The organism is Cupriavidus sp. 05T41 (assembly GCF_056396525.1).
This window is the reverse complement of record NZ_JBFTLQ010000009.1, coordinates 1-115343: the sequence shown is the minus strand read 5'-3', so window position 1 is coordinate 115343 and position 115343 is coordinate 1. Positions and strand designations below refer to the sequence as shown.

Below are 115343 nucleotides of genomic sequence, written 5' to 3'. Positions count from 1 at the left end.
GTTGCAGGTGCCGGTGGAGGACCGCATCGGCGAGGAAGGGCGCGGCTTCGAGTACATCCTGCACGGGCTCAACCCGGAGCGCATCCTGATCGCCGCGGAAGCCGTGGGCCTGGGCCGCGCGGCGCTGGAGGCGGCCACCCGCTACGCCCGCGAGCGCACCGTGTTCGGCCGGCCGATCGGCCAGAACCAGGGCATCCAGCACCCGCTGGCGCAGGCCTGGATGGCGCTGGAGGCGGCAGACATGATGGTGTGGAAGGCCGCGTGGCTGTACGACCAGGGCAAGCCCTGCGGGGCCGAGGCCAACACCGCCAAGTACCTCGCCGCCGAGGCCGCGCATCAGGCCTGCCAGACCGCGGTGCTGACGCTGGGCGGCATGGGCTATGCGCGCGAGTACCAGGTGGAGCGCTACCTGCGGGAGTCGTACATCCCCCGCATCGCGCCKGTCAGCGCCCAGCTGATCATGTGCCATATCGCCGAGCGGGTACTGGGTTTGCCGAAGTCGTACTGAAACCGAAGGCACGGAGCGAAGGCATCCGCGTGCCGGGGCGGGACGTGCGGGCCGCGATTCTTTAGCGTTTATCCTGGCAATCCCGCTCCTGGGCGTCTCATTCTTTCAGCGATGAAAATAATAAAAAACGCGCCGCTGGCGACAGCGGCGCGTTGTGCTTTTCCCTGCAAGCTGTTTCTTMCATCCCTCGTCCTACAATCGGCCCATCACTAGCAGAACCACCACGACCAGTACGACGAGGCCAAGGCCGCCGCTGGGGTAATAGCCMCAGCCTGTGCTGTACGGCCAGGCCGGCAGCGCGCCGAGGAGCAGAATGATCAGAAGGATAAGCAGGATMGTGCCGATGGCCATGATGGGCTCCTTTTCGGTTGGATTTCCGTTGTTGGATTTCCGTTGTTTCCAGCGGTAGTGCCTCGCTTGCATGCCCGGGCTTACTTGCCCAGCTCGTGGCCGATCACACCGCCGGCGACGGCGCCGCCGACCGTGGCGGCAGTGTTGCCGTGCGAGAGTTCATGCCCCGCCACGCCGCCAGCCACGGCGCCGGTGGCGGTGCAGCCATTCAGGCCCATCAGAAGTGCGGCACCCGCGATGAGCGCGCTGGCAAGTCTCAACATGGCGGTCTCCTGCATGCATGATTTGCGATGGCGGTGCAGGCGCGCGGTACGCGTCTGCCATGCATCCAAGATAGCTGGGCGCGACGGCGCGCCCAGCAGGTCATGCGCTGATATGGATGTAGGAATTGGACGACGCCGCGTGTGCGGCGCCGCTAGCCTGGAAGCGGCGGGAGGGGAAATCGAGCTGCGCGAACCAGCCCCGGCGGGGCGGCCGGCAAGCGATCAGCGCAGGCGCTTGATGAGCGAGGAGGTATCGGCGCGGCCGCAGCCGTCCTGCTGCAGGTCGGCATAGAACTGGTCGACCACGGCGGTCACCRGCAGGCTGGCGCCGTTGCGGCGTGCTTCGTCCAGGCACAGGCCCAGGTCCTTGCGCATCCAGTCCACCGCKAAGCCGAAATCGAACTTGTTCTCGACCATGGTCGGGCCGCGGTTCTCCAGTTGCCACGAGCCCGCGGCGCCCTTGCTGATGACGTCCAGCACCACCGGCATGTCCAGCCCCGCGCGCTCGCCGAAGGCGATGGCTTCGKACAAGCCTTGCAGCAGCCCGGCAATGCAGATCTGGTTGACCATCTTGGCCAGCTGGCCCGCGCCGGCGCCGCCGATGCGGGTGACGGCGCGCGCGTAGGCGCCCAGCACGGGCGCGACGCGGTCGTACGCGGGCTGGTCGGCGCCGCACATGATGGTGAGGATGCCCTTCTGCGCGCCCACCTCGCCGCCCGAGACGGGCGCGTCGACGAAGTGCAGGCCGCGCTCGGCGGCGGCGGCATACAGCTCGCGCGCCACATTGGCGCTGGCGGTGGTGTGGTCAACGAAGACACAGCCGGCCGGTGCCTKGGTGAAGGCGCCGTCGGCGCCGGTCATCACCGCACGCAGGTCGTCGTCATTGCCCACGCAGGAGCAGACTGCTTCGGCATCCTGCGCGGCGAGCGCCGGGGTGGCCGCGGATTTGCCGCCGAACTCGGCCACCCACTGCGTGGCCTTGMTTGCCGTGCGGTTGTAGACCGTGACCTGGTGGCCCTTGGCGGCGAGATGGCCCGCCATGTGATAGCCCATGACGCCGAGGCCGATAAATGCAACACGCATGACTGGAAAGCTCCCTGACCGGCAGGCCAACGTCGTGCGTTGCCTGCCCTTGGCGCGGGGCAGCCGTTGCGGGGCGCCCGCAGAATGAGAAAACCGGGCGGTAAGCCCGACGAAGCAGCGAATGCTGCCATTCTTGCACTGCAACGTCAACCGCGCCTGCGGCGCATTCCTGGCCCGGGCGCGCGGCTATTCGAACGACACCTGGCCGGAGCCGGTGCGGCTGACATGGCGCTGCATCGGCCGGCCGCGGACGACGATCTGACCGGAACCGGCGAGCGCGATGCTGGCCTCGTCCGAGGCAATGCCGAGAATGCGGCCCGAGCCGCTGAGCCAGGCGTCCAGCCGGCTTGCCCGCAGCGCGCCGGCGTCCACGTTGCCCGAGCCCGAGAGGGCGGCCCGCACTTCGCCGGCCTGGCCTTCGGCCACGATGGAGCCGGACCCGGAGAGCTCGAGGTCGATGGTGGCMTCGCGCAAGCCGCTTGCCCGCAGGGAGGCGGCCCCGGGAATGCTGACCGCCTGCAGCGACGGCGCGCCGATGGCGACCTTCAGCGGCGCCGCCAGCACGACCGGCGCCTTCAGGTCGATCGACAGGCGGCCGTCGGCAACGGTGGTCAGCACCAGCGGCAGCACGTCGGCCGGGCCGGTGATGGCCACCGAGAAGCCGGGATTGGCCGCAGGGCTGACCGAGAAGACCGCGGTGACCGGCGCGTTGAGCTGCACCCCCGAGAATGCGCCCGGATGGCGCAGCTCGGTCTTCTCCGGGCCGCTTGGGCGGAGCGCCTCTTGCGAAGAAACCACCTGGCCGTTGACGATGACCACGCTGCTGCTGCTGCTGCCCGAGCCGGGCGTGGACACCGTCGTGCTCTGGTTGACGATCACCGTGCCCTGTTGCGCCGTCGCGCTGCCGCAAAGGCAGCAGGTGGCCAGCGCGCAGACGCGTAGCAGAGTAGTGCAGGCCATGGCTATCCTCGGTTGGGGAAGCAGGACAAGGGCGGGCTAGCCTGCCGTTTGCCGGCTGTCCGCCGGTTCGGTCGCCGGGCCTGTGGTGGCCGGGCGCGCGTCAGCGTCCCGGTGGAAGGTGTACTTGTCCTTGCCGGTCCTCTTGGAATCATAGAGGGCTTCGTCGGCTTTGATCAGGGCGTTGGCCAGCAACCAGCATCGCCCAGATCGGACGGGCGGCTTCATCGATGCCGTCGAGCACCATGCGTGCGCCGGCGCAGAAGGCGACCACGAAAGCGAAGTTGAGGACTTCGAAATGCCGGGCGCGACGCATGAACGGCACGGCCACGGTCAGTGCCGAAACGGTGTTGGCGCGCGCCGCGGGTCATCGCGGCAGGCCATCTCCGGCAGTCGTGCAAGGCGCGGCAAGCGTCGCCGGGTGGCTTGGTGGTACGGCACTCACAGTACCGCGCGGCGAGGTTTCCCGCACCTTGTGCGCGTGGCTATGCTTAAGACGTAGTACGGCAACCGGCGCCGGCAATCACATGACGACGGCATGCCGATGCCTGGCGCGGGCATTGCGCGCTGGCGGTTGTGCAGGAGGGTGTATGAGAACGCTGGGCTTGCTGTTTGCCACATCGCTGGCGATAGCGCTGCCGCTGCGCGCGGGTGCGGCAGGTTGCCAATATGACATGCAATGCAAAGGGGAACGGATTTGTCAGCAGGGCCAGTGCGTCGCCCCACCCGATGACGATGGCACCGACGGCGGGAGTGCGGCGTCCCGCTCCGCCCAGGTTCCTCCCGCAAGCTCGGCGCCGGCCTCGGCGCGCATGACCAAGAGCGCGCCGGCCCCGAGCGAGCCACGCTTTTGCTGCACGGTGGCCGGCAAGCTCAGGCCCTACGGCAACATGTCCTCCGACACCGCCGTGGGCGATGCCTGCCAGGGTGCGACCAACTCCGGCAAGCCCGTTCCGGGCACGGCCTGCCAGTGAGGAGGACCGCCGGGAGGGCAAGCGCGGAGCGGCTGCGGCAAGCGCTTAAGCAGATGCCTGCGTGGCGCCGCTGCMATTGCTGCMTGGGGCCGGCAGCAATGGCGCCGCGCCAGGCAGGTACGCCGTGACCCACTTGGTCATCGCGTCGCCCATGGCCGGCAACACGTTGCCCTGGTCGGGCAGGAAGTCGCGGCCCATCAGGCACCACTGGAACGGGTCGCTGCCGCTTATGGCGGCGAATTGCTGGTGCAGCCCCTGCGTCCATTGCAGTTGGGCGGCGTTGATGATTTCGTTCAGGCTGTTGAGATAGGCCGCCATGCGCTGGCCCATCACATCGGCCATTTCCGGGCGGAACGTGCCGAAGGTAAACGGCTGTGCCGCGGCTTCGGCCGCATACTCAGCGCCTTCCGCGAACAAAGCCTGTGCTGTTTGCGCGTTCAGTGCGCCGATCTTCTCCGCTGCTTGTGTCCATGTGTCGGCAAGGCCGAAAAACGGGTCCGGGAACGCCAGGTGTGCTTCGACAGAAGTGGAGCGAGGGGGTTGCGCCATTGAAAATCTCCGAGGGCGATGCCGGGCGCCTGCGGGGATTCCGCAGGCGGCACCAGAGCCTGCTGCGCCGCAGCATCGCTGCTAGTCAGCATAGGCGTATTCGACGCGGAGTCAAGAGCTGCAACATGCCCACGGTCCGTGTGGGCTGGCCGGCACCGGGGCGGTGCGGCCGCCATTTAGGGCGCTGCGGCCGGCTTTCGTTCCGCGTTTAGTCCGGCTTGACGCCGGCTTCCTTGATCACTGCGGTCCATTTCGCCAGTTCCGCCTTGATGCGCGCCTGGGTCTGCGCCGGCGTGGTCCAGGTGGCGATCGCTCCCTGATTGAGCAGCGATGCCTTGACCTCGGGCTCGGCCAGGATCTTCTTCAGTTCACTGTTGATCCGGTCGATCACGGGGGCCGGGGTGCCGGCCGGCGCGACAATGCCGAACATGGAGTTCACCTCGAAGTCCTTGAGGCCTGCCTCGCGTGCCGTGGGCACGTCAGGCAGCGCGGTGACGCGCTCACTGGTGGTGACGGCGAGCGCGCGGATCTTCCCGCCCTTGACATAGGACTGGGCCGCCGGCACGGTTTCGATCATGCTCAGCACCTGGCCGCCGATCAGGTCGGTCATGGCCGGGCCGCTGCCCTTGTAGGGCACGTGCAGCATGTCGACCCCGGCCATGCGCTTGAACATCTCGCCGGCCAGGTGCTGGGGCGAGCCGTTGCCGGCCGAAGCGAATGTGACGGCGCCGGGGCTGGCCTTGGCCAGCGCGATCAGCTGGGGCAGGCTGCCCGCTTTCACGGTGGGGTTGACCACGAACACCAGCGGCACGTTGCCGACGATCGAAATCGGCGCGAAGCTCTTTTCGATGTCGTAGGACACGCGGCTCTTGTACAGCGCCGCGTTGATGGCGTGGCTGGTCAGCGCGCCCATCAGCAGGGTGTAGCCGTCKGCGGGMGCCTTGGCCACCAKCTCKSCGCCGATATTGCCGKYSGCGCCSGSGCGGTTGTCGACCACCACCTGCTGGCCGAGCGCGGTGGAAAGATGCTGGGCCAGGGTGCGGCCGATCACGTCGGTGGCGCCGCCCGGCGGGTAGGGCACCACGAGGCGGATCGGCTTGGCGGGATAGTCGGCGGCGGCAGCCAGGCCGKGGCAGGCGGCGCCCGCCAGCAGGGCGCCGGCGCTGGCCAGCGCGCTGAGCAACAGATGGCGCCGGGGCGCGGAAACGCTGCGGCGAACAGAGCGTCGGAAGCCAGTCATGGGGGATCTCCTGCGCCGGGATGGTATGAGTTGGAATGCTGGCCGCTGCGGTCGCAGCGCKGGGACGCCCGGCTCGTCAGGGCAGAGTGTAGGGGGCGCCTCTTGATAGAAGAATCAGAATTTTTCTATCGACTGATCTGTATTTCCAATCAAATCAATCAGGCTGATCCGGACGGTGCGACGTTGCGGCATTGCCGCCTATCCGCTGGAGGAAGACATCGTCTTCCTGTGAACTAATAGGGTTCGCGTGTTTCAGGCTCGGGCTGGCGCCGGGGCGGCGGCGCCGCCGCGTGGCCGGGGCCTGCCGGCGGTGCCGGACGCGCTGCGGCGTCATCCCACGCGCTGCGCAGCGGTGGCCGCGGCAGGTTGGCCTGCCAGGCCCGCAGGATCACCTGGGCGATCTGGTTGTGGGCCTCCTTGGAAATCACATTCTCCTCGCGCATCGCCTCCAGCGAGCGCTGTCCTTTGCGCAGCGCGAACAGCATCAGCAGGCGCTTCTCCAGCGCCAGCGTGTAGCTGCCGAACTGGGCGCGCATCTCGTCCAGCCCGCCCTGCACCGATTTGGTCCGGTMTCCCAGCACGCCGTCGAGCACCGTGGCCAGGCGGGCGCCGAACACCGGCGTGAGCAGTGAGCGGTTGTATTGCCGCAGGCGTTCCAGCACCGTCTGGCGGCACACCAGCAGCTCGAAGCGGTCGGCCAGCGCGCGCGCCAGMGGCCGGTMGATCGACAGGCGCTGGTGCAGGAACAGCGCCACGCGGTAGCCGCGCTGGTAATCCAGGATGTGGCGCGCGGCGCGGTTGTAGCCCAGGCGCCCCTGTTCGCGCGCGGCATCGATCATGCGCGTGGTGTTGTGCACCATGGCATCGAGGTTGGCGACCGAGATCACGCCGTCGCCATATTCCGGGATCAGCTCGCGCTCGCGCGTGGCCAGCGTGACCAGCCCGATGCTGAGGCGGTCGCGCTCGGACAGCGCGCTATCGAAATCGAACTTCACCGACCCCAGCTCGATCTCGCGCCGGTATTGCAGCGCGACCTCGCGCGCGGCTGCTGGCGGCAGGCCGAAGGTTTCGGCGATGCGGTTGAGCGTGGCCTCCACCTCTTCGGTGGAGAGCTGGATGGCCTGGCGCTGGAGCGCCTGGTCCTGCGGCGACAGCCGGTCCAGGCCGAGCTGGCGGATCAGCCAGCGCAGCGTGGTGCCGTTKAGCAGCAGGCTGACCAGCACGAAGCCGGTCGCCAGGATGGCGATGAAATGGCGTGATTCGATCGGCAGCGCGTCGTTCTCGGCGATGCCCAGCGCCAGTACCAGCGTGACCGCGCCACGCAGGCCGCCCCAGGCGATCGCCAGCTTGTAGGCGCCGTTGATCGGCGCGCTCAGCTTGAGCCAGGACAGCAGCGGCAGCAGGCCKAACAGCGCCAGCAGGCGCGCGGCCAGCGCGGCCAGCACCAGTACCGCCAGCAGCACGCCGTGGTGCAGCGTCACCCCGGCCAGCATCGACGGCACGCGCACGGACGCCAGGAGGAAGACGACAGCTCCCGCGATGCCGGCGAACTGCTCCCAGATCATGCGCAGGTKGCGCCAGTTGCGCGGCCTCAGCCGCGTCGGGCCCAGCGCGCTGACCATCAGGCCGGCGCATACCACGGCCACCACGCCCGACACGCCGAGCATCTGCTCGGCCAGCAGGTACAGCGGATAGGGCAACGCCAGCGTGAGCGCGCCTTCGGCCATGGCCAGTCCGGCCAGGCGCGGCAGCAGGTCCGCCACCAGCCGCCCGGCGACGATGCCGCACAGCACGCCACCGGCGAAGGACCAGGCCAGCTCGCGCAGGCCGGCGGCCAGCGTGGCCTCGGTGCCGTGGCCGGTCAGCATGGCGACCAGCACGCCCGCGATGGCAATGGCGGCGGCATCGTTGAGCAGGCTCTCGCCTTCGACCAGCCGGATCAGCCGGGCCGGCGCGCCCACGTCGCGGAAGATGGCAATCACCGCGGCCGGGTCGGTGGTGGCGACCACGGCGCCGAGCAGCAGGCACACCACCAGGCTGGCGCCGCTGGCCAGCGCGGTGACCAGGCCGATCACGCCGGTGGCCACKATCACCGCCACGATGGCCAKCAGCAGGACGGGCGCCGCGTCCGGCAGCATGTTGCGCACGTCGGCGGTCAGCGCGGCGTGGAACAGCAGCGGCGGCAGGAAGATCCACAGATAGGCCTCGGGCGGCAGGGCCGGATCGATCAGCGGATGGAGGAAGTGCCAGGCGAACTGCGGGGCGGAGGCATCGATGGCCACGTAGCCCGCGCCGATGGCAATGCCGATGRCCGACAGCAGGGTGGATTCCGGCAGCGACAGCCTGGCCGCGGCCACCTGCACCACGGCCACGATGGCCAGCAGGGCGCCGGCCAGGATCAGGACGTCGACGACGATATTCAAGCGCGACTCCGCAACGCTGGCGCGGCCCGGTACGGCGCTGGTGCTGGCGCAGATTCTGGCGCTGATGCTGGTGGTGCTGGAGATGATGTCACTGCGGGATCCTTGGACGGCGGCTGGCTCCGACCATACCCCGAATCGCCGGGCGCTTTCAAGCGCTGTACGGTTTGCTTGCGGATTGGCCCGGGCGGCTTCAGCCGGCCTGCGCMACGCCACCACCGGCCTGCGCCAGATGGGCCCGCAGCACGCTCGCCAGCGCAGTCGCGGCCGGCGACAGGCTGCGGTTGCGCGGTGTCACCAGGCCGATCGAGCGCTCCGTCACCGGCGCGGTCAGCAGGCGCTCGACGATGCCGGGCTGGCGCACCGTGCCGGCCGCGATCTCCGGCAGCGCGGCCACGCCAAAACCGCATTCGACCATGGCCGCGATGGTGGCCAGGTGCTCGGCCTCGAAGCCCGGCTGGAAGCGGATGCGGTTCTGCAGGAAGGCCCACTCGGCGTACTGGCGCACGMTGCTGGGATGGGTCATCGACACATGCTCGGCGTCCACCGTATCGGCCCAGCGCAGCGGCCCCTTGCCTTGCGCGAGCGGGTGCGTGGCCGGGATCAGCAGCACGAAGCGGTCGGACATCATCGGCTCGTAATGCAGATMGGCCTGCTGCGGGTCCGCCGCGGTCAGCGCAAAGTCCACCTCGCCGGCCCGCACCAGGTCGAAGGCGGGGCCGGAGAGCGTGTCGTAGACCTTGAGCGCGACCTTGGGATGGTCGCGCCGGAAGGCCATCAGCACACGCGGCAGCAGGCGTGCGGCGAGCGAGGGCAGGGCGGCCACGGCGACCTGGCCCCGCTGCGCGCTGGCAATGCCGCTGACCGCGTCGATGGTGTCGCGGAAGGCTGCCTGCAGCACAGCCGCCTGCCGCATGAAGACTTCGCCAGCCGCGGTCAGCCGCACGGTGCGGGTGGTGCGGTCGAACAGGCGCACCCCGAGCGACTCCTCGATGCGCAGGATCTGGGTGGACAAGGCCGACTGCGAAAGATGCAACTGGCCGGCAGCCTGGCGGAAGTTCAGGGTCCGGCCGAGCACCAGCGTGGTCTCGACATCGCGCATCGACAGGTTGATCTTCATTGGATTGATCTCGTTTTTAGATCATTTTATCTAAAAAATCTGATTCATCAATCAAAGGGGATTGTCTACACTGGCGCTCGCACTGTAAAACGCCCGCCTAAAGCCGTCATAGCCGTCATAGAAAAGGATCTGCCATGCCACACGCCCCCGTAACGTTCCCGCTTGCCGCTCCCGGCAAGGCTCACGCCGTGGTGGTCGGCGGCGGCACCATGGGTGCCGACGTGGCCGTCGTGCTGGCGCGGGCACATTGCCGCACCACCGTGGTGGAACCGGACGCCGGGCGTGCCGCCGCCGTATCGACACGMGTCGGCGCCAATCTCGCCGCCATCGGACCGGACGCCGAGGCCGGCATGTCCGGGCTGGCGGTGGCTGCGTCGCTTGATGCGATCGACTGGAACACGGTCGACCTGGTGATCGAATGCATACCCGAGCGGCTGGACATCAAGCGTGCCCTCTTTGCCGACCTGGTTCAGCGGGCGCGCTCCGACGCCATTCTCGCCAGCAACAGTTCCAGCTTCCCCATCAGCGCCATCGGCGAGGGCCTGGCCACGCGCGAGCGCATGCTCGGCCTGCATTTCTTCATGCCGGCGCACCTGGTGCCGCTGGTGGAAGTGGTGATGGGGGCGGGGAGTGCCGAAACTGGCGCAGACGCGCTGATCGCGTTCATGCGGCGCTGCGGCATGGTGCCCGTGAAGGTGAAGAAGGACCTGCCGGGCTTCCTGGCCAACCGCCTGCAGCACGCCTTGTCACGCGAGGCGTTCGATCTGATCGACCGTGGCATCGCMTCGCCCGAGGATGTGGACGCGGCGGTGCGTTTTGGCTTTGGCTTCCGCTTCCTGGCGGCCGGGCCCGTCATGCAGCGCGACCACGCCGGCATCGACGTGCATGCCGCGGCGGGCGCGACCATGTACCCTACCTTCTGCAATGCCGCCGAGCCGGCGCGCTGCCTGACCGAGCGGGCGGCGGACGGCCGCCACGGCATGAAGACCGGCGAAGGCTTCTACCAGTGGACGCCGCAGGCCATCGCGGCCGAGCGGGAGCGCTATGACCGGCTGCTGCGCGCGGGGCTCGACCTGATCGCGCCCGAGTTGCCCGCGATCGAGCCCTGATCCGAACCTAGACCTTATCCCGCACACGCCATCCATACCGAGCGCACCATGACCGAACAAGCCCTGCTGGCGGATTCGCCGCTGATCATTACCGTAGCACCGAACGGCGCGTACAAGACCGCCGCCGACCACCAGGCGGTGCCGACCACCGCGGCCGCGCTGGCGGCCGAGGCTCGCGCCTGCCTGGACGCGGGCGCGGCCATGATGCACATGCATGTGCGCCAGCCCGACGGCCGCCATTCCCTCGATGCCMAGCTCTACCGCGAGGCGCTGGCCGCCGTGAAGCAGGCGGTGGGCGATGAGTTGCTGGTGCAGGTGACCAGCGAGGCGGCCGGCATCTACCGCGCCGCCGAGCAGATCGCCATGGTGCGCGAACTGCGTCCGGAGGCGGTGTCGATCGGACTGCGCGAAATCGCGGTGCCGGATATCGCCGAAACCGAGCTGGCCGCGTTCCTGGCCTGGCTGGCGCAGGAGCGCGTGATGACGCAGATCATCCTGTACGACGCGGCCGACGTGGAGCGCTGGCAAGCGCTGCGCGCCCGGGGGCTGGTGCCGCCGGGCGCGTGGTCGGTGCTGTTTGTGCTGGGCCGGTACTCGGCCGGACAGGTTTCGTCGCCGCGCGACCTGCTGCCGTTCCTGCAGGTGTTCGACGGTACGTTGCCGTGGGCGATCTGCGCCTTCGGCCGCGAGGAGAATGCCTGCGTGACCACCGCGGCTGCCTTCGGCGGCCACGTGCGGGTGGGATTCGAGAACAACCTGAAGCTGCGCGACGGCAGCACCGCGCCAGGCAACGCGGCGCTCGTCGGGCAGGCTGCGGATGGCGCGCGGACCCTGGGCCGCCCGCTAGCGTCGGCCGAGCAGGCCCGCCGCATCTACGGCCAGATCCGCTGAGCACGTGCCGTCGGCCGGCGAGGGCCGGGCGGCAATGAGCGCGCTCACACGCCGTCGGTGAAGCTGTMGCGCGGGCCGGTGCGGGCGCCGTCGCTGAAGGGGTTGCGCGGGCTGATGTTGCCGCCGCCATCGGTGAACGGGTCGCGCGTCCCGTGGTTGCTGACGCCTTGCGCGCCTGCATCCCGCGGCTGCCCCGCGGCCGCGCCGTCGAGGTAGGGATCCACGCTGCGCGGGGCGGCGCTGGCGAAACCGGCCGCGCCGGCCAGCGTGGCGGCCGTGGCGGCGAGCAGCATGGCTTGCTTGAAAGTACGCATCGTTCTTCTCCGAGGATTTGCCGATCGCCATCGATCGACCTTGGAGGCAAGTCTAGAAAGACGGCGGCCACGGCAACATGACCCCCGCATGACAATGCTGTCATGCATCATCCCGGCTTTCAGCCCGCGTGGCTGCACCCGGCGACGCCGCCGCGCGGGCCGAGTCCTTCCCGGGCGGTTGGCGCAATACGCTCCTCAGGCATTCCTTCTATTGCGATCCGGCGCCGCTTCTCCAATCATGTAAGTGCGCGTCGTGGCGGTACCGCGCCCAATCGTGTCKAAAATGTGCCAAAAATCTCATAAATTMTTAATKATTKGCGGAAATGCGCAATCACGCTATCCTTGCGCGATTGTGGGGCGTGCTGCACACGGGAAGGTGTCTCGGGACGATTCTGGACGCTTCTGGACGCTTCGGAGACAGGGGCGCACGCGGCTCACGGCCGCACCATCATTGATGAAGCAGAAAACATAAGGCCTGAAACGGCCGCAAACATGACGCTTTACCAGATCAAACCGAAGTTCCAGGCTCTGCTGCGGCCCTTGGTGAAGCATCTTGCCGCGCGTGGCGTCACGGCCAACCAGGTCACGCTCGCCGCCGCCGCGGGCTCCCTGGTGATCGGCGCRCTGACGGCAGCGCTGGCCTGGCTTCCGGGCGTATTCCTGCTGATGCCGCTCTGGCTGTTCCTGCGCATGGCGCTCAATGCCATCGATGGCATGCTCGCGCGCGAACACGGCCAGCAAAGCGTGYTGGGGGCTTATCTCAATGAACTGGGCGATATCGTCTCCGATCTTGCGCTGATCCTGCCGTTTGCCATGGTGGCCCCGTTCGGTGCCGGCGAGGTCATGGTGTTTGCCGTGCTGGCGGTGATTGTCGAATGCGCGGGCCTGATCGGCCCGCTGGCCGGGGCCAGCCGCCGCTATGACGGCCCGCTTGGCAAGAGCGATCGCGCCCTGGTGCTGGGCGCGCTGGGGCTGTGGGTCGGTCTCGGCCGTGGACTGGCCCCGCTGGCGCACTGGCTATTTGTGCTGCTGGCCGTGCTGTCGCTGCTGACCATTGCCAACCGGGTACGCCGCGGGGTGGCCGAGGGCACGCAGGCCCGCAGCGCACGCACGCAGCCGCCACGCACCGAACCGTCTTCCCAACCCGTGGAGTGAACCTACGTGGACAGTCAAACCGGGCGTTCCGCCGTCGAGGCACAGTTCGAGACCCATGACGGGCAGTCGCTGTTCTACCGCCACTGGCCAGCCAGGGATGACGCGCCGCAGGGTGCCGTGGTGCTGTTCCACCRGGGCCACGAGCACTCCGGGCGCATCGCCCACCTGGTCGATGAGCTTGACCTGCCGGGACACGCCTTCTTCGCATGGGATGCGCGCGGTCACGGGCGTTCGCCGGGCGAGCGCGGATACAGTCCCAGCCTGGCGACGTCGGTGCGCGATATCCAGACCTTCGTCGACCACATCGCCGCCGTGCATGGCATTCCGGTCAGCCGCATCGCCGTGGTGGCGCAAAGCGTCGGCGCGGTACTGGTGTCCACCTGGGTGCATGACTACGCGCCACGGATCCGCTGCCTGGTGCTGGCCTCGCCGGCATTCAAGGTCAAGCTCTACATACCGCTGGCACGGCCTGGACTGAAGCTGATGCACAAGCTGCGCGGCAAGTTCTTCGTCAACAGCTACGTCAAGGCCAGGTTCCTGACGCACGATCCGGAGCGCGTTGCCAGCTACCAGCAGGATCCGCTCATCACGCGCCCGATCGCCGTCAATATCCTGCTCGATCTCTACGAGACCGCCGAGCGTATCGTGGCCGACGCGGCCGCCATCACGGTGCCCACGCAGCTGCTGATCTCGGGCGCCGACTGGGTGGTGCACCGCGCGCCACAGGACGCCTTTTTCGAACGGCTTGGCTCGGGCGTGAAAGAGCGTATCGTGCTGGACGGCTTCTATCACGACACCCTTGGCGAGCGCGACCGGGCGCAAGCCGTGACGGCCGCGCGGCGCTTTATCGTGCGCGAGTTCGAGATGCCGTCGGCGCCAGTCTCGCTGCTCGATGCGGACCGCAGGGGCGTCTTCAAGGACGAGTCCGACCGCCTGGGCCGGCCCGCAGCCGGCCCGGCCGGCATGTACTGGGCCCTGACACGGGCCGGCCTGAAGTTCGGCGGCCTGCTGTCGGACGGCGTACGCCTCGGGCAGCAGACCGGTTTCGACTCGGGCTCCACGCTGGACTACGTCTACTGCAACAAGGCGCAGGGCAGGTTCGGGATCGGACCGCTGATCGACCGCGGCTACCTGGACGCTATCGGCTGGCGCGGCATCCGCCAGCGCAAGGTGCATGTCGAGGAGTTGCTTGGCCAGGCCATCGGCACCCTGCGTGCCGCCGGCGTGCCGGTGCGGATCGTCGATATCGCGGCGGGCCACGGCCGCTACGTGCTCGAGGCCCTTGCCGCCAAGGTGTTCAACGGCTCCGCCGCGCAGCACGTGCAGAGCATCCTGCTGCGCGACTACAGCGACATCAACGTCAAGCAAGGCCGCGCACTCATCCGCAGCAAGGGCCTGGCGGATATCGCACGCTTCGAGAAGGGCGATGCATTCGACGGTGACGGGCTTGCCGCGCTCGACCCGGCACCCACGCTGGCCATCGTCTCCGGCCTGTACGAGCTGTTCGGCGACAACGCCATGGTGGCGCGCTCGCTGGGCGGCCTCGCCCGGGCGGTGGCGCCGGGCGGCTACCTGGTCTATACGGGGCAGCCCTGGCATCCGCAGCTGGAGTTCATCGCGCGCGCGCTGACCAGTCACCGCGCAGGTTCGGCCTGGGTCATGCGGCGCCGCTCGCAGGCCGAGATGGACGAACTGGTCCGCCAGGCGGGCTTCGAGAAGATCGCGCAGCGCATCGATCCGTGGGGCATCTTCACGGTCAGCCTGGCGCGCAGGGTCGCGTGATGTTCCAGCAGCAGGCCGAAGGCGGCAGCGCAGGCACGGCGCCGCGCATGGACGTTGCCGAAACCCGTCCGTGGGGTTTGGCGCTGGCMTTGCTCTGCGCCATGGGCGTGCTGTTTTTCTCTTCCTACGGCTTCGCCAACTGGCTGGCCAGCTTGCGCGCGGACGTGCCGTATTTCTACTTCGGGTGGGAACGGCATATTCCCTTCGTACCGTGGAGCATCGTKCCGTACTGGTCGATCGATCTGCTCTACGGCCTGTCCTTCTTCCTGTGGCGCACGCGCGCGGCGCTCATCACGCATGCCAGGCGGCTGCTGGCGGCGCAACTGATCTCGGTGGCCTGCTTCATCGCGTTTCCGTTGCGCTTTGCCTTCGAGCGCCCGCCGGCGGACGGCTTGCCGGGCCGTCTGTTTGCGCTGTTGGGCGGCTTCGACAAGCCGTTCAACCAGGCGCCGTCGCTGCATATCAGCTTGCTGGTGATCCTGTGGGTGGCCTATGCCATGCATGCGCGCGGTGCCTGGCGCTGGCTGCTGCATGTGTGGTTCGCGCTGATCGGCATCTCGGTGCTGACCACCTACCAGCACCATGCCATCGATTTGCCGACCGGCTGGCTKGTGGGCTGGTTCTGCGTCTTCCTCTTCCCGCTGGGGCAGGGCGAGCGGCGGGGCGTGGCCGGGCGCGGGGTGCGCACGCGCCAGCTTTCCGTGCGCTACGCCGCCGGCGCCMTGGGGGCCGGCGCGCTGGCGCTGGCGGTGCTGCCAGCCTCGGCCCTGGCGGCGTTGCTGCTTGGCTGGCTGGCGCTGGCGCTGGCCTGCGTGGCAGCGATCTACCGGCGGGGGTTGCCTGCGTTGTTCCAGAAAGGGCCCGACGGCAGCATGCCGATGGCGGCGCGGTGGGTGCTGGCGCCGTACCAGCTTGGCGCCTTTGCCAATTCGCGCTGGTGGACGCGCGGCCGGCMGCAGGCCAGCGAGATCGTGCCCGGTATCTGGGTGGGCCGCTTCCCCGACGCAGGCGGGCTGCGCCGGCTTGGCGCGCAGGCGGTGCTGGACCTGACCGCGGAATTGCCGCGGCTCGCGCCCGCCGGCATCCCCTATCGCTGCGTGCCGGTGCTGGACCTCACCGTGCCGCCGCCCGCGCAACTGGACGAAGCGGTGGCCATACTGGAAGCCTGGCATGGCGAGCGCCGCACGGTGCTGGTCTGCTGCGCGCTGGGCTATTCGCGCAGCGCACTGGTGGCCGCGGCCTGGCTGGCCGCACGCACCGGTGCGCGCGCCGTCGATGAGCCGCTGGCCCTGCTGCGCAAGGGGCGACCGCAAGTGGTGCTGCGCGCGGACAGCGTCGCGGCGCTGGCGGATTTCATCGGCCGCAGGCAGGCGGCGCAGTCTTCGGAAGGAACGGGCCATGGCGAGCGCAATGGATGACGACGGCCTGAACGACGGCGGCAGGCGCGATGCCGCCGCCGCGCACTGGGTGGCGCAGGCCACCGCGGGCGGGCTGGAAGCCGCGACCAGGYTGACATGGGCCGGGCTGGTGCTGGCGCTGATCAACGTACTGCTGGCCGGCACGCTGTCGCCGGCGGGCATGGTCTATCTCGCGCTGGGGATCGTGGCCGCCCTGTCCGGCGCCGTACAGTTGTGGCTGCTCGTGCGCGTCACCATCGATTGCCGGCTGTTCAAGGTGCTGGCCGATGTGATGGCGGATAGCGACGCCGGTGGCCTGGCGGGCAGTAGCGCGCCGCTGGCGGCACTGGATCGCGCGCTGCGGCAGTTGGGCTGGCTGAAGCCCGGCGTCCCCGGCGCCGCCAGCCGGAATCTGGTGGAGCGCGCCCGCGGCGCGCTGCGCTTGCTTCACTGGGCCGCGGTGCTGGCCGCCCTGCAATTGCTGGCGGCGCTGTTGCTACTCCTGCTGAGATAACGTGCAATGTGGATTTCCAAGCTGGTGGCACGCGCCATCATCCTGTTCGCTCGCCTGCTGACGGGCATGCAGGCGCGCTGGAACGGTTGCCTGCCGGCAGCCGTGCAGCGCATCTACTTCGCCAACCACAGCAGCCACGGCGATTTCGTGCTGATCTGGGGTTGCCTGCCGCCGGACCTGCGCTCGTTGACGCGGCCGGTGGCTGGCGCGGATTACTGGGACAAGTCCGCCGTGCGCCGCTTCATCGGGCGGGATGTCTTCAATGCCCTGCTGATCGACCGCACCAAGGGCAGCCAGGGTGGCGACCCGGCTGCCGATCCGGTCGCGCTGATGAAGACAGCGGTACTGCGGGGAGATTCGCTGATCCTGTTTCCCGAAGGCACGCGCAATACCACCGATGAACGGCTGCTGCCGTTCAAGAGCGGCATCTATCACCTGGCGCGCGTGTGCGGCAGCGTCGAGTTCGTGCCGGTGTGGATCGACAACCTCAACCGCGTGATGCCCAAGGGTGAGATCGTGCCGGTGCCGCTGCTGTGCACGGTTACCTTCGGCAAGCCGCTCACCCTCGGCGAGCAAGAGAGCAAGGACGATTTCCTGGCACGTTGCCGTGCCGGCCTGCTGTCGCTGGCGCCGGCGCTGGAGTAGGGACCATKATCCAATCTTATTCKAACGTACTGCGCGAGACGTGGGTGCTGTTCGCCGCGGTGTTCGGCGTGCTGGTACTGGCCTCCGCCGTGACGGCGGTGCTGCGCTGGCGCATTGCCGGAGGCCGCCCGCACGCGGTGATCGACAACCTGGGCGCACGTGTATCCGCGTGGTGGTGGATGATCGGCGTGCTCGGCGTGGCGTTCATGCTGGGGCGCACCGCCATCATCGTGCTGTTCTACCTGCTGTCGTTCTTCGCGCTGCGCGAGTTCGTCACCATCACCACCACCCGGCGCGGCGATCATCGCGCCATCGTGGCCGCATTCTTTGTCTTCCTGCCGCTCCAATATGTACTGGTCTATATCAGCTGGTACGGGCTGTTCTCCATCCTGATCCCGGTCTATGCCTTCCTGATCCTGCCCATCCTGTCAGCGCTCTCGGCCGAGACCACGCGCTTCCTCGAGCGTTGCGCGGGCGTGCAATGGGCGGTGATGATCTGCGTGTTCTGCATATCCCACGTGCCTGCGCTGCTGACCTTGCCGATCCCGGGCTTCGAGGACCGCAACCTGCTGCTGATCGCCTTCCTGGTGATCGTGGTGCAGGGCAGCGACGTCCTGCAATATGTCTGGGGCAAGCTGTTCGGCAAGACCAGGATCGCGCCCTTGCTGTCACCGTCGAAGACCGTAGAAGGCTTTGTCGGCGGCGTGGCCAGCGCTACCGCCCTGGGTGCTTCGCTGTGGTGGATCACGCCCTATGGATCGCCCTGGAAGGCCGGCCTGATCGCGCTGGTGATTGCCTTGATGGGTTTCCTCGGCGGGCTGGTGATGTCGGCCATCAAGCGTGACCGCGGCATCAAGGACTGGGGCCATATGATCCAGGGCCATGGCGGCATGCTCGACCGGCTCGACTCGGTGGTGTTCGCTGCGCCGATTTTCTTCCATGTCACGCGTTACTGGTGGGTGCCCTGAGCCAGTGCACGCGCAAGCATGCGCGGGCGGGCGCAGGCCACGCCGCATGCCGGCGCCGCCGCTGTGCGGCTTCGCCAGCGCAGTGGCGGTTCGGGCTGGTGCGGTGGAGGTGGACCTACGGGGCCATCCTTCCTGGCGTATACCCGGACACGCCGAACCGGGTTCGCGCCGCCTGCCTCGGCATGGGGCGGTACGTGCACCCGGGTGCGTGAAGGATGCTGCCATGGCGGCGCGCGCAGGGCCGTGAAATATGCCGTAGGAAATGTCTGCTCCAGCATTGGCGCAAGACCCTGTAAAATCCTCGCCTACAGGCGCGGCTCGACCCGCCCGGATTGCCCCCTTCCTTCCCTTTGCCGGCCCATCCTCGCCGGCAAAGTCAATTACGAAAGTCATGTCAGAGTCTGATGAAGCCAGAGTAGCCGCGGCGGCGTGGGTCCGTGAGCAGATGGATCGCCACGGCCTCACGCTCGAAGATTTGGTCGAAGCTGGTTGCTTTCCCGCATCGCTGCAGGAGCAGGACGAACCGGACGCCGAAGCGGCAGAGGTCGTGGAGGCGCCACAATCGCTGGCGGTCGCCAGGCCCGCCACGCCCCTTTACCGCAACGCCCTCGGCCAGAGCTGGGACGGCACCGGGGAGCGGCCGGAATGGCTGCAGCGCGCGGTGAACGCCGGGCAGTCGATGGAATTCTTCCGGGTCGAATAGCCCGGGGGACTGGCAGCGGATAACGGCGCGCGCGCCTACTGCGCCGCCGCTTCCACTTCCAGCGCCGTGATCGTCAGCGCGCCATTCACGCGCGCCACGCTGAACCGCACCCGGTCGCCTTCCTTCACCCGCCCGACCATGGCGGGATCCTGCACGCGGAAGATCATCGTCATCGCCTGCATGTCCAGGTTGGCGATAGGGCCATGCTTGATGGTGAGTTTGCCGGCAGCGGCGTCCACTTTGCGGATTTCGCCTTCGGTCATCGGGGCCGGTGCCGCGGCAGTGGCGCTGGCGGTGGCCGCGCCGGTTGCGTCGGCCGCCATCGCGGGCAGCGCGGCCGGGGCGCTCAGCAGCGCGAGCAGGGCGATCAKGGATGTGCTGGGTTTCATGTCGGTTCCTTGTTCCTTGTTCCTTGTTCGTTGGCGTTCGGGGTAATCAGCGCACGCGGATCTGGCCGCGCATGCCGGCGTCGAAGTGGCCCGGTTGCAGGCAGGCGAATGGCACGCGGCCGCCGCGCGTGAAGTGCCAGACCAGTTCGCCGCTCTTGCCGGCATCGAGCGTGACGGCATTGGGGTCKGCGTGTTCCATCTCGGGCATCTTCAGCATGGCGGCGTAGTGGGCCTTGAGGTCGGCGTCGCTGCCGATCACCATCTCATGGCGCAGCCGGCCGGCATTGCGCACCAGGAAACGAATGGTTTCGCCGGCGCGGACGGCGATCTCCGACGGCGTGAAGCGCATGTCGTCGCTCATGTCGATGACAATGGTGCGGCTGACCCTGGACGCATCGCCAGGCTGGCCGATTGCGTCGCCGCCCTCGCTGGCATGGTGTCCGGCATGGTCGCCCGCGGCAAACGCCGGGGACCATGCGAAGACGCTCGCTGCGGCCAGCAGCGCGGCTGCCGCGCGGGATTTCAGTTTGCTCATCGGTCTGGTCATTTGCCTGCGCCTTTTGCCTCGGTGTATTCGAATGCGACCGTGCCCTTGGGGTGGCGGTACCAGCCCGGATCGCGATAGTCGTCGCGGCCGAGCCCTGCGCGCACCTTGAGCACGCTGAACATGCCGCCCATTTCGATGGGCCCGAACGGACCCTGCCCGGTCATCATCGGCAGGGTGTTGTCCGGCAGCGGCATCTCCATGCCGCCCATGTCCGCCATGCCGGCTTCGCCCATCGCCATGTAGTCCGGCACCAGGGCGTTCATGCGCTTGGCCAGGTCCTTCTGCTTGACGCCGATCATGGTCGGCACCTGGTGTCCCATGGCGTTCATGGTGTGATGCGACTTGTGGCAGTGGAAGGCCCAGTCGCCCGGATTGTCGGCCACGAACTCGATCGCGCGCATCTGGCCCACGGCCACGTCCGTGGTGACCTCGGGCCAGCGCGCGGACGGCGGCACCCAGCCGCCGTCGGTGCCGCTGACTTCGAAGCGGTGGMCGTGCAGGTGGATCGGGTGATTGGTCATGGTCAGGTTGCCGAAGCGGATGCGCACCCGGTCGCCCAGGCGCACGGGCAGGCTGTCGATGCCCGGGAACACGCGGCTGTTCCACGTCCACATGTTGAAATCGGTCATCTCCGCCACGCGCGGGGTGTAGGAGCCCGGATCGATGTCGTAGGCCGAGATCAGGAACACGAAGTCGCGGTCCACCCGCATCTGTGCCGGGTCTTTCGGATGCACCACCAGGAAGCCCATCATGCCCATGGCCATTTGCACCATCTCGTCGGAGTGCGGGTGGTACATGAAGGTGCCGGCGTGCTTCATCTCGAATTCGTAGACGAACGTCTTGCCCGGYGGGATATGCGGCTGCGACAGGCCGCCCACGCCGTCCATGCCGGCCGGCAGGATGATGCCGTGCCAGTGCACCGTGGTGTGCTCCGGCAGCTTGTTGGTGACGAAGATGCGCACCTTGTCGCCTTCCACGCATTCGATGGTTGGCCCCGGGCTCTGGCCGTTGTAGCCCCACAGGTGCGCCTTCATCCCCGGGGCGAACTCACGCTCGACCGGCTCGGCCACCAGGTGGAACTCCTTCCAGCCTTGCCGCATGCGCCACGGCAGGGTCCAGCCATTGAGCGTGACCACCGGGTTGTAGGGCCTGCCGGAGGCGGGCTGCAGCGGCGGCTGCGTGGCCGTGCTCGATTGCAGCGGTGCCTCGGGCAGCATCGCCGCGCCGGCGCGCGACACCAGCGCCGCGCCGAGCATGGCGGCGCCGGAGCCATGCAGGAATTGTCGTCGGGTGACCATGTTCAGTTTCCTTTGGGCAGGGCTGCGCTTTCCGGGCGGGCGGCGGCCACGGAAGACGGTGCGGAGGGCAGGGAAGGCGGGCGCGCCGGAGCCGCTGCGGCCGGTGGCCTGGCTGGCGCGCCTGCGCCGTCKGGCAGGCGGCCGCCAAGCGCGGCCTGCAGCTCGGTTTCGGCCAGCCAGTATTCGCGCAGCGCGTCGAGGTAGCCATTGACGGCGTTGACCTGCTCGCGCGCGTCCGACAGCAGCTCGAACACGCTGAGCAGCATGCCGTTGTAGCGCAGCAGGGCTTCGTCGGAGATGCGCTTGCGCAGCGGTACCACCTCGTCGCGGTAGTGCCGCGCGATRTCGTAGCGGGCCTGATAGCCGGCGTAGCTCTCGCGGACTTCCGAGCGGGCGTTGATCGCGTTTTCCGCCAGCCKGCTGGCCGCCTGCATATAGACCGCCTCGGCGCGCGCCACGCGCGCGCCGCCCCAGTCGAACAGCGGGATCTCGAGATTGATGGCATAGCCGCTTTCGGTGGGCTTGGCCGTTTCGGAGTTGCGCAGGTAAGCCACGTCGATCACGCTGATGAAACGCGTGGCGCGCGTGAGGCCGAGCGAACGCGCCAGGCTCTCCAGCTGCACGCGGCCGGCCTGCAGGTCCAGGCGATTGCCTACTGCATAGCCTTCGAGGTCGGCGAGTGCGGGGCGCGCCTTCGGCAGGTCTGGCAGGCGCTCCGGCAGGCGGTACTGCGCGCCGCTGCCCCACAGGCCGAGGCGGCGCGTCAATTGCTCGCGTGCCGCCAGCGCCTGCTGGCGCGCACGGGCGAGCTGGGTGGTGGCGTCGGCATAGAAGGCCTGTTCGCGTGCATGGTCCAGGGAGCTGACGTTGCCCGCGCGCGCAAGATCGCGGGCGAACAGCGCGCCGGTCTCGGCCGCGTGCCTGACCTGTTCGGCATAGCGCACCGCCTGTTCCGCGGCGACMGCGTTGACGAAGGCCTTGCGTGTTTCGAATGCATGCCGCAGGAGGCTGTCGGCCACCGCCAGCCGGGTCTGCGCAAAGCGGTCCTGCTCGATGCGCGCCGCCAGCGGCAGCGTCAGCAGGTTGACCAGGCCCACCGCGATGGCGCGTTCGATCTTCAGGTCGTCGCCCTGGCGCGTGCGGCTGAAGGAGAAGCCGGGATTGGGCAGGCGCGTGGCCTGCACGTATTCGGCCTCCGAGATGCCGAGTTCGGCGAATGCGGCCTGCAGGCCAGCGTTGTTGAGCAGCGCGACCTGCACCGCGCTGTCTGCATCKAGCGGCTGCGCCAGCAGCGACCGGGTGCGCTGGTAGGCGTCGGCGCGCTCCTGGTCGGAGCGGATMCACAGCGCGTCCGTGCCCAGCCGTTCGCGCGCAGCAGTGGCAGCAGTGCCGAAGCCGCCGTCGTCGCTGAAGCTGGCGCAGCCGGCCAGCAGCAGGGCGCAAGTAGCCACGGCCGCCCGCAAGCACCCTGGAATGGAKAGAAACATGCGGCTTCCTCAGTGATGGCGGGCGTGGCCGCCGGKAGCGGACGCGCTGCCGCCGCCGTTGCCTGGCGCTGCCGGCCCTGGCGTGGCTGCGGGGGCATCGGATGCCTTTGCGGGGAGCGCGCCTGGTGCTACCTGCGCATTGGTCTGGCGCCAGGGCGCCACGGCCTGGGCCTGGAATGGCAGGTAGCCAGCCAGGACGTCCAGCGATGGCAAGGACGGCACGGGTGCGCCGGGATCGAGTGGATCGGCGGGCGCGGCCGGGCTGGAGGCGGCGTTGGCGCTGGCGCCGCTGCCGGGCTGKGCCGATGACAGGGCCGGCCCGAGCAGCAGGCACGCTGCCGCCATAAAGCGGACGAAATGCATGACAACCTCAGTGTTCGTGGATTGCGCCATGGTCGGCGCGGGGCAAGACGAACCTCAGCGAGCGTGCGATKGACGCACCTCGGGTGTCAGCAGCGTGCGGCGGGGGGACGGTCGGAGGGAGCGGGGAGAAAACCCGAGAAGGCCGCGAGCGCGGCCTGGGGGGCAGCGTGGCCGTGGCTGGCCAGCGCGAGTTCGGGCAGCACGGTGGGCATTACCGCGCCGAGCGCGCATGCCGAGCATGCGCTGCAAGTGCCGTTGGCGCCGTGCCCGGCGTGGTGGCTCTTGGCATGGTGATCGGGATGGGCCGGGTGGGCGGCGGCATCCGCCATATCGTCCACGTCGTGCGGCGCGGCCGTCGTTTCCTCGCAGTGCGCGCCGGCATGGCCGGCCAGGGCCGCTTCCGCCTGTGACTTCATGGCGGCGTGGCGCAGCATCATGGAGTCGATGGCCGGCGAATCGGCCGGCATGAGCGCCCCGGGCGATGCCTGGATCGACTGCGCCGTGCTGCACACCATCATGACTGCCGCCGCGATACCCTGTGCGGGCAGCGCGATCATGGCAAGACACAGCAGGAAGCAGCTCAGGAGGCGTTTCATCGAGGCCGGGCGAAAATGGATGCGGTATTGTACCTGCATTGAAAGCCGCGCGACCATGACGCCAACATGACAATGCTGACATCTTCGGCCATCGTTGCGAATCCTCGTATAGCGTGTCGGTGTGTTGCGAGCGGCGCGAGGGATGGTGGACAGCCGCTGGCTGGCCAGGAGTGAATGGAAATGCGCATACTGATTGTGGAAGACGAGCCCAAGGCGGGGGATTACCTGCGCAAGGGCCTGGGTGAATCCGGCTTCGTGGTGGACCTCGCGCGCGACGGCGTGGACGGGCTTGCCCACGCGCGCGGGCAGGAGTACGACCTCATCGTGCTCGATGTCATGCTGCCTGGMATGGACGGCTGGAAGGTGTTGCAGGAGCTGCGCCGCGAGCGCGATACGCCGGTGCTGTTCCTCACCGCGCGCGACGAACTGTCAGACCGCCTCAAGGGCCTGGAGCTCGGCGCGGACGACTATATGGTCAAGCCCTTCGCCTTTGCCGAACTGGTCATGCGCATCCGCACCATCCTGCGGCGCGGACCGCTGCGCGAGAGCGAACTGATCGAGGTGGCGGACCTGCAGATCGACACTGTCAAGCGCCGCGTCACGCGCGACGGGCAGAAGCTCGAACTGACCTCCAAGGAGTTCACGCTGCTGCAATTGCTGGCGCGCCGCCGTGGCGAAGTGCTGTCGCGCTCGCTGATCGCCTCCCATGTGTGGGACATGAACTTCGACAGCAACACCAATGTCGTCGATGTCTCCATCCGGCGCTTGCGCGCCAAGGTCGACGATCCTTTTCCCCGCAAGCTGATCCATACCCGTCGCGGCATGGGCTACGTGCTCGAGGACGAGGATACGCAATGATCCGGGCGTCATGATGCGTTCCGTGCTGCGCCTGCCCGCTTCGCTCACTGCCCGCATGGCGCTGGCCTATGGCGCGGCGACCGTGGCCATTCTGGTGGCGGTGGGCACCTACCTGGCCAGCGCGCTCGCTACCCAGTTGCAGGAGCGCGACGAAGGCGAACTGGTCGGCGAAGTGCTGCTGGTGCGCCATCTGCTGCGCGAAGTCAGCACCGAAGCCGAGGTCCGCGCCGACACGCATCGCTTCGCCGATCTCGCGCTCGGCCACGAAGGCCTGATCCTGCTGGTACGTGGCAGTCAGGGCGAGCCCCTGGTGACGCTCAATCCGCGCCATGAGCCGGTGCCGGTACTCCCGGTGCTGCCGGCCACCGCGGCGCCGGACAAGACGCTGCTGCGGACCTGGTACCCCCGCAACGGCGTGGCCTCGCGCGGCATCGCCGCGCTGGGCCAGCTCGGCGATAGCGAACGCACCGTCGAGATCGTGGTGCTGCGCGATGCCGGCTACCGTGTCGCCTTGATGAAAGCCTACCAGTCGCAGATGCTGTGGGCGACGCTGTGCGGGGCCGCGGTGGCGGCCGGCCTTGGCTACCTGCTGGCGCGGCGCGGCCTGCGGCCGCTGCGGCGCATGGCCGAAGACGCCTCCGCCGTKACCATGAGCAGGCTCGCCACGCGTCTCGACGCCGGGCAGGCACCCACCGAGCTGCGCGCGCTCGTCGACGCGCTCAACGACATGCTTGCCCGTCTGGAAGACAGCTTCCACCGGCTCTCAGAGTTCTCGGCCGATCTGGCGCACGATTTCCGCACCMCGATTAGCAACCTGATCGGCCAGACCCAGGTCACGCTCGGCCACAGCCGCCCGGTGCAGGAATACGAAAACCTGCTCGAGTCCAACCTGGAAGAATACGAGCGCCTCGCCCGCATGATCGAGAACATGCTGTTTCTCGCCCGCGCCGATCACGCACAGGTCGCCATGAAGGTGCGCGCGCTGGATGCGCGCGCMGAACTCGACAAGGTAGCGGAGTATTTCGAGGCCGTGGCCGCGGACCGCGACATCAAGGTGCGGCTGGCCGGGCACGGCATCGTGCGTGCCGACCAGACCCTGCTGCGGCGCGCCGTGACCAACCTCGTGGAAAACGCCTTGCGACACGCCCCCGCCRGCAGCGCCGTCGACATCCGCGTGACGGCCGACAGTGCCGCCACCACCATCCGGGTCGGCAACGGCGGCGCGGGCATCGCGCCGGACGCGCTGCCGCATGTGTTCGGCCGCTTCTACCGCGGCGATCCCGCGCGCAGCAACTCTTCCACTTCCACCGGGCTGGGGCTGGCGATCGTCGACACCATCATGCGCCTGCATGGCGGCCGCGTCAGCGCGCGCAGCCGTCCCGGGGAGACGGTGCTGGAGTTGTCGTTTCCGGTAGCGAACCCCTCGGCGGAACGCGCCAGCGGGTAGGCCGCCTTGCGGCGGCGCGCGGCCTGCGGACCGGCTGCGCGCTCTGCGCGCCATGCGGCAGGACCATCCTCATGGCCCTGCGCCACGACTTCGGCTACGGCACGATCAGCCTTCCGGGAGTGCCGGCGCCATTGGCGTGCCGGCTCCGGCTTCCTCCCGCTCCTCCTTCTCCTCGTTCTCCTCCTTCTCCCACTCATCGCGCCGGTGCGCCAGCCGGTAAAGCACCGGCAGCACCAGCAGCGTCAGCGCGGTGGAAGACAAGATTCCCCCGATCACCACCGTKGCCAGCGGCCGCTGTACCTCGGCCCCGGTGCCGGTGGCGATCGCCATCGGGATAAAGCCGAGCGAGGCCACCAGCGCGGTCATCAGCACAGGGCGCAGGCGGGTGAGGGCGCCGGTGTGGATGGCCTCGTCCAGGCCCTTGCCTTCTTCGCGCAGGCTGCGGATGAAGGAGAGCATCACCAGGCCATTGAGCACCGCGACCCCCGACAGCGCGATGAAGCCGACCGCGGCGGAGATGGACAGCGGAATGCCGCGCAGCCATAGCGCGAGGATGCCGCCGGTGAGCGCGAAGGGGATGCCGGTGAAGACGAGCAGGCCGTCGCGCATGTTGCCGAACATGGCGAACAGCAGCACGAACACCATCAGCAGTGCCACCGGCACCACGATCTGCAGGCGGGTGGTGGCGGACTGGAGTTGCTCGAAGGTGCCGCCCMAGGTAACCCAGTAGCCAGCCGGGATCTTGATCTGGCGGTCCAGCGCAGCCATGGCTTCGGGGACGAAGCTGCCGACGTCGCGGCCGCGCACGTTGGCGCTGACGACGATGCGGCGCTTGCCGTTCTCGCGCGAGACCTGGTTGGGGCCGGGCGCGAGCGTGAGCGTGGCGATCTCGCCGAGCGGGATGTAGCTGGTGGGGGCGGCCTCTGCGTTGCGCGCGGCGCCGCCCCTGGGCAGCGGGATGGGCAGGCGGCGCAGGGCTTCGACGTCGGCGCGGATGCCTTCGGGCAGGCGCACGCCGATATTGAAGCGGCGGTCGCCCTGGAAGAAGATGCCGGCGTCGCGTCCGCCCACGGCGATGGCGACGGTGTCCTGCACATCGGTCATGTTCAGGCCGTAGCGTGCCGCGCGGGCGCGATCGACATCCACCGTGAGCACCGGCAGGCCGCTGGTCTGCTCGACCTTGACCTCGGCGGCGCCGGAGATCGCCTGCAGTACGCCGGCGACTTTCTGCGCGGTGTCTTCCAGTACCTGGTTGTCGTCGCCGAAGATCTTGATGGCGACATCGCTGCGCACGCCGGAGATCAGTTCGTTGAAGCGTAGCTGGATCGGCTGCGAGAACTCGTACTTGTTGCCAGGGATGGTTTCCAGTTCGGCTTCCATCTGCGCCAGCAGTTGCTCGCGCGGCTTGCGCGGATCGGGCCACTGCGCGCGCGGCTTGAGCATGATGTAGCCGTCGGAGGCGTTGGGCGGCATGGGGTCGGAGGCGATCTCGGCAGTGCCGGTGCGGGCGAAGACGCGTTCGATCTCGGGGAATTTCGCCTTCAGCCGGGTCTCGATCTGCTGCTGCATGGCGACCGACTGGGTCAGGCTGGTGCCGGGTATGCGCAGCGCCTGCACGGCGAAATCGCCTTCGTTCAGGTTGGGAATGAACTCGCTGCCCAGGCGCGTGGCGAGCAGGCCGCTGAGCAGCACCGCGACGGCGGCGAACGTCAGCACCACGGGCGTGTTGGCGATGCTCTTGCCGAGCAGGGGGGCATAGGCGCGCTTGGCCCACAGCATGAGGCGGTTTTCCTTCTCGGCGACCTTGTCGCCGATGAACAGCGCCACCGCGGCCGGCACGAAGGTGACGGACAKGATCATCGCGCCGACCAGCGCCAGCACCACGGTCATGGCCATGGGATGGAACATCTTTCCTTCCACGCCGGTGAGCGCGAAGATAGGGATGTACACGATCATGATGATGAGCTGGCCAAAGACCAGCGCGCGGCGGGCCTCCTTCGATGCGGCGAAGACTTCGTGAAAGCGCTCGCTGCGCGTGAGCGGCCTGCCGTGGTGCTGCTGGGCATKGGCCAGGCGGCGCACGCAGTTCTCCACGATGACMACKGCGCCGTCGACGATGATGCCGAAGTCCAGCGCGCCGAGGCTCATCAGGTTCGCGCTGATCTTGTAGGTCACCATGCCGGTGAAGGTAAACAGCATGGACAGGGGGATCACCAGGGCCGTGATCACGGCTGCGCGCAGGTTGCCGAGGAACAGGAAGAGGATGACGATGACCAGCACCGCGCCTTCGACCAGGTTCTTCTTGACGGTGGCGATGGCGCGATCCACCAGCAGGGTGCGGTCATAAACCGTGACGGCCCTGACGCCTTCCGGCAGCGAGCGGTTGATGGCCTCCATACGCTTGTCCACCGCCTGCGATACGGCCCGGCTGTTCTMGCCGATCAACATGAAGACGGTGCCGAGCACGACTTCGCGCCCGTTGTCGGTGGCGGCACCMGTGCGCAGTTCGCGCCCGATGCCTACGTCGGCGAGGTCGCGGATGCGGATCGGCTGGCCTTGCGCGCTGCCGACGATGATCTCGCGGATATCGTCGACCGACCTGACCTGGCCTGGTGCGCGCACCAGGTACTGCTCGCCGCGCCGCTCGATGTAGCCGGCGCCCACGTTAGCGTTGTTCTTCTCCAGCGCGGCCACCACGTCCTGCAGGCTCAGGCCATAGGAAGCCAGCCGCTCAGGGCTGGGCGCCACSAGGTAYTCCTTGGCGAAGCCGCCGATSGAGTTGATCTCGGTCACGCCGGGCACGGTGCGCAGCTGTGGCTTGATGACCCAGTCCTGGATCTCGCGCAGGTCGGTGGGCGTGTAGGCGCTGCCGTCGGGCTTCCTGGCGCCGTCTTCGGCTTCCACGGTCCACAGGTAGATCTCGCCCAGGCCGGTCGAGATCGGGCCCATCTGCGGGGCCACGCCGGGCGGGAGGTTGCGCGCGGCCTCCTGGATGCGCTGGTTGACGAGCTGGCGCGCGAAGTAGATGTCAGTGCCGTCCTTGAAGATCACCGTCACCTGCGACAGCCCGTAGCGCGACAGCGAGCGCGTCTGTTCCAGCCCCGGCAGGCCGGACATCGCGGTCTCGATCGGGTAGGTGACGCGCTGCTCGGTCTCGAGCGGCGAATAGCCAGTTGCGGCGGTGTTGACTTGCACCTGCACGTTGGTGATGTCGGGCACGGCGTCGATGGGCAGCCGGCTGTAGTTGTAGACGCCGAGCGCGGCCATGGCGAATACGGCGAGCAGCACCATCCAGCGCTGCGCGATGGCGAAGCGGATAAGTCGTTCGAACATGAGGGTCTCCGCCTTAGTGGCTGTGCTCGGCGCCGGCCTTGCCGAGCTCTGCCTTGATCACGAAGCTGTTGCCTGCCACGTATTTCCAGCCGGTCCTGAGGCCATGCGTGATCTCGACCAGCTTGCCGTCGCTGCGGCCGGTCTTGACCKGCTGGGCCAGGAAGCCGCCCGGCACGACGACGAACACCACCTGCTGGTCGCCGTTGCTCTGCAGCGCCTGCGCGTCGATGGCGACCGGCACGTCGGCGCTGGAATCGGTGACGGCCACGGTGACGAACAGCCCMGGGCGCCAGGCCATCTTCGGGTTGGGCAGCGTGACGCGTGCCGTGGCGGTACGGGTCTGCTGGCCGAGCAGGRAGCCGACGTAGGACACCTTGCCGCCGGCCTTGCCGTCGAAGGCCGTGGAGGCAATCCGCACCTTCTCGCCGACGCGCACGCGGTCCAGATCCTTGGGCGCGATCACGAACTCGGCCCATACGCTGCTGAGATCCGAGATGGTGAAGACATTGGCGTCCGCCGCCACGGCTTCGCCGAGCGCGAGGTGCTTCTCCACCACGGTGCCGTCGAATGGCGCCCGCAGCTCGAAGCGGTTCAGTGCGCGCGCATTGCCCGCGTTGCCACTGGCACCGATGGCGGTGAGCTTCTGCGTGGCGTTCTGGGTGGCGATGCGGGCTTCCTGCAGCGCGGTGCGCGCCGCAAGATAGTCCTGTTCGGCCGAGATCCTGTCCTCCCACAGCTTTTTCTCGCGGCGGAAGGTGGATTCGGCGAGTTMCAGGCGCTTCTGCGCGGCCAACAGTTCGCTGCGCTGGTCCGACAACACGGTGCTGGCCAGCACCGCCAGCAGGTCGCCCTTCTTCACCTGCTGGCCGAGGTTGGCGGAGACATTTTCCACCACGCCGGCCACGCGTGGCACCACGTGGGCGGTGCGGTCCTCGTTGAAGCGGATCTCGCCGGGGAAGGCAACGGTGCCTTCGATACGCGCCGGGCCGGCGCTCTGCAATGCCAGCCCCGCGCCCTGGATCTGCTCTGGCGTCATCTCGATGCGACCTTCCTCCCTGGCCAGCTTGATGGCAAGCGGTGCACTCGCACCTGGCAACGTCACGTCCAGGCGGGCTTCGAAAGCATGGGGCTCGTCGATKGCGCCTTCGCTCTGCAGATAGGACTGCGCTGGCCTGAAGGCGAGGGTTTCGGCCTCGCCGGTGAGCCGCAGCAAGCGTCCGGAGATCTTGACGCTGCCGGGTGCGACCGGCTTGCCTGCCTGCGCGGCCCAGACATGCATGCGCGGCGCGTCCTGGCCGGCGGCGCCTTCGGCCACCAGCACTTCGACCGTGGCGTCGCCCTGGCGGAACAGCTGGCCGCCGTTGGGGCCGGTGGTGCTGGCGTGGTGTTCGGCGTCGCCGTGCGCGTCCGCGTCGTCGTGCGCSGCGCCGGGCCTGGCGCCGTGATGCTCGTTGTCATTGTGGGCGGCAGCCTCGGCATGGGTGCCGCTGCCGTGCCCGTGTCCGTCCGCGCCGCCGTTGCCACGCCCGACGAAAATCAGCGCCGCGCCGGCCAGCGCGCCGCCGGCCAGGATGATGGCGACGGCCGTTTTCTGCTTGGTGTTCATTGCCATGATGGAATTCCTTTTGAGCCCTGACGGCGCTAGCGGCCGAGAATGCGGTCGATGGTGGTGGCGGCCTGGTAGGCGCTGGCGACCACGCCGAGATAGCGGATGCGTGCCTGGAACCACGTACGCTGCGCATCGAGCACGTCGAGGAAGTTGAACTTGCCGGCTTCGAAGCCGCGCGTGGCTGCTGTCGGCCGCAATCCGGTGATGCCTTCGACCTGGCGGCATGTGTACTCGCTGGCTGTCAATGGCGGCCCCGACAGCGGTTTCCGGTCGACCGCATCCACGTTGAGCGTGGTGGGTCTGAGCGGAATCGGCAAATCGACCGCCCTGGAATCCATTTTGCGGCTTTACCCGCAGGCAATCCGGCACMGGAGGTATCGCGGGAAGGAACTGATCCAGGTTCAGATTCCATGGCTCAAGGTCGAGTGTCCGTTCGACGGTTMGCTGTCCGGCTTGTGTCACGCGTTCTTCCGGGCATTGGACCGTGCAATTGGCGAAGACCGGTATGCGAGGCGCTACCGCTCTGTCAAGGGCATCGTGCAGCTCGTGCATCAGATCGAGCAGATCGCCAGCACGCACTTCGTCGGCGTTMTGATCATCGATGAACTGCAGCATTTGCGCGCCGCGAAAACGGGCGGGAAGGACAACATGCTGAACTTCTTCGTCAACCTGATCAACAGCATCGGCATCCCGGTCGTGTTCGTCGGCACGAACTCGATGATCGAACTGTTTGCCGATGTGATGCGCAACGCGCGACGAGCGACAGGGCTGGGGCTAAGCGATTTCAGGCAGCCGAAGGCCGATGATCCTGCATGGGCGCTGCTGGTCGAGGCGGCATGGCAGTATCAATGGGTGCGCCAGGTCGAGCCATTGACGTTGGAGATGCGCGCGGTACTGTATGACCTGACGCAGGGCGTGACGGATTTTCTGATCAAACTACTGGTGCTTGCCCAGCGACACGCGATCCATACCGGTGAAGAACGACTGACAGTCGGATTGCTGCGCACGATTGCTGATACGCGCATGCAGTTACTCAAGCCTGCGCTCGGTGCCCTGCGCAGCGGCGACGCGCAACGGATGGCGCAATTCGAAGACCTGCTTCCGGCCGACAGTCAGATCGCTGCGATGATGGGCACGCAAGACCGGCATGCAATGGTCTCGACCCGGCTATCCGTTCTTCACGCCTTGCGGCGGCCCGAAGCCAGTCACGTTACGGCATCGGAAAAAGACGTCGAGTCAGAGCCGTCCGCGGCGACCGGCGCGKGCGAGCCAGAACTCGTMGCGACGTCGGAAGCGAGCCGCCTTGCCGCGTGMGAAGATCCGCTTGCCGCGCTCCGGGAGGCGGGATGGGTGTCGTCTGACGTGTTGGAGTTTTCCGCCGTCTATGCCGCTTCATGATAGTCCTCCGGGACGTGTCCCAGCGTTGGGCGCGTCGTGCCGTTTGAGCAGCCGCCGCCTGGAGCGACGATAGGGCTGCTCGACCTCCAGTGTTTGATATTGCATGCCGAGTCTTCTGTTTTTCGCCCCCTCGCTACCTGACGAGACAATTCAGTCGCGCGTCGCGCGGCATCACGTCCTGTCCGGGAACCGAACCGAGGCGGACACGTTTCTCGATCTGTTCGACAGCGCGCCGTTTGCGCTGGAGCAGATCGTTCCGCCCGGGCTGGCACGGCTMGCCGCTCGCCTGTCAGACGACTCAGAGGCGGCACTCAGGATGCTTCTCATGCAGAACACCTTGCTTCCACTCTTTGCCCCCTTTCTTGGCGAGGGCAGTGATGCGCAGAGTGGTTCGCTCACTGCAGAGGCGGCATTGAGCCGGTTGCCACGCCGCGTTGTCGGAATGCACGGCGAAGCACAGTTATGCACAGCCTGCGTGGTGGAAGACGTCCGCGACCATGGGATGGCGTATTGGCGCCGCGCGCACCATGTCCCCGGCGTTAGCGTGTGCTGGAAACATCGGCTGACTCTCCTATCGAGTTGCCCGGGTTGCCGCAGACCATTTCAATTTCACAATCGATTGTTGCGGCAACCCTGGCACGCATGCCCGTGCGGGTGGCAGGCCGTTGCGTGGGAAAAGTCGGGCCCATTGGCCGAAACGGTCGCGCTCGATTATGCACTCTTCGCGCACGATCTTCTCGAGCGGCCGCTCGATCGAACGACCTCTGAATGTCTGAGGGCAACATACAGGTATCGCATCCGCGAACTGGGTTTCGCCTACGGTACGGGGCTCCGTATACGGGATTTTCAGGCCCATCTGATCGAAGAATTGGGCGACGCGTTTCTTGCCTCGGTTGATCCCGCATATGCTGCGCGAAGGATGCGCTTCTGGTTGCGTTTCTCGCCGCAAGGTGGCGCTGCGGCGTGGGACATGCCCATTACGCGGCACCTGCTGCTGTCACTGTTCCTGTTCAAGACCCGCGACCGGTTTGCGTTGAGTCTGCAACGTATCGAGGCGGACGCCCCCCTACCAGTCCGGCGCACAAGATCCGCGGCTGATAGTCCTGATTTGTCCGCTGAGACGGGTGCGTCAATGCTCAGGGCTGTCCATCGAAGCCGGATTCAGGCCGAGCTCGCCCGTCATCCGGCCATCACCATTGAAGACCTCTGGCGCAAGGCGCATCGTGCCACGGCATGGCTGTACGACCACGACCGGGCGTGGCTCTCCAGAGCGGTGTCGCTACCATTGGAGGTGGCGACGCCGCCGGCGGACGTCGCGACGGCGGTTTCGCCGGACGACGCAATTTTCGCGGCAAAGGTTGATGCAGTTGCGGCCGACGTCTTCGCCGCGGGAGGAAAGCCTAAACAGGTGACAAAGAGTCGACTATTTGAGGGTCTTCCTCGGCGCCTCACGGACATTGCCCCGCATCGAGCGCGTTACCCCATTACACTGGCACGCATAGCGGATAACCGCGAATCCACGTGGCACTTCCGGGCGCGCCGAACGTGGTGGGCATATGGCGTGCTCGGAACGCGTGGCGAGCCGCTATCTGTCAACAACGCGGCCGTTCTGTCGGGCGTAGGGTACGAAGCAGTCCGGGCKATCGTCGAACATTGTGGATGGGCGCCGCTGTTGCAGCGTGCGGCTCAGCTCGATGTGATGGTGCAGTTGGCCGCAGCCGGCATTTCGCGCCAGTGGGATGGCCCACCAGAATTGCACGGACGCGCAGTCGGGGGGAGAGGCTATCAGCGCGGGCGTCTTGCCGTTTTCAACATTCACGATTGACGGGCTGCAAGCGGCCAGTTTGCGACGTCCAGCKACGCCATATGGAAGTCCGCTTTCCCTCCCAAAACAGCCATCGGGTCAGCGGCCTGGTGATGAACGCTTGCGACTGATCCGAGCAKATCGCCGGCAATGTACAGAAGCTGTCGAGTTTCCGTCGTGTTGTGCATGATTCAGACCACGTCTATCGGCTAGCCCCCCTCTAAATCCGGGTTGACTCGTTTGCCTCCAAACGCGAATGTCTTGGCTAAACCTGTCCCCTAGAGAGCGCGAATGCGGCTGCAATCTGTTTCGATCCGAAATTTCCGATGCTAGGTCGAGATCCACGTCACGAAGCCCAAAGAGGACAGCAAGCGCATCTGGGACCAGATCGAACCGCATCTGCCTCTCTTCGCGCTGTTTCAGAGCGATCGCAGCAGCCGGGATTCGGATGGCGAGGTGCAGAATCCAATGAAAGCCGCTGTCGCCGCTGCGATCGCGGAAGTGCAGGACGACATCGAACGCATTCAGTTGAAGGTGCGTGAAAAAGCTGAACAAATCGCCAGAACCACACACGAAGCACTGAGGACCATCGATCCGAATCTTGCCAGGGAACTGACACCTMAATTTGCACCRCCKACGGCATCCAAATGGACCGGCCTCTTCTCCGTAAGTCTCGATACTGATGACGGCATTGCGCTGAACAAGCGTGGCAGCGGGGTTCGCCGCCTCATTTTGGTTAGCTTCTTCAAAGCCGAGGCAGTACGCAGACTGCGCAGTGGCACCACTCGCAATATCATTTATGCGATMGAGGAGCCTGAGACGGCCCAGCGACCCAACAACCAGCGCATTCTCATCGAGTCGTTCAAGGCCCTAGCAAGTGAACCGGGGTGCGAGATCATTCTCACCACCCATAGCCCAGGTTTTGCTTCCGAACTGCCCACGGAAAGTATCCGTTTCGTGACGCGCAACGACGGTTTGAATCCGCGGATCCAGGCAGGTGCGGACGTCTTTGGCAACGTCGCAGAGACGCTCGGTGTCGTCCCACGCGGTTCCAGCGGACCACCGAAGGACGATCGGACAGATCGGACCGACCACATCACGGAAACGGGTCTGCCTGATAGAGTACGTGGGACGATTCCGAGTAGTCTCGACTCGKGTGCGAAACCGCCCTGCGGAAAAGCGCGCCCAGCTAGCCCTACTTTCGCATGGTCGGTGTTGTTCCGCGGCGGCGCCGAGTCGGAATGCCGCGTAGATACTKGATTTCGCTTGATTCTCTGGTTCGGAGATGCTACATGAAAGAACATGCACATCTTCGAACGAGAAGTCAACGGGCATCGCTACCGTATTGCCGCGCAGTCGGTGTGGGACGCGGAGCGGGGCCGTTCCGTCGCGCGCCAAGTCGTGCTGGGACCGGCCGAGCCGCCGCGAGTTGCTGATCTGAGCGCGACCCAGACGGTGGGCACGCGCGGGGTCGGCGACGTCGGAGCCTTGATCTGGGTGGCCGAGCAGCTGGACTTGGTCGGGCAGATTGATCGCGCGTGCGTAGGGGTTGGCGCCAAGGATGGCCCGTCGGTGGGTGAGTTGGCGGTGGCTGTGGCGATTCAGCGTGCGTGTGCGCCGGGACCCAAGTGCGAGCTGGGTGATTTTCTGGACGCGAGTTTGCCGCGGCTGTCGTGTTTGCCGGGGTCCGCGTTCACCGGTCAGGCCTTTCATCGCGTCGCGCAGCAGGTGACCGATGAGCAGTTGGAGCAGGCTCAGGTGGCCATCGCGAAGGCCGCGGTGGCCCGCTTCGAGCTGTCCGCCGACGTGCTCGCGTTCGATACGACCAACTTCGATACCCACATCGACACGCAGACGCCCGGCGAACTGGCCCGGCGAGGTCACGCCAAGAGCAAGAGAAGCGACCTGCGTGTCGTCGGGCTTGGCGTCCTGGTCAGCGAGACGGGGCATGTGCCGTTGTTGTATCGGGCGTATCCCGGCAACGGCTCGGACCAGGCCGTGCTCGCGGCCTGCCTGGGTGGATTGGCGCAGTTGCACGAGGCACTCGACAGTGGTGAGGGCCGCGAGCGGCCGGCGCAGCGCACGGTGGTACGAGACGGCGGGTTCTGGAGCCCGCAACTGGAACTCGATCTCGATGCCGCCGGCTACCACAGCCTCATCTCGTTGCCACTGGGGCACAAGGCCGCAGAGGAGGCGCTGCAGATGGCGGCGCAGCGCGGCGCGATGAAGCCGCTGTCGGGAAAGCTCAGCGACGTGCGGGCGGCGCGAGTTCGGACCACGGTCGGCGAGTTGGACCGCACGCTCGTCGTGGTGGAGAGCCAGGAGTTGCTGGCGGGCCAGAAACGCGGGATCGCGGTGGCGCTGCGCAAAGCGAAGGTGGAACTGAACACGCTGGAGGGGTTGATCGAAAAGGGCCGCATCACGCGCAGCCGGCTGGAGCTGCGGGTCAAGAAGGCGCTCGCTCGGGAACACCTGTCKAGCTTCGTCGCGACCACCATCGCCGGCAGCGAAGCGGTACCGACCTTGCATTGGCACGTCGATGCCACGTTGCGCCGCGAACTGGAGAGAACGCGGCTGGGCAGGCGGGTGCTGTGTACGGATCGGCACAACTGGAGCACCGGGCGAATCGTTTCCGCCTTCCGAGGACAGTGGAACGTCGAGGAGCTGTTCCGCAGGGMGAAGAAAGGCGGCGTGGTTCCCTGGGGACCGTCACACCAGTGGGCCGATGGATCGTTGCGTCTGCATACCTTCGCGACGGTGCTTGGCCTGATGCTCGTGAGCTTGGCGCGGATGGCGCTGAGGACCGACGCATCGGCGCGCCGGATGATGGAAGGACTGGCCGAGATCAAGGTGACGCTGGTGAAGACGAAGACCGGGGCAGCGGGACGACGGCCAACGGCGATGCTGGCACCGGACCTCACGTCCGAGCAGCGCCGCGCCGTGAAGGTCTTCGAGTTGCAGAGGTGGGCACCACCATTATTTCATGTATGACATCCGAGCCCATTCAGTCATGATTCACGGGCCAAGAGCCGCCGATCCAGCCTTGCTTTGCGAAAGTAGGGCTAGCGCCTGGTCAAGGCAGCCTTGATTGCGTGTCCTCGACTGGCACAATGTCCGTTGTCTCGACGCGTTGGGTCCGGTCGCTCTGACGTACGTCTGTACGCAGAACAAAATCCTCGCTCGGACAATACCAATCAGTGATCTGGCTGATCGCTGACCTGGCCGTACCAACTTCACCCAGGAACTCCATGGACCCGAGCGACGTACGCTTCTCGTAGGTAATTGGAAAGCACGCCTTGGGACCAAATGCGGTTTCGATCAACTCGCTTCGTCCTACTCGGCGCGGGCCAATTGAGACCGTGGCCGCTGGCGCATGGAGTTCGGCAAACTCCACGCCTGAGTCGCGAGCGTAGATCTTGAGCGAAACGCTGGACCTGATTTCCGCGCCGTCGAGCAACAAGCCTTCATGGAACTGGACACCCGCATAGCTGACAATCCCACTCGCTATGGACTCTGAGGTTCCGTAGGCACGGGCATAGTACCCCGACGCGTTGATTTCCCCGCGCGTTTGAATCTGAACCGCCGKAGAGGCGCCAAGGGGGGAAACGGCTACCCAGTTTCGCTGGTCTGTAAGGATCGGCGGCTCCAGCATTGCGGCTAGCGCGGTCTTCGAATGAATTTCGATGAGCGCGGCGCATCCTGATGGATCGCTGGTCTGTGGATGCTGGACGGTGGTGATGGACATGGGCATCTCACCGTCTGCCTCCATCTGGACTCTTGCCCCGGCGCGAGACCACATCTTTCCGCGGCAGTTCTCCATGGCTTGCGCCGGGTCAACCTTGGCCGTAGATGAGACGGCCAATTTTTCGGGCGAAACACAGGCAGCCTGCGCAACAATGAAGCCAACTGCTACCAATGCCCGCATCTCGGCCTTCCGATCAGCATTCATGCGCGCACCCTTTCCTGCCTGGGGATGCAGTATCTAGCGCGGCAGCGCCCATCGCGCAGCGGAGGTCGGAGCGAGAGTCAATGCGCTGGCGCGTTAGTGGATTTCATTTGGATTTCGCTCCATCAGTGTAAGGGTCCGGCTTGCCGGTACGCGCACCATCGGTATAGGGGTCAGGTTTGCCTGACTTTGCTCCGCTGGTGTATGGATCAACCTTGGATCCTTCCTTATTCAGGTCTTCCTTAGTCGACTTCTTCGCGCCTTCGGTATACGGGTCAAACTTGCCGGATTTCGCCCCCTGCGTGTAGGGGTCCACATTTMGCGCACCATCTGTATAGGGATCCGGCTTCTTCGTTCCCTGCGCCATGGCGACGCCTGCCACCAAGGTAAGCACGGTAAAAGACAAGTAAGCGTGTTTCATAGTTGTACTCCCTTCTTGAAATTTTTCCCTGTCAGTAACCTACTGCAGGTAACTTATGATGGCACTGCGATGCGCCATGTCAAGGAATGACTGCTGCCAGACAGGATGGCTTTGTGTATCACGGCCATCACTTGGCATGAGCTGTTAGGTCAATCCCCTTGACTTCGATTTCCGCAGGGAATATGTGGTTTTTCGCTCGCTTCAGAAATTTTCACCAGACCCCTTTTTTGGACCTGMCCGGCGGCATGGCATGGAGGGCGCGATTAAGTTGCCGGATGCTGAGGGGCTCGATGGGATTGAGGCCCGGGAACAGCCAGCCTCGGTCGACCATCTTGCCCTTGGCGTGGGCGACGCGCCCCCAGACGCGCAGTCGTTCGAGCAGCGCCGGCGAGAGCGTGGTGTAGCGGTCCTTGCGGCCCGAGGCTCCCCGCATTCAGTACCGGTCAGAAGTGGAAGAAGCCGGCTTCTCGGGCCGGGCCGATTCGGCCCGGATGGCGCGACGCTCAATGCAGCCGCGTCCCGGCAGCCAGCAAGCGTTCCAGCCCCTGKGCCAGCGTCACGCCTAGCGCGCGTCCCCAGCCGTGGATGGCGAGCACGTGCCGACGGTAGACGGCGTGGTGTAGCAGGGCGGCGAACCTGCCCTCGACATGCCAGCCACTGTCCTTGCCCGGTGCCGCCAGGTTGGCGATGGCGCTGCTTCCAGCCAAGGAGACCAGCGAGCCATAGTCGCGATAGCGGAACCCCGCCGTGTGCTTGCCGGCCAAGCGCCGTGGTAACGCCTGCGAAAGATACAGCGCTTGCTGATACGCAACCTGCGCACGCGTAGGGAGCTCGGCATCTAGCTCCTGGGGCCGGCAACTGGCGCAGTCGCCGATCGCGTAGACATGCTCGTCCTCGACGCTCTGCAGGTTGGGCAGCACGCGGATCTGCCCTTTGGCATTGACTGGCAGCCCAAAGCTGGCCAGCATGCTCGGCGCGGCTATGCCGGCCGCCCACACCACCACGTCCGCCTGCATCGGCGGCTGGCCGGCGATGGTCAGACCGCTTCCGCTCACGGAGGTCACGCGGGCGCTGCAATCGACGCGGATGTTCAGCCGCGCGAGCTGCTCGCCGACGCGATCCGCGATCCGGGTTCCCAGACCGGGGAGAACTGCGGAGGAGGCCTCGATCAGGCAAATGTCCACACCGGTCATCGGGTCAAGTCGATGGACGCCATAGCGATTAAGCACGTTGGAGGTGCGGCGCAACTGCGCAGCGAGCTGCACGCCGGTCGCGCCCGCTCCGACAATGGCTACGCGGACCGTTTCCGTGGGCGCGTGCGGCTGGGCATCGGTCTGCGCGGTCCTGCGGCGCAAGGCGGTGAACACACGGTCGCGCACCTGCTCCGCGCTGCTCACACTGTCCAGCGTCAGGGCGTGTTCAYGCGCGCCGGGCACACCGAAATACTGCGTMACGCCGCCTACAGCCAGCACCAGCTTGTCGTAGCCGATGGACTGGATCTGTCCGTCCTCGCCATGGCCTGTGCCAATAGGTGCCACAGAGATGGTTCGGTTGATGCGATCCACCGCCTGCAGGTCGCCCTGCACGTAGCGGAACCCGTGGCGCTCGGCCTGCAGCGCGAAAGGCGTATGGTGCACCACGGGCTCGAGCCTGCCCGCGGCCACTTCATGCAGCAGAGGCTTCCACAGGTGCGTGGGGCTGCGGTCGACCAGCACGATCTCGGCGTGCCCTCGCTTGCCTAGCMGCCTGGCGAGACGGGTGGCTAGCTGCAGTCCGGCGGCGCCGCCGCCCACKATCACAATGGCTCTCATGCGAACCTCCGGGGTTGTTGTCTTGTTGCAGCGTGCGCATCGGGTTGCCGCTGGCCGGTCACGCTGCATTCCAGCGCGTGAAAGTCTGGCCAGACGGCATCAGGGGAGCCGCACAGCACGGTCGATCCGCCTGTCTGGCGCGGCGCATCGTCATAGGCTGGCCGAACAGCGGCGGTGTGCATGCCGACGGCTTGGGCGGCGCGCAGGCTGCTCTGCGTGGCCCCGACCAGCAAAGCGCGGTGCGCCGGCACATTGGCAGTGTGCAGGATCAGCCGGTAGAGCTCGATCTCGGTTTCCCGGGGTAACAGCGCATCCGCCGTGGCGATGACCGCAAAGCGATCCATCCAGTTAGGCCCGATGGCGCCATCGAGCAGGACGCGCAGCTTGCGCGAAGAGATAGGCGCGGCAAGCGCCAGCCGCACGCCATCCAGCTCCGCGCTTCGCATGAGCTGCAATGCCTGGCTGCGGATTTCCATTGACTGGCCGGCGCGCGCTTCGGTGCAGGCATCCTCATGCCAGCGGATTAGGGGGGCGCGATCTCGCGATGCTGCGCAAGCGCCGGCCTTGCGCGATTCGTCCGCGCGGATGAGTACGTCGTCCAGGGTGAGCACCAGCAATTCCAGCGACATTTTCGGTCTCCATTTGCACTGCATTTCAATACGCGGACGCGATTGCGTTGCCGGTCAGGGCACCATGAGGTAGCCGCTTCATATTGAAAACTCATTAATTTGTTGCCGTCGATGCTGGCGGCCTTCACGGTAGACCAACCCGGACGTCAAGATCAGGCTCCACGTGGGTAACAGCGAGGAGATCGTACAGATGCGGCATTTGATGTTTCCTGCTTGCCCGGTCATGAGGCGGGACGTCGCAGGAAATTGCTGCCGGAAAGTTCAGAGCGCKGGACTGGATGGACGTGTATTGAGGCTTGCAGATTTGTAGACGGCACTGAATAGCCACCGTCATTCCCGGGAAAGCGGAAATCCAGCTTCTTTGAACGTAACTGGATCACCACTTTTCATGGTGACGACTATTACCGTTGTCCTGAAACTGCCAAGCGTCAATAGGAATGTCGGCAGCCTTGTGTCATCGCTCTCCACGCAGATGACGCACGCCAATCAGCAAGACGACAGCGGACGCGACACTGGCGAGTGGCAATAGTTGCAAAGCGGACGCCAGACCCAGTCGGTCGGCCAATGCTCCCGTCACAAAGGAACCTGGCGCCAGCCCAAGAATGTTGTAGGCTAAGGCAAGCGTTGCCATGGCGGTACTGTGAATCGCCTTGGGCGTCAGATTCGCAACCATCGCGCCGGTCGGGCCAATAATGCCAGCGCTGAAGAACATCGCCGATGCGATGAGCGTAAGTTGAGCGGAACCGGCAGGCAACTGAAATGCCGCGAACAGCAATGCTCCGCAGGCCAGGTTATAGCTGATCGCCAAGAGGATTTTCCGTCGTGGCGAACCACGTCCCAGGCGATCGGACAGTGCGCCGCACAAGGGCATGCCACATGCGCCGCAAAGGACAAAGACCGCGGCGACGCCGCCCGCCCGGCTCAGTGGCATGTCATAGACGCGATTCAGGAAGCTCGGCAGCCAGGCAAGCAGGCCACCATTGATGAATAGCTGCAGCCCGCTGCCGATATAGACGCAGATCAACACCGGGGAGGAGAACAGGTCCCTCAGCACATGCCTGACGCGGACGGTGGCTAGCGATTCGGTTTGTCCACTGCCGGTTGATTGACCTTGCTCCCCTTCGATCCGCGACGACTTGGCCACGATCATATAGAGCAGGGTCAGCACGATGCCAAAGATCGCCATGCCAACGAACGCACTCCGCCAGCCGAACTGGCTTGCCAGTGAACCGCCGAGCCCGATCCCCATTACCGAGCCGACCATGCTGCCGGCCATAAATGCACCAGCTACCGTGGAGGTGTACCGGGGCGGAAACATGCTGATGAGGATGGCCACGCCAACGCTGGCGTAAGCGGCTTCGCCGACACCGACCAGAAAGCGCGCTGATAGCAACGTGTAATAGTTGGGCGACAAGCCGCAGAGCAAGGTCGCGATGCTCCAGATCGCCGCCATGGTGGTCACGCTGCGTACACGACCCCATCGGTCGGCCGCAAGCKAGAGTGGGAACGCCAGGATGCCAACAGCCAGCGAGACAATGCCGCTGAGCGCCCCKAGCTGAGTGTCGGACAGACCCCACTCCGCCTTTATTTGCGGAAAGACGGCGTTGAGCACCTGCCGCGACATATAGTCGGACAAAAGCAGTCCGAATGTCAGCGCAAAAATGACCCATGCATAGCCGCGAATGGATCGCGGCTGCGCACCGTCAGAGCATGCAGTTTCTTGAATAGTCAGTGCCACAGTTTTGTCTCCAATCTTTGCTGCTGCTAATATCATCAGTGCGCAGCTTTCTCTTTGCTTCTGGTGTCCGCGGCGGCGAACGCCTGGCTCTACCATAGCCGCTAGATTCACCCTACGCGGGCTCTCAGGGAAAGTGAAACTTGCCCTCTGCTCAAGCCGCCATGTCGCTGGACGTCCGGTCCGAACGTCGCAGCCGAACCACGTGGACGCTAACCCCCGAACTGCCCGAGAAATTCCAGCAGCAATTCGTTGACTTGATCAACGCGTTCTTCTGCCGCGGCATGGCCCACGCCGGGGAGMATCACCTTCTTCTGCAGTCCGGGTAGGTAGGCCTCGAGGCGATCGTAGAGACCRCGGATTTCGACCGGTTCGAGGGAAGGATCGGCAGCGCCACCGATGAACAGGCTAGGCTGGCGCACCACCGCGCCGTCCAGGAACGCCGTGATTTCCCAGTTCCGGTCGCGGCAGCGGTAGTAGTTCAGGGCACCGGTAAAGCCTGTGCGCGTGTATTCATCGACGTAGTAGTMGATTGCCCGTGCGCTCAACCACGACGGGAACTCCTTCGGCTCAGTGAAGGCGTTGAGAATGGGCTCACCGGGTTCGACGAACAGGCGCCAGCGTTCGGCGCCGACGGCGCTGCCGGAAACCGAGTAGAAGATGCTGCGCAAGGTCTTKCCCGGATCGCAGGCCAACTCGCGATCCGGCTTGCCGATCTGTTGGAAGTACAGGTGGTGATACACCCTGCCTTTTGCCATTTCCCGCAAGCCGACGGTCGGTCTGACCTTGCCGCGCGGTGGCACCGGCGTATTCAGCATCACGAGGCCGCGGAACAGGTCGGGCCGCAGCATGGCCGCCGCCTGAGCCACCCATGCGCCCAGGTCGTGTCCGATGATCACCGCGGACGTTTCACCCAGGGCCGCCATCAAGCCAACCATGTCGCCGACTGCCTGACTCATGTCGTAGGCTTCAATGGCATCTGGCCGATCGGTTTGCCCAAATCCCCGTTGATCGGGGACGACGACCCGAAAGCCGGCCGCGGCCAACGCCGGGATCTGACGCCGCCACATGTACCACAGGTAGGGAAAGCCATGCAGCAGAATGACGAGGGGGCCCCGCCCCTCGTCGATGTAATGCATGCGTATGCCGTTGACGTCGGCAAAGCAGTGGTTAAATGCTTCGGGGTCGTCGGCGTCCACTTGCCTGAATGCGGCCTCCGTCCGTCCGATGTGCGTTACAGCGCTTGCGTCCATTGTCTACCTCCATCTTTTCAAGATCTCGKCCTCTAAGGTAGTCCTGATAGGCTGATCTGCGCTAACCTTGTCAGGACATAACCTTGTGAAATTGGGACAGGTACATGAATACCCTGACGCGAAGTGCCAGCCTTACCGACTATGAGCACGTGGCGCGCTCCGTGGGGCTTGATCCCTTTCGTATGCTGCGCATGGCCAAGCTGCCGGCCAAGGTCCTCGACGATCCGAATGTGATGATTAGTGCCGATTCGGTGGGATGGCTGCTGGAGGAGTCGGCCCGGCTGTCTGGCCAGGAGGCCTTCGGACTGTTGCTCGCGGAAACGAGAAGCCTGGCCAACCTGGGCATGCTGGCGCTGGCGATCCGCGAAGAGCCAACGCTGCGCGCAGCCATGCAGTCTTGCGTCCGCTATATGCGACTGCACAACGCCGGCGTGCAATTGCGGCTTGACGACGCAGGCGACGTCGTTCGGCTGCATGTGGGCGTGAATATGCAGGGTCATGGTGCCTGGCGCCAGGCTATCGAAATGTCGACCGGTATTGCATTGCGGATGTTTCGCATGCTGACCCGCAATACCTTCCGGCCGGMAAGGATCAGTTTCACCCACGAGCGGCCCGCCAGCCTTGCAGTGCACCGGCGCGTGCTGGGCACGGCGATCGAGTTTTCCCAGGAATGCAATGCCATCGTCTGCTGCGGGCGCKATCTGGATCTGCCCATCCCTGCAGCAGACCCGACGCTGAATCGCGAGGTGAAGCGATGGCTGGACGTGCAGTTGGCCAGCCTGCGCGACGAGCCGGTGCAGCGGGCGCGCCAGATCGTCAGGATGCTGCTGCCAAGCGGACTGTGTTCCGTCGATCGGGTTGCCCAGCATCTTGGCATGCATCGACGCACCCTGAACCGGCATCTCGCAGCGGAGGGTGAAAGTGTCGCAACGATCATCAATGCGGTACGCGCTGAACTCGCCAAGGAGTATCTGGCCAACAGCAAGCGCAAGCTGTATGAAGTTGCCGAACTTCTCGGCTTTGCCTCTGCCAGTGATTTTTCGCGCTGGTTCCGCGGCCAGTTTGGCAAGACACCCTCGGAGTGGACCGCCCACTACCGGCCGAGCAAGGCGGCAGCCGGACCGCTCTCACATAAGTAAGCAGGCAGCTTCGGGGCCGGCTCGCGCGCCCCTGCGTCATCCGGCCGGCCGCACTGCCTGAACCAGCCGCGCCCTACACGTTCCTGGCGTTCCCCACCCGATGCCACGATCGCCGGCATTGTCGCCCTGACTGCACGAGAGCGTTGTCGCTACCCGCTTCCAGCTAAGCGGTTCGGCCTCGTGTCCCAATTTGCCTAGAAATTGTCCTGCAATGCCTATGGCGTTGCGGCCGTATTCTCTATTATGAATCCCGTGGCAGCGACGAAACGATGCCCCTGCCCTGTTKACAGGGGCCAGCTACATCTGCMGGACGCGCATACGCACGCCGYCGCACAAGCACAGACTGGAGACAACATTCAATGACAGCAAGCGCCGTAACTCAAGACACGACTTCAAACGCCAAGCCCATGGCACCGGCCATTATCCGGCCATCGGTGCGGCGGCATTCCATCAAGGTGGAGCTTTGCACGCCTGCCATCGGCGCCGATCTCAGCAATATCAGCCTGGCGGATGCCGCGCTGGATCCTGACGCCATTGCCGAAATCCGGGCGCTATGGCTCAAGCATAAAGTCCTGTTCTTTCGGGATCAGAACATCTCGCCGATGGAGCAACAGAACTTCGCCGCACAATTCGGCGAACTGGAAGCCCATCCCTTCGCTCCGAGCCATCCGGAGGCGGACAAGCTGCTGATGCTGTACCGCAATCTCGACCCGAGCAAGCCCAAGGGCTTCGTCGAAAAGGCCAGCCGCGAAAACGCCTGGCATGCCGATCTCACCTACAAGAAGGTGCCGGCCCGCGGCGCGGTGTTGCGCTGCGAACTTKGTCCGGACACCGGCGGCGACACCATGTGGTCCAACATGGCGATGGCCTATGCAAAACTGCCCGACACCATCAAGCAACGGATCGCTGGCCTGTACGCCAAGCACAGTGCCGAGCACAGCTTTGGCGCCCAGATGCCGATCGAAGAACGTCTCGCGATGGCCGCGAAGAGCCCCGCCGTCGAGCACCCGGTGGTGCTCACCCATCCTGAGACGGGCGAAAAGGTGTTGTTCGTCAACTCGTTGCTCACGACCCATTTCTCGAATTTCCTCAACTTCGAGGACATCCGCTACGGCCAGGACTTCATGCCGGAAGCTCATCATCTGATGAACTATCTGACCTCTCAGGCCGCGATTCCGGAATACCAGGTACGTCTGAAGTGGAGAACCAACACGGTTGCCATGTGGGACAACCTGCAGGTTCAGCACTACGCAGTGGCGGACTACGGCAATGCGCCAAGAAAGATGCTGCGCGCCACCCTCGCGGGCACCCCGCTGGCCTGAGCCGAGCGGTTCCCTCTGGTGAATTCAKGGCATCCGCCCATCAGAGACGGGCAGCCCTGTCAGTTCACCAAGTTTTGACCTCAAGACCATAAGCAAACCAATGGAGACAACTATGCTCTACKAACACGTCGACACCGCAGTCATCGATGGCGAATCGCTGCCGTGGGTACCTTTTACCCCGTATGCAGAAAACGTCCTGATGAAGTATTTMAAGCTTGACCCGATCCGGGGTGAAATCATCGTACTGATGAAGGCGCCGCTCGACATGCAATTGCCMAGGCACCACCACACCGGTACGGTCATGGTCTACACAATMGAAGGCAAGTGGAAATACAAGGAGCACGACTGGGTCGCCGGGCCCGGCAGCGTCGTGTACGAGACCGCCGCCTCCACCCACACGCCTGAAGTCGTCACGGAAGGCGGAGACGGATATATGGTCGTACTGGTGCAGATGACCGGCGATCTCGCGTTCCTCGACGAGAACAACAACATCGTCGCCCTCGAAAACTGGAAGACCGCGCTGCAGCGCTATCTTGCCTATTGCGAGCAGCATGACATCAAGCCGAAGGACCTCACGGCCTTCAACTGATCTGGATTTCACGGGGACGCCCGAAATCCCCTCGGGTCCCCGTGTCATTMCGTGCGTCGCCCGCAAGGCGCAACAGAYGGTCCGGCGATAGACTCCGACACCACGCCGAGTCATCGCTGTACATAGGCGCCGATAGGATGGCTGCGTGCACCGAGCACGCAGCTCATTCCGCATCGCGATCTCTCCCGCCGCCAGAGCCGTCACCTGTCGCAAAGACCCAGGAGAGGGGAAACACGCACACGGTCTCGGTTCGCGCCTTGAAGCGGAACCCGACAGAGGGGTACGGCCATCTGCTCGCTCCCCGATCGCAGACATTACGAACGGAACGATGCCATGAATGGCTTGATGATGCAAAAGCAGTTGTTGATCTCCTCACTCATTGTGCATGCCGACCGCCATCACGGCGATACGGAGATCGTGTCCCGGCGGGTGGAGGGCGATATCCATCGCTACACCTTCCGTGACTGCCACCGTCGCGCGCGCCAGATGGCCAGCGCGCTGACCAGCCTCGGTGTCAAGCCCTCCGATCGGATCGGCACGCTGGCATGGAATGGCTATCGCCACCTGGAGTTGTACTACGGCGTCTCCGGCATGGGTGCCATTCTGCATACCATCAACCCTCGCCTGCATGAAGACCAGGTCGCCTACATCGCGAATCACGCCGAAGACCAGTACATCTTTTTCGACCTGACCTTCCTGCCGCTGATCAAGGCCGTCGCCGGCCGCTGCGAGACGGTCAAGGCGTTCGTCGCCATGACCGATCGCGCCCACATGCCGAAGGACGCCGGCATTGACAATCTGCTGTGCTATGAAGATTTGGTCCAGCAGGGCTCGTCCGACTACGCTTGGCCGATCCTCGACGAGGACGCCGCCAGTACGCTCTGCTACACCTCTGGCACGACGGGCAACCCGAAAGGGGCCCTGTACAGCCATCGCTCATCGCTGCTGCACACCTATGCGGCCGCGCTGCCTGATGCGCTGAACTGTTCGGCGCGCGACGTGATCCTGCCAGTTGTGCCGATGTTCCATGTCAATGCCTGGGGACTTCCGTACATCGCGTGCATGGTCGGCGCCAAACTTGTATTCCCCGGACCGGCCTTGGACGGCAAGTCGCTATATGAACTGCTCGAAGCCGAGCAGGTTACGCTCTCCGCCGGCGTTCCGACTGTCTGGCAAGGCCTGCTTGGCCATCTTGAGGAAACAGGCCAGCAATTCTCGAGCATGAGACGCACCATCATTGGTGGTGCGGCCTGTACTCCGGCCATGTTGCGCAAGTTCCAGGAAACCTACGGCGTAGCGGTATTGCACGCCTGGGGGATGACTGAACTGAGCCCGATCGGAACCGTCGGCAGCATGAAGGCCAAGCACTTTGAGATGTCCCAGGAGAAGCGTTATGCCGTGCAATCCAAGCAAGGCCGTGCAGTGTTTGGCGTCGACATGAAGATCGTTGGCGCTGACGGCATGGAGTTGCCCTGGGACGGCGCGACTTCCGGTGACTTGTGGGTGCGTGGGCCATGGGTGGTGCGCGACTACTTCAGGAACGAGGGGGACGGTCCGCTGCAGGTGGATCACGAAGGGCAGGCATGGTTCCCGACCGGCGATGTGGCGACCATCGATGCCGATGGCTTCATGCAAATCACCGATCGCAGCAAGGACGTCATCAAGTCTGGGGGCGAGTGGATTGGCTCCATCGACCTCGAGAACATAGCCATGGCTCACCCTGCGGTATCCATGGCAGCGTGCATCGCAGCGCGCCACCCGAAGTGGGATGAGCGGCCGTTGCTCATCGTGGTCAGGAAAACAGGAAGCGAGCTTTCCCGCGAGCAGTTGCTTGGCTTCTACGAAGGGAAGATCGCGAAGTGGTGGACGCCGGACGATGTGGTTTTCATCGACAAGATCCCGCTGGGTGCCACAGGGAAGATTCTGAAGAATCAGTTGCGAGAGCGCTTCCGCGACTTCCTTATGGAGCCGGCGGAATGCAGCAGGACAATCTCACCGGCTTCGGCATCTCATTGAATCATCCGATCGGCACCAGGGGCGCTAGATGCCGTCACGGCCGGGCATGAGCTGCATCAAGTCCAGGGTCGGTATGCACTTGTTACGATGGGGGCGGCCGGGGAATCGCGCCGTTTTCGAGCGAACCTGATTAGCCGAGGACAAGCCTGGCAGCCACCATCGGCACGGGGTCTGGTGAGCAATGCGGACAATGAGCAGTCAGGATCCCAAACATATTCATTACCCCCGTCACTTATGCAACACATAGCCGACACAAAGCCACCATTGAGCCCCATGCAAGCACTGCCCTTGCTGGGGCTTCTGGGTATTCTGGTGTCGCTTTGGTCTGACATCCTGTTTCCTACCCTTACGGCGATTCAGCAGGACCTGCGCATATMGGCTACCGCCGTGCAGCAAACGGTGTCGCTCTTTTTTGTCGCCAATGCTTTCATGTGCCTGTGGCATGGCGTCATTTCAGATGCCTACGGCAGGCGAAGGCCCCTGAGCTTCGTGCTGGTGGTGCTGCTGCTGTCTTCGATGCTGTGCTTAAAGGTAACGCGCATTGAGGAGCTCTGGGTGCTGCGCACTGTGCAAGGCCTGGCAGCCGGCATCGGAACGATTCTGTGCCGCGCAATCATCCGCGATATGTATTCCGGCATTGCTGCTCAAAAAATGATCGCGCGGACCAGCATTGTCCAGTGCCTGGGCCCCACCCTAGTACCCATGCTGGGGGGATGGCTGACCTTCGTATGGGGCTGGCGCGCAGTCTTTGCCTTCCTTGCCCTGGTGGCCGCGCTGATGCTGGTGGTCTACCGTCGGCTGCTGCCGGAAACCCTGCCGCATAGCCGCMGTCAGCCGATGCGCGTCGCCACGCTGTGGCGCGGCTACCGCGTTGTGATGGGCTCGGCCTGGTTCATGCGCCTGACCGTGGCCCATGCGTGCAACTGGATGGCGATGTTCCTGTACGTCGCAGCCGCTCCACAGTATGTCGTCCATCTCCTGGGACGCCCTGCGACCGAGGTCTACGTTGTATATGTGCCGATGGTGCTGGGTCTGATTGCGGGCTTKGTCTGCCTGCCAATCCTGCTTCAGCGATGGGGCACGCAGCGCACGGTGCGCCTGGCCTACTTCGGCTTTCTGGGAGTCAATCTTCTTAATGTGGCCTTGGCCCTGTTTATCGCACCCGGGCTGGTTCACCTGGTGCCATTGGGCGCTTATGCCTTTATGGTTGCCTTGTCCATGCCGCTGCTCATCGGCCATGCGCTGCAGCCATTTCCTGAGAACGCGGGCCTGGCTGCATCTTGCCAGATGCTTTTGCAATACACAGGCATGGCCTTGATTGCCGGCGTGCTGGCCCCGCTGCTTTGGAACTCTTTCTGGCTCATGGCCCTGGGCTGTGCCGTGCTTACGCTGGTTAGTGCAGTGTTGCTGCTTTGGCAAGGCCAAGCCACTCGTCGGGCGAATCGAATATCCGTGGCCTGAGTCGGCGGCCAGCTTCTTCGCTTGAAGATGCGGCCTGCCTACGCCCGCGCTGTTGACGGTGGTTACGCTTGTTGAACAGCGTGTCGAACGCCTGCCCCGCTTCGCCCCCGCCCTGTTGCAACAAATTGGAGCGAAGTGTCATCTTAAAGTCCACGTTCGTTTCTGCAAAGCTGACGTCCGCTTCTCGGCCGAACTCGGCCATTCGGCCTCACATCGTCGAATGGCCGAGTCACGGGTCGGGAGCTGTCACCCGACATGGGCGCGACCTGGCCGGGAAGCAGCTGATCAGACGTGTCTATGCAAGTAGGGGCGCTCGGTGTCTGCCGTTGTGGCGCGAAATGCCCAAGAGGTTGTGTCAAACTCTTTTGTTGCAAGATCTCTGCCCGAATCGAGTTGAGTTGTGTTTGTGTCAAACTCTATTTCGCTGGAGTGCGATCACGTGCGTCGCTAGGTGTCTGATTTTATTGGGTGCATTGTGTMAAACTCTATTGTTCGTTCACAGCTGCATCGAATGCTTGCCGGGCGGCAGGCAGCACCGTGCTCCTGAGCGTTTCGGCCGAGGTGCGCGACACGGTCAGTTGCTGCGCGGCCTGCTGCAGTTCCCTGGACAGCCGCACCTGCGTGGCGCGGTACTCGTCCGCGGCCTTGTCGGCCTGACGCATGGCGGCGTACAGGTTGCCCTGGTTGCGGTCGAACAGCGGCAACGGCAGCGCCACGCCGAGCACCGGCATGGTGCCGCGATCCGAGGCGTTGTCGCGCTTGCTGCCAAGGCTGACGGTCAGGTCCGGATACTGGCGGCTGCGCTCCACGCCGATCACGGCCTGGCGCCGCTCCAGTTCAAGCCGGCTGCTTGCCAGTTCGGGCGCGGCGTCGAGCGCCTGCATCAGGATGGCGCCGTCAGGGCGCGCGGGCAGGGCATCGAGGTTGCCGGCGGCTTCGCTGAAACGGGCTTCGCCGCTGCCCCACAGGCTGGCCAGCGACAGGCGAGCCGTGGCCAGAKCCGCTTCGGCGTCGGCCACCTCGAGTCCGGCATTGGCTTGCTCGACGCGCGCCTTGCTTTCTTCCAGCGGCGCGATCTTGCCGGCGGCCACGCGGCGTGCCGCGGCCTGCGCCCCTTTGGCGGCAATTTCGGCCGAACCGAGCGCCAGCCTGAGCCGTTCCTGCGCGATGACCACGCCGAAGAAGCTCCCGATCACGCTGGCGCGCAGGTCGGTGCGCGTCACGCCAAGCTGGGACTGGGCCAGTTCGCGTGCCTTCTGCGCGGCGCCGATGCGCGCGGCCCGCTTGCCGCCCAGTTCGATGGGCAGGTTGATCTGCGCGGTGGTGGTGCGCGTGTCGCGGCGGTTGTMCTCGAACAGGACCGCCACTTCGGGGTTGGGGATCACCCGCGCCTGGGCGATGCCACCTTCCGTGGCAGCCAGTTCATGGCCAGCGGCGGAGAGCGTGAAGTTGCGCTCGGCCGCCAGGGCCAGGGCATCTTCCAATGTCAGCGCGCCGGCTGGCTCAGCGGAAGATGCGGCAGCCTGCGTGGAAGAGGAGGCAGACGAAGGCGCAGGAGAATGCGCCAAAGAAGGCGCCAAAAAGTCCGAAGAAGGCGCCGCGTCCTGCGCGAACGCGGCCGGGCCGAGCAAAGCTGCCGCCAGCCCGAGCGGCATCACAAATGTTCTCATCGAATTTCACCGGAAGGAAACCAGGGAAKCTCGGCGAGACGAAAGTCTGGAGATGGGTGGAGTCGTCTCGCCGGTCAGGCGGCGAGCGACCACTGCGGACGGTCGGGCGTGGCGCCCGGCGCGGAGAGGAATGACGCGGCAAGCGCGTGGTAGGAGATGGTCATGCCAGGATGCGAGCCCGTGCTGGCAAAGTCCGGCAGCACCAGTTGCGCKCCGGCGAAATGGCAGACCGCGCAATCMAGGTCCGGCAGCTTGGTCTTGCTGCTGCCGTCCTTGGCGTCCCGGCCGTCGGGGCTGTGCTGATCGGTAGCCGCGCCCTGGTGGGCATGACTGTGGTGGCCGAAATGCCAGCTTGCGCCCGCGGCATTGGCGCCGCCGTGCTGACCGTCATGGCCGCAATACGCCGCCGCACCGGCCCAGGCGAACTGGAGCGGCAGAAGGAGGGCGAAAAGCAGGATCAGGAACCGGCGCATGTGGCGGATTATATAGGCAGCGGGTTTGACCATGACGTACGCAGGGGATAAGCAGGCATTTCCCGGGAGATGGCGACAGTGGTGGCCTGCAGGCGCGGACCGGTGATTCGAGCCCGGAAACGGCCGGGGGTTCCCGTGGCCGAAGCGGCATGGCATGCACATTCCCGGCCCGGTAGACGGGGCTTGACCCTGTAGTCGCTCCAGGGTCTTAAATGGCGATAAGCCACAATAAGCAGGGAACACCGCCATGCCTAGCGCAACGCCAGACCAAACCGCCGTCCGTGACCGGAAGGGCAGCAGCCACGACCACGCGCACGACMATGATCATGACCACGGGCACGTTCATGGGCACGTTCATGGACACGTTGATGGCGACGACCACCAGCACGGGCATGGACCGGATGGTGAACAGCATGCGCACCGGCATGCGCCACATGCGCATGACCATCAAGGCCATCGGCACGACCACAACCACGAACACGACCACAAGCACCACCACGCCGGCGAGGCGGCCTGCTGCGGCAGCGCCTGCGCGTCGTCCGGGGTAGCGCCGACAGCCGCCGTGGCGGTGCCGGCGGGCGCGGCAATGGCCACTTATCGTATCGATGCGATGGACTGCCCGACCGAGGAAACCCTGCTGCGCAACAAGCTCGGCGGCATGGCCGGGGTAGCCGCGCTGCAGTTCAACCTGATGCAGCGCGTGCTGACGGTGCACCACACGCTGGATTCGCTGGACCCGGTGGTGCGCGCCATCGAAAGCCTCGGCATGAAGGCCGAGCCGCTGTCGGAGCAGGCGGCCGAACTGGCGCCGCAGGCCGCCAGGCCGTGGTGGCCGCTGGCGCTTGCCGGCGCAGCGGCGCTGGGCGCGGAAGCGGTGGAATGGCTGCACGTGCCGGGGCAGGACTGGCTGGCACCGGTGCTGGCGCTGCTGGCCGTCGCCATCGCCGGCCTCGGCGTGTACAAGAAGGGCTGGATCGCGCTGTCCAACGGCAACCTGAATATCAATGCGCTGATGAGCATCGCCGTGACGGGCGCGATGCTGATCCGGCAGTGGCCGGAAGCGGCCATGGTGATGGTGCTGTTCGCGCTGGCAGAACGCATCGAGGCGGCGTCGCTGGACCGGGCGCGCAATGCGGTGCGCGGCCTGATGGCGATGGCGCCCGAGCAGGCCACGGTAAAGCAGGCGGACGGCAGCTGGCAGGCGGTCGATGCGCGCGCGGTGTCCATCGGCGCGCTGGTGCGGCTGCGCCCGGGCGAGCGCGTGGCGCTGGATGGCCGGGTGCTGCGCGGCCAGTCCACGCTGGACCAGGCGCCGATCACAGGCGAGAGCGTGCCGGTGGACAAGGGCGTGGGCGATGCGCTGTTCGCCGGCACCATCAACCAGGCCGGCGAGTTGGAATACGAAGTGACCGCGGCCGCCAGCGGCTCCACGCTCGCGCGCATCATCCACGCGGTCGAGGCCGCGCAGGGCAGCCGCGCTCCCACGCAGCGCTTTGTCGACCGCTTTGCCCGCGTGTACACGCCGCTGGTCTTCCTCGGCGCGGTGCTGGTGGCGGTGGTCCCGCCGCTGGCGCAGGGCGGCGACTGGAGCGCGTGGATCTACAAGGCCCTGGTGCTGCTGGTGATCGCCTGCCCGTGCGCGCTGGTGATCTCGACGCCGGTGACCATTGTCAGTGGACTGGCTGCGGCGGCGCGGCGCGGCATCCTGGTCAAGGGCGGGGTCTATCTCGAACAGGGCAAGGATCTAGCGTGGCTGGCGCTGGACAAGACGGGCACCATCACGCACGGCAAGCCGGTGCAGACCGACTACCTGCCGCTGGGCGAAGTCGTCGCGGGTGGCGCCGCGGCGAGCGACGCGGCCCGCGTGGTCGCGGCCAGCCTCGCGGGCCGCTCGGACCACCCAGTGTCGATGGCGGTGGCCAGCGCCGCGMGCGCCGCAGGCATCGCGCTGCTCGATGTGCGGGACTTCGCGGCGCTGCCCGGCTACGGCGTGAGCGGCACCGTCAACGGCCGCGCCTACTATCTCGGCAACCACCGCCTGATCCATGAGCGCGGGCTGTGCTCGCCCGAACTCGAGGCCACGCTGGAAGCGCTGGAGCGGCAGGGCAAGACGGTGGTGCTGCTCGGTGCCGATCACGGTGTCGAGGCCCTGTTCGGCGTGGCCGACACGGTCAAGGAGAGCAGCCGCCAGGCAGTGGCCGAGCTGCATGCGCTGGGCGTGCGCACGCTGATGCTGTCGGGCGACAACCCGCACACGGCGCAGGCCATCGCCGGGCAGGTGCAGATCGACGAGGCGCGCGGCAACCAGTTGCCGCAGGACAAGGCGGATGCMATCGCCGCGCTGAGCGTGAAAGGTGGCGAAGGGCAGGCGCGCRCGGCCGGCAGCGGCAAGCGCGTGGTGGTGGGCATGGTGGGCGACGGCGTCAACGACGCGCCCGCGCTGGCGCGCGCGGATATCGGCTTCGCCATGGGCGCGGCCGGCACCGACACCGCCATCGAAACCGCGGACGTGGCGCTGATGGACGACGATCTGCGCAAGATCCCCGCCTTCATCCGCCTGTCGCGGCGTACCTCGGCGATCCTGAAGCAGAACATCGTGCTGGCGCTCGGCATCAAGGCGGTTTTCCTCGTGCTGACCGCGCTCGGCCTGGGCACCATGTGGATGGCGGTGTTCGCCGACATGGGCGCGAGCCTGCTGGTGGTGTTCAACGGCCTGCGCCTGGCCAAGGCGGGGCGGGGATAAAACGACCGCGCCCCCGGGAAAGGGGGCGCGGCAGTCATTCCGGTGCGGCTCAGGGCTGGATGATCAGCTCGCCGCTGCGGCCTTCGATGGCGCCCCAGGTCACCGGGGCCTGCGGCAGGGCCGAGCGGTCCAGGTGGCGGTAAAAGGTGGCCATCGATACCAGCTCGTGGCCCTGCGCGCGCCAGCCGTCCAGCAGCCGGTTGAACACCGGCGCCAGCTTGCCGCCTTCCAGCTCGGTATGCAGCGTGAAGACATGATCGCGCTCGCCTTCGCTCAGGCGCAGGACAGCGGTGTGGACATTGTCCTCGGTCAGGCCATCCGTGCCGATCAGCTCGTCGAGCGTGGGCAGCGTGGTCGGCATCTGCACGTGGCGGCACGCCACGCCGTCGACGGTCGGAATGTAGGGCGCGGTCCCGCGTCCATCGGACGCATAGACCATGCCCCAGTCGTCGATCTGGCGGAAGGCCTCGTCGTTCATCTGCCAGCCCGCCGCGCCGTGGGTGGGCGGCGCCTCGCCGAAGATATCCACGTAGCGGTCGAAGGCGCTCTGCATCTGGCGCCGGGTCCAGGCGGCATCGCGCCCGCGCACATTGTCCTGCCAGTAGACGTGGTCCCAGGTATGGATGCCGCACTCATGGCCGGCCGCGCGCGCCGCGCGCATCTCGGCGGCGCCCTTGCGGCCAATGTCGGGGCCGGGCAGCAGCACGCCGTACATCAGCGTGCGCAGGCCGTAGTTGGAGACCACCGAGGTGCGCGACACCTTCTGCAGGAAGCCGGGGCGAAACACCCGCCGCAGTGCCCAGCCGGTGTGATCCGGCCCGAGACTGAAGAGAAAGGTCGCCTCGGCCCGCACGCGGGCCAGCATGGCGAGCAGCGCCGGCACGCCTTCGCGGGTACCGCGCAGCGTGTCGACGTCGACCTTGAGGGCGATACGGGCCATCGGGCGCGCCTTAGTTGGCCGAGTCGACCAGGGTACGCGCTTCCACCACCTTGCCGCGGTAGGCTTCGAAGATCGCGCGCAGCGCGTCTTCCATGCCGACCGAGGGCTTCCAGCCCAGCTCTTCGATGGTGTTGTCGATCTTCGGCACGCGGTTCTGCACGTCCTGGTAGCCCTTGCCGTAGAAGTCGCCCGAAGACGTTTCCACGATCTGGGTTTGCTTGGCCAATTCGGCGTAYTCSGGGTAGTCGGCGGCCATCTTCAGCATCATCTCGGCCAGTTCGCGCACCGAGTGGATATTGGCCGGATTGCCGATGTTGTAGATCTTGCCGGTGGCCACGCCTTCCGGGTTCTCGATGATGCGCATCAGGGCGCTGATGCCGTCGGTGATGTCCGCGAAGGCACGTTTCTGCGCGCCGCCGTCGACCAGCTTGATCGGCTCGCCGCGCACGATATGGCCGAGGAACTGGGTCACCACGCGCGAGGAACCTTCCTTCGATTCGAAGATCGAGTCCAGGCCGGCGCCGATCCAGTTGAACGGGCGGAACAGGGTGTAGTTCAGGCCTTGCTCCATGCCGTAGGCGTGGATCACGCGGTCCATCAGCTGCTTGGAGCAGGCATAGATCCAGCGCGGCTTGTTGATCGGGCCGCAGATCAGCTCGGAGGTCTCGGGATCGAACTCGTCGTCGTGGCACATGCCGTACACCTCGGAGGTGGACGGGAACACCAGGTGCTTGCCGTACTTCACGGCGGCACGCACGATCGGCAGGTTGGCTTCGAAGTCGAGCTCGAACACGCGCAGGGGCTGGCGCACGTAGGTGGCCGGGGTGGCGATGGCCACCAGGGGCAGGACCACGTCGCACTTGCGGATGTTGTACTCGATCCACTCCTTGTTGATGGTGATGTCACCTTCGAAGAAGTGCATGCGCGGGTGATCGATCAGGTCGCCCAGGCGATCGCTGGACATGTCCATGCCGTAGACTTCCCACGGCGTGGTTTCGAGAATGCGGCGCGTCAGGTGATGGCCGATGAAGCCGTTGACGCCAAGAATCAGGACCTTTTTCATCGGTTTTCCTCTTTGGATTGTGCAGTAAGAAATGTAGAGAGTACGTCGGGCGAAACGGCTTGTGCCGGTGCACCCGCGTCGAGTAATGCCTGGATCAGGATCGTGCCGCCGTCGCCGCACAAGCCGATGATCTGTCCGCCTGCCACGTGCAGGCCGGGACGGGCGCCGGCGGGCAGCCCGGCGCTAGCGGCCGGATTGCCATGCGGGCGGCGCGCCTGTGCCACCACGAAACGCCGCCCGCCCACGTCGGTGAAGGCGCCGGGATAGGGCGGCGCGACGGCGCGCACCAGGTTGTAGACCTGGGCGGCGCCTTGCTGCCAGTCGATGCGGCCGTCCTCCGGCTTGCGGCCGGAAAAATAGCTGCCTTCGGCGAGGCGGTTGGGCAACTGGACGATATTGCCGGCCATCATGGCGGGCAGGGCACGCCATAGCGTCTGCTCGGCCGCCACGGTCACCTTCTCGAAGACTTCGCCCGCGGTGTCGTCCGGCAGGATCGGCACGGAAGTCTGGTCGACGATATAGCCGGCATCCGGCTTGGCTTCCATGGCGTGCAGCGTCGCGCCGGTTTCGCTTTCACCGTGCAGCACTGCCCAGTTCACCGGCACGCGGCCGCGGTACTTCGGCAGCAGCGAGCCATGCATGTTGAACGCGCCCCGCGGTGCCAGCGCCAGCACCGCCGCGGGAATCATCGAGCGGTAGTAGAAGGAGAAGATCGCGTCCGGGCGCGCGGCAGCCACTGCCTGCGCGATCGCGGGGTCGCGCGGATCTTCGCCATAGGTGAAAGGTATGCCGAGCTCGGCGGCGGTATCGGCGACGCGGCGGAACCAGATGTTCTCGTCCGCGCGGTCGCGGTGCGTGATGACCAGCGCCACTTCCACGCCGCGCGCATGCAGCACGCGCAGGCAGCGGTCGCCGACGTTGTGATAGGCGAAGACTACTGCGCGCACGATGAGGGCTCCGCGATTTTCTGCTGTTCGGGGTTGCCTTCCAGCACGGCCTGGATGCGGTAGCGCGGGCGGTTGCGTACTTCCTGGTAGATGCGGCCGATGTACTCGCCCAGCAGGCCGATGCCGAACAGCATGATGCCCACCAGGAAAAAGTTGAAGGCCAGCAGGGTGAACACACCCTGGACTTCCGCGCCAAGCAGGAAGCGGCGTACCAKCAGCACCACCACCAGCCCGGCCGAAGCCAGCGAGAGCAAGGTGCCGATGGCCGAKAACCATTGCAGCGGCACGATCGAGAAGCCGGTCACCAGGTCGAAGTTCAGCCGGATCAGCTGGAACAGCGAGTACTTGGATTCGCCGGCGTGGCGCTGCTCGTGCTCCACCATGATTTCCACCGGATTGGAGGAGAACGTGTACGCCAGCGCGGGGATGAAGGTRTTSACYTCGCGGCAGGCRTTGATSGTGTCGACSAYGTYGCGGTCATAGGCGCGCAGCATGCAGCCCTGGTCCGTCATCTTGATGCGCGTGATGCGCTCGCGCAAACGATTCATGGCGCGCGAGGCAATGCGGCGGAACGCCGTGTCGTTACGCTCGCGGCGGATGGTGCCGACGTAGTCGTGGCCTTCGCGCATGGTCGCCACCAGGCGCGGGATTTCCTCCGGCGGGTTCTGCAGGTCGGCATCCAGCGTGATCACGATCTTGCCGCGGGTCTGCTCGAAGCCGGCCAGGATGGCCATGTGCTGGCCAAAGTTGCCGTTGAACAGCACCACGCGCGTGACGTCGGGGCGCAGGCGGTACTGGCTGGCCAGGATCTGCGCCGAGCGGTCGCGGCTGCCGTCGTTGATGAAGATGATCTCGTAGCTGCAGGCGAGACTGTCCATCGCCGGGTAGAGACGGTCGAACAGGGCTTGCAGGCCGTCTTCCTCGTTGTAGACGGGAATGACGACGGAAACCTCGACGGGGCTTATTTGAGGAGGCGTTTGCATGTTTCGCTGAGAGTTGCGCAGACCCGTTCCACGTCGGCGGACTGCATGGCAGGGAACATCGGCAGAGTGACGATGCCCCGTCCGATGCGCTCGGCATGTGGCAGCATGCCTTCGCGCCAGCCAAGGGAGCGGTAGTAAGAAAACAGGTGGAGGGCGGGATAGTGCACGCCGGTGCCGACGCCGCGCTCGCGCATGCCTTCCATGACGGCGGTGCGGCCGCCCTCGATGCGCGCGGCCGGCAGCACCACCTGGAACATATGCCAGTTGGTGGTGGCCAGTTCGCCGTCGCGCGGCAGCGGCAGCTCGATGCCGAGCTCGGCCAGGCCGGCGTCGGCGGCGCAGCGGAAATAGGCTTCGGCCAGTTCGGCGCGGCGCGCGGTGACACGGTCGAGGTGTGCCAGCTGCGACAGGCCGATGGCGGCATTGACGTCGGTCAGGTTGAACTTGCCGCCCGGTTCTTCGACATCCATGCCGTCCATGCCGGTGCGAATCACGCCTTGCAGGCGCAGGCGCTCGGCACGCAGGGCTTCTTCGGGCGAGTTCATCACCAGGCAGCCGCCTTCGACGCTGGTGATGTTCTTGTTGGCCTGGAAGCTGAAGCTGACCAGGTCGCCGAAGGCGCCGATGCGCTGGCCGCGCCAGCGCGAATCGATGGCCTGGGCGGCGTCCTCGATCACGCGCAGGCCATGCTTGCGCGCGATGGCGTAGAGGCGGTCCATGTCGACCGGCAGGCCCGACAGGTAGACCGGCATGATGGCGCGCGTGCGCGGCGTGATGGCGGCTTCCACGGCGTCGAGATCGAGGTTGCGCGTGCGCGGGTCGATATCGACGAARACCGGCTTTGCACCCACCGCGACCACCACGTTGGCGGTCGCCACCCAGGTGATCGGCGTGGTGATGACCTCGTCGCCGGGGCCAATGTCGGCCACGCGCAAGGCGATCTCCATGGTTGCCGAACCATTGGCGAAGGTGCGCACCGGACGGCCGCCGAAGAGCGCGGACAGCGCATCCTCGAACGCGTGCATCTTGGGGCCGGAAGTGATCCAGCCCGAGGCCAGTACCTTGCCGACTTCGGCAATGGCGTCGGCGTCGATCACCGGCTTCACGAAGGGCAGGAAATCTTGGGCTGCGGGTGCGGTCATGGCGGTCAGGCTTGTTGGTGCAATGGTACGGTGATCAGGAGCGGGCAATCAKGAACACGCCGGCGAGAATCAGCAGGATGCCTGCCACGCGCATCGGGCCGATCATTTCGCCGAACAGCCACCAGGCCGCCAGCGCATTCACCACGTAGCCGAGCGACAGCATCGGGTAGGCAATGGAGACGTCCACGCGCGACAGGCCCACGATCCACACGCCCACGCTCACCACGTAGAGCGTGAGGCCGGCCAGCACGGGCCACTGCGTCAGCACGCGCAGCGCCGTGGTGAACAGCGTGGCGCGCTCCAGGGTGATGGCGCCCACGGCGTTGGTGCCAGCCTTGAGCAGCAGCTGCGCGCACGCGTTGAGCAGCACGCCGGTAAAGATGAAAGCGAAAGTCGATAGCGTCATGGCGCGCGGTTCGGTTCTGGCTGGGTTGCCGCCGGCGCCTGGCCGGGCGGCGGGAAATTGGTGACCGCCACGCGGCGCTTGTCCTGCCCGATCTTGTACATCGGCACCTTGCGCTCTTCCAGCAGGCGGTAGGTCGCGGCCGACATGATACCTACGGCATGCTGGCCGTCCTGCCATTTTGCAATAAAGGCATCCAGGCTGGGCAGCCATTTCTGCGGTTCCTGCTTGGTGCCGAATTCAAGCTCGTCCGGCCATTCCACCATGATGGTGGTGCGGCGCAGGTAGTAAGGCAGGGTGTGGTCCAGCATGCGCACGCCATAGATGGGCATGTCGTCGGTCAGCACGGCCTCGATGGCCGGCACCATGTMCACGCCGGAGGTCGGCCGTCCCATCACTTCGTGACCGAGCAGCGCGACCGTGAAGCTGCTGAGCATGGCCAGGGCGTAGACCGTGATGCTTACCATCAGGCCCTTGGCCGCCAGCAGCCACCGCGCCAGGAAGATTCCGCCCAGCATCAGCACGAAGGCCGCGCCGACCCAGACCGCGAACAGCCGGTACAGCTCGTTGGGCGTATTGTCGGAATTCAGCGTGGCCACGTACGGGCTGGCGAGCAGGCCGATGGCGGCGATCACCAGCATGCCGTTGAGCTGCCGGCGCCAGTTGCGCTCGTCGATGTACTGCAGCGCCACCGCCGCAAGCATTCCCAGCGCGGGAAAGATCGGCACGATGTATCCGGGCAACTTGGAGCCCGACAGGCTGAAGAAGACGAAGATGGCAATGGCCCACACGGCCAGCAGCAGCGCCGGCTGGAACGGCCTGGCGGCCGTGCCGCGCGCCGCGGCAGCGCGGGCGTCCACGCGTTCGCCCCGCACCACCTGCCACATGCGCGGCATCAGGCCCAGCCAAGGCAGGAAGCCGGCCACCAGCAGGGGCACGAAGTACCAGAGCGCGCCCTTGCGCGAGTGCACCGTCGAGGTGTAGCGCTGCCAGTGCTCATGGATAAAGAAGAAATTGAGGAACTCGGGGTTGCGCTCCGACACCAGCCAGAACCACGGCACCGTGACGATCAGCATCAGGACGATGCCGCTGACCAGGTGCAGGCGCTTCCACAGGCCGAAATCGCGCGAGATCACCGTGTAGATCACCAGCACCAGGCCGGGCAGCGCAATGCCCACCAGGCCCTTGGTCAGGATCGCCACGCCCATGGCCACCCAGCAGGCCCACATCCAGTAGCGGCGGCCGGCCGGGGTGGCGTCGGGGTGCTGGGCCAGCAGCATGAAGGCCAGTACGCAGGCCATGGCGCCGGACAGCGTCATGTCGAGCGAATTGAAGTGCGAAGCAACGCTCCACATCGGTGCGGCAGCCAGCACCAGGCMGGTCAGGAGCGCCGCGCGGGCGCCATACCAGCGGGATGCCGCCAGCATCGACACCACCAGGCCGACCATGCCGGACAGCGCCACGCACAGCCGTGCCTGCCAGTCGCCCACGCCGAACAGCGTGTACGACAGCGCCGTCACCCACATGTGGAAGGGCGGCTTCTCGAAATACTTCAKCGCGTTGTAACGGATCGTGACCCAGTCGCCGGTGGCGAACATTTCGCGGGCGATCTCGCCATAGCGGCMCTCGTCGGAGCGCAGCAGATGGCGCGCCTCGAGCGTGCCGAACCAAACCAGGAGAATAAACAGGCTGACCAGGATAATCGCCGTGGTGGGCAGGCCGGCAGATTGCGAAACACCTTGTGCGGTGCTTCGCGAGGTTTCTCGCGAGGTCACGGAACTACGCATACGTCTCCTGGAAACGGTCGGATGGGCGTCATGCACTGATGACGGGCGATTCCTGGCCGGACCCGGCAAGGCCTGGTGCCTTGCCGTGCCGCCGGAACGCCGGTTTCGGCCGTGGGTGCGCCCGTGCATCGCGTGCCAATGGCCAGCCCGATTTATCTGTTTCGGGGGCGGCTCGCATGCAGGGAACACATCACAACGCAGCAGCCGTCGCTTTGGTGGACAACAAGGCCAAAGCGCTTGCCAGCGCCGGCCGCCTGGGCTGGATTGGCAAACGGCAAACCGCGCCCTCAATGTGGCGCGGCGCGCAATGTTAGCACGACAGCCCGCACCCGCCGCCGCTCGGGCGGGCAGGCAAGCCGAAGCGTCACCCGGACAAGCGGCATGTCAGCCCGGAAGCGGCGCAGTCGGCATATTGCGGGCGCTGCGCAGGCGCAGGGCGGCACCGATCAGGAGGATGCCGCAAACCAGCGCCCAGGCCCCGATCATCCACAACAGCGCCAGCGCGCCGGCCAGCGGCTGCCATAGCAACAGGAAAGCGAACACGATGCTCACCAGGCCGGCCAGCACCAGCCACCATTCATTGGGAATGTCCTTGCGCAAGCGGATGGCGGCCACGATCTGCAGCACGCCGGTGGCCAGCGTCCAGGCTGCGATATAGAGCAGGAGCGAGAATGCCGTGACCACCGGGCTGAACCAGGTCAGCAGGCCCACGCCGAGGCCAAGCAAGCCTTGCAGTGCAAGGATGCCGCGGTCGCTGGCCTCGCGCTGGCTGCCGGAGATGGCCATCGCCAGGGCGGTCACGCCATCGGCGGCCGCGAAGGCGCCAAACACCAGCACCAGCGCGGCCAGGGTGGCTATGGGCGCGAAGAACGCGCAAATGCCGAACAGCACAGCGAAAATGCCACGCAGGCCGACGACCCACCAGAGCTTGGCGTAGTAGTGAAGCATGGATACCTCCCTGACAAGCTGCAAGCTGGCCCGGGCGAGCACTGGCCTGCACGGACGAAGACCGACAAGACAAGCCAGCGAAAAAGCGCTAATTTCTAACCAGAGCKGGCGGCGACGCCTGCCTGCCCCGGCGCGCAGGTGCCTTGCCGGAACCAGCGGGGGCGTGAACTCATTCTAGACAGGATTCATGTGAGCATAAAGGCGCAATTGGCCGGGGCTTCCGCGTTGGCGGCGATGCTGCTGGCGCACGGCGGGCCCGCGCTCGCCCAGGCTACGGCTACGGCTACGGCTACGGCTACAGCCACGGCCACGGCTGCGGCTGCGGCCAGCCAGGTCGCGGCACAGGTTCCAATGGAAGCCGTGGCGCGCTCGGCGGCGGTCCTGTGCGATGCGCCCTGGTTCCGCTCAGGCGCGCGGGTGCAGATGGAAGGCGACGGCGACATGCCCACGTCGATCACCATGACGCTGCGCCACACCACCAGGAACGACGCCGGCTGCCGGGCCCAGCTCGAAGTGCGCTCCAAGTCGGCGCTGTCCGCCCTGATGGGGCCGCCGGTCATCATGGACCAGGTCCATATGGTCAATATAGAGCGCCGCACCAGTACCGCCAGTGCCAGCATCGAKAGCGAGCATGCCGTGATCAACGCGCAGGGACGCTATGCCCGCATGTATGGCGAGGCGGCATTCCGGGGGCAGGGCGTGTTCAACTACGCGGGGACGGATGTCCGCGAGGGCGGCACGATCGATGGCGAGATGTTCGAATCCAGCGTGTCGCTGCAGATCTATCCGCTCGGCGGGGATGACGTCATCGGCAGCATGCGCGCGCTGTACGCGTCGATCAACGTMGGTACCCGCCATGTCGGCAAGCGCCAGATGATCGATACCGTGATGGGCCGCAAGGAATGCATGCCCATCACCTACGAGAAACGGACGTCGCTCGGCCCGCTGATGGTGGGCGAGGAGGTGGTGCAGGTGGAGCCCGCCGTCCTGTACGTCACGGACTGGTATTGCCCGGCGGAGGCCTTTGTCCTGCGTACCGAGGTCCGCCAGCGCAACAAGCAGGACAAGGCAGACAACCGGCCGGAAAAGGTCGAGCGCATCGAGGTGACGGCGCTGGAGCTGGGCGCGCCMTGAGCGTTCGTGTCCGTGCCGTGCCGGAATGAAAAGAGCCCGCCGGATGGCGGGCTCTTTGCCGTACCGTGCCGATCCTGTCGATCAGCCGGCGGCGGCGGCCGAAGYGGGCTTCTTGCTCTTCTTGCTGCTCTTCTTGTGCGACTTCTTGGCAGCCGGTGCCGATGCGTCGCCGGTCAGGTCCGCGCGAGTGCTCTTGTTCGCGCCCTGGGTGTACGGGTCKAACTTGTCGCCCGACTTGGCGCCCTGGGTGTACGGGTCGAATTTCTCGCCCGACTTGGCGCCCTGGCTATACGGGTCGAACTTCTTCCCGCCGGTCTGGGCCTKGGCAGCCACGGAAACGGCGCCGATACAAAGCGCGATGGCTGTCGCGACGAACTTGTTCATGGTTTCTCCTGAAAAATGCCGCCTTGCGGCGGTTCGAATACGCGAAAAACTGCCTTGGGGAGAATCACCTTGCGCAAGCCTGGCAGCCCCCCAACCGTTTATCCGCTCAGTCCCAGTGTCGCCAACATTTCCTGCGCTTGTCAACTTGGGGTGTATTGCCGGGAACACGGTTTATGCCGGCCTATGGAAAGCCGCTATTGCGGCGATCCGCGGGACTTGCTTGACAGTTGTCACGCATGTTGATGATGCGCTACATCCGACATTGTGTGAATCAGATAAGTGAATAATAAGGCGCAAAAACCCCGCGGACCTCTCGGTCGACGGGGTTTCTTGTTACAGCGCAACGCGTGCGGGCTTACTCGGTCGCCACGTCCGAAGGATGCTTCCAGGCGTCACGTACCTGCGCGCTGGGCGCCAGCGCCAGGTTGATGTTGCGTGTCCCGATCGGCTGCTGGAACCATTGCTTCTGCAGCGCGAGGACCTGCGGCCCGGCGAAGACCGAGGCCAGGGTCTGGTCCACCAGTTCCTTCCACTGCGAATCGGCGCGCGACATCATCAGGGCGTTCTGTTCGGTCGACAGCGCCGGGCCCACGATCACGAACTGCGACGGATCCTTGGCGCGGGCGCGCAGGCCGGCAAGCAGCACGTCGTCCATCACGAAAGCCTGGGCGCGCCCGGATTCGAGCAGCAGGAAGGACTCGCCGTGGTCCTTGGCATAGATGTCGTGAAAGCCATACTGGGCCTTCAGGCGGCGCACATGGCGGTCGCCGGTGGAGCCGGCGCTCGTCACCACGTTCTTGCCGCGCAGATCCTCGAAGGACTGGATGCCCGAATCCGCGCGCACCAGCATGCGCACGGTGGAAATGTAGTGCGAGACGCTGAAGGCCACTTGCTTCTGGCGTTCCAGCGAGTTCGTGTTGGGCGCGCAATCCAGGTCGACCAGGCCGTTGACCACGGCAGGGATGCGGTTTTGCGGMGTGAGCGGCATCCAGCGGATCTTGATGGCCTTCAGGCCCAGCTTGACGCGGGCGGCTTCGGCGGCGCGCAGGCACAGGTCCACGGCGTAGCCTGCCGGCTCGCCCTTGTCATCGGCGAACGAGAAGGGCAGTGCCGATTCGCGGTAGCCCAGGACGATGGTGCCCGTGCTGCGGATCTTGTCGAGCACCGGGCTCTGGGCCAGGGCGGCATGGGGGGCGACGGCCGCCAGCGCACCGGCGGCGGCAAGAACGAAGCCAACGAGCAGGCGCGAGGCGCGTGCCGCGCCAACGCTTTTGAATGAGGCAAACGACAGCATGATGCGAGACTTTCAAAAGCGGCAAGCGTACGCCGGGTGCCGTGGCGCACAAAGTACATCTTCGTCATAAGTAAATACCCTGCCAGATATCCGGACGGCGAGCGACGGGCCCCGGCAAAGGCGCAGTGCTGGTATCACAAAATTTCACAGCGGCCGGCTTGCGGGCGGATCGATGTGCGCGGTACGCTACCGGGTTCGCTGCATCAGTGACGTGCGGTGATCACGACGGTGGGGAAACATGAKAATGTCGCGCAGGAAAATCGGGCTCGGCGTGGCCGCGATGGCGCTTGCCGCGGGCGTGGCCGTGCAGCTTGTCTGGCACCCGTTCGGCAAGGCCTGGAAAGGGCAGCCGCGGCAGATCGAGCTGGATTTCGGCCGCCCGGACGCGCTGGTCGACAGCGAAAGTCTGTCCAGCCTGCCGAAAGACATGCTGCGCGTGCCACTGCTGCGCGACGTCCTCACCGAGGACTTCGTGAACTACTACGAAGACAATGAAGGCCGTCTCTCGGCCGCCGGCGCCTTGCGCCGCATTGCCTTCGAGCATGACCTCGACTGGTCCGACGCCCTGCTCAGGCGGGTTTTCGACGAGCCCGGCAGGCTGATGGCCTGGCGCGGCGCCGACGGCACGCTGCGCTACTGGGCGCTGGCCATGGAGCGCAACGGGCTGGCCAAGGTGCTGCAGACGMTCGGCACCATTGCGCCGGCGGATACCCAGCTCACCCGCGCCGGCGAGATCGACGGCACGCCGCTCTACGCCTTGCGCATCGGCCCCGCGCGCAGCTTGCTGATCGCGGGCAAGGGCGAGCGCCTGGTGGTGCTGTCCGAGGCGGGCATGCTGCTCGATGCCGAAGGCAAGCCGATCGGCGCGCGCGCCAAAGCGGTGGCGGCATGGCTGTCCGACGATGCCGCCGCCCGCGAGGCCCCGCTGCAGGCGTTCGCGCTCGAACCCGTCAAGGGCGCGCCCAGGGGCCACCGCGTGGTGGTCGGCGCGAACTATCTGTCCTTCGGCTACCAKGCCTTCTTCCCCGGCATCGAGGCGTTGCGCTTCGACTTCGCCGGTGCCGATCCCAAGGCCGCCGCGGGCAGCACGGAATGGCAAGGCGCCGTGCTGGTCGATGGCGCGCGCCTGCCCGGCAAGTGGAATGCCGCCGCGCTCTGGCAGGCCTTGCCCGCGGATCCGGCTGCCTGTGCCACCCTGCCGGTCGACTGGCAGGCAGCCGGCAAGATGCTGCAGAAGGTCAGCGGCGGCAAGGACGAGCTTGCCGCCCAGGTCGGCCAGGCGTTCGAAGGCCCGGCCGCAGTTTGCTGGTATGGCAAGTCGGCTCTGGTCGCGCCCCTGTTCATGGCGCGCCTGAAGTCGGCCGAGGCTGCGTCCGCGCTGCGCCCGTTGCTGGCCGGTCTGTTCGAGCAGGTAATCGGTGCCTACGAGCCCGCGGCCGGCGGCGACAAGGGCACCTACGCGCGCCTGCCGGTGCAGGGGCGCAAGGGCGCAGGCGACGCCGAGCTGTGGTCGCGGCCAGTCAGCTCGCCGTATGGCACGCGCGAGGCCAAGGGCGCGCCGTTCGCGGCCCAGCTGTCCGCCGGCGCTTATTTTCCCGTGACGCTGGCGCTGGCCGGCAATACCGTGCTGTTCTCGCCCGACGCCACGCTCGTCGACGACGCGCTGGCGGTGCAGGGCAAGCGCTTCCCGGCGGTGGCCGACACCATGCCGCGCGACMGGCAGGCCCGCACGGTGCTGAGCTTCACGCCGTCCACGCTGGCGCTGCTGGTGCGGCGCGAAGCCACCAGGGCGCTGCCCGCCGACCAGGAAGCCCTGTTCCTGAACGCAGCGCGCGCGCATCTGTTCCCCAAGCTCAAAGCCCTCGGCGCTTATCCGGCGATGTCGCTGGTGCTGCCGGGCAACCTGCCTTCGGGCCGGGGCTGGGTGTCCGTGACATGGCAGCAGTCCGGCGCACCGCACGGCGTGCTGGCGGCCGCACCGGCCAGCGCGGCGCTCCTGCAGACGCAAGGCAGCCAAGAGGCCACGCAGTGACGGTCCTGCGCCGAGGCCGTCGCGKGATGCTGGCGGCGCTGGCCGCGKCATGCCTGCCGYTGGCCGGCCCGGGCCGTGCGCTGGCATTGTCGGGGCTTGAAGCCGCCGCGCCCGAGGGCGGCCAGCTCGACCCGGCCCAGACCACGGCGTTCCGGGCCTGGTTCGTGCGCATCGTCGGCKAGCAATTGCGGCAGGGCCCGACTCCGCGCTGGTACCAGCGCGACTGCGTCGGCCTGGTCCGCTTTGCMGTGGGCGAGGCGCTGCGCGTGCACGACGCACGCTGGCTGCGCGCCAACGGCATGCAGGGCGGCGCGGCGGCCCGCCAGTTGCCGCCAGAGCTCAGCCTGAGCCCGGCCCAGCGCACGCTCGGCCAGCGCTGGACCCGCGCCGACGGCAGCACCGGCGCCTATGCGTCGGCCCTGGCGCTGGTGCAGGGCAATAGCCGCTTTGTCGCGCGCAACGTCAACCTGGCGCAGCCCGGCGACCTGCTCTTCTACGACCAGGGCGACGAACAGCACCTGATGATCTGGATGGGTCAGTACCTGGCCTATCACACCGGCACCGTKACCCGTAGCGATAACGGCCTGCGCGCCGTCTCCCTTTCCCGCCTGATGCAATGGAACGATTCGCGCTGGCAGCCGCACGACGGCAACCCCAATTTCATCGGCGTATTCCGTTTCGCCTTTTTGTCGAGGTAAAGACGATGCCTGTCGTCATGATGCGCGCCMGCGCGCTTCTGCGTTCCGTGACCACCCGCATGCTGCTGGCGCTTGCACTGCTGGCCTGGACCCACGCTGCCGGCGCCKACCAGCGGCCAGGCGCCACGCTCGACACGGTGCCGTCCAGCGGCTACGCCGCGTTCCAGGGCCAGCCCTTCTTCCTGTTGTCGGACGCCAGCTTCGGCAGCGACCAGACCGCGCAGGTGCGCCTCGAAGCGCCGGGGCGCGAGTACAAGAGCGAGCTGCAGCGATACGGCGGCGCGGACATCCTGGTCTACCGGGTGGCCGATCCGGTCGCCTTCCTCAAGGGACAGAAGAACCTGCATCGCATCGACGTCAAGGCCAGCTACCGTGGCGAAGGGCTGGCCAATACGCTGTCCTACCTGTGGGATAGCTGGTACAAGCAGGCGCGCCGCGCCTGGCAGCGCGTGTTGTCGCTCGCCGCACGCAGCAAGGCGGTGGAGGATGCGCCGCAATTCAGCATGGGGGACCAGATTGCCCAGCCCACCCGTTTCGAGAACAACCCGCAGTACGAGCCACTCAAGGGCTACGACCTGGTGGAGCGCTTCCGCTATCCGATCTGGGACGCCAGGGAGATCGCACCGCCCAGGGACGTGAAGCTCGAAGGCAGCAGCAGCGAATTCCTGCCGCGCGACGCCGGCAATGTGATGGTGCCGCTGGGCAAGCTCAGGCCGGGGCTGTATATCGTCGAGGGCATCATCGGCACCTACCGCGCGCACACGCTGCTGTTCGTCTCCGATACCGTGGCCATCACCAAGAGCACTGCCAACGGCATGCTGGCGTGGGCCGCGAACCGCAAGAGCGGGCGGCCGGTAGCGGGCGCCAGCCTGGCCTGGACCGACGGCCTGGGCGTGCTGCAGAGCGCCAGCACCGGCGCCGATGGCGCGGCAGAACTGGCCCACACCAGCCCCGAGCGCAGCTACCTGCTGGGCGTGGACCCGGCCGGCGGCGCCTTTATCTCGGAAAATTTCTACTACGACAGCGAGATCTACAACACCAAGCTGTACGCCTTCACCGACCGGCCGCTGTACCGCCCGGGCGATGAGGTGCGCGTCAAGTTCATCGGCCGCAATTTCCGCAGCGCCACCGAGTCGGCGCCCGCCGCCGCCGGCGACATCAGGCTCGACGTGCTGGATCCCAATGGCGCACCGCTGGCCGCGCTCGGCACCGCGCTGAATGCGGACAACGGCGCCGACGCGCGCTTCACGCTGCCGGCCAACGCGCTGGCGGGCGGCTACACGCTGCGCTTCGACTATGGCGGCAATACCTACGGCGGCGCCTTCCGCGTGGCCGAATACATCAAGCCGCACTTCGACGTGAACCTCGCGCTGGACAAGGCGGACTACGCCACCGGCGAGGCCGTCAAGGGCAAGATCGAGCTGCGCTACCCGGATGGCAAGCCCGTCAAGGACGCCAGGTTGTCCGTCAGCCTGCGCGCGCAGCAGGTCACCATGGTGGAAGGCGAGCTGCAATACGCCGGGCTGTTCCCGCTCAAGCTGGAGCAGCAGGAACTGACCACCGACGGCAGCGGCAACGCCGCACTCGCGCTGCCGGCGGCCAAGGACCCGAGCCGCTACGTGGTCACGGTATTCGCCAACGACGGCGCGGCCTACCGCGTCAAGGTCACGCGCGAACTGTTGATCGCGCGCGGCGCCACGCCCTACAAGCTGACCGCGCCGGCCAATTTCACCAACGCCGGCCAGAGCGTGACCTTCTGGCTGCAGGCGCTGGACGCCACCGCGCAGGCCCCGGCCCGCGCGCCCGCCAGGTGGGAGCTGGTGCGGCTGGAATCGCGCACGCGCACCGAAGGCAGGCTGGATGCGGGCGCCATTGGTGCCGTGTCCTTTCCGGTCAGGTTCGACCAGCCGGGCTCGTACACGCTGTCCGTCAAGGACGGCGCCGGCAACCTGCTGGCCGCGGCCAGCCACTGGGTGGCGGGCGATGGCCTGCAGACCGTGCCCGGCAATATCGAGATCGTGTTCGACCGCGACCGCTACCGCATCGGCGATACCGCCGAAGCGCTGGTGACGTTCCCGCTGGCGGTGGAAGACGCGCTGCTCACGCTGGAGCGCGACCGCGTCGAGCGCCGCGGGCTGCTGTCGAAGGGCGGCGACTGGCTCTCGCTGGAGAAGATCACGGACAAGCAGTGGCGCGCCCGCATCAAGGTCGGCAACGATTTCAGCCCGAACATGACGTTCTCCGTGCTGTACGTGAAGGACGGCGACTACGTGTTCCAGAACGCCGGCATCGCCGTGCTGCAGCCGGCCATCGAGCTGGCGGTGAAGAGCGACAAGGCGGTCTACGCGCCCGGCGACACCGTCACGCTGGACCTGGGCAGCGCCTTCAACGGCAAGCCGGTGCCGGCCAACCTGACGGTCAGCGTGGTCGACGAGATGGTCTACGTGCTGCAGCCCGAGATCGCCCCGAGCATCGTGGACTTCTTCTACCATCCGCGGCGCAACAGCGTGCGTACCACCTCGAGCCTGAACTTCATCGGCTACGACCTGGCCACCTCGGGCCAGCCGGGCGCCGGCGGCCCGGAGCGGGGCCGCTATAACGAGCGCGGGGTGAAGGTGCTGGAGCGCCCGCGCCGCGACGACAAGGACACGGCCGCCTGGGAGGCAAACCTGCGTACCGGCGCGGACGGGCGCGCGCGCATGAGCTTCACCATGCCTGACTCCCTGACCCGCTGGCGCATCACCGTGCGCGCCATGGCCAGCGACGGCATGGTCGGCCAGCGCACCGCCAGCATCCGCTCGGACAAGAGCCTCTACCTCAAGTGGACGGGGMCGCAGCGCTATCGCGCCGAGGACGCGCCGCGCATCGACATGGTCGCTTTCAACCAGGGCGAGCAGGACGTSGCCGCCGACCTGGTGGTGATGGGCGCCGGACTCAATGTCAACCAGAGCGTCACGCTCAAGCGCGGTGCCAACTACGTGCGCCTGCCCGTGGCCCAGGGCGCGCTGCAGAGCGGCGTGGTCAACGCCGAGATCAAGCTCCAGGGCAAGACCGTGGACCGTCTGCAGGCCGCGCTGGCCGTGGAGCCCACCGGCTGGCTGTCGCAGCGCGAGCTGACGCTGCCGCTGGCGGGCGCCAGTGCCGTGCTCAAGCTGCCGGCCGACGCGCAGGACGTGCGCCTGCGTTTCGTCGACAGCGCCGCCAGCCACTTCGCGCGCGTGGCCGACGACCTGCTGGCCTATCCCTACGGCTGCACCGAGCAGACCGCCAGCCGCCTGATTCCGCTGGCGCTGGCGCAACGCAGTCTCGCCGCCAGCGGCGCCAGCACCGGCGGCGACACCCAGGGCCTGGATGCGCTGTTGCGCACCCAGCGCCAGCGCCTGGCGCTGCTGGCCGGCGTCAACGGCCAGTTCGGCTGGTGGGGCGATACCCTGGGCAACAGCGCGCTGCTGACCGCCTACGCGTACTACGCCGACTGGCTGGCCACGCGCGCGGTCGGCATCAGCCTGCCGCCAGATCACTGGAAGCGCACGCTGGAGGCCTACAAGCAGGCCATGAAGGAGCCGCTGCTGCACMGTACGCTGGCGCTGTGGTTCATCAACGAGATGGGCTTGCCRGTGGCGACGCAGCTCAGTGGCGTGGCCGCCGAGCTGGGCCGGCCCGGCAGCGATGCGGGCGCCGCCGTGGCCGCTGGCGACAGCCTGGTATTCGCCGCGCCGGATTCGGCGCAGGGCCGCCGCGTAGCCACCGTGCTCGCMGCGCAGCTCTACAAGCAGATCGGGCAGCCCATGCCGGAGGGGCTGGCGGGCGCGGCCGACGCCGCGCGCCAGGCGCTTGCCGCCGATCCTTCGCCACTGGTGCAGAGTCTGCTGCTGATGTCCGGCAAGGGTGCCGCCGCTTCGGATGTGCAGGCGCTGCTGTCGCGCGCCGGCGCCGCCAGCCCGACCATCGACCGCGCGGTGACGCTGGTCTGGCTCAACAAGGCGCTTGGCGGCGGGCTCGGCCGCGGCCTGCCCGGGGAGGCCGATGCGGGGCAACGCACGCCGCAGGGCAGCTGGAAGGCGGCGCGCGGCCAGCTCGGCCTGCCGGAATGGCGCTGGACCGGCGCCCAGTTGCCGGAATCGCTGACCTTTAGCGCGCCGCCGAACATGGAGGCCGCGGCGCAGTCCTACAACACCAATGCCGTGGTGTCGTACCGCAGCCGCGCGCAGGAAGCGGCGCGCCTGCCGATTGGCATCGAGCGCAAGCTCTATCGCCTGGTCCCCACCAGCGACTCCGCCGCCAAGGCCGACAAGGCGCCCGATCCGGCCGCCGCCGGCACGGCGGGCCTGACCTTCACGGCCAGGGCGGTCAAGCCGGGGGACAAGCTTGACAGCAATACGCTCTATGTCGACGAGATCGTGCTGAGCCCACGCCAGGGCGTCTACCGCTACGGCCTGGTCGAGGCGCCGCTGCCGCCTGGCGGCGAAGTCGAGGGCACCACCTGGGGGCTGCGTATCGAGGGCCTGCCGKACCCGGACAACAAGACCACCGGCCTGCAGCCGTTCCAGCGTGCCGTCACCTACGAAACGGGCATGCTGTCTTACCACCAGCCGGTGGTTGCGCTGGAGCGTCCCGTGGTGCTGCGCCAGCTGGTGCGCTTCTCGCTGCCCGGCAGGTTCAGCCTGCCACCGGTGCGCTACTTCCGCATGTACCAGCCGGATGCCAAGGCCCTGCAGGGCGACGGCAAGAGCGCGGCCTTCCCCTTGACGGTGGAGTGAGGCGGGCATGCGCACCGGCCTGACTCCGGGCATGGCAGCGCGCTGCCTGGGGCGTTGCGCAACCGTGCTCGCCGCCCTGTGCTGGGCGGCGTCCGCGCTGGCGCTTGCGGCGGCGGACGGTGCGCAGCCGCTGCATTTCGCGCGGCTTGCCGGCACCGAGGCCCAGCTGTACCGGCTCGGCGGCGCCACATCGGGTGCCATGCCGGCGCCACTGCCCCCCGGCCTGCAGACGCCGCTGGGCAGCGTGTGGAAGCTCTTCGTCTACAGCTACCTGGTCGGCCGCGACAAGGCGGGCGACGACTACACCTGCCGCGGCGGCGACCCGGAAGAAGTCTATTGCTGCACGGCAGGCCAGAGCATCGACCGCGAGCATGCGCTGGTGCAGTCGTGCGGGCGCTATTTCGAGCCGCTGCGCCTGGGTTTGTCGGGTGCCGACTGGCGCCGCTTCTGGAAGGATGCCGGCGCGCCGGCCTGGCTGCAGGACATGCGGGCGATGCAGCCTGGGCGCGTGGTGCCGGTGGCCGAGCTGCTGGCTGCGCTGCACGCGGTGCCGCCCGCCGCGCGGCAGGCCGCTTCGGCCACGCTCGTCTCCGTGCTGACGGTGGGGCGCGGCGAGGGCACGCTGGCCAGCTACGGCAGCCTGCTGCGCGCCAAGACCTGGACCATGCCGGACCCGGTGCGGCCCGGCGCCTCCATTGGCGGTGCCGCGGGCTGGCTGGCCGACGGCAGCCCGGCGTGGCTCGGCGGGCAGGGTGCCAGCGCCAATGTGCTGCGGCGTGCCGCGCCGCTGTTGCAGCCGCTGCTGGCCACCGTGCCGGTGCCGGACGACGGCGCCTGCGTGCTGGTCGACATGTTCGAGCGCCATGCGCTGCGCGAGCTGCTCGGCGCGGGGCCGGAACGCAAGGCTGTGCCCGATGGCCCGCTCAATGGCACCTTCCGCGCCGAGTTCGCCAACGGCAACAGCCTGCGCGTGGACAGCCGCGGCGAGCTCAGCCTGGTGCGCGCCGCGGGTGCAGCGCCCCGCGTGGTCGGGCGCTTTGGACTCAATGACTACGTGGCGCGCGTGGTGGAGCGCGAGGGCGATACGGCCGAGCCGGAGGCCGCCCGCGCGCTGGCCGTGGCCGTGCGCAGCTACCTGGTTCAGCAGGCCGCGCGCGAGCAAGGCTGCTTCCGTATCKCCGACAGCAGCCGCACGCAGCGCGTGCTGCCGCGCACACCCACCGCCGCGGCGCGGCGCGCGGCCGACCAGACCGACGGGCTGGTGCTGTCCGGCGTGGCCGTACGCTATCACCACGATGCCGGCGGCCCGGGCCGCATGGCGTGGACCGAGGCCAGGCGCGCGGCGGGCCAGGGCCAAGCCTTCGATACCATTCTGGCGCGCTGGTGGCCGCAGGCCACGCTGACMTCGTTCCAGAGCCCGGTCGCCGGCGATTGCCTGGCGATCGCCAATGCGCGGCAATGGCTGGCCCAGCGCGCGCCGCAATGGCAGCGCCGGCTGGGTGCCGAGCCGGGCTATGAAGCGCCGCCGCTGCCGGCGGTCTGCGAGGTCCGCGAAGGCCGGCCCTATGCCGATGCGCGCCGCAACCGGCTCTATATCCACCGGCTTGCCAGCGAGGACGACCGCATCGCGCTGGCACACGAATACCTGCACCTCGCGTTCGCGCGCCATCCGCGCGGGCAGGACGAGCAATTCGTCGAAGGCCTCGCGCGCAAGCTGGTGCGCACGGAAAATCCGTCATGAACCGCACCTTTTTCTCCCCGCACCGCTGGTCACCTGCCGCGCTGGCGCTCGCCTGGGCCGTGGCACCGTTGGCGGGCACGGCCGGGCCGGTCGCCGAGCTCGAAGGCCCGGCCGGCGGCTGGCGCCACAGCGGCCTGTCCAGCGAGCTGGAACGCTACACCGCGGCCTATCCCAAGCCGCCGGTGGACCGCGGCGCGCAGAAATACCGCACGCTGATCGAAGGCCGCCTGCACCGGGCCGGCAAGGAAGGCCGCAAGCCGCCCACGCTGGTGGTCAACGGCAACGCAATGCCGCTCTATGCCGACGAGCAGGGTCGCTTTGCCCGGCCATGGGCGTTCGGGCGCGGCTCCAACAGCGTCGAGATCATTTCCGCCGACGGCGCCTCGCGCCAGCGCCTGCAGTTCTACGAGGCCGACGCCACCAAGGTCCAGGCCAGGCTGCGCGCCGTGCTGACCTGGGACGATCCCAAGGCCGAGGTCGACCTGCATGTGATCTCGCCGGACGGCGGTCATGCCTTCTGGGCCAGCCCGCTGCTGCCCGCGGGCGGGGGCCTCGACGTGGACAGCGTGGACGGAGCCGGCCCCGAGATCTTCTCCAGCGCCGCGCCGCGCCCGGGCGTGTGGCTTTTCTACGTGAACTATTGGGGCAATTTCGACGCCGCCGGCTACAACTTCCAGGCTGGCGCAAACGCGCGCGACCTGATCACCGCCAGGCTCACGCTGATCTACAACGAGAACACGCTCAACGAGAAGCGCGAGACCCTGGTGGTGCCGCTGCGCAAGCTGGGCGAACTGACGCTGATGAAATCGGTGCGCTTCTGACCGGCGTCCTCCAAGGGCGAAAGCCAGGAAGCAGATAATGCCCGCCAGGGGCAGGGAATGTGGATATGCATCGCAAGCCGAATTTCGCTTTAGCCAGACTGATCCTGCCGGCCTTGCTGCTGGCGGGCGCCGCGCATGCCGACGATGCCATCGAGTTCACCACGCCACGCAACGGATGGCGCAATTCGGCGGGTGACACTGCCAATTACACGCAGGAGGTCCACTATCCCGCCGTGTCGGTGTCCACGCCGGCGGGCCAGGCCGCCAGCGCCATGATCGCGGGGCGTATCCGTTCGGCGCCGAAAGCGCAGCCTGGCGGCGGTGCCGAGGGCGCCGCGCCCGCTGCGCGCGGACGTGGCCGGCGCGGCGACGGCTYGGTCGCCACGCTGGTGATCAAYGGTGTCGCCATGCCGCAGCGGGTGGAGGAGGACGGCCGCTTCTCGCGGCCATATGCGTTTTCCGCAGGCAGCAACAGCGTGGAGATGCGCAGCGCGCAGGGCGCCAGCAAGCGCGTGCAGTTCTACGACGGCTACCAGGGCCGGACCCGGCCGCGCTTGCGCGTGGTGCTGTCCTGGGATAGCGATGCCACCGACCTGGACCTCCATGTGGTTGCGCCGGACGGCCAGCACACCTTCTACGCAAATCGCGTCGCCGGCAACGGCGGGGCGCTCGACGTCGACGTGACCACCGGCTATGGTCCCGAGATCTATTCGATCGCCGCGCCGCCGCCCGGCACCTATCTCGTCTACGTGAACTACTACGGCAGCGGTGCGGGGCCCGAAGCCATCACCGTGGCCCAGGTGGCGGTGATCACCGACGAGAACACGCCCAGCGAAAAGCAGCAGGTATTCCGCGTGCCGATGCGCAAGCCCGGCGAGCTGACCCTGATCAAGTCATTTGTCATGAAGTGACCCGAGGAGCCATGTGACCGATCTGACCGAGCTGACCGATCTGACCGACGCGACCAGGCCGCAGAAGAAAATCCTGTTCCTCAGCGTTTCCGCCGGCGCCGGGCACATGCGTGCCGCCGAGGCCCTGAGGCTGACGGCGCAGGCCGAATTCCCCGAGGTGCGGACCCTGCATCTCGATGTGATGGCGTACGTGCCCGCCACCTTCCGCAAGCTCTACACGGACCTCTACATCAAGCTGGTCAACAGCTATCCGGCCTTGTGGGGCATGCTGTACCAGCATACCTCGGAGGCCGATCCCGCCGCGCCCATGCAGAAACTGCGGCGGGCCGCGGAGCGCCTCAGCACGCGCGCGCTGCGCCGGGCGATCKACGAATTCGCGCCGGACGCCATCGTCTGCACGCACTTCCTGCCGGCCGAGATCCTGATGCATGAAGTGCGCCGCCAGCGACTGGCCGTGCCGGTGTGGRTGCWGGTGACCGATTTCGACCTGCATKGCATGTGGGTGATTCCCCATATGACGGGCTACTTCGCCGCCAGCGAGGAAATCGCCTTTCGCATGCGGGCCAGCCGCATCGAGGCGGGGCGCATCCATACCACCGGTATCCCGGTGGTGCCGGCCTTCACCCAGCCGCAGGACCGGCACGCTTGCGCCGCGCATTTTGGCCTGGACCCGGCGCGGCGCACCATCATGCTGATGGGGGGCGGCGCCGGCCTCGGCGGCCTGGACGAAGCCGCCGACGCGCTGATGCGGCTGGGCGACGATTTCCAGTTGATCGTGCTGGCCGGGCGCAACGAGGCCGCATTGAATCGCCTCAGGACGCTGGCGGGCGCGCATCCCGGCCGGCTGTTTCCATTCGGATTCACCAATGAGGTGGAACGGCTGATGGCCTGCTCTGACCTCGTCATCACCAAGCCCGGCGGGCTGACCACCTCCGAATGCCTGGCCATGGGCGTGCCGATGGTCGTCAATGCGCCGATCCCGGGACAGGAGGAGCGCAACGCGGACTATCTGCTGGAGCAGGGCGCTGCGCTCAAGGCCGTGGACCTGGTCTCGCTCGAATACCGTGTGCGCCTGCTGCTGGCCGAACCGGCCCGGCTGGACGCGATGCGGGAGCGGGCTCGCTCGCTGGGCCAGCCTGCGGCGGCCCGGCGCGTGCTGCAGACCGTGCTGGCGCAATTGCCTGGCCGGCAAGACCGCGCGCCGCTGCCGGCGGAGGCAGGCTGATGCGCTMCCTGAACCTGTCTGGCCCGCAGCGGCATGCGCAGGCATTTCCGTCGCGGCACCCGCTGGTGCTGCTGCTGATCATCGGCTGGACCTTGCTGCTGGCGTACTTCTTTGCCAATGTCGAGATCCAGATCGAAGGCGCTGCCGGCTGGGCCGCCAACCTGCCCACCTGGCGCATCGAGCATCACTGGCTGCTGGATATCTTCTGGGGCGGTCGCCCGATGACCGGCTATCACGCCTGGGTATTTCCCTGCGTGGCCCTGTTCTTCCATTTCCCGCTGCTGTTTGCCGGTCGCTGGAACTGGCGGGCGGAAGCCCGTGTGATCGCCTGCATCATGGTGTTCTGGATCACCGAGGATTTTCTCTGGTTCGTGCTCAATCCGGCGTATGGCGTGGCGCGCTTCGCGCCAGAATTCGTGCCCTGGCATATCCACTGGCTGGCCGGCGCGCCGACGGATTACTGGGTGTCGCTACTGGCGRCGGCCTTGCTTTTCTGGGTCTCGGGCCGGCGCGCCTGAGAGAAAATGTGTTCTTAACGACATATTACATGCGTAAATAGCCGAATAAGTGCCGTATTGATAACTATCTGGCGCCGCCGCGGATCGCCTTGGCCGCATAGGAGTAGAATCACGCTCTTGTGTACTTTGTAGCATTCTTATAACAATGAGCCCCCGTCCTTCGCGCATGGCGTGCGTTGACGCACTCAAGGCGATCAGCTCGCAACTGATCGTGCTGCACCATCTTGCCTTCTACGGCCCGATGTCCGACGTGGCCCACGTGCTGGCGCCCGATCTGCTCGACTGGTTCTCCCAATACGCGCGCATTGCCGTACAGGCCTTCCTTGTCATCAGCGGATTCCTCGCGGCGCGCAGCCTGGCGCCCGGCGGTCATCTGATGGTGCCGCATCCCTTGCTTGCGATCTGGCGGCGCTACCAGAAACTGGTGGTGCCTTATACCGCGGCCATCCTCATCGCCATTGCCGGTGCAGCCATCGCGCGCACCTGGATGCATCACGATTCGATTCCCGGCGCGCCGGGCCTGCACCAGTTCCTGGCGCATGTGCTGCTGCTGCATAACGTGCTGGATTTCGATGCGCTATCGGCCGGCGTCTGGTACGTCGCCATCGACCTGCAGCTGTTTGCCTTGCTGATCGCGGCGCTGTGGCTGGCGCGCCGGTGCGCAAGGTGGTTCGACGTGGAGGGCGCCGTGTTCGGCATGCCACTGGTGGCGGGGCTGGCGCTGGCGTCGCTGTTCTGGTTCAACCGTGATGCCGCGTGGGATGTGTGGGCGATCTATTTCTTCGGCGCCTATGGCATGGGTACGCTGGCGTTCTGGGCGTCCGAGCCGGAGCGTTCGCCGGTGGCGCTGATGGTGCTGGGCGCGGCGGTGCTGGCCGCGCTGATCGTGGACTTCCGCCTGCGTATCGCAGTGGCCCTTGCGGTGGCCTTGCTGCTGGGCATGGCGCGTCGTGGCGGCTGGCTGGAGCACTGGCCGCGCGCCAATGTGCTGGCGTTCTTCGGCCGCATTTCCTACTCGGTTTTCCTGGTGCACTTCCCGGTGTGCCTGGTAGTCAACGCCGTGGTATCCCATCTTGCGCCGCACCAGCCCGTGCTCAATGCACTTGGCATGGTTGCCGCGTGGGTGCTGAGCAACGCGGCCGGCGCGCTGTTCTACCGTTATGTGGAGAGCGGGACGCCGCTGCGGGCCCTGCGCCAGGCGGTGTGGCCGGCCCGCGCCGAAGCGCCGCGGCGCCAGCCTGCCGGGCGGCAGCAGTCGACCTGAGCGGCCCGCCGGTTTTCCGGCGCATCGCAAGCAGACGCATGCCAACTGCGGCGCCAGGCCTGAACAGCCTGGCGCCGCTTTCACTTGGTGCCTGTGCACCGCGATCCGGCAGCGTGCGGGCATGCCACCGCACGGCTGCGGTGCGCCTGGTCAAGGTGCGGCATTGTTGGCCGCGCAACACAGGGTAAAAACKAGCATTGGGATATGGCATGAAGGTTGCCTACTATGAAACTGTAAACCTGACCGTTTGGTCAGGATTCCTGTTCCGAGGCTGCCATGTCCGATCATATCGTCCTGACCTCGCACGCACGCCGCGACAAGCCGGCGGAGCCCATTCACTGGGGGGCCGCCAGCGCCGCGGAGCGCGGTCCCGTGATCGCCAGCCTGACCAATCCCGACCAGCGCAACGTGATCGGCACCCACTCGGGCGCCTATGCGGTGTATCGCGCACTGGCGGTCGCCTCGGGCCGGCTGCAGCGCGATCACCGGGCTGACCTGACCGATACCGCGCCGGCCGAACCCATCGGCCCGCATCCACAGTGGGCCGACCCGGACAAGATCGTTTCCATGGATCCCTGGGGCCACCTGGTCTCCACCGCCTTTGCAGACCGGATCGCGGCGGGCATCGATATCCGGCCCTCGATTGCCGTTACCCGCGCCCATATCAATATGCCCGAACTGGCGGGCGCCATCGCGGCAGGGCGCCTGGTGCCGGACGGCCGGATCCTCCACGCCAACGGCGACGTGCGCGTGACCAAGGCCGCGATCGACCCGGTCTGGTACCTGCCGGGCCTGGCGCGGCGCTTCGATATCAAGGAAAGCGCGCTGCGCCGTGCCTTGTTCGAGCAGACCAGCGGCATGTTCCCCGAACTGGTGACGMGGGCGGACCTCAAGGTGTTCCTGCCGCCCATCGGCGGCATGACGTTGTACTTCTTCGGCGATGTCAGCCAGCTCGGCAAGCCCGAGACCAAGGTGGCCTGCCGTGTGCACGACGAATGCAACGGCTCCGACGTGTTCGGCTCCGATATCTGCACTTGCCGGCCCTATCTGGCGCATGGCATCGAGGTGTGCATCGAGATGGCGCAACAGGGCGGAGTGGGCCTGGTGGTCTACAACCGCAAGGAAGGCCGCGMGCTGGGCGAAGTCACCAAGTTCCTGGTCTACAACGCTCGCAAGCGCCAGGTCGGCGGCGACCGCGCCGAGACCTATTTMGCGCGCACGGAATGCGTGGCCGGCGTGCAGGACATGCGTTTCCAGGAACTCATGCCCGACGTTTTCCACTGGCTCGGCATCAAGCGCATCGACCGCTGGGCCTCGATGAGCAATATGAAGCACGGGGCGCTGACCGCCCAGGGTATCGAGGTGGTCGAGCAGGTGGCGATCCCCGATGCGCTGATTCCGGCCGACGCCCGCGTGGAAATCGACGCCAAGGTAGCGGCTGGCTACTTCACGAGCTATACCCCGCCGGATGCGGAAGAACTTGCACTGGCAAAGGGTAGAGGACTGAACGAATGAACCAGACACCTGAAGCGGGCGTGCCGGGCGGCCCGTCCGATGCCTTCACCCAACCCGCCAGCGACGGCGGCGGCTGGGCCAGCCCGGTGCCCGCCGGGCATCCGGCCGCGGCGCTGCTGACCGGGCAGGCGGTGCGCGCGCACTGCGCCACCGTCACCGAGCACGTGGCGGCGGGCGCCTCCGAACTGTTTACCTGGCACCCGGACCGCATCGCCGCGGTGGCGGACTACGTGGCGGCCACTATCCGCCAGCGCTATCCGGACCTGAACGTGCCTTATCACAGCCGCTGGCGCCATTTCGAGAGCGGCGCGGGCGAGAAACTGGACCGCTGGCAGATCCTGTGCGAGCGCGGCGGGCTGTCCGGCGAGGCCGATCGCGAGGAGCGCGCCCGCATCGGCATCGACCTGGTGATCCCGAGCGTGCTGCTGGATGCGGGCGCGGGCCCGGACTGGCGCTATCGCGACCCGGCCAGCGATCTCTCGCTGACCCGCTCGGAAGGCCTGGGCGTGGCGAGCTTCGACCTGTTCGCGCGCGGCGGATTCTCCGCCCAACCCGGCCAGCCGTTGCGCGCCGATGCCGAACGCCTGATGCGTATCGACGCCTCTTCCATCGCYACCGCGTTCCAGGTGGCGCAGCACAATCCGCTGGTCGGCCTGGAAGGCCGGGCCGGGCTGCTGCGCCGGCTCGGCGAGGTGGCGCAGGCCACGCCGGCCGTGTTCGGCACGCCGGCGCGACTTGGCAACCTGTACGACTACCTCAAGGCGAGTGCCGTCGACGGTCACATCGAGGCCGGCTTCGTGCTGAGCACGCTGCTGGTGGCGCTGGGTCCGGTATGGCCGGGGCGCGTCATGCTGGAGGGCGTCTCGCTGGGCGACTGCTGGCATCACCCGGCCTGCGCCGACGGCCTGGTGCCGTTCCACAAGCTCACGCAGTGGCTGACGTACTCGTTGCTCGAACCGCTGGAGGACGCCGGGCTGACCGTCACCGGGCTGGAAGCGCTCACCGGCCTGCCCGAATACCGCAACGGCGGCCTGCTGTTCGATTTCGAGCTGATGGTGCCGCGCGACCCGGCCTTCGCCTCGGTGACGCACACGGTGGACGAGCCGGTCATCGTGGAATGGCGCGCGCTCACGGTCACCGGCCTGGACCTGGTGGCCGCCTCGGTGCGCGAGGCGCTCGGGCTGTCAGCCGCCGATTTTCCGCTGGCGCGCGTGCTCGAAGGCGGCACCTGGGCGGCGGGGCGCCGCATTGCCGCCAAGCGCAGGCCCGGCGGCCCGCCGCCTTTCGCCATCGACAGCGACGGCACGGTGTTCTAGCCTGCGCGCCGCGCGCCCTCCAGGGGGCGCGCGGCGGTACCCCTTTGCGATTCGCCTCCCGAGGAGCGCAACATGACCGATCTTTCCGCTGTACCGCCTGTCACGCCATCGGTGATGGTGGTGGACCATCCGCTTGTGCAGCACAAGGTCACGCTGGTCCGCAGCGAAGACACCACCACGGACAATTTCCGCCGGCTGGTCCGCGAGATCAGCCAGTTGCTGACCTACGAAGCCACGCGCGACCTGGCGATGGAGACCATCGCCATCAAGACCCCGATCGCGCCGATGGAGTCGCCGGTGCTGTCGGGCAAGAAGCTGTGCCTGGTGTCCATCCTGCGGGCCGGCAACGGTTTCCTTGACGGCATGCTGGACCTGCTKCCGGCCGCGCGCGTGGGCCATATCGGCCTGTACCGCGATCCGGAGACGCTGGAGCCGATCGAGTACTACTTCAAGATGCCGGAGGATATCCGCGAGCGGCTGGTGATCGTGGTSGACCCGATGCTGGCCACCGGCAAYTCSGCCATCGCSGCGCTSAACCGKCTCAAGGAGGCSGGCGTGAGCACGCTCAAGTACGTGTGCCTGATYGCCTCGCGCCCGGGTTTGCGCGCGTTGCAGGCGGCGCATCCCGACGTGGCCATCGTCACGGCGGCGATCGACGAGGAGCTCAACGAGCACGGCTACATCGTTCCCGGCCTGGGCGACGCCGGCGACAGGCTCTACGGCACGCGCTGATGGGCGCGCCGGCCACGGCGCCGCCGCCATGCTTCCCGCCACAGCAGGAAGCGGCGGGCGGGCGCATTCGCCAGGAGAACGAGGCGCTGATCCTGCGCGCCGCCGAATACGTGTTTGCGCGTGCCGGCTTTGCCGGCGCCACCATGGCCGAGATTGCCACGCAGGCCGGCGTGCCGAAGTCCAACCTCCACTACTACTTCCGCACCAAGCAGGCCCTGTACCGCGCGGTGCTGGCGCATACGCTGGCGCTGTGGCTTTCGGAAACCGACATCATCGCCGCCGGGCAGCGCCMGCAGGTGGCGCTGGAGCAGTACATCCGCGCCAAGATGCGGCTGTCCGCCAGCCACCCCGATGCCTCGCGCGTGTTTGCCAATGAGCTGCTGCATKGCGCGCCGGAGATCCGTGACGTGCTCAGCGGCGCGCTGCGCGCGCTGGTGACGCGCAAGGCKAGCGTGATCAAGGAATKGATCGCGCGCGGCGAAATGGCCAGCGTGGACMCTTGGCACCTGTTCTTCACGATCTGGGCCGCGACCCAGACCTATGCCGATTTTGAGTCGCAGGTATGCGCCGTGCTCGKGGTGAGCCACCTGGGCCAGCGCGATTTCGAACAGGCCACCGACCACCTGGTGCGGCTGCTGCTGCGCGGTTGCGGGCTGGAACCGGCCGGCCTGGCCATGAAGTTGTCAACAAGGGGAGAAAGCCATGAGGTTTGAGGGCAAGCGCAGGACCTGGTTGAAGTTCGCGGCGGCCATGGCCGGCGCAGGCACGCTCGCCGGCATGCAGCCAGCCATGGCGCAGGCCAAGGTGAAAGTCGCGGCGGTCTACACCGTGCCTGTGGAGCAGCAGTGGGTGTCGCGCATCCACAAGGCGCTCAACGAGGCCAAGGCGCGCGGCGAGATCGACTACGTGTTCTCGGARAGCGTSTCSAAYGCCGACTAYGARCGCGTGCTGCGCCAGTAYGCSGAGCAGGGCTCGGCGCTGATCCTGGGCGAGTCGTTCGCCGTGGAAGCGGCGGCGCGCAAGGTGGCCAAGKACTACCCKAAGATCGCCTTCCTGATGGGTTCCTCCGGCAAGCCGCAGGCGCCCAATTTCTCGGTGTTCGACAACTATATCCAGGAGCCTTCCTACCTCACCGGCATGATCGCGGGCGGCATGACCAAGACCAACCATATCGGCATGGTCGGCGGCTACGCCATCCCCGAAGTGAACCGGCTGATGCATGCCTTCATGGAAGGCGCGCGCGAGGTCAATCCCAAGGTGAAGTTCACGGTCAGCTTCATCGGTTCGTGGTTCGACCCGCCCAAGGCCAAGGAAGCCGCCTTCGCCATGATCGACAAGGGCGCGGACGTGCTCTACGCCGAACGCTTCGGCGTCTCGGACGCCGCCAAGGAAAAAGGCAAGCTGGCCATCGGCAACGTCATCAACACCCAGCCGCARTAYCMKGCCACSGTGGTGGCYTCGGCGCTGTGGAACATGGAGCCSACGRTKGGCGCSGCGCTSGCMAAGGTCAAGKCCGGCCAGTTCAAGAACGAGGACTACGGCCMKTACTCCCTGATGAAGTTCAAGGGCGCCGAGCTGGCGCCGCTGGGCACCTTCGAGGGCAAGGTGCCGGGCGACGTGATKGGCAAGGTCAAGGCCAGGGAGAAGGCGATTCTCGACGGCAAGTTCGCGGTCAAGGTGGTCGAGACGGAGCCGAAGTCGTCGCAGTGAGGGCGCTTTCAATGGGCTGCCCTTGCCTGCTTCCCTCTCCGGCCGGGTGGGAGAGGGGAGCGGGCCGTCCCTGCTTTCAATGCCCGACCTGATATTCATCCATCGCCCATGACCACCCCCATCCTGCGCCTGAGCGGCATCACCAAGCGCTTCGGCACGCTGCTGGCCAACGACGATATCTCGCTCGATCTGCAGCGTGGCGAGGTGCTGGCCCTGCTGGGGGAGAACGGCGCTGGCAAGAGCACGCTGGTCAGCATCCTGTTCGGGCACTACGTGGCCGATGCGGGCACGGTCGAGGTCGATGGCCAGCGCCTGCCGCCCGGCCAGCCGCGCGCCGCGCTGGCGGCGGGCATCGGCATGGTGCACCAGCATTTCACGCTGGCCGACAACCTTTCGGTGCTGGACAACATCCTGCTCGGCACGCAGCCGCTGTGGCACTGGCGGCTGGAGCGRCGCGCCGCGCGCGAGAAGGTGCTGACGCTGGCGCAGCGTTTCGGCCTGGGCGTGCGGCCGGGCGCGCGCGTGGGCGAGCTGTCGGTGGGCGAGCGTCAGCGCGTGGAGATCGTCAAGGCGCTGTACCGCGGCGCGCGCGTGCTGATCCTGGACGAGCCCACCGCGGTACTGACGCCGCACGAGGCCGAGACGCTGTTCGCCACGCTGGCGCAATTGATCGCGGAGGGCTTGTCGGTGATCTTCATCAGCCACAAGCTCGACGAAGTGCTGCGCGTCTCGGACCGCATCGCCGTACTGCGCGGCGGGCGGCTGGTGGCGCAGCGCGCCGCCGCGCAAACCAGCAAGGCCGAACTGGCCGAGCTGATGGTGGGCCGCGTGGTGTCCATGCCGGAGCGGGTGCCACTGGAAGGCGGCGCGGACGAAGCMGACGTGGTGCTGGCGTTGCGGCAGGCCGGCGCGCGCGCGGCGGACGGGCGCGCACTGCTCAGCCAGCTCAGCCTCCAGGTGCGCGCAGGGGAGATCGTCGGCATCGCGGGCGTGTCCGGCAACGGGCAGGCCGCACTGGCCGAGCTGCTMAGCGGTACMCTCGCCGCATCGGAAGGTGGCGTCACCCTGGCCGGCAAGCCCATGCCGGCGCGGCCCGCTGCGTGGATCGGCGCGGGGGTGGCGCGCGTGCCGGAGGACCGGCATGCGGTTGGCGTCGTCGGCGATCTGGCGGTATGGGAGAACGCAGCCAGCGAACAGCTTGGCCAGCCGCATTTTTCACGGGCCGGCGTGATCCGCCGCGCKGCGGCGCAACGCTTCGCGCGCGAGCTGGTGGCCCGTTTCGACGTGCGCACGGCCGGCATCGACGTGCCGGCGCGCACCATGTCCGGCGGCAATATGCAGAAGCTGATCCTGGGCCGTGCGCTCTCGGTGCGCGGGGAGGGCAAGGCGCCGCTGCTGGTGGTGGCCAGCCAGCCCACCTGGGGGCTCGACATCGGCGCGGTGGCCTATGTGCGCGCCCGCCTGCTCGACGCGGCGCGCGAAGGCGCGGCCGTGCTGCTGATCTCGGAGGACCTCGACGAACTCCACGCGCTCGCKGACCGCATCGCGGTGATGCATGCCGGGCGCCTCACGCCGGCCCGCCCGACGGCTGCCTGGACGCTGGGCGAGCTCGGCCTGGCGATGGCCGGCGCGGGCGATGCCGCTGGCGCGGGCGCGCATGGGGAGACGCTGCATGCGGCTTGAACCCCGGACCGGCGTCTCGCGTGTCGCCATGCTGGCCGCGCCCGTGATCGCCATCGCCGCCACCTTGCTGATCTGCGCCGTGCTGGTGCGCTGGGCCGGCGCACCGGTGGGGCGCGCCTATGCGCTGTTGCTCGAGGGTGGCTTCGGCTCGCGCTTCGCGTGGTCGGAAACGCTGACGCGCGCCACGCCCCTGATCCTCACGGGGCTGTCGGTAGCGGTGGCGTTTCGCGCCCGCCTGTTCAACATCGGCGCGGAAGGGCAGCTCTATCTCGGCGCGCTGGCGGCGGTGGCGGTGGGCGGGCAGGTCGACGGCGCGGCCGCGCCGTGGGCCCAGCAGCTTCCGGCCGGCGTGCACTTCGCGCTGATGGTGGGGGCGGGCATGCTGGCGGGCGCCTTGCTCCTGCTCGGCGCCGCGTGGCTCAAGACGCGGCTCGGCGTGGACGAGGTGGTGACCACCTTGCTGGGCAACTTCATCGTGCTGCTGCTTGTGTCGATGATGCTGGACGGGCCGATGAAGGACGCCATGGCGATGGGCTGGCCCCAATCCGTGCCGCTGGTGCCGGAGCTGGAACTGTCGAAGCTGATGGAGCGCACGCGCGTGCACAGCGGCTTGCTGCTGGCGTGCGCGCTGGCGGTGATCCTGTGGGCGGTCAACCGCTTCACGGTGTTTGGCATGCAGATGCGCGCGGTGGGSGCCAACGCGCGCGCCGCGGCCTTCGTCGGGGTGCCGGTGCGGCGCGTGACGATGTGGACGGCGCTGCTGTCGGGCGCGCTGGCAGGGCTGGCGGGCGTGATCGAGGTGGCGGGCCGCACCAGCTATCTCACGCTCGATATCTCGCCTGGCTACGGCTACGCGGGCGTGGTGATCGCCATGCTGGCCGCGCTGCATCCGCTCGGCGTGGTGGCGGCCTCGGTCTTCGTGGCCGGCGTGCTGGTCGGAGCCGACGGCATGAGCCGCGCCGTGGGCGTGCCCAACGCGATTGCCGACGTGATCGTGGCGGTGGCCCTGCTGGCCATGCTGGTGGCGACCATGCTMACCCGTTACCGCATCCGCTTCGACGCCGTGCGCAAGGTGGCCTGATGGAACTGCTCGATATCCTGGCTGCCGCGCCATTCTGGATCGCGGTGCTGCGCGTGGCCACGCCGCTCATCTTCGGCACGCTCGGCGTGCTGCTGTGCGAGCGCGCCGGCGTGCTCAACCTCGGCATCGAGGGGATCATGGTGGCGGGCGCCTTCGGCGGCTGGCTGGCCGTCTACCACGGCATGCCGCTGTGGGGCGGGGTGGCTGCCGCGGCGGGCGTGGGGCTGGTGTTCGGCCTGCTGCACGGCTGGCTCACGGTGAGCCTGGCGCTGTCGCAGCACGTGGCCGGGCTCGGCGTGACGATGCTGGCCACCAGCCTGTCCTACTACGCCTACCGGCTCGGCTTTGCCTCGGTGTCCACGCCGCCGACCATCACGCCCTTCGGGCCGATGCGCTGGATGGCGGAGGTGCCGTTGCTGGGCGGGTTGCTCGGCCCGGTGCTCGGCGAGGAAACGGCGCTGACCTTGCTGGCGCTGGCGCTGGTGCCGCTGGTGGCCTGGCTGCTCTATCGCACGCCGCTCGGGCTGGCGGTGCGCATGGTGGGCGAGAATCCCGCCGCGGCCGAAGGGCAGGGCATCCGCGTGGGCGCCATGCGCATCGGCGCGGTGATGGCCGGCTCGGCGCTGATGGCGGTGGGCGGTGCTTTCMTCACGCTGTCGGCCTTCAATGCGTTCTTCTTCAATATGATCAACGGCCGCGGCTGGATCTGCGTGGCGCTGGTGGTGTTCGCCTCGTGGCGTCCCGGCCGGGCGCTGGCGGGCGCCTTGCTGTTCGCGGCATTCGATGCGTTGCAGCTGCGCCTGCAGCAAAGCGGTGCCAGCCTGCCCGGGCTGCCGCCGCTGCCCTACCAGCTCTACCTGATGCTGCCCTATGTACTGTCGATTCTCGCGCTGGTGCTGGTGGCGCGGCGCGCCACCTATCCGCAGGCGCTGATGAAGCCCTATCGCAAGGGCGAACGCTGATCCACACGGAAACACMAAGAAAAAGAGCCCATCATGCTCGACCTGATCCTGCGCAACTGCTCGCTCCCGGATGGGCGCACCGGCATCGATATCGGCATCGCCGGCGATCGTATCAAGGCCGCGGAGCCGGCCCTCACGGCGCACGCGGCCACCGAGGTCGACGCTGCCGGCCAACTGGTGACGCCCCCCTTCGTCGATGCGCATTTCCACATGGATTCCACGCTGTCCTACGGCAAGCCGCGCATCAACCAGTCCGGCACCTTGCTGGAGGGCATTGCGCTATGGGGCGAACTCAAGCCGCTGCTGACGCAGGAGGCCATCGTCGAGCGCGCGCTCGCCTATTGCGACTGGGCCGTGGCCAAGGGGCTGCTGGCGATCCGCTCGCACGTGGATGTTTGCGACCCGCGCCTGCTCGCCACCGAGGCGCTGCTGCACGTGCGCGAGAGGGTCAAGCCCTACCTGGACCTGCAACTGGTGGCGTTTCCGCAGGACGGCGTGCTGCGCGCGCCTGGCGCGCTCGACAACCTCAGGCGGGCGCTCGACATGGGCGTGGATGTGGTCGGCGGTATTCCGCATTTCGAGCGCACCATGGCCGATGGCGCGGAATCCGTGCGCATCCTGTGTGAACTGGCCTGCGAGCGCGGCCTGCGCGTGGACATGCATTGCGACGAGAGCGACGATCCCTTGTCGCGCCATGTCGAAACGCTGGCGGCGCAGTCGGTGCGCCTGGGGATGCAGGGCCGGGTCACCGGCTCGCACCTGACCTCGATGCACTCGATGGACAACTACTACGTGTCCAAGCTGATCCCGCTGATGCGCGAAGCCGGCGTGGCCGCCATCGCCAACCCGCTGATCAATATCACGCTGCAGGGCCGGCACGATACCTACCCGAAGCGCCGTGGCATGACCCGGGTGCCGGAACTGATGGCCGCGGGCGTGCCGGTTGCCTTCGGCCACGATTGCGTGATGGACCCGTGGTACGGGCTGGGCTCCGGCGACATGCTGGAGGTGGCGCACATGGGCCTGCACGTGGCGCAGATGACCGGGCAGGATGCCATGCGCGCCTGTTTCGATGCGGTCACGAAGACACCTGCCGGCATCCTGGGCCTGGAAGGCTACGGTATCGCGCCCGGTTGCCGTGCCGACCTTGTGTTGCTGCAGGCGCGCGATCCGGTGGAGGCGATCCGGCTGCGCGCCACGCGGTTGCTGGTGCTGCGCGGCGGCAAGGTGGTGGCCAGCACGCGCCCGGCTACCGCCACGTTGCATCTGGCCGGCCGGCCAGGGCAGGTGTGCTTCCAGCCATGACCGCGCGCGCCACCCGGGGCAAGACGCGTTCTTGAAAGAAAGTACCGAGGGGCAGTTGACAGGATATTCCGCACTCGGCATAATTCAATTCTTCGCAGCGCTGCAGCAATTCAGGCAGCAAAACGAAGCCCAGATGGCGAAATTGGTAGACGCACTAGGTTCAGGTCCTAGCGGTGGCAAYACTGTGGAGGTTCGAGTCCTCTTCTGGGCACCAAGACTCGATAAAAAAGGCCGTTGCTTACGCAGCGGCCTTTTTTTTATGGCGCGTCCTTTGTGGCGCGGCATCGGGGTGGCGAAAGCCGTGGCGATGCCATCCCGCGACCGGTGCAACTGCCGGCCCCGGGCGCGCAGGCCCGGCCGCCGAAACCCAGGTCGTGCGGCGCCGCACGAAGGTAAGCGTGCAGATCCTAACGCTTGCGCCGGCTTTGACCTATGCTCAAGCGAAAGTCGTAGCTTTTTTCGAGCCAGGGGTGCAGTCATGGCCAGGGGCGTGTCATCTCCGAGCAGCACAGGAGGCGGTGCGGGCAGCGCTGCTTCCGGGCATTGCACGAGCGTGTCCCATCTCCATCCTCATGCCTGCTGCCTGCGCTGTTGCTCCGTACTTGCCTTCCTTGTCGCCACGCTGGCGCAGGCCGAAGAACGCCCGGCCGGCGGCGGCGCCGGCCTCGCCTGGGATCCGTTCGAATCCGAATCACCCACCCAGGTAGCCAGCAACGAAGCTGTCGTGGTGGTGGTTGTCATGAAGCCTGCCGCGTCGGACGAGCAGTCGGGCGCGTCAGCCGCAGTCCCCACGGAATTGCCGGCAGGCGCCACTGCCGCCCAGCCCAGCCTGGCGGCCTCGCTCGGCGGCTGGGGCCGGCCCGCCGTGGCGCTCTCATCCGGGCCGCCTTCCACTGCCTACAACGATGCGCCCGGCCCGCTGGCCGCGGCCGCCGGCATCGTCTACACGGAGCCCGCTCCAAGACMCGCGCGGCCCGCGGTATCGCTGCACCTGGACGATGTCACGAGCGCTACTGGCTATGTCGGCAACCGCGTGCAGAGCCTGGCGCTGGCGCTGGATACCGTGCTGCCGCAGGCCGGCGGCCTCACGATCCAGCCACGCGTGCAGATCGCCTACCAGTCCGGCGCCGACAGGGGTGGCTCTGGCTTCCTCGGTGTCCAGCCAGGCGATGCCAGCGCCGCCGAGGTGATGGTGCGGCTGTACCGCACCCAGCCCACGCGGCTCACCGGCGCCAACGGCATCTATCCCTTTGTCGAAGCGGATCTATGGCAGGACCGCAAGCAGGTCATCAATATCAATGGCACGCGCATCGATCCCGACATGCTGCGTGGCCTGCTGTCGCTCAATGTGGGCGCGCACGGCAGCACCAACGGTGGCGTCAAGTTATGGCTCAAGCTGAAGGCCGGCCGCAGTCCGGGCGGCACCTTGGGCGCGCGCTATCGCTGGTAGGCAGGTCTCTCGCAGGCAGCAGGCAGGCAGGGCAGGCTGTTTGACGGCCTGGGGAGAGGTGTGCCATACGGATGTAAAAAACGCTTGCATTCATGCGCCGCTGCGCTACAATGGCGACCTCGCGTGCGGCTGTAGCTCAGTTGGATAGAGTACTTGGCTACGAACCAAGGGGTCGTGGGTTCGAATCCTGCCAGCCGCACCACCTATTAAAAGGGCTTCCAGAAATGGAAGCCCTTTTTCATTTGGGCTCCGCTGCCAGCTTCATGGCAGTTGGCCTGCATCATGCCGGAGATCCGAGGCTATCCCGCGTATAGCAACCCTATGCGACAGGCCCATCGGAAACCAAGGACGAAGCGCGTGACCATCGTCCGCCAATTGGTCCGGAAGAACGAGGCCTTGGTCTTGCGGGCGACTGCACGGAAGGGACGAGCTAAGAGCCACCATGATCGCGACCTGCGTTGCGCTACGCTCTTTGCAGGACGCCAGGCGGCGGGTTTCATCGGCTGGCGGATTCGCCTTTAATACCTGGCAGCTTCCGGCAAGCGGCGCGACATACCGGGCGCACCGTGCAATGTCTACCATAGCGGAAGACGGCCGCAGCACTGGGCACCATACTGTGCGGAAACGCACATATGCGGAGAACGTCGCTGCCACGCGGATGTCCGGAGAATATGGAACCCCGCTCGCCTCATTGGGGATTGCCGGGCTTCCCGACACGGAGCTTCCTGATCTCGTCGCGGGCGCCTGCGGCCCGGGATTTCGCGCAGGCTTGACAGGCCCTTGTGCGTTGCTCGATCGCGCAGCGCCCGGCTTCCCGACCGGGCGGCGGGCCTGGAATAAATGCCGGCCGCCACGCGTTTACCCAGGCGGGCCACATTCCTTCTTCAGGGGAGRCATCGTGCACGATTCGCCACGCCGGATCCGCGCCACCCGCGTGCATGCGGTCGCCAGGCTCATGCTCGCGACATTCGCGGTGCTGGCGATTGCCGTCGGCGAGGCACAGCAGGCCGAGACCGACAGGCACCCCGATCGGTACGTGCTTGCGCCGCAGCGATCGAGCGTCACACTCGATGTCGTCGCCTTCACGCACTCAAGGATCCGCATGCGCTTTCACCGCATGAGCGCGCAACTCGAAGGCACAGGATCAGGTCTTGAGTCGGGCCGCGTGACGGTGACGATCGATGCCGCAAGCGTCGAGGCGCGCCCGCGCTTCCTGTCCGCGATTATCCGGGGCGGCGGCATGCTCGATGTCGCCAGCTATCCGGAGATCAGCTTTGTCAGCACCAGCTTTGCCAGCACCGGCGATGGCGGCGGGCGGCTGCTCGGCGACCTTACGATCCGCGGCATCACGCGTCCGATCAGCCTGCTCGTGACACCGGACGCCCCCGCCGGCGATCCGCATCGCGAAGGCACGCTTGCCTTTTCCGCGGCCGGAGACGTCAGCCGCCGGGAGTTCGGCTTTGCAACATGGTTCCCCGCCGTGGACGACGTCGTGCACATGGTGATTCAGGTGGAGTTCGTGCATGGGCCCTGACGGGCCTGGCAATACCGGGGCGGCTGAAATCCTGCATGCGTACGGGCCCTGCGGCGTCTAGACTCAAGCTGACGTTCCGCTGCGGAAGGTAATCATGCATCACTCAGTCGAGGCTGCGCCGACAGATCCCTCGGTAAGCGCTCCTGGTCCTGGCGACGGCCGCCCGGCGCGCCCTTCGTCCGTGGTGGAGGCAATTGACCGGATCGCCCGGTGCCACAATGTGCCGAGGGAAGTTATTCAATGGGAATTCTGGAGCGCGTGGGACGCACTTTCGACCGATGCGAAGTTCCCGGACTATGTTCTACTGTTGGCGGAGAAGAGAGTCAAAGAAGCACTTCGACGACGAGGGCAACGCGTCACGGGCGCTTGAGCCTCGCCATTTGCAACAGCACGGAGCGTCCGGAACCCTATGTCAAAGGCAATCAAGAAACAGTACCTGAAGGCACTCAACCGGCGCTTGAAGAAAGTGTCGGCAGGCAGGTTCGACACGGTATTCGTTTTCTATCCGGTCGGCTCAAAGCCGAAGGATGCGACTGGTGTGACAGCAAGTGCGTCCGTCGATGACCAGGTCCTCACCATCATGGATGCTGTCCAGGCTCGGGTATTGGCCAGGTTCGAGGCTTCGGCAAAGCAACGATAGGCCAAGTATGCCGGCGACGGCGGACGGCCTGGACGTCATGACGCTCGCCGACCGGCGAGCCGCGCTAGCGCACTACGACCGTCTCGGGTTTGCGGGCGTTCTGGTCGAGACCGGAACCCCACCGCCTACCTGATGTTCTCATCCCAGTAGGACTCGACTTGCCTGACCAGGTCGGGCGGGAGTGAAACATAGTGTTCGGCGCCGGTGTCTGCCTGCCCTTCGTTCAGCGCCCACCTGAAAAAGGCGAGKGCGTCCTTCKCCGTCGCCGGGCTCCTTGACGTCCTGGGCATGATCACAAACACGACGCCGGCAATGGGCCACGCATTGAGGCCTGGCGCATCGGTTGCCACCTGGTAGAAGTCMGCGCTCTTCTGCCATGCGGCAGATGCCACCGCGGCGCTGAACGTTTCGCGCGTGGGCGCAACGTAGTTGCCTCCGCGATTCTGCACGGATGCGTAGGGGAGTTTTCGCTGCAAGGCATAGGCTAGCTCKACATAGCCAATCGCGCCCTTGACGTTCTTCAGATAGATGGCGACACCGTCATTGCCGTTGGCGCCGATCCCCACGGGCCACTTGACGGTGGTCCCGGCGCCGACGCTGGCTTTCCACTCACCGTTMACCTTGGACAGGTAGTCAGCCCAGTTGAATGTGGTGCCCGAACTGTCACTGCGATGGACCACGACGATCTTCTGCGGGGGAAAGCGCATGCCTGGATTGATCGCGGCGATGGCAGGGTCGCTCCAGTTGACTACCTTGCCCAGGAAGATATCCGCGAGCAGCGGGCCGGTCAGGCGGATCTGGCCTGGTGCGATCCCGTCCAGATTGATCACCGGCACCACGCMGCCGATGACAAGCGGAAACTGGACGAGACCTGCCGCGCGCAACTCATCTGGCTTKAGCGGCATGTCGGAGGCGCCAAAGTCGACGCTGCCGGCCTTGATCTGCTTGATGCCGTTGCCAGACCCGGTGGCTTGATAGTTCACCTGCTGTCCCGTCTTGACGTAATACGTGGCCGCCCATTTGGAGAGCATGGGATAGACGAAGGTCGAGCCGGCACCGGTTATCTCGCCGGCTCGTGCGGACATGAAAAATACCGCGATGGCACAGGCGACGCTCACACGATGCCACACGCTCCAGCAGATCCGGCTACCACTCATTTTTTCCCCAATTCATGTTCATTTCCTGGATAAGTCGAACTATTCATTGAGCCCCGCTGGCTACGCTCCTCTCTCCTCGTATTGACTAGCTATCAAGCATAGATTCTTGCCCGCAAACCTGAAGCGCATTTTTTGAGTTGCGTGCGATTTTCCTGGTATGGGAATGACTCGGACCGTGCCCTGCATGGCTTTGGCACGCCATTCGTTTGGTACGCTATTCGAAGCGCCTGGATGTGCCGACCGCGGTATGCCTATMMAGGATGGAAGCCTTGCAGGAGACATTACTTCCTCTTTGGAATTTATAAGCATATACGGATGAGCTGATATCGCTATTGAAGATAATTTTCAGAATAAAATTCATGGAATTGAATATTTCAATTTCATGACAGCGATGTCCCGTGCGGTTCTAAGTCGGCCTTATCAGATAAGGAGAGTCGCCACTGGCTGCTGGCTTGGCATGCTGACGCCAGATCAGGCTGCGCTTCGCTGGCAAGGGGGGGCATGTMCGGTGCCTTGGKTCAGGACCAAAGGACGGACCTGTCTGGCGAGCGTCGCGAGGGCTGCGCCCCGTGCAATGGCGCGGCTGGCCACATCGTCAGGCATGTCGACGGTCTCGCGTCACCGCGGACAACGCCAGGCGGCTGCGCGGTGGCGCTCGCCACTCAGGCCGGCGGCTGCCCCGTCTGTGCCAGCAGTTCGACTAGCGTGGGCAGATCGATCGGTTTGACCAGGTGCAAGTGGAAGCCTGCGGCACGGGTGCGCTCCCGGTCTTCGGGCTGGCCAAAGCCGGTCATGGCGACGAATCGCGTGCGTGCGCATGCTGGCAACTCACGCAGCGCGCGCACCGCCGCCAGGCCGTCCATGCCGGGCATGGCGATATCGATGAGGGCAAGATCGGGGTGGCATCTGGCGGACGCGAGGATGCCTTGCTCGGCATCGTAGGCGGTCACCACCTCATGGCCGCGCAGCGTCAGCAGCATGGACAGGCTGTCGGCCGAGTCCTGGTTGTCGTCGATGACAAGTACGCGCAGGCACGCCTCGCGTGCCGCCGCCGCGCGTGATGCGCTTGCCCGCTCCGCGCTGGCCGGCGGGGAATGATAGGGCAGGCGGACGGTGAAGGTGCTGCCTTTGCCCAGCCCGGCGCTGGCGGCGGAAATGGTGCCGCMATGCAGCTCCACCAATGAGCGGGAAAGGGACAGGCCGATGCCCAGCCCCCCGCTATGGTTGCTTGTCCATCGGTTGACCTGCACGAACAGGTCGAAGATGCTATCGAGCGCGTCGGCGGATATGCCGGCCCCCTGGTCGGAAATCCTGAACATGAGATGACGCTCACCCAACGTGCCTGCCACGTMGATGATGKAGTGCTCGGGCGAGAATTTCGATGCGTTGACCAGCAGGTTCTGCAGTACCTGCACCAGCCGCGTGCGGTCGGCGGTCAGGACGACGGGCACAGGCGGCAGATCGACGCGCACGGTCTGGGCGCGCGCCTCKAGCACCGGTGCCGTGGCCTCGATGGCATGGGACACCAGTTCGCGAAACTCCACCGGGGCCAGCCGCAGTTCGATTTTTCCGGAGCTGATGCGCCCCACGTCGAGGAGGTCGTCCACGAGCCGGGTCAGGAGCGTGATCTGGCGGTCTATCAACGCGTGGCAGCGTTCGACGACGTGGCGGCCATCAGGCAGCAGCTTCATCGCGTTGAGCGCGTTGCGAACGGGTGCCAGCGGATTGCGCAACTCGTGCKAAAGGGTGGCGAGGAACTCTGTCATGCGCCGGCTGGAACGCTCCAGTTCTTCCGTGCGGCGCCGCTCGGTCATGTCACGCGTGACCTTGGCAAAGCCCCGCAGGACGGCGGTTGAGTCATAGACCGGGGTGATGATGACATTGGCCCAGAAGGTCGAGCCGTCCTTGCGCACGCGCCAGCCTTCGTCTTCGACACTCCCMACGCGGCGCGCCGTGGCGAGCTCGCGCTCGGGCTTGCMGTCGGCGATGTCMTCGGGCAGATAGAAGAGCGAGAAATGCCGGCCCAGGATTTCCTGGCGGGTGTAGCCCTTGATCAGCGTGGCGCCCGAATTCCAGCTGATCACGCAGCCGTGCGGGTCGAGCAGGAAGATCGCATAGTCCTTGACCCCTTCGACCAGCAAGCGCAGGATTTCCTCGCTTTGCCGCAGGGCCTCCTCGGTCCGCCGGTGTTCGGTCAGGTCGCGGGTGACCTTGATGAAGCCGCTTTCCTGGCCGTCGGCATCGCGGATGGCCGTGATGATGACGTTGGCCCAGAAACGGGTGCCATCGGCGCGGACCCGCCAACCTTCGTCTTCGAACCGGCCTTCCAGCCGGGCCACGCGCAGTTCGTGCTCCGGCCAGCCGCGCGCGATTGCCTCTTCGGTGTAGAACCTGGAGAAATGCTCGCCGAGTATTTCATTGTCGGCGTAGCCCTTCATCTTCCGCGCGCCGGCATTCCAGCTCGTGACCCGCCCGGCCGTGTCGAGGGTAAAGATTGCATAGTCCACGATGCTCTCCACGACCTCGCGAAAGCTGACATCGGKCGAGATCGAAGCACCGTGCGGGCGGGGGGCTTGCGAAGGGGCGGCAGGGGCGGGGGCGTTCATGACCGATGGCGCGAACAAGGTGTGGTCTTCAAAGCATACACGCAGCCGGCGTTCTATGCGAAAGCCGGGAGCGCCGCGGAACTTGCCGGGAGCCGCCGCGCGTGGCGGGGCGCGTGTGCAGCCTGTAGCCGGTATGGGTCGGAACAGCCAGGCCGGCAGGGACTTCGTTGCGCGCGGGGTCCCGGCKGGTGCGGGATGGGCATGTTTTGCCATTGGATCCGACACCGGCTTATCATGCTTTTCATAGGCAAGTCCAATAATGGAATCCGATGCTCCTCCGTCATATCCGTTACTTCCTCGCCGTCGCCGAGAGCGGCAACTTCACCCKGGCGGCCGAGGTGCTGCATGTCTCCCAGCCGACCCTTTCGCAGCAGATCCGGCAGCTCGAAGAAACCCTGGGCGTGCAGCTGTTCGACCGGTCCGGGCGCGGCATCCGGACCACTGACGCGGGACAGGCGTACMTGCTCTATGCGCGCCGTGCGCTGCAGGATCTCGAAGCGGGGAAAAGGGCGGTGCACGATGTGCAGGAACTKACGCGCGGCAGCCTGCGGCTGGCGATGACGCCGACCTTCACCCMCTATCTGGTCGGACCCCTGGTGATGGATTTCAACGAGCGTTATCCCGGCGTCGCGCTGAGTGTGCTGGAAATGCCGCAGGAGCAGATCGAACAGCTGCTGGCGGAGGATCGCCTCGACGTGGGGATCGCATTCAGGGATGTGCGCCTGGTGGATATCGAAGTCCAGACCCTGTTGGTGGAGGCGCTGGCGCTGGTGGTGGGCACGAGGCACCGCTACGCCGGCAGGCGTACGGCTTTGACGCTGAACKAACTGGAGGGCGAGCCCTTTGCCTTGCTGACCACCGAATTCGCKACACGCCATTACGTCGACAACTACCTGGGCCGGATCGGCGTGGTGCCGCGGATCGCGCTCGAGGCAAACTCGGTCAACGCGGTGATCGAGGCGGTCCAGCGCGGCCGGCTGATGACGGTGCTGCCCGCCGCCATCGCGCAGGAAAGTGGCGGCTTGTGCAAGATAAAGCTGGAGCCGCCCCTGCCATCGCGGGAAGCCGCCTTGCTCCAGCGCAAGGGCGCGTACCGAAGCGCCGCCGCGCGGGCGTTCATCGACTTTGCCCTGGAGGCGTTGCCTGGCTGAGCCAAACGCCTGCGCGGCGGCCGGTGACCTGGCCCTACCCGCCGGTAACCGGAGGAAACAGTGCCACCTCGTCGCCGCTCCTGAGCCGGCTCTGCATCGTGCAGACGGCCTGGTTCAGGGCCACGCGGACCGGGCGGTCGTCACGCAGCGCGTCGCCGATGGCGCCACCGCGGCTGGCAAGATGAACACGCAGATCCAGGACGGTGGCCACGCTTGCCGGCGCGTCGAGCGTTTCCTCGCCTAGTCCGGCGGCCTCGCGGATGCTTGCGAAGTACTTCAGATGTAGTTTCATGGGTCTCTCGAATCAGGTCGCKCCCGTGGCGGTGTTGTCCGGCGGCGTGCGCGTGGGGAGCGTCGGCCTGATGGTAGAAGGGGCAGCCCCGGGGCAATGGGTACAGTGCCACGCCCACCGGCGCAGAACAGTTTGTGGCCCGGCGCGCCGCGACAGGATCGACTTCGGATCGGTCGCGGGTGACGCGGCCCACACAATCCCCCCGGACAAGACGAAGCACAGTTCCGGTGCGGGCCGACTGTACTGCTCGCACGGGTGTCGGTCTGTGCGTACCCCGCGACGCCTCCCGCACTTACTCTGGCTGTACTGCATGCAGAGCGTGCCGTCGCCCCGGATCCGACCGCGGCCGCCGATGCCATTCTTGAGGACATTACCGCCATGAGCTCACCTGCACCCGAAAAGGGCCACATCGCTCCCTACACTCACCCTGCCGCCGGGTGGGGGGCACTGAAGTACGTGGCCATCAACCTGATCAAGGAGAGGGTTGCCGGAGGCAAGTACAAGACGCTGTTCAAGCAGAACCAGGCCGACGGCTTCGATTGCCCGGGCTGTGCCTGGCCGGACAAGCAACACGCCTCGACCTTCGAGTTCTGCGAGAAYGGCGTCAAGGCGGTTGCGGCGGAGGCGACCAGCAAGCGCGTCACGCCCGAATTCTTCGCAAGCCATACGGTGGCGGAGCTGATGCAGCAGACCGACTTCGAGCTCGAGCAGCACGGCCGCCTCACCCATCCGTTGGCGTACGACCCGCAGACCGATAAATACGCGGCCGTTTCGTGGGACGACGCCTTCGCCATCATCGGGCGCCACCTKAACGCCCTCGATGACCCGGACCAGGCTGCCTTCTATACCTCGGGCCGCGCCAGCAACGAAGCCGCGTTCCTTTACCAATTGTTTGTCAGGGCATACGGCACCAACAACTTCCCGGACTGTTCGAACATGTGCCACGAGGCCACCAGCCGCGGGCTGCCGGTCACGGTGGGCGTGGGCAAGGCCACCGTGGTGCTGGACGATTTCGAGCACGCCGACACGATCCTGATCTTCGGCCAGAACCCGGCGACCAATCATCCGCGCATGCTCGGCGAGCTGCGCGAATGCGCCAGGCGGGGTGCCACCATCGTCTCCATCAACCCGCTGCGCGAGCGCGGGCTGGAGCGGTTCTCCAGCCCCCAGCATCCGGTGGAAATGCTGACCGGCTCCAGCACCAGGATCGCGTCGATGTTCGTGCGGCCCAGGCTGGGCGGCGACTTTGCCCTGATCAAGGGCCTCGCCAAGCGCGTGATCGAGCTCGACGACGACGCGGTCGTGCTCGGCGCGCAGCGGGTGATCGATGTCGGCTTCATCCACGAACACACCAACGGTTTCGAACAGTTCGCCGACGATCTGCGGGCGCAGAGCTGGGCGGAACTCGTCGAGGAGTCGGGCGTGAGCCGCCAGGACATCGACGCGCTGGCGGACGTCTACGTCAACGGCAAGCGGGTCATTGCCTGCTGGGGCATGGGCCTCACGCAACACAAGAACTCGGTCGGGACCATCCAGTTACTCTCCAACCTGATGATGCTGCGCGGGAACATCGGGCGCGAGGGCGCCGGCCTGATGCCGGTGCGCGGCCACTCCAACGTGCAGGGCGACCGCACGGTCGGCATCGAGGAGCAGCCTGACGACGCGTTCCTMGACCGCCTCGGTGCCACCTTCGGCTTCGAGCCGCCGCGCAAGCACGGCTACGACGTGGTCAATACCATCTCGGCAATGCTCGATGGCCGGGTCAAGGTGTTCGTCGGGCTGGGCGGCAACTTCTCGATCGCCACGCCGGACACGCCGCGCACTTGGGATGCGCTGCGCAAGTGCGAGCTGATCGTCAATATCGCCACCAAGCTCAACCGCAGCCACCTGGTGCATGGCAAGGCAGCGCTGTTGCTGCCCACGCTGGGACGGACCGAGATCGACCTGCAGGACGGCGTGGCCCAGGGCGTGACCGTCGAGGATTCGGTCTGCATGGTGCATATCTCCTACGGCATGAACGAGCCGGCATCGCCGGACCTGCTGTCCGAGACGGCGATCGTTGCGCGCATGGCGCAGGCCACGCTCGGCTCCGGCAAGATCGACTGGATGTGGTACGCCGGGGACTATGCACGCATCCGCGACGCCATCGAAAAGGTGCTGGACGGCTTCGAGGACTACAACGCGCGCGTGGCGATCCCGGGCGGCTTCCACCTGACGCCGGCATCGCGCAACCGCGTCTGGAAGACCGCGTCGGGCAAGGCCGAGTTCGTGGTGAACAGCATCGAGAAGGACACGCCGATCAGCCGCGCGCGCGCGCGCTACGGCGATGCGCTGATGGTGATGATGACCACGCGCTCGCATGACCAGTACAACACCACCATCTATGGCCTGGACGACCGCTATCGCGGCGTCTTCGGGTTGCGGCGGGTGGTATTCATCAACGCCGCGGACCTGGCGCGGCTGGGTCTGGCCGCGGGGCAGCACGTCGATATCACCAGCGTCTGGGACGACGGCGTCGAGCGCCGGGCGGAGGATTTCCGGCTGGTCGAGTACGACATCCCGCAGGGCTGCCTGGGTGCCTACTATCCGGAAACCAATCCGCTGGTGCCGCTGGAGAGTTGCGGCGACGGTTCCGGCACGCCGACATCGAAGTCGATCCCCGTGCTGCTCACACCGGCCGTGCAGCGGCTTGCCGCGGCATGAAGCTTATGACACGTTCAGAGGATCATGCACTGCGCCAGCGCCACGGCGGATCGTCGCTGCAGGCGGCCGTGCGCACGCACCTGGAGTCGCTGCTCGGCGTGGTCGAGCTGGTCGGACTCGTCGTCATCGGGCTGGCGACGTCGTTCGCCATGGTCCAGGAGGGCTGGAAGATTGCCGGCACGGGCGCCGTGTCGATCACCGATCTTCTCGTCATGTTCCTGTATCTCGAGGTGCTTGCCATGGTGGCCCGCTACCTCAAGCTGGGCCAGCTGCCGGTGCGATTCCCGCTTTACATCGCCATGGTCTCGCTCGCTCGCGACGTGATCCTGCGCTACAACGAGGCGACGGAATTGCACCTGCTGGCGCTGTGCGGCGGCATCGCCATGCTGGCGTGCGGCGTCCTGATCCTGCGCTACGGCCAGGCGCGCTTCCCGAGCACGGACGACGGCGAGKCGGGAAGCCCGGACTAGGACCCGGCAGGCGGATCAGGACKCGCATTGCGGATCGGCCGGGAAACCGTGCCGGCCGCGCCGGCGGGACTGCTCCCGGTATTTCTCCATGCACCGTGCGTGTCCGGCGACTGGCCGCACGGTCCCTTGTGATGGCGAGGTTGATATGCACAGTAGTGAAGAGGCGATCCACCCGGGATACGAAGAGCGGACGATCGTCAGGCACCGGGCAGGCACGGCGATGCCGGCCACCGACAGCGTGGCGCAGGAGGTTCCCGTCGCCCTGGTCTACAACGGCATCTCGCATGCGGTGATGATGGCCACGCCGCTGGACCTGGAAGAGTTCGCGGTCGGCTTCACGCTGACCGAAGGCCTGGTGCAGGACTACGCCGAGATCTACGATGTCGAGCCGCTCGTCGGCCCGGCCAGCGTGGAGGTGCATCTGYGCATCAGCCAGCGCGCGTTTGCCGCCATGAAGGAACATCGCCGCACGCTCGCCGGACGGACCGGCTGCGGCGTATGCGGCATCGAGAGCATTGCCTTGCTGGACCTGGTGCCCGAGTTCATGAAGACGCCGCGCACGAGGATATCGCCGACGCGGGAAATCATCGAGCGGGCCGCCTCGCAGTTGCCGTCGTGGCAGGTCCTGATGAAGCGTACCGGCGGCGTGCATGCGGCGGCCTGGTGCAACCCGGCCGGCGAGGTCCTCCATGTATTCGAGGATGTCGGCCGCCACAACGGGCTAGACAAGCTGATCGGCTACCTGGCGATGCATGACGTGGCAACGGATGAAGGCTTTGTCTTCCTTTCCAGCCGGGCCAGCTACGAGCTGGTGCGCAAGACAGCCCGGATGAACATCCAGTTGCTGGCGACCATCTCGGCGCCGACCTCCCTGGCGATCCAGATCGCCGGGCAGGCGGGGCTGCAGTTGCTGAGCTTTTGCCGCAAGGACGGCTACGTCCAGTACACGGCGATGCCAGKCGAGCCCGCCCTGCGTGGCGTTGCCGCCGCTTGCGATAGCGGAGGTGGGTCATGCTAGGGTTCGATAAGGCGCAGGCGCTGTTCGCCCAGAGCGTCGAGTCTGTCGCCGAGGTTGAAATGGCCTGGCTCAGCCTGGCAAATGGCAGGATCCTGGCTCGCGATATGCAAGCCCAGTGCGATGCCCCGCCGGCCGACAAGAGCGCCATGGACGGCTATGCGATCCGCCACGCCGACTATGGCCGGCGCAGGCCCTTGCCCATCCAGCAGGTCTGCTACGCGGGCATGGTGCCGCAGCCGTTGGAGGCGGGGCATGCCATCCGGCTGTACACCGGGTCCCTGATCCCGGCCGGCGCCGATACCGTGGTCCCGCAGGAGGATGCCGCGCCGGCGGATGGCTCGGTGACGTTCACCAGGGCGCCGGCGCCGGGCCAGCACATACGCAGGCAGGCAGAGGATGTACGGGCCGGCCAGCCGCTGTTGTCCGCGGGCACCTTGCTGCAGCCGGGCCATATCGCCGCGCTCGCTTCGCAGGGTGTCGGCAGCGTGCCGGTCTTCCGGCTGGCGGAGGTGGCGATCCTGACGACCGGCGACGAGGTGGCGGCGAACGACGAGCCGCACGGCGCGCACCAGGTCTGGGACGTAAACGGCCCGATGCTGGAGGCCCTGGTCCAGTCCATTGGCGCGGTGGTCCGCTCGCGCAACCATGTGCCGGATGACGAGGCGGCAGTCCACGAGGCCTTGCTCGAACTTGCCAGGGAGGCGGATATCCTGCTGGTCACCGGCGGCGCCTCCACGGGCGCCAAGGACCTGGTAAACGCCGCGCTGGTGTCGGCCGGGGGGGAACTCCTGTTCCAGAAGGTCAATATGAAACCCGGCAAGCCGATCTCCCTCGGCCGCCTCAGGGGCAAGCCGGTGGTGAGCCTGCCGGGTAACCMGGCGGCGGCGTATACGACCTTTGCGCTGCTGGTGACGCCGATGCTCAGGAAGCTGCAGGGGCGGGCCGAACTGTGCCCCCCGGTCGGCTTCGTGCATGCGCAGTTTGCCGCCGAGAAGACCGCTGGCCGCGACGAATTCCTCAGGGCCGCCCGCGTCGCCGGGCTGTGCGGGATGGATCGCGCGCGGCTCAGCGAGCAGCAGGGCGCGGCGTCGGTGTCGGCGCTGGGCGGCGCCTCCGGCTTTGTCCGGGTGTCGCCGCAAACMGAGGTTCGCCCGCACGACCTGGTTCCGTTCTATGATCTGAATCGCTGGCTCTGCTAGCGCTGCGGCGCGGCCGGCGATCCCGATCCATGTTGATTTGTGAAAGGCTAGCGGTGTGAAACTGTACGAGAAACTCGCCGCGGATGTCGAAGGGCTGGTCAGGCAGGGCGGCTTGCTGCCGGGCGACCGCATCCCGTCGGTACGCCAGACCAGCCAACACCACCGGCTGAGCATCACGACGGTGATACGCGCCTACGTCCTGCTCGAGAGCCGCGGCATCATCGAAAGCCGCCCCCAGTCCGGCTACTTCGTCAGGGCGCGGCCCGAGGAGCCGGCCGTGGAGCTGCGGGCTTCCAGGCCGAGCACACGGCCATCGGCCGTGGACGTCAGCGCCCTGGTGTTGTCGACCCTGCGTTCGATCCGCTCCGACGAAGCCGTGCCCCTGGGCTCGCCGTATCCCGATCCGTCGCTGTTTCCCTGGCAGCGGATCAACCAGTATGCCAACAATATMGCGCGCCGGTATGCCAGGTGKAACCTGCTCGACGACCTGCCGCCAGGATGTCCCGCGCTCATCCGGCAGATCGCGCGCCGTTACCTGGAGAATGGCTATGCCGTGGATCCGAACGAACTGATCATCACGATCGGCGCGACCGAGGCCATCAATCTTTGCCTGCAGGCAGTCGCCAAATCCGGCGACACGATCGCCGTGGAATCGCCGACCTACTACGCGATGCTGCACGCCATCKAACGTCTCGGCATGCGCGCCATCGAAGTCGCGACCGATCCGGTCGAGGRCATCGATATCGCGGAGCTGGCCCGGCTGATCGACGAAAAGGKGATTGCGGCGTGCATGGTGATGCCGAACTTCCAGAACCCCCTGGGGTTCGAGATGCCGGACGAAAGAAAGCGCCAGCTGGTGGCAATGCTGACGGAAAAGAATGTGMCGGTGATAGAAAACGATGTCTACGGGGAGCTCTATCACGGCGACGCCCACCCCAGCGGGCTGAAGGCCTACGACACCGCAGGCATCGTGCTGCACTGTTGTTCCTTTTCCAAGACGCTGACCAATGCCTACCGGATCGGATGGGCGCTGCCAGGCCGGTATCGCGACCAGGTGGAGCGCCTGAAATTCCTGAACACGCTGACCACGCCGGCGATCCCGCAGCTGGCCATCGCGGAGTTCCTCAAGAACGACGGCTACGACTTCCATCTGCGCCGCGTGCGCAAGGCCTACGCGCAGCAGGCCAGCATMATGGCAGCGGCGGTGCGCCGCTTCTTCCCGCCGGGCACCAAGACATCCCGGCCGGCCGGCGGATACGTGCTGTGGGTCGAGCTGCCGGCATGCGTGGATGCGATGGAGCTATATCACCTGGCGCTGGAGCGGAAGATCACGATTGCGCCGGGTCATATCTTTTCCCCGGGCCCGGTCTTCAAGAACTTTATCCGCCTGAACTACAGCGCGCCGTGGACCACGGAGACCGAGGCGGCCGTAGTGACGCTCGGCAAGCTGGTCGAAACCCTGTGCGAACGGCAGAAATAAGTGATGTCGGACTCAACCATCGATGAAGGCGGCGCTGCCGCAGCCCCCGAAGACCTGGACCCGGCGCTCGTGTCCGTTCTCCAGATCCTGTACGCGGCCGCCCGCGATCCGGCGGGGCGGCCGTGGTCGCTGGCCAAGATCAGCAAGCAGGCAGCGTTGCAGATGAGCGTGTTGCGGCGCGTGCTGACGCAACTCCGGTCGGTCGAGCTTGCCGACACGGAGATCGGGGAGGATGGACGCGGGACGGCCAGGCTCACCCCGGCCGGGGTGCAAGTCTGCGCGCAACTGTTTGCCCGCTGAACCCCGGCGGCCGAGGCGGCGGGCGGGCCAGGCTCAACCGCCCACGAGCGACATGCGCACGGTGGGGTAGCGCTTCTTCCCGGTGCTGAGCCGGTGCGCGCGCAACTCCGAGTAGCGGTCGGCGCGGTTTTCCCACGCTGCCCGGATGCCTTGTTCGAGAGCCCGGGCCGGCAGCGTRCCGGCAAGGAAGGGCTTGAGATCGACGKACTCCGTCGCGAAGAGGCAGTGGTGCAGCCTGCCGTCCACCGACACCCGGGCACGCGTGCAGTCGCTGCAGAACGGGTGCGACACGCTGGAGATGAAGCCGACCGCCAGGCTGCCATCGGCGAGCCGGTAGTTGGTGGCGGTTTCCGACGCCAGCCTTGCCACGGGCACCAGGGGATAGGCCGCTTCGACGGTCTTGCGTATCTCGTCGGACGTCACGACCCTGGACCTGTCCCATGACTGGGCGCCGCCCACATCCATGAACTCGATGAAGCGCAGCGTGACGCCGCTGTGGCGGAAGTGGCTGACCAGGGGCAGTATCTCGCCATCGTTGGTGCCCTTCTCGACCACGCAGTTGACCTTGAGCGGCGTCAGTCCGACCGCGCTTGCCTGCTCGATGCCTCGCAGCACCCGCGCGACCGGGAAGTCCACGTCGTTCATCMGGCGGAAGGTCGCATCGTCAAGGCTGTCCAGGCTGACCGTCACGCGCCGCAGGCCCGCGTCCTTGAGCGAGCGCGCCTTGGTGGCAAGCAGGCTGCCGTTTGTCGTCATGGCTACCTCGACTGGCTTGCCTCCTGGCGTTCGCATCGTGGCGATCTGCTCCACCAGCGATTCGATGCCTTTGCGCAGCAGGGGCTCGCCGCCGGTAAGCCGTATMTTCTCGACGCCAAGGCCGACGAAGGCGCGCGCCATGGCGAGCAATTGCGCGTCCGACAGGCGCTGCGCCGCGGTGAGGAAGGGGAAGTCCGGGCCATAGACCGCCTTCGGCATGCAATAGGTACAGCGGAAATTGCACTGGTCGATGACGGACAGCCGCAGGTCGCGCAGCGGGCGGCCCAGGCGATCGGTGCACGGCGGCTGCGCCTCGCGATCCTGCGCTTCAGGCATCGTGGTCGCGTGAGTGGCGTGTTCCATCGGGCTAGGCTCAGCTGGCCCTGGCTCCGCCTGCCGCCGGCGCCGTGGCTTGCGGCGCGCTTGTCGCGCAGGAGTGCGCGGCGTTCTGGCGGGCGCGCTGGTCGGCCCGCGCTTTCTCGATGACCTGCCAGTCGGGACCGGCATGGGCGAGAAGGGACATGCATAGCGCGCTAGCGGCGCCGAGTAGTACAAGTGCGGACTTCATGATGGGTTCCTCGTTGGATGCCGTGTCGGATTCGGTGCGTGCAAGACGGCCCCGTGACCGGAGCCGTCGCCATGCCGGCTCAGGCGGCCGCATCGGTGCCGGCCGATGCGCCATGGCTCGGCGGCGCGGAGACGCCGGTACGGTCCATGCCGGCGAGTTCCAGGGCCGCGGCGCCGTGGGCGCCGTCGGTGTACGGGTCGCGCGTGCCCTGGGCGCGGGCGCCGTCGGTGAAGCTGCTGCGCGCAGTGTTGACGTTGCGGCCTTCGGTGAACGGATCCGCCTTGCCCTGGCGCATGACATAGCCGTACTTGTCACCGGCGCCKGCGCTGTCCTTCGGGCCCTGTGCGTGGGCCGGCAGGGCGGCGATGGCGCTTGCGCTCAGGAGGGCGGTGACGAGGAGCTTATTGAGTGTGGTGGCTTTCATGATGGTCTCGAATCGGTTGGTCCAACGTGTCAACAGCGCTTGCGATCGGAGATGTCTGCCGCGGCGTTGATGCCGTTCTCGCTGATCTGTTACCCAGATGGTAGGAGACAGGGCCCGGCGCGATCACGTACAAAGCAGCAGCTAACTCAACAGAACAGTTTGGTCTCGGGCAGCCTGGCGGCGGGCGTTGCGCTGCCGCCAGCGCGATGGCGTTTCGCCGCACAAGCGCTTGAACACGCTGGCGAAGGGCGCCTGCGTCTGGACTCCCACCTCGGGTGCAAGCCGCGCGACTGGCGCGTCTGCGGTGGTGAGCAGGTCCTGTGCACGATCGCCCGCAGCGCGCATGCCGCTCGTCATTTCGCGGTTCCTCCCGGGGGTGCGCTGTCGTGCGCATCCGCCCGGTGGCTGCGGCGTGGTGGAACGGATTCCAGAGGCATTGCGCGCGCGCAGGACGGCCCGTCCAACTGCACCTGAACGCTATCCCGGCAACTGTATCTCTCGGCCGGGGGGTGAATTCCGTACTCTGCACAGCATGACGTCGAGAGGCGTTGCAACCTGGTCTCGCAATGCATTCCGTCGGGGATTGCCGGGGTGTGTGGTGGTGGCGCAATGCAGTCCCGCGCTGCCGGCATGCCGGCCCGCGCCCAGACTGCGCGACCCGGCGGATCAATCACGGAGAGCATATCGATGCACGGACTTACAGCGCTGGATCTCGCGCGCATCCAATTCGGATTCACGGTTTCCTTCCATATCATCTTCCCGGCCATCACGATCGGCCTGGCCAGCTTCCTGGCCATCCTCGAGGTTTCCTGGCTGCGCACCAGCAAGCCGGTGTACCGGGACCTCTATCACTTCTGGATCAAGATATTCGCGCTCAACTTCGGCATGGGCGTGGTGTCCGGCCTGGTGATGGCCTACCAGTTCGGCACCAACTGGAGCTTCTTCTCTGAGTTCGCCGGTGGCGTCACCGGGCCGCTGCTGACCTATGAAGTGCTCACCGCGTTCTTCCTCGAGGCMGGCTTCCTCGGCGTCATGCTGTTCGGCTGGAACCGGGTCGGGCCAGGCCTGCATCTGTTMTCGACGGTGATGGTGGCAATCGGCACCCTGATCTCGGCGACGTGGATCCTGGCCTCGAACAGCTGGATGCAGACGCCGGCCGGCTACGAGATCCTCAACGGCAAGGTGGTGCMGACCGACTGGCTGGCCGTCATCTTCAATCMGTCCTTCCCGTACCGTCTGGCGCATATGGGGATTGCCGCCTTCCTTGCCACGGCGCTGTTCGTGGCCGCGGCTGGCGCATGGCAGCTCCTGCGCGGCAACGACACGCCGGTGGTGCGCAAGATGTTGTCCATGGCCCTGTGGATGGTGCTGATCGTCGCGCCGCTGCAGGCGGTGGTGGGCGATGCCCACGGCCTGAACACGCTGAAGTACCAGCCGGCCAAGATCGCCGCCGTCGAGGGCCACTGGAACACCGCGTCCAAGGACGACAAGGGCGGCTTTCCGCTCATCGTCTTCGGCATCCCGGACATGGAGCGCGAGGAAACCCGCTACGCCGTCGAGATCCCGCGGCTCGGCAGCCTGATCCTCACCCACAGCCTTGACGGACAGATCCGGGGCCTGAAGGACTTCCCCAAAGAAGACCGGCCCAATTCGGCGGTCCTGTTCTGGACCTTCCGCGTCATGGCGGGCCTGGGCGTACTGATGATCGCGTTTGGCGTGCTCGGCCTGCTGCTGCGGCGCAAGGCTGCGCTCTATCGCACGCGTCTCTTCCTGCGTCTGGCCGTCGTGATGGGGCCGACCGGCCTGATCGCGTTGCTGGCGGGCTGGCTCACCACCGAGATCKGCCGCCAGCCGTGGGTCGTGTACGGGCTCCTGCGCACGCATGACGCCGTCTCGCGCCATGAGTTGGGCCCGGTCGCCATGTCGCTGGCGCTGTTCGTCGTCGTCTATTTCCTGGTGTTCGGCGTGGGCGTGGGCTACATGCTGAAGCTGGTGAAGAAGGGGCCGGCAGCGAACCCGCATGGCCACGGCCTGGATACGGCGGGCGAATCCTTCGTGCTGGCGGGCACGGCMGCGGTCKCGGGCAAGGCGCAATACATCAACAGGTAAATGGCAATGGGCATCGATCTTCCCCTCATCTGGGCAGTGATTATCTTTTTCGGCGTGATGATGTACGTGATCATGGACGGCTTCGACCTCGGCATCGGGATCCTGTTTCCCTTTGTCGGCGACCGGCGTGACCGCGACGTCATGATGAACACCGTGGCACCGGTGTGGGACGGCAACGAGACCTGGCTCGTGCTGGGCGGCGCTGCGTTGCTGGCGGCATTTCCGCTCGCGTATGCGGTGTTGCTCAGCGCGCTGTATCTGCCGCTGATGCTGATGCTGGTGGCGCTGATCTTCCGCGGCGTMGCMTTCGAGTTCCGCTTCAAGGCCAGCGACCAGAGCCGCCATTTCTGGGACAAGGCATTCATCGGCGGATCCGTCGCGGCAGCGTTCTTCCAGGGCGTGACCCTGGGCGCGTATATCGACGGCATCGCCATGAACGGCAACGAGTACGTCGGCGGCGCCCTCGACTGGCTGGCACCGTTCCCGCTCTTCACCGGCGTCGGCGTGATCGTCGCGTATGCCTTCCTCGGCAGCACGTGGCTGATCATGAAGACCGAAGGCATGCTGCAGTGGAAAATGCTMAAGCTCGCCGGGCTGCTGGTCAATGCGATGCTGGCGATGATCGCCGCGGTCAGTATCTGGACGCCGCTGACACATCCGGAGATCGCGCATCGCTGGTTTGCGCTGCCGAACCTGTACTTCTTCCTCCCGGTGCCGGTCCTGGTACTGGTGGCGGTGCGCGGCATGCACAAGGCGCTCGCGCGCAAGCCGAACGTCTCGCCGTTCCTGTACGCGTTGCTGGTCGTCTTCCTGGGCTATACGGGCCTGGCCATCAGCGTGTGGCCGAACATCATCCCGCCCGGCGTGTCGATCTGGCAGGCATCGTCCGCGCCGCAGAGCCAGGGGTTCGCACTGGTGGGCACGCTGTTCATCGTCCCGGTGATCCTGGCCTACTCGTCGTGGTCGTACTACGTCTTTCGCGGGAAGGTCAGGCACGGGGAGGCCTATCACTGATGGCAGCCACGATCATGACCGGCCTGGGCACGCGCATCGGCTGGCTCATCCTGTTGTGGGCCGGCGGCGTCGGTACGGTATTCCTGTTTGCCTGCGCCATGCGCCTGCTGATGCGAGTGGGCGGCCTCGTGAGCTGATGCGCGCCCGCGCGCGACCCGCTCGATCCTTCTGAACCAAGCTTCCCGTTCCTGTCATGTCTATCTGGCCCAGTCCAGGACAGTGGCTGTTTTCCGCCAAGGTCTTTATTGCCTCGATGCTGGCGCTCTATATTGCGCTGGCGCTGGGCTTGCCGCGACCCTACTGGGCCATGGCGACGGTCTATCTCGTCTCGAATCCGCTGACCGGCGCAACGCGCTCGAAAGGCGCCTATCGCGTAGCGGGTACGTTGCTGGGGGCCGCCGCCGCGGTGGCGCTGGTGCCGCCGCTGGTCAACGCGCCGCTGATGTTGATGGGGGCGATCTCGCTGTGGACCGGCGCGTTCCTGTATCTCTCGCTGATGCAGCGCGCGCCGCGCAGCTATATCTTCCTGCTCGCGGCCTACACCTTGCCKATCGTCGCCTTGCCTGCGGTCACGCAGCCAACGCAGGTATTCGATGTCGCCCTGGCGCGCATCGAGGAGATCGTGCTCGGCATCGTCTGCGCCAGCCTGGTCAGCTCGCTGGTGTTTCCGCAGAAGGTGGCGCCGGCGCTGCGCGGCCGGGCGGAAGCGTGGCTGGCGGACGCCGCGCAATGGGTCGCCGACATGCTCTCGCCGCAGGGGGCGCAACTGGCCGAGCAACACCAAAGCYGCCATCACCTTGCCGCCGACATCCTTGCCCTGGATCACCTGATTGCCCAGCTTGCCTACGACACCGAGAGCGCGGCGACGCTGGAGCGCGCGCGTGCCCTGCACGAGCGCATGACGATGCTGCTGCCGGTGCTGTCGTCCCTGGCCGAGGTGACCCGGGCGCTGCGCCATCACCCCGAGGGCATGCCCACGTCCCTGGCGCGGCGCATGGCTGCGCTGACGCAGTGGATCGCGGCCGGCGCGKATGCGGATCCGCACAGGCCCGCGGCTGCGCACACMGCGTGGCAGGAGTACGACCGCGCGCCGGGCTGGCACGCCGGCCTGGTCGCCACCGCCGCCAGCCATCTCGATACGCTCGGCKACCTGTGGGAGGACTGCCAGGCGCTGCGGCGCKGCATCGGCGACGCACGCGCGGCCAKCGCGATGCCGGCCATGCGGTACGGCGGCGCCTTGAGCGCGCGCGCCTACTACCATGACCACGGCATGCTGCTGTTCTACGCGTGCTCGGCCGCGCTCGCGGTGTTCTGCGCCGGCTTGTTCTGGATACTCTCCGGCTGGGTGGACGGCGCCGGTGCCGTCGGCCTGGCGGCGCTCACCAGCAGCTTCTTCGCCACCACCGAGGAGCCGCACAAGCTCGCATGGCGCTTCGTGAAATGGAGCGGTGTCTGCCTGCTGATTTCCTGGTTCTACCAGTTTCTCGTGCTGCCCTATGCGCATGACTTCGGTTCGCTGGCCGCCATGCTGGCCATTCCCTATCTCGGGATCGGCACCMTGATGCCGCGGCCGGGCTTCAACCTGTTCGCGGTGCTGCTTTCGGTCAACTCGGCCTCCTTCGCCAACGTCCAGAGCGTCTATGACGCCAACTTCGCCGACATCTTCAACAGCAGCCTGGCCAGCTTCGCCGCCATGCTGTTCGCGCCGGTGTGGGTGCTCGTGACGCGGCCGTTCGGCTCGCATGTGATGCTGCGCCGCCTGATCCGCGCGAGCTGGAAGGACATTGCCCTCGGCGCAGACCGGCGGGAAGCCGCGGCACACCCGACGCTGGGCGGCCGGATGCTGGACCGGTTCAGCCGGCTGGTGCCGATGCTCGCCGCCAACCGGGACAAGGCGTCGTCCGACGGCTTTGCCGAGTTGCAGGCGGGGTTCAGCGCGCTCGCCCTGCAGCGCGACGTCGGGGCCCTGCAGCCCGGGGCGCGCAGGGCGGTCTCGCGCCTGTTGCTGGCAGTGGCGCGCCACTACCGCTCACGCGTCGCGGCCGGGCATGCGCTGCCGGCACCGCCCGCGCTGGCGCGCCGCATCGACGACGCGATCGCGGCGATTGCCTCGCCGGCGGATGCGATGTCGCAGGAGGCCATCGCCGCCCTCGTTTCCCTGCGCCTGAGCCTGTTCGCCCCGGCCGGGAAGGGCGCCGATGCCGCTCCACTGCTGATCCGGGAGGTGCGCCATGCTGGCCAGTGAAATCGATGTCTATGGCGTCTTCGTGCCAAGCATCCTGGTGCTGATGCTGCTTGCCCTGGGCCTCACGGCGGTGCTGCGCGCGGCGCTGGCCCGAAGCGGCTTCTACCGGCTGGTGTGGCACCGGTCATTGTTCAATTTCTCTATCTACCTGATTGTGCTGGGCGGCGTGGTTGCCCTGGCACGCCAGTTGTCATCATGAAACTCAACATCACTACGCTTGCATCCGTGGCCCTGACCCTGCTGGTCGCCGGCGCCGCGGCGGCGACCGGCAAGCACCTGTGGGACTACTACACCGTGGCGCCCTGGACGCGCGACGGCCATGTCCGCGCCGACGTCGTCCAGCTCGCGCCCGATGTGTCCGGGCTGGTGACCCAGGTGCTGGTGAAGGACAACGCCCAGGTGCATCGCGGCCAGTTGCTCTTCGTCATCGATCCCGACCGGTTCACGCTGGCGCTGCAGCAAGCGAAGGCGACCGCTGCGGCGCGCAAGGCTACCCTGGCGCAGGCGCGCAGGGAGGCGGCGCGCAACCGCACGCTCTCGGACGTGGTCGCCACGGAAGTGGTCGAGACGACCCAGGAGCGGGTGGACGAAGGCGTGGCCGCCCTCGCGCAGGCCGAAGCCGCTGTCGAACTCGCCGAGCTGAACCTGGCGCGCGCACATGTGGTMAGCCCGGTGGATGGCTATCTCAATGACCGGCTGCCGCGCCTGGGCGACTATGTGACGACGGGCAAGCCGGCGCTGTCGATGGTCGATAGCGGCTCGCTGTATGTCGAGGGCTATTTCGAGGAGACCAAGCTGCACGGGATCCGCGCGGGCAACCCTGTCGATGTCCGCATCATGGGCGAGCACACGGTGCTGCACGGCCATGTGCAGAGCATTGCGGCAGGGATCGAGGACCGCGACCGCACCAGCGGCTCCAACCTGTTGCCGAACGTGAACCCGACATTCAACTGGGTCCGCCTGGCCCAGCGCGTGCCGGTCCGCGTGGTGCTGGACGATGTGCCGGCCGACGTGCGGCTTGTGTCCGGGCGCACCGCGACGGTCAGCGTGCGCGAGCAGCCCCGGGCGCTGGCGGGCGGGCAGGGTGCGTCATTGAAGGAGAAGCAGCAATGAACAGACAGACCTGCGCGCGGCTTGCGCTGATGACGGCATCCGTGCCCTTGCTTTACGCCTGCGCGGTGGGCCCCGACTACCGCGTGCCCGACCAGGCCGCGGTGAAGGCCGTGCAGGCCAATGGACCGCTCTTCGGCACCAGCGATCCGGCCATCTCGGTTGCGCCGCTGCCGGACGACTKGTGGCGGCTCTACGACGATCCGAAGCTCGATGGACTGGTGCAGAAGGCGCTTGCCGCGAATACGGACCTGCGCGTGGCGTCAGCCAACCTGCGCCGCGCCATCGCGAACTATCACGAGGTCGAGGCGGAGAACCTGGTRCAGGGCGGCATCTCGGCCAGCGTGCAACGCGCGCAGCTGTCTGGCGAAAGCGTGCTGATCAAGGAAAAGGTGCCGGTCTTCAATCTTGGCGACTACGGCCTTTCCGTCTCCTACCTGGTGGACTTCTTCGGCAAGCTCGCGCGTGCCGACGAGTCTGCGCTGGCGAGTGCGCAGGCCAGCCAGGCAGCGCTGGATGCCGCCCGGGTGAGCGTGGT

The 115343-nt window shown here is 66.7% G+C and carries 104 protein-coding genes, 2 tRNA genes and 2 pseudogenes (1 of these 108 running past the window's edge); 62 read left to right on the top strand and 46 right to left on the bottom strand.

Annotation, left to right across the window (positions count from 1 at the left end; genetic code table 11):
• On the top strand, positions 1-508 hold the end of the coding sequence (locus tag AC1DKV_RS07885; protein ID WP_477137570.1) for an acyl-CoA dehydrogenase family protein. It extends 665 nt beyond the left edge of the window; only the last 508 of its 1173 coding nucleotides appear in the window; its start codon lies off the left edge, out of view; the stop codon is at positions 506-508.
• 192 nt (positions 509-700) lie between these two features.
• Here the strand turns inward: AC1DKV_RS07885 and AC1DKV_RS07880 are convergent, their stop codons facing one another.
• From AC1DKV_RS07880 to AC1DKV_RS07860, 5 genes are all read right to left on the bottom strand, one after another.
• Positions 701-859, bottom strand: coding sequence for a DUF3309 family protein (locus AC1DKV_RS07880; protein ID WP_477137569.1), 159 nt, complete (start codon positions 857-859; stop codon positions 701-703).
• A gap of 80 nt (positions 860-939) precedes the next feature.
• Positions 940-1122: a glycine zipper 2TM domain-containing protein gene (locus AC1DKV_RS07875; protein ID WP_441617011.1), complete on the bottom strand. Its 183-nt coding sequence runs from the start codon at positions 1120-1122 to the stop codon at positions 940-942.
• A 222-nt stretch (positions 1123-1344) separates the two neighbouring features.
• Positions 1345-2205 carry an NAD(P)-dependent oxidoreductase gene (locus AC1DKV_RS07870; RefSeq protein ID WP_477137568.1) on the bottom strand — a complete coding sequence of 287 codons (861 nt, stop codon included), beginning with the start codon at positions 2203-2205 and terminating at the stop codon, positions 1345-1347.
• A gap of 186 nt (positions 2206-2391) precedes the next feature.
• A complete protein-coding gene (locus AC1DKV_RS07865; RefSeq protein ID WP_477137567.1) occupies positions 2392-3165 on the bottom strand; it encodes a GIN domain-containing protein in 774 nt (257 codons plus the stop codon).
• Positions 3166-3313: 148 nt separating this feature from the next.
• A complete protein-coding gene (locus tag AC1DKV_RS07860) occupies positions 3314-3493 on the bottom strand; it encodes a hypothetical protein (RefSeq protein ID WP_441617005.1) in 180 nt (59 codons plus the stop codon).
• 481 nt (positions 3494-3974) lie between these two features.
• Between AC1DKV_RS07860 and AC1DKV_RS07855 the strand changes: the two genes are divergently transcribed.
• Positions 3975-4136 carry a hypothetical protein gene (locus AC1DKV_RS07855; RefSeq protein WP_441649721.1) on the top strand — a complete coding sequence of 54 codons (162 nt, stop codon included), beginning with the start codon at positions 3975-3977 and terminating at the stop codon, positions 4134-4136.
• Between the two features lie 45 nt (positions 4137-4181).
• Here AC1DKV_RS07855 and AC1DKV_RS07850 read toward each other — a convergent pair whose 3' ends face one another.
• The 4 genes from AC1DKV_RS07850 to AC1DKV_RS07835 all read right to left on the bottom strand — a co-directional run bounded on the left by AC1DKV_RS07850 (position 4182) and on the right by AC1DKV_RS07835 (position 9465).
• The gene (locus tag AC1DKV_RS07850) at positions 4182-4685 is read right to left on the bottom strand and encodes a phasin family protein (RefSeq protein WP_477137566.1); all 504 of its coding nucleotides are present in this window, start codon (positions 4683-4685) and stop codon (positions 4182-4184) included.
• 208 nt (positions 4686-4893) lie between these two features.
• The gene (locus AC1DKV_RS07845; protein WP_477137565.1) at positions 4894-5925 is read right to left on the bottom strand and encodes a tripartite tricarboxylate transporter substrate binding protein; all 1032 of its coding nucleotides are present in this window, start codon (positions 5923-5925) and stop codon (positions 4894-4896) included.
• Between the two features lie 233 nt (positions 5926-6158).
• Positions 6159-8348, bottom strand: a complete 2190-nt coding sequence (locus tag AC1DKV_RS07840; RefSeq protein ID WP_477137564.1) for a cation:proton antiporter — start codon at positions 8346-8348, stop codon at positions 6159-6161.
• 190 nt (positions 8349-8538) lie between these two features.
• Positions 8539-9465: a LysR substrate-binding domain-containing protein gene (locus AC1DKV_RS07835; protein WP_477137563.1), complete on the bottom strand. Its 927-nt coding sequence runs from the start codon at positions 9463-9465 to the stop codon at positions 8539-8541.
• Between the two features lie 134 nt (positions 9466-9599).
• Here AC1DKV_RS07835 and AC1DKV_RS07830 point away from each other — a divergent pair, with 134 nt between their 5' ends.
• Positions 9600-10574 carry a 3-hydroxyacyl-CoA dehydrogenase family protein gene (locus AC1DKV_RS07830; RefSeq protein ID WP_441616993.1) on the top strand — a complete coding sequence of 325 codons (975 nt, stop codon included), beginning with the start codon at positions 9600-9602 and terminating at the stop codon, positions 10572-10574.
• A gap of 48 nt (positions 10575-10622) precedes the next feature.
• Positions 10623-11465, top strand: a complete 843-nt coding sequence (locus AC1DKV_RS07825; RefSeq protein ID WP_477137562.1) for a beta-keto acid cleavage family enzyme — start codon at positions 10623-10625, stop codon at positions 11463-11465.
• A 44-nt stretch (positions 11466-11509) separates the two neighbouring features.
• Here AC1DKV_RS07825 and AC1DKV_RS07820 read toward each other — a convergent pair whose 3' ends face one another.
• Positions 11510-11779 carry a copper resistance protein CopQ gene (locus tag AC1DKV_RS07820; RefSeq protein ID WP_477137561.1) on the bottom strand — a complete coding sequence of 90 codons (270 nt, stop codon included), beginning with the start codon at positions 11777-11779 and terminating at the stop codon, positions 11510-11512.
• A 492-nt stretch (positions 11780-12271) separates the two neighbouring features.
• On the opposite strand from AC1DKV_RS07820, the gene AC1DKV_RS07815 reads away from it, so the two are divergent.
• From AC1DKV_RS07815 to AC1DKV_RS07785, 7 genes are all read left to right on the top strand, one after another.
• A complete protein-coding gene (locus AC1DKV_RS07815) occupies positions 12272-12934 on the top strand; it encodes a CDP-alcohol phosphatidyltransferase family protein (protein ID WP_441616987.1) in 663 nt (220 codons plus the stop codon).
• A 6-nt stretch (positions 12935-12940) separates the two neighbouring features.
• Entirely contained in the window at positions 12941-14716 is a 1776-nt protein-coding gene (locus AC1DKV_RS07810) for a bifunctional alpha/beta hydrolase/class I SAM-dependent methyltransferase (protein WP_477137560.1), read from the top strand.
• Positions 14716-16134 carry a phosphatase PAP2/dual specificity phosphatase family protein gene (locus AC1DKV_RS07805; protein WP_477137588.1) on the top strand — a complete coding sequence of 473 codons (1419 nt, stop codon included), beginning with the start codon at positions 14716-14718 and terminating at the stop codon, positions 16132-16134. Before AC1DKV_RS07810 ends, AC1DKV_RS07805 begins: the two co-directional genes overlap by 1 nt.
• On the top strand, positions 16115-16627 hold the full coding sequence (locus AC1DKV_RS07800) for a hypothetical protein (protein ID WP_441616983.1): 513 nt from the start codon (positions 16115-16117) through the stop codon (positions 16625-16627). Before AC1DKV_RS07805 ends, AC1DKV_RS07800 begins: the two co-directional genes overlap by 20 nt.
• A gap of 6 nt (positions 16628-16633) precedes the next feature.
• On the top strand, positions 16634-17272 hold the full coding sequence (locus tag AC1DKV_RS07795) for a lysophospholipid acyltransferase family protein (protein ID WP_441616981.1): 639 nt from the start codon (positions 16634-16636) through the stop codon (positions 17270-17272).
• An 8-nt stretch (positions 17273-17280) separates the two neighbouring features.
• On the top strand, positions 17281-18240 hold the full coding sequence (locus tag AC1DKV_RS07790; protein WP_477137587.1) for a phosphatidate cytidylyltransferase: 960 nt from the start codon (positions 17281-17283) through the stop codon (positions 18238-18240).
• 391 nt (positions 18241-18631) lie between these two features.
• The gene (locus AC1DKV_RS07785; RefSeq protein ID WP_441616978.1) at positions 18632-18943 is read left to right on the top strand and encodes an H-NS family nucleoid-associated regulatory protein; all 312 of its coding nucleotides are present in this window, start codon (positions 18632-18634) and stop codon (positions 18941-18943) included.
• 35 nt (positions 18944-18978) lie between these two features.
• On the opposite strand, the gene AC1DKV_RS07780 is transcribed toward AC1DKV_RS07785, so the two are convergent.
• The 6 genes from AC1DKV_RS07780 to AC1DKV_RS07755 all read right to left on the bottom strand — a co-directional run bounded on the left by AC1DKV_RS07780 (position 18979) and on the right by AC1DKV_RS07755 (position 23623).
• Complete coding sequence (locus AC1DKV_RS07780; protein WP_477137559.1) at positions 18979-19332, bottom strand: copper-binding protein; 354 nt, start codon at positions 19330-19332, stop codon at positions 18979-18981.
• A gap of 46 nt (positions 19333-19378) precedes the next feature.
• A complete protein-coding gene (locus AC1DKV_RS07775; RefSeq protein WP_441616974.1) occupies positions 19379-19867 on the bottom strand; it encodes a cupredoxin domain-containing protein in 489 nt (162 codons plus the stop codon).
• An 8-nt stretch (positions 19868-19875) separates the two neighbouring features.
• Positions 19876-21177 (bottom strand): multicopper oxidase domain-containing protein, encoded by a 1302-nt coding sequence (locus AC1DKV_RS07770; protein ID WP_477137558.1) that lies wholly within the window; start codon positions 21175-21177, stop codon positions 19876-19878.
• A 2-nt stretch (positions 21178-21179) separates the two neighbouring features.
• A complete protein-coding gene (locus tag AC1DKV_RS07765; RefSeq protein ID WP_477137557.1) occupies positions 21180-22664 on the bottom strand; it encodes a TolC family protein in 1485 nt (494 codons plus the stop codon).
• A gap of 9 nt (positions 22665-22673) precedes the next feature.
• Entirely contained in the window at positions 22674-23027 is a 354-nt protein-coding gene (locus AC1DKV_RS07760; protein ID WP_477137556.1) for a hypothetical protein, read from the bottom strand.
• Positions 23028-23113: 86 nt separating this feature from the next.
• A complete protein-coding gene (locus AC1DKV_RS07755; protein ID WP_441616967.1) occupies positions 23114-23623 on the bottom strand; it encodes a hypothetical protein in 510 nt (169 codons plus the stop codon).
• 180 nt (positions 23624-23803) lie between these two features.
• Between AC1DKV_RS07755 and AC1DKV_RS07750 the strand changes: the two genes are divergently transcribed.
• Both AC1DKV_RS07750 and AC1DKV_RS07745 read left to right on the top strand, forming a co-directional pair.
• Positions 23804-24481, top strand: a complete 678-nt coding sequence (locus AC1DKV_RS07750) for a heavy metal response regulator transcription factor (RefSeq protein WP_441616965.1) — start codon at positions 23804-23806, stop codon at positions 24479-24481.
• Between the two features lie 10 nt (positions 24482-24491).
• The gene (locus tag AC1DKV_RS07745) at positions 24492-25928 is read left to right on the top strand and encodes a heavy metal sensor histidine kinase (protein WP_477137555.1); all 1437 of its coding nucleotides are present in this window, start codon (positions 24492-24494) and stop codon (positions 25926-25928) included.
• A gap of 105 nt (positions 25929-26033) precedes the next feature.
• Here AC1DKV_RS07745 and AC1DKV_RS07740 read toward each other — a convergent pair whose 3' ends face one another.
• The 3 genes and pseudogenes from AC1DKV_RS07740 to AC1DKV_RS07730 form a co-directional block, all read right to left on the bottom strand.
• Positions 26034-29261 (bottom strand): CusA/CzcA family heavy metal efflux RND transporter, encoded by a 3228-nt coding sequence (locus AC1DKV_RS07740; RefSeq protein ID WP_477137554.1) that lies wholly within the window; start codon positions 29259-29261, stop codon positions 26034-26036.
• A 13-nt stretch (positions 29262-29274) separates the two neighbouring features.
• Entirely contained in the window at positions 29275-30873 is a 1599-nt protein-coding gene (locus AC1DKV_RS07735; protein ID WP_477137553.1) for an efflux RND transporter periplasmic adaptor subunit, read from the bottom strand.
• Between the two features lie 29 nt (positions 30874-30902).
• Positions 30903-31055: pseudogene (locus AC1DKV_RS07730) on the bottom strand (TolC family protein); the annotation flags it as partial.
• A gap of 19 nt (positions 31056-31074) precedes the next feature.
• On the opposite strand from AC1DKV_RS07730, the gene AC1DKV_RS07725 reads away from it, so the two are divergent.
• The 4 genes from AC1DKV_RS07725 (at position 31075) to AC1DKV_RS07710 (ending at position 37063) form a co-directional block, all read left to right on the top strand.
• Positions 31075-32268 (top strand): ATP-binding protein, encoded by a 1194-nt coding sequence (locus AC1DKV_RS07725; RefSeq protein WP_477137552.1) that lies wholly within the window; start codon positions 31075-31077, stop codon positions 32266-32268.
• Positions 32269-32371: 103 nt separating this feature from the next.
• Positions 32372-34093: a TniQ family protein gene (locus tag AC1DKV_RS07720; protein ID WP_477103833.1), complete on the top strand. Its 1722-nt coding sequence runs from the start codon at positions 32372-32374 to the stop codon at positions 34091-34093.
• A 318-nt stretch (positions 34094-34411) separates the two neighbouring features.
• Complete coding sequence (locus AC1DKV_RS07715; RefSeq protein WP_477137586.1) at positions 34412-35368, top strand: ATP-binding protein; 957 nt, start codon at positions 34412-34414, stop codon at positions 35366-35368.
• A 6-nt stretch (positions 35369-35374) separates the two neighbouring features.
• Positions 35375-37063 carry an IS1634 family transposase gene (locus AC1DKV_RS07710; protein ID WP_477137551.1) on the top strand — a complete coding sequence of 563 codons (1689 nt, stop codon included), beginning with the start codon at positions 35375-35377 and terminating at the stop codon, positions 37061-37063.
• An 82-nt stretch (positions 37064-37145) separates the two neighbouring features.
• Here AC1DKV_RS07710 and AC1DKV_RS07705 read toward each other — a convergent pair whose 3' ends face one another.
• The 7 genes and pseudogenes from AC1DKV_RS07705 to AC1DKV_RS07675 form a co-directional block, all read right to left on the bottom strand.
• Positions 37146-38021: a hypothetical protein gene (locus AC1DKV_RS07705; RefSeq protein WP_477137550.1), complete on the bottom strand. Its 876-nt coding sequence runs from the start codon at positions 38019-38021 to the stop codon at positions 37146-37148.
• Positions 38022-38124: 103 nt separating this feature from the next.
• Positions 38125-38385 (bottom strand): hypothetical protein, encoded by a 261-nt coding sequence (locus AC1DKV_RS07700; RefSeq protein ID WP_477137585.1) that lies wholly within the window; start codon positions 38383-38385, stop codon positions 38125-38127.
• 301 nt (positions 38386-38686) lie between these two features.
• Positions 38687-38857: pseudogene (locus tag AC1DKV_RS07695) on the bottom strand (integrase); the annotation flags it as partial.
• 85 nt (positions 38858-38942) lie between these two features.
• Positions 38943-40250, bottom strand: a complete 1308-nt coding sequence (locus AC1DKV_RS07690) for an NAD(P)/FAD-dependent oxidoreductase (RefSeq protein ID WP_477137549.1) — start codon at positions 40248-40250, stop codon at positions 38943-38945.
• Complete coding sequence (locus AC1DKV_RS07685) at positions 40247-40879, bottom strand: HAD family hydrolase (RefSeq protein WP_477103828.1); 633 nt, start codon at positions 40877-40879, stop codon at positions 40247-40249. The genes AC1DKV_RS07690 and AC1DKV_RS07685 overlap by 4 nt, the downstream gene beginning before the upstream one ends.
• A 454-nt stretch (positions 40880-41333) precedes the next feature.
• Positions 41334-42617, bottom strand: coding sequence for an MFS transporter (locus AC1DKV_RS07680; protein ID WP_477137548.1), 1284 nt, complete (start codon positions 42615-42617; stop codon positions 41334-41336).
• A 209-nt stretch (positions 42618-42826) separates the two neighbouring features.
• Positions 42827-43813, bottom strand: a complete 987-nt coding sequence (locus AC1DKV_RS07675; RefSeq protein WP_477137547.1) for an alpha/beta fold hydrolase — start codon at positions 43811-43813, stop codon at positions 42827-42829.
• A gap of 158 nt (positions 43814-43971) precedes the next feature.
• Between AC1DKV_RS07675 and AC1DKV_RS07670 the strand changes: the two genes are divergently transcribed.
• The 5 genes from AC1DKV_RS07670 (at position 43972) to AC1DKV_RS07650 (ending at position 50394) form a co-directional block, all read left to right on the top strand.
• Entirely contained in the window at positions 43972-45006 is a 1035-nt protein-coding gene (locus AC1DKV_RS07670; RefSeq protein WP_477137546.1) for an AraC family transcriptional regulator, read from the top strand.
• 359 nt (positions 45007-45365) lie between these two features.
• Positions 45366-46328, top strand: a complete 963-nt coding sequence (locus AC1DKV_RS07665) for a TauD/TfdA dioxygenase family protein (protein ID WP_477137545.1) — start codon at positions 45366-45368, stop codon at positions 46326-46328.
• Between the two features lie 112 nt (positions 46329-46440).
• On the top strand, positions 46441-46917 hold the full coding sequence (locus AC1DKV_RS07660) for a 2,4'-dihydroxyacetophenone dioxygenase family protein (RefSeq protein ID WP_477137544.1): 477 nt from the start codon (positions 46441-46443) through the stop codon (positions 46915-46917).
• A gap of 333 nt (positions 46918-47250) precedes the next feature.
• On the top strand, positions 47251-48933 hold the full coding sequence (locus AC1DKV_RS07655; RefSeq protein ID WP_477103822.1) for a 3-(methylthio)propionyl-CoA ligase: 1683 nt from the start codon (positions 47251-47253) through the stop codon (positions 48931-48933).
• A 273-nt stretch (positions 48934-49206) separates the two neighbouring features.
• A complete protein-coding gene (locus AC1DKV_RS07650; RefSeq protein WP_477137543.1) occupies positions 49207-50394 on the top strand; it encodes an MFS transporter in 1188 nt (395 codons plus the stop codon).
• Positions 50395-50879: 485 nt separating this feature from the next.
• Here the strand turns inward: AC1DKV_RS07650 and AC1DKV_RS07645 are convergent, their stop codons facing one another.
• The 3 genes from AC1DKV_RS07645 to AC1DKV_RS07635 form a co-directional block, all read right to left on the bottom strand.
• A complete protein-coding gene (locus AC1DKV_RS07645) occupies positions 50880-51878 on the bottom strand; it encodes a TolC family protein (RefSeq protein ID WP_477137542.1) in 999 nt (332 codons plus the stop codon).
• Positions 51879-52138: 260 nt separating this feature from the next.
• Positions 52139-52570: a cation efflux protein, CzcI family gene (gene czcI, locus AC1DKV_RS07640; RefSeq protein WP_441616955.1), complete on the bottom strand. Its 432-nt coding sequence runs from the start codon at positions 52568-52570 to the stop codon at positions 52139-52141.
• Positions 52571-52745: 175 nt separating this feature from the next.
• Positions 52746-53036, bottom strand: coding sequence for a hypothetical protein (locus tag AC1DKV_RS07635; RefSeq protein WP_477137541.1), 291 nt, complete (start codon positions 53034-53036; stop codon positions 52746-52748).
• A gap of 87 nt (positions 53037-53123) precedes the next feature.
• Between AC1DKV_RS07635 and AC1DKV_RS07630 the strand changes: the two genes are divergently transcribed.
• Positions 53124-55280 carry a heavy metal translocating P-type ATPase gene (locus AC1DKV_RS07630; RefSeq protein ID WP_477137540.1) on the top strand — a complete coding sequence of 719 codons (2157 nt, stop codon included), beginning with the start codon at positions 53124-53126 and terminating at the stop codon, positions 55278-55280.
• A 49-nt stretch (positions 55281-55329) separates the two neighbouring features.
• Here the strand turns inward: AC1DKV_RS07630 and AC1DKV_RS07625 are convergent, their stop codons facing one another.
• From AC1DKV_RS07625 to AC1DKV_RS07590, 8 genes are all read right to left on the bottom strand, one after another.
• Complete coding sequence (locus tag AC1DKV_RS07625) at positions 55330-56220, bottom strand: polysaccharide deacetylase family protein (RefSeq protein WP_441616951.1); 891 nt, start codon at positions 56218-56220, stop codon at positions 55330-55332.
• A 10-nt stretch (positions 56221-56230) separates the two neighbouring features.
• Positions 56231-57283, bottom strand: coding sequence for a bifunctional UDP-4-keto-pentose/UDP-xylose synthase (locus AC1DKV_RS07620; RefSeq protein ID WP_441616949.1), 1053 nt, complete (start codon positions 57281-57283; stop codon positions 56231-56233).
• The gene (locus AC1DKV_RS07615; protein ID WP_441616947.1) at positions 57280-58230 is read right to left on the bottom strand and encodes a formyltransferase; all 951 of its coding nucleotides are present in this window, start codon (positions 58228-58230) and stop codon (positions 57280-57282) included. The genes AC1DKV_RS07620 and AC1DKV_RS07615 overlap by 4 nt, the downstream gene beginning before the upstream one ends.
• Positions 58218-59213, bottom strand: a complete 996-nt coding sequence (locus AC1DKV_RS07610) for a glycosyltransferase (RefSeq protein WP_477137539.1) — start codon at positions 59211-59213, stop codon at positions 58218-58220. The genes AC1DKV_RS07615 and AC1DKV_RS07610 overlap by 13 nt, the downstream gene beginning before the upstream one ends.
• Positions 59192-60355 (bottom strand): DegT/DnrJ/EryC1/StrS family aminotransferase, encoded by a 1164-nt coding sequence (locus tag AC1DKV_RS07605; protein WP_441616943.1) that lies wholly within the window; start codon positions 60353-60355, stop codon positions 59192-59194. Before AC1DKV_RS07605 ends, AC1DKV_RS07610 begins: the two co-directional genes overlap by 22 nt.
• A 34-nt stretch (positions 60356-60389) precedes the next feature.
• Positions 60390-60761 (bottom strand): DMT family transporter, encoded by a 372-nt coding sequence (locus AC1DKV_RS07600; RefSeq protein WP_477137538.1) that lies wholly within the window; start codon positions 60759-60761, stop codon positions 60390-60392.
• On the bottom strand, positions 60758-62545 hold the full coding sequence (locus AC1DKV_RS07595; protein WP_477137537.1) for a glycosyltransferase family 39 protein: 1788 nt from the start codon (positions 62543-62545) through the stop codon (positions 60758-60760). The genes AC1DKV_RS07600 and AC1DKV_RS07595 overlap by 4 nt, the downstream gene beginning before the upstream one ends.
• A 384-nt stretch (positions 62546-62929) precedes the next feature.
• Positions 62930-63493 (bottom strand): HdeD family acid-resistance protein, encoded by a 564-nt coding sequence (locus AC1DKV_RS07590; RefSeq protein WP_441616937.1) that lies wholly within the window; start codon positions 63491-63493, stop codon positions 62930-62932.
• 234 nt (positions 63494-63727) lie between these two features.
• On the opposite strand from AC1DKV_RS07590, the gene AC1DKV_RS07585 reads away from it, so the two are divergent.
• Positions 63728-64627: a hypothetical protein gene (locus AC1DKV_RS07585; RefSeq protein ID WP_477137584.1), complete on the top strand. Its 900-nt coding sequence runs from the start codon at positions 63728-63730 to the stop codon at positions 64625-64627.
• An 81-nt stretch (positions 64628-64708) separates the two neighbouring features.
• Here the strand turns inward: AC1DKV_RS07585 and AC1DKV_RS07580 are convergent, their stop codons facing one another.
• Together AC1DKV_RS07580 and AC1DKV_RS07575 are read right to left on the bottom strand one after the other, a co-directional pair.
• Positions 64709-65011 (bottom strand): amino acid ABC transporter permease, encoded by a 303-nt coding sequence (locus AC1DKV_RS07580; RefSeq protein ID WP_477137536.1) that lies wholly within the window; start codon positions 65009-65011, stop codon positions 64709-64711.
• Positions 65012-65366: 355 nt separating this feature from the next.
• Entirely contained in the window at positions 65367-66305 is a 939-nt protein-coding gene (locus tag AC1DKV_RS07575; RefSeq protein ID WP_441616933.1) for an amino acid ABC transporter substrate-binding protein, read from the bottom strand.
• A gap of 238 nt (positions 66306-66543) precedes the next feature.
• On the opposite strand from AC1DKV_RS07575, the gene AC1DKV_RS07570 reads away from it, so the two are divergent.
• The 24 genes from AC1DKV_RS07570 (at position 66544) to AC1DKV_RS07455 (ending at position 94203) form a co-directional block, all read left to right on the top strand.
• Positions 66544-68337: a DUF2138 domain-containing protein gene (locus tag AC1DKV_RS07570; RefSeq protein WP_477137535.1), complete on the top strand. Its 1794-nt coding sequence runs from the start codon at positions 66544-66546 to the stop codon at positions 68335-68337.
• A 26-nt stretch (positions 68338-68363) separates the two neighbouring features.
• Positions 68364-69035: a DUF1175 domain-containing protein gene (locus AC1DKV_RS07565; protein ID WP_477137583.1), complete on the top strand. Its 672-nt coding sequence runs from the start codon at positions 68364-68366 to the stop codon at positions 69033-69035.
• Positions 69036-69055: 20 nt separating this feature from the next.
• Entirely contained in the window at positions 69056-73795 is a 4740-nt protein-coding gene (locus AC1DKV_RS07560) for an alpha-2-macroglobulin family protein (protein ID WP_477137582.1), read from the top strand.
• 31 nt (positions 73796-73826) lie between these two features.
• A complete protein-coding gene (locus AC1DKV_RS07555; RefSeq protein WP_477137581.1) occupies positions 73827-75536 on the top strand; it encodes a DUF2300 domain-containing protein in 1710 nt (569 codons plus the stop codon).
• The gene (locus tag AC1DKV_RS07550; RefSeq protein ID WP_441616929.1) at positions 75533-76357 is read left to right on the top strand and encodes a YfaP family protein; all 825 of its coding nucleotides are present in this window, start codon (positions 75533-75535) and stop codon (positions 76355-76357) included. The genes AC1DKV_RS07555 and AC1DKV_RS07550 overlap by 4 nt, the downstream gene beginning before the upstream one ends.
• A gap of 65 nt (positions 76358-76422) precedes the next feature.
• On the top strand, positions 76423-77268 hold the full coding sequence (locus tag AC1DKV_RS07545) for a YfaP family protein (RefSeq protein WP_477137534.1): 846 nt from the start codon (positions 76423-76425) through the stop codon (positions 77266-77268).
• Positions 77269-77374: 106 nt separating this feature from the next.
• On the top strand, positions 77375-78493 hold the full coding sequence (locus tag AC1DKV_RS07540) for an MGDG synthase family glycosyltransferase (protein WP_477137580.1): 1119 nt from the start codon (positions 77375-77377) through the stop codon (positions 78491-78493).
• The gene (locus tag AC1DKV_RS07535; RefSeq protein ID WP_477137533.1) at positions 78493-79011 is read left to right on the top strand and encodes a hypothetical protein; all 519 of its coding nucleotides are present in this window, start codon (positions 78493-78495) and stop codon (positions 79009-79011) included. Before AC1DKV_RS07540 ends, AC1DKV_RS07535 begins: the two co-directional genes overlap by 1 nt.
• A 145-nt stretch (positions 79012-79156) precedes the next feature.
• Complete coding sequence (locus AC1DKV_RS07530; protein WP_441616925.1) at positions 79157-80275, top strand: acyltransferase family protein; 1119 nt, start codon at positions 79157-79159, stop codon at positions 80273-80275.
• A gap of 276 nt (positions 80276-80551) precedes the next feature.
• On the top strand, positions 80552-81790 hold the full coding sequence (locus AC1DKV_RS07525; RefSeq protein WP_477137532.1) for a GTP cyclohydrolase II: 1239 nt from the start codon (positions 80552-80554) through the stop codon (positions 81788-81790).
• Positions 81787-83106 (top strand): URC4/urg3 family protein, encoded by a 1320-nt coding sequence (locus AC1DKV_RS07520; RefSeq protein WP_441616921.1) that lies wholly within the window; start codon positions 81787-81789, stop codon positions 83104-83106. The genes AC1DKV_RS07525 and AC1DKV_RS07520 overlap by 4 nt, the downstream gene beginning before the upstream one ends.
• Positions 83107-83178: 72 nt before the next feature.
• Positions 83179-83838, top strand: a complete 660-nt coding sequence (upp, locus tag AC1DKV_RS07515; protein WP_441616919.1) for a uracil phosphoribosyltransferase — start codon at positions 83179-83181, stop codon at positions 83836-83838.
• Positions 83838-84551 (top strand): TetR family transcriptional regulator C-terminal domain-containing protein, encoded by a 714-nt coding sequence (locus tag AC1DKV_RS07510; RefSeq protein ID WP_477137531.1) that lies wholly within the window; start codon positions 83838-83840, stop codon positions 84549-84551. Before upp ends, AC1DKV_RS07510 begins: the two co-directional genes overlap by 1 nt.
• Positions 84541-85548 (top strand): BMP family protein, encoded by a 1008-nt coding sequence (locus AC1DKV_RS07505; RefSeq protein WP_477137530.1) that lies wholly within the window; start codon positions 84541-84543, stop codon positions 85546-85548. The genes AC1DKV_RS07510 and AC1DKV_RS07505 overlap by 11 nt, the downstream gene beginning before the upstream one ends.
• 108 nt (positions 85549-85656) lie before the next feature.
• A complete protein-coding gene (locus AC1DKV_RS07500) occupies positions 85657-87231 on the top strand; it encodes an ABC transporter ATP-binding protein (RefSeq protein WP_441616914.1) in 1575 nt (524 codons plus the stop codon).
• Positions 87221-88312 (top strand): ABC transporter permease, encoded by a 1092-nt coding sequence (locus tag AC1DKV_RS07495; protein ID WP_441616912.1) that lies wholly within the window; start codon positions 87221-87223, stop codon positions 88310-88312. Before AC1DKV_RS07500 ends, AC1DKV_RS07495 begins: the two co-directional genes overlap by 11 nt.
• A complete protein-coding gene (locus AC1DKV_RS07490; RefSeq protein ID WP_477137529.1) occupies positions 88312-89274 on the top strand; it encodes an ABC transporter permease in 963 nt (320 codons plus the stop codon). The genes AC1DKV_RS07495 and AC1DKV_RS07490 overlap by 1 nt, the downstream gene beginning before the upstream one ends.
• Before the next feature lie 33 nt (positions 89275-89307).
• A complete protein-coding gene (locus AC1DKV_RS07485; protein WP_441643247.1) occupies positions 89308-90579 on the top strand; it encodes an amidohydrolase family protein in 1272 nt (423 codons plus the stop codon).
• 127 nt (positions 90580-90706) lie between these two features.
• Positions 90707-90793 (top strand) — tRNA-Leu (locus AC1DKV_RS07480).
• Positions 90794-91132: 339 nt separating this feature from the next.
• Entirely contained in the window at positions 91133-92029 is an 897-nt protein-coding gene (locus AC1DKV_RS07475) for a hypothetical protein (protein ID WP_477137528.1), read from the top strand.
• Between the two features lie 125 nt (positions 92030-92154).
• Positions 92155-92231: transfer RNA gene (locus tag AC1DKV_RS07470), tRNA-Arg, on the top strand.
• A gap of 696 nt (positions 92232-92927) precedes the next feature.
• Positions 92928-93563 (top strand): YceI family protein, encoded by a 636-nt coding sequence (locus AC1DKV_RS07465; RefSeq protein WP_441643246.1) that lies wholly within the window; start codon positions 92928-92930, stop codon positions 93561-93563.
• A 94-nt stretch (positions 93564-93657) separates the two neighbouring features.
• Positions 93658-93933 carry a DUF3562 domain-containing protein gene (locus AC1DKV_RS07460; RefSeq protein ID WP_441616902.1) on the top strand — a complete coding sequence of 92 codons (276 nt, stop codon included), beginning with the start codon at positions 93658-93660 and terminating at the stop codon, positions 93931-93933.
• A gap of 39 nt (positions 93934-93972) precedes the next feature.
• Complete coding sequence (locus AC1DKV_RS07455; protein ID WP_441616900.1) at positions 93973-94203, top strand: hypothetical protein; 231 nt, start codon at positions 93973-93975, stop codon at positions 94201-94203.
• A 125-nt stretch (positions 94204-94328) separates the two neighbouring features.
• Here AC1DKV_RS07455 and pstS read toward each other — a convergent pair whose 3' ends face one another.
• The gene (gene pstS / locus AC1DKV_RS07450) at positions 94329-95360 is read right to left on the bottom strand and encodes a phosphate ABC transporter substrate-binding protein PstS (RefSeq protein ID WP_477137527.1); all 1032 of its coding nucleotides are present in this window, start codon (positions 95358-95360) and stop codon (positions 94329-94331) included.
• Between the two features lie 662 nt (positions 95361-96022).
• Positions 96023-97966, bottom strand: a complete 1944-nt coding sequence (locus AC1DKV_RS07445) for a PAS domain-containing hybrid sensor histidine kinase/response regulator (RefSeq protein ID WP_477137526.1) — start codon at positions 97964-97966, stop codon at positions 96023-96025.
• Positions 97967-98235: 269 nt separating this feature from the next.
• Between AC1DKV_RS07445 and cynR the strand changes: the two genes are divergently transcribed.
• The gene (cynR, locus tag AC1DKV_RS07440; RefSeq protein ID WP_477137525.1) at positions 98236-99117 is read left to right on the top strand and encodes a transcriptional regulator CynR; all 882 of its coding nucleotides are present in this window, start codon (positions 98236-98238) and stop codon (positions 99115-99117) included.
• Positions 99118-99151: 34 nt separating this feature from the next.
• Here the strand turns inward: cynR and moaD are convergent, their stop codons facing one another.
• Positions 99152-99409 (bottom strand): molybdopterin converting factor subunit 1, encoded by a 258-nt coding sequence (gene moaD, locus AC1DKV_RS07435; RefSeq protein WP_441616893.1) that lies wholly within the window; start codon positions 99407-99409, stop codon positions 99152-99154.
• 378 nt (positions 99410-99787) lie between these two features.
• Here moaD and AC1DKV_RS07430 point away from each other — a divergent pair, with 378 nt between their 5' ends.
• From AC1DKV_RS07430 to AC1DKV_RS07405, 6 genes are all read left to right on the top strand, one after another.
• Positions 99788-102112, top strand: coding sequence for an FdhF/YdeP family oxidoreductase (locus AC1DKV_RS07430; RefSeq protein WP_441616891.1), 2325 nt, complete (start codon positions 99788-99790; stop codon positions 102110-102112).
• Positions 102113-102117: 5 nt separating this feature from the next.
• Positions 102118-102582, top strand: coding sequence for a phosphate-starvation-inducible protein PsiE (locus AC1DKV_RS07425; RefSeq protein ID WP_477137524.1), 465 nt, complete (start codon positions 102118-102120; stop codon positions 102580-102582).
• 145 nt (positions 102583-102727) lie between these two features.
• Positions 102728-103600: a formate dehydrogenase accessory sulfurtransferase FdhD gene (fdhD, locus tag AC1DKV_RS07420; RefSeq protein ID WP_477137523.1), complete on the top strand. Its 873-nt coding sequence runs from the start codon at positions 102728-102730 to the stop codon at positions 103598-103600.
• Entirely contained in the window at positions 103594-104799 is a 1206-nt protein-coding gene (locus tag AC1DKV_RS07415; protein WP_477137522.1) for a molybdopterin molybdotransferase MoeA, read from the top strand. Before fdhD ends, AC1DKV_RS07415 begins: the two co-directional genes overlap by 7 nt.
• Positions 104800-104854: 55 nt before the next feature.
• A complete protein-coding gene (locus AC1DKV_RS07410) occupies positions 104855-106279 on the top strand; it encodes an aminotransferase-like domain-containing protein (protein ID WP_477137521.1) in 1425 nt (474 codons plus the stop codon).
• Positions 106280-106282: 3 nt separating this feature from the next.
• On the top strand, positions 106283-106579 hold the full coding sequence (locus AC1DKV_RS07405; RefSeq protein WP_441616882.1) for a transcriptional regulator: 297 nt from the start codon (positions 106283-106285) through the stop codon (positions 106577-106579).
• 33 nt (positions 106580-106612) lie between these two features.
• On the opposite strand, the gene moaA is transcribed toward AC1DKV_RS07405, so the two are convergent.
• From moaA to AC1DKV_RS07385, 4 genes are all read right to left on the bottom strand, one after another.
• A complete protein-coding gene (gene moaA / locus AC1DKV_RS07400; protein WP_477137579.1) occupies positions 106613-107671 on the bottom strand; it encodes a GTP 3',8-cyclase MoaA in 1059 nt (352 codons plus the stop codon).
• Positions 107672-107708: 37 nt separating this feature from the next.
• The gene (locus AC1DKV_RS07395; protein WP_441616880.1) at positions 107709-107903 is read right to left on the bottom strand and encodes a hypothetical protein; all 195 of its coding nucleotides are present in this window, start codon (positions 107901-107903) and stop codon (positions 107709-107711) included.
• Positions 107904-107982: 79 nt separating this feature from the next.
• Positions 107983-108327 (bottom strand): hypothetical protein, encoded by a 345-nt coding sequence (locus tag AC1DKV_RS07390; protein WP_441616878.1) that lies wholly within the window; start codon positions 108325-108327, stop codon positions 107983-107985.
• A 141-nt stretch (positions 108328-108468) separates the two neighbouring features.
• Positions 108469-108684, bottom strand: coding sequence for a helix-turn-helix domain-containing protein (locus tag AC1DKV_RS07385; RefSeq protein ID WP_441616876.1), 216 nt, complete (start codon positions 108682-108684; stop codon positions 108469-108471).
• A gap of 330 nt (positions 108685-109014) precedes the next feature.
• Between AC1DKV_RS07385 and AC1DKV_RS07380 the strand changes: the two genes are divergently transcribed.
• From AC1DKV_RS07380 to AC1DKV_RS07350, 7 genes are all read left to right on the top strand, one after another.
• On the top strand, positions 109015-110436 hold the full coding sequence (locus AC1DKV_RS07380) for a cytochrome ubiquinol oxidase subunit I (protein WP_477137520.1): 1422 nt from the start codon (positions 109015-109017) through the stop codon (positions 110434-110436).
• Positions 110437-110442: 6 nt separating this feature from the next.
• The gene (cydB, locus tag AC1DKV_RS07375; RefSeq protein ID WP_441616872.1) at positions 110443-111450 is read left to right on the top strand and encodes a cytochrome d ubiquinol oxidase subunit II; all 1008 of its coding nucleotides are present in this window, start codon (positions 110443-110445) and stop codon (positions 111448-111450) included.
• Positions 111450-111587: a DUF2474 family protein gene (locus AC1DKV_RS07370; protein ID WP_441616870.1), complete on the top strand. Its 138-nt coding sequence runs from the start codon at positions 111450-111452 to the stop codon at positions 111585-111587. The genes cydB and AC1DKV_RS07370 overlap by 1 nt, the downstream gene beginning before the upstream one ends.
• Before the next feature lie 56 nt (positions 111588-111643).
• The gene (locus tag AC1DKV_RS07365) at positions 111644-113695 is read left to right on the top strand and encodes an FUSC family protein (protein ID WP_477137519.1); all 2052 of its coding nucleotides are present in this window, start codon (positions 111644-111646) and stop codon (positions 113693-113695) included.
• The gene (locus AC1DKV_RS07360; protein WP_441616866.1) at positions 113682-113894 is read left to right on the top strand and encodes a DUF1656 domain-containing protein; all 213 of its coding nucleotides are present in this window, start codon (positions 113682-113684) and stop codon (positions 113892-113894) included. Before AC1DKV_RS07365 ends, AC1DKV_RS07360 begins: the two co-directional genes overlap by 14 nt.
• Positions 113891-114808 (top strand): efflux RND transporter periplasmic adaptor subunit, encoded by a 918-nt coding sequence (locus tag AC1DKV_RS07355; protein ID WP_477116288.1) that lies wholly within the window; start codon positions 113891-113893, stop codon positions 114806-114808. The genes AC1DKV_RS07360 and AC1DKV_RS07355 overlap by 4 nt, the downstream gene beginning before the upstream one ends.
• Positions 114805-115343: TolC family protein (locus tag AC1DKV_RS07350; protein ID WP_477137518.1), on the top strand; the 539-nt coding region annotated here is incomplete at its 3' end. The genes AC1DKV_RS07355 and AC1DKV_RS07350, both read left to right, overlap by 4 nt.

Excerpts from the sequence above, each read along its gene's own strand:
- moaD (WP_441616893.1), bottom strand. The coding sequence starts at position 99,409 with ATGAAACTACATCTGAAGTACTTCGCAAGCATCCGCGAGGCCGCCGGA.
- AC1DKV_RS07455 (WP_441616900.1), top strand. The coding sequence starts at position 93,973 with ATGTCAAAGGCAATCAAGAAACAGTACCTGAAGGCACTCAACCGGCGC.
- AC1DKV_RS07785 (WP_441616978.1), top strand. The coding sequence starts at position 18,632 with ATGTCAGAGTCTGATGAAGCCAGAGTAGCCGCGGCGGCGTGGGTCCGT.
- AC1DKV_RS07385 (WP_441616876.1), bottom strand. The coding sequence starts at position 108,684 with ATGACGAGCGGCATGCGCGCTGCGGGCGATCGTGCACAGGACCTGCTC.
- AC1DKV_RS07685 (WP_477103828.1), bottom strand. The coding sequence starts at position 40,879 with ATGTCGCTGGAATTGCTGGTGCTCACCCTGGACGACGTACTCATCCGC.
- AC1DKV_RS07795 (WP_441616981.1), top strand. The coding sequence starts at position 16,634 with ATGTGGATTTCCAAGCTGGTGGCACGCGCCATCATCCTGTTCGCTCGC.
- AC1DKV_RS07370 (WP_441616870.1), top strand. The coding sequence starts at position 111,450 with ATGGCAGCCACGATCATGACCGGCCTGGGCACGCGCATCGGCTGGCTC.
- AC1DKV_RS07755 (WP_441616967.1), bottom strand. The coding sequence starts at position 23,623 with ATGAAACGCCTCCTGAGCTGCTTCCTGCTGTGTCTTGCCATGATCGCG.
- AC1DKV_RS07360 (WP_441616866.1), top strand. The coding sequence starts at position 113,682 with ATGCTGGCCAGTGAAATCGATGTCTATGGCGTCTTCGTGCCAAGCATC.
- AC1DKV_RS07590 (WP_441616937.1), bottom strand. The coding sequence starts at position 63,493 with ATGCTTCACTACTACGCCAAGCTCTGGTGGGTCGTCGGCCTGCGTGGC.
- AC1DKV_RS07655 (WP_477103822.1), top strand. The coding sequence starts at position 47,251 with ATGAATGGCTTGATGATGCAAAAGCAGTTGTTGATCTCCTCACTCATT.
- AC1DKV_RS07485 (WP_441643247.1), top strand. The coding sequence starts at position 89,308 with ATGCTCGACCTGATCCTGCGCAACTGCTCGCTCCCGGATGGGCGCACC.
- AC1DKV_RS07625 (WP_441616951.1), bottom strand. The coding sequence starts at position 56,220 with ATGGCCCGTATCGCCCTCAAGGTCGACGTCGACACGCTGCGCGGTACC.
- AC1DKV_RS07855 (WP_441649721.1), top strand. The coding sequence starts at position 3,975 with ATGACCAAGAGCGCGCCGGCCCCGAGCGAGCCACGCTTTTGCTGCACG.
- AC1DKV_RS07395 (WP_441616880.1), bottom strand. The coding sequence starts at position 107,903 with ATGAAGTCCGCACTTGTACTACTCGGCGCCGCTAGCGCGCTATGCATG.
- AC1DKV_RS07460 (WP_441616902.1), top strand. The coding sequence starts at position 93,658 with ATGCATCACTCAGTCGAGGCTGCGCCGACAGATCCCTCGGTAAGCGCT.
- AC1DKV_RS07875 (WP_441617011.1), bottom strand. The coding sequence starts at position 1,122 with ATGTTGAGACTTGCCAGCGCGCTCATCGCGGGTGCCGCACTTCTGATG.
- AC1DKV_RS07550 (WP_441616929.1), top strand. The coding sequence starts at position 75,533 with ATGAACCGCACCTTTTTCTCCCCGCACCGCTGGTCACCTGCCGCGCTG.
- AC1DKV_RS07530 (WP_441616925.1), top strand. The coding sequence starts at position 79,157 with ATGAGCCCCCGTCCTTCGCGCATGGCGTGCGTTGACGCACTCAAGGCG.
- AC1DKV_RS07405 (WP_441616882.1), top strand. The coding sequence starts at position 106,283 with ATGTCGGACTCAACCATCGATGAAGGCGGCGCTGCCGCAGCCCCCGAA.